General features: G+C 67.1%; 86 protein-coding genes and 1 pseudogene (1 of these 87 running past the window's edge). 48 read left to right on the forward strand and 39 right to left on the reverse strand.

Features of this window, described 5'->3' with window-relative positions; genetic code table 11:
• Window positions 1-108: 108 nt before the first annotated feature.
• The 7 genes from dxs (at window position 109) to ACLBWX_RS05480 (ending at window position 9,097) form a co-directional block, all read left to right on the forward strand.
• Complete coding sequence (gene dxs / locus ACLBWX_RS05450; RefSeq protein ID WP_447676298.1) at window positions 109-2,055, forward strand: 1-deoxy-D-xylulose-5-phosphate synthase; 1,947 nt, start codon at window positions 109-111, stop codon at window positions 2,053-2,055.
• Window positions 2,056-2,217: 162 nt separating this feature from the next.
• Window positions 2,218-3,243 (forward strand): hopanoid-associated sugar epimerase, encoded by a 1,026-nt coding sequence (gene hpnA / locus ACLBWX_RS05455; RefSeq protein ID WP_447676067.1) that lies wholly within the window; start codon window positions 2,218-2,220, stop codon window positions 3,241-3,243.
• Complete coding sequence (gene hpnC / locus ACLBWX_RS05460; RefSeq protein WP_447676068.1) at window positions 3,240-4,163, forward strand: squalene synthase HpnC; 924 nt, start codon at window positions 3,240-3,242, stop codon at window positions 4,161-4,163. Before hpnA ends, hpnC begins: the two co-directional genes overlap by 4 nt.
• A complete protein-coding gene (gene hpnD / locus ACLBWX_RS05465; RefSeq protein ID WP_447676069.1) occupies window positions 4,160-5,014 on the forward strand; it encodes a presqualene diphosphate synthase HpnD in 855 nt (284 codons plus the stop codon). The genes hpnC and hpnD overlap by 4 nt, the downstream gene beginning before the upstream one ends.
• Entirely contained in the window at window positions 5,014-6,318 is a 1,305-nt protein-coding gene (gene hpnE / locus ACLBWX_RS05470) for a hydroxysqualene dehydroxylase HpnE (RefSeq protein ID WP_447676070.1), read from the forward strand. The genes hpnD and hpnE overlap by 1 nt, the downstream gene beginning before the upstream one ends.
• A gap of 39 nt (window positions 6,319-6,357) precedes the next feature.
• Entirely contained in the window at window positions 6,358-8,355 is a 1,998-nt protein-coding gene (gene shc / locus ACLBWX_RS05475) for a squalene--hopene cyclase (RefSeq protein ID WP_447676071.1), read from the forward strand.
• Between the two features lie 37 nt (window positions 8,356-8,392).
• On the forward strand, window positions 8,393-9,097 hold the full coding sequence (locus tag ACLBWX_RS05480; protein WP_447676072.1) for a phosphorylase: 705 nt from the start codon (window positions 8,393-8,395) through the stop codon (window positions 9,095-9,097).
• Window positions 9,098-9,131: 34 nt separating this feature from the next.
• On the opposite strand, the gene ACLBWX_RS05485 is transcribed toward ACLBWX_RS05480, so the two are convergent.
• Together ACLBWX_RS05485 and ACLBWX_RS05490 are read right to left on the reverse strand one after the other, a co-directional pair.
• Window positions 9,132-10,442, reverse strand: a complete 1,311-nt coding sequence (locus tag ACLBWX_RS05485; protein ID WP_447676073.1) for a DUF5666 domain-containing protein — start codon at window positions 10,440-10,442, stop codon at window positions 9,132-9,134.
• Between the two features lie 11 nt (window positions 10,443-10,453).
• Window positions 10,454-11,287 carry a DUF6502 family protein gene (locus tag ACLBWX_RS05490; RefSeq protein WP_447676074.1) on the reverse strand — a complete coding sequence of 278 codons (834 nt, stop codon included), beginning with the start codon at window positions 11,285-11,287 and terminating at the stop codon, window positions 10,454-10,456.
• A gap of 139 nt (window positions 11,288-11,426) precedes the next feature.
• Between ACLBWX_RS05490 and ACLBWX_RS05495 the strand changes: the two genes are divergently transcribed.
• From ACLBWX_RS05495 to ACLBWX_RS05505, 3 genes are all read left to right on the forward strand, one after another.
• Window positions 11,427-11,714 carry a hypothetical protein gene (locus tag ACLBWX_RS05495; protein WP_447676075.1) on the forward strand — a complete coding sequence of 96 codons (288 nt, stop codon included), beginning with the start codon at window positions 11,427-11,429 and terminating at the stop codon, window positions 11,712-11,714.
• Complete coding sequence (locus ACLBWX_RS05500; protein ID WP_447676076.1) at window positions 11,711-11,851, forward strand: hypothetical protein; 141 nt, start codon at window positions 11,711-11,713, stop codon at window positions 11,849-11,851. Before ACLBWX_RS05495 ends, ACLBWX_RS05500 begins: the two co-directional genes overlap by 4 nt.
• 301 nt (window positions 11,852-12,152) lie before the next feature.
• Entirely contained in the window at window positions 12,153-12,722 is a 570-nt protein-coding gene (locus ACLBWX_RS05505; protein ID WP_447676077.1) for a hypothetical protein, read from the forward strand.
• 301 nt (window positions 12,723-13,023) lie between these two features.
• Here ACLBWX_RS05505 and ACLBWX_RS05510 read toward each other — a convergent pair whose 3' ends face one another.
• Window positions 13,024-13,278, reverse strand: a complete 255-nt coding sequence (locus tag ACLBWX_RS05510; protein ID WP_447676078.1) for a hypothetical protein — start codon at window positions 13,276-13,278, stop codon at window positions 13,024-13,026.
• Complete coding sequence (locus ACLBWX_RS05515) at window positions 13,275-14,060, reverse strand: Crp/Fnr family transcriptional regulator (RefSeq protein WP_447676079.1); 786 nt, start codon at window positions 14,058-14,060, stop codon at window positions 13,275-13,277. Before ACLBWX_RS05515 ends, ACLBWX_RS05510 begins: the two co-directional genes overlap by 4 nt.
• A gap of 580 nt (window positions 14,061-14,640) precedes the next feature.
• On the opposite strand from ACLBWX_RS05515, the gene ACLBWX_RS05520 reads away from it, so the two are divergent.
• Window positions 14,641-15,285 (forward strand): Crp/Fnr family transcriptional regulator, encoded by a 645-nt coding sequence (locus ACLBWX_RS05520; RefSeq protein WP_447676080.1) that lies wholly within the window; start codon window positions 14,641-14,643, stop codon window positions 15,283-15,285.
• Window positions 15,286-15,295: 10 nt separating this feature from the next.
• Here the strand turns inward: ACLBWX_RS05520 and ACLBWX_RS05525 are convergent, their stop codons facing one another.
• The gene (locus tag ACLBWX_RS05525) at window positions 15,296-15,547 is read right to left on the reverse strand and encodes a hypothetical protein (RefSeq protein ID WP_447676081.1); all 252 of its coding nucleotides are present in this window, start codon (window positions 15,545-15,547) and stop codon (window positions 15,296-15,298) included.
• A 414-nt stretch (window positions 15,548-15,961) separates the two neighbouring features.
• Between ACLBWX_RS05525 and ACLBWX_RS05530 the strand changes: the two genes are divergently transcribed.
• From ACLBWX_RS05530 to ACLBWX_RS05570, 9 genes are all read left to right on the forward strand, one after another.
• Entirely contained in the window at window positions 15,962-17,569 is a 1,608-nt protein-coding gene (locus ACLBWX_RS05530) for an ABC transporter substrate-binding protein (RefSeq protein WP_447676082.1), read from the forward strand.
• A gap of 319 nt (window positions 17,570-17,888) precedes the next feature.
• Complete coding sequence (locus ACLBWX_RS05535; RefSeq protein WP_447676083.1) at window positions 17,889-18,869, forward strand: ABC transporter permease; 981 nt, start codon at window positions 17,889-17,891, stop codon at window positions 18,867-18,869.
• Window positions 18,866-19,828: an ABC transporter permease gene (locus ACLBWX_RS05540; RefSeq protein ID WP_447676084.1), complete on the forward strand. Its 963-nt coding sequence runs from the start codon at window positions 18,866-18,868 to the stop codon at window positions 19,826-19,828. Before ACLBWX_RS05535 ends, ACLBWX_RS05540 begins: the two co-directional genes overlap by 4 nt.
• 10 nt (window positions 19,829-19,838) lie before the next feature.
• Window positions 19,839-20,822, forward strand: coding sequence for an ABC transporter ATP-binding protein (locus ACLBWX_RS05545; protein WP_447676085.1), 984 nt, complete (start codon window positions 19,839-19,841; stop codon window positions 20,820-20,822).
• A gap of 11 nt (window positions 20,823-20,833) precedes the next feature.
• Window positions 20,834-21,850: an ABC transporter ATP-binding protein gene (locus ACLBWX_RS05550; RefSeq protein WP_447676299.1), complete on the forward strand. Its 1,017-nt coding sequence runs from the start codon at window positions 20,834-20,836 to the stop codon at window positions 21,848-21,850.
• 57 nt (window positions 21,851-21,907) lie between these two features.
• Window positions 21,908-23,401 (forward strand): amidase, encoded by a 1,494-nt coding sequence (locus ACLBWX_RS05555; protein WP_447676086.1) that lies wholly within the window; start codon window positions 21,908-21,910, stop codon window positions 23,399-23,401.
• A gap of 19 nt (window positions 23,402-23,420) precedes the next feature.
• On the forward strand, window positions 23,421-24,314 hold the full coding sequence (locus tag ACLBWX_RS05560; protein WP_447676087.1) for a polysaccharide deacetylase family protein: 894 nt from the start codon (window positions 23,421-23,423) through the stop codon (window positions 24,312-24,314).
• Window positions 24,315-24,407: 93 nt separating this feature from the next.
• The gene (locus ACLBWX_RS05565; RefSeq protein ID WP_447676088.1) at window positions 24,408-25,154 is read left to right on the forward strand and encodes a PIG-L deacetylase family protein; all 747 of its coding nucleotides are present in this window, start codon (window positions 24,408-24,410) and stop codon (window positions 25,152-25,154) included.
• Complete coding sequence (locus ACLBWX_RS05570) at window positions 25,154-26,005, forward strand: glycosyltransferase family 2 protein (RefSeq protein ID WP_447676300.1); 852 nt, start codon at window positions 25,154-25,156, stop codon at window positions 26,003-26,005. Before ACLBWX_RS05565 ends, ACLBWX_RS05570 begins: the two co-directional genes overlap by 1 nt.
• Here ACLBWX_RS05570 and ACLBWX_RS05575 read toward each other — a convergent pair.
• The 4 genes and pseudogenes from ACLBWX_RS05575 to ACLBWX_RS05590 all read right to left on the reverse strand — a co-directional run bounded on the left by ACLBWX_RS05575 (window position 26,002) and on the right by ACLBWX_RS05590 (window position 29,262).
• Window positions 26,002-27,078, reverse strand: a complete 1,077-nt coding sequence (locus ACLBWX_RS05575; RefSeq protein WP_447676089.1) for a glycosyltransferase — start codon at window positions 27,076-27,078, stop codon at window positions 26,002-26,004. The genes ACLBWX_RS05570 and ACLBWX_RS05575 overlap by 4 nt on opposite strands.
• Window positions 27,075-27,428, reverse strand: coding sequence for a hypothetical protein (locus ACLBWX_RS05580; RefSeq protein WP_447676319.1), 354 nt, complete (start codon window positions 27,426-27,428; stop codon window positions 27,075-27,077). The genes ACLBWX_RS05575 and ACLBWX_RS05580 overlap by 4 nt, the downstream gene beginning before the upstream one ends.
• Before the next feature lie 96 nt (window positions 27,429-27,524).
• Window positions 27,525-28,187 (reverse strand): annotated as a pseudogene (locus ACLBWX_RS05585) (glycosyltransferase); the annotation flags it as partial.
• Window positions 28,180-29,262, reverse strand: a complete 1,083-nt coding sequence (locus ACLBWX_RS05590) for a glycosyltransferase family 4 protein (RefSeq protein WP_447676301.1) — start codon at window positions 29,260-29,262, stop codon at window positions 28,180-28,182. The pseudogene ACLBWX_RS05585 and the gene ACLBWX_RS05590, both read right to left, overlap by 8 nt.
• A gap of 885 nt (window positions 29,263-30,147) precedes the next feature.
• On the opposite strand from ACLBWX_RS05590, the gene ACLBWX_RS05595 reads away from it, so the two are divergent.
• Entirely contained in the window at window positions 30,148-31,215 is a 1,068-nt protein-coding gene (locus ACLBWX_RS05595; protein WP_447676090.1) for an HD-GYP domain-containing protein, read from the forward strand.
• Between the two features lie 65 nt (window positions 31,216-31,280).
• Here ACLBWX_RS05595 and ACLBWX_RS05600 read toward each other — a convergent pair whose 3' ends face one another.
• The 5 genes from ACLBWX_RS05600 to gltB form a co-directional block, all read right to left on the reverse strand.
• A complete protein-coding gene (locus ACLBWX_RS05600; RefSeq protein WP_447676091.1) occupies window positions 31,281-32,663 on the reverse strand; it encodes a class II 3-deoxy-7-phosphoheptulonate synthase in 1,383 nt (460 codons plus the stop codon).
• A 184-nt stretch (window positions 32,664-32,847) separates the two neighbouring features.
• A complete protein-coding gene (locus tag ACLBWX_RS05605) occupies window positions 32,848-33,153 on the reverse strand; it encodes an RNA polymerase sigma factor region1.1 domain-containing protein (RefSeq protein WP_447676092.1) in 306 nt (101 codons plus the stop codon).
• A 65-nt stretch (window positions 33,154-33,218) separates the two neighbouring features.
• Window positions 33,219-35,534, reverse strand: a complete 2,316-nt coding sequence (locus tag ACLBWX_RS05610; RefSeq protein WP_447676093.1) for an FdhF/YdeP family oxidoreductase — start codon at window positions 35,532-35,534, stop codon at window positions 33,219-33,221.
• Between the two features lie 117 nt (window positions 35,535-35,651).
• Window positions 35,652-37,082: a glutamate synthase subunit beta gene (locus ACLBWX_RS05615; protein WP_447676094.1), complete on the reverse strand. Its 1,431-nt coding sequence runs from the start codon at window positions 37,080-37,082 to the stop codon at window positions 35,652-35,654.
• Window positions 37,083-37,281: 199 nt separating this feature from the next.
• A complete protein-coding gene (gene gltB, locus ACLBWX_RS05620; RefSeq protein WP_447676095.1) occupies window positions 37,282-41,997 on the reverse strand; it encodes a glutamate synthase large subunit in 4,716 nt (1,571 codons plus the stop codon).
• A 624-nt stretch (window positions 41,998-42,621) separates the two neighbouring features.
• Between gltB and ACLBWX_RS05625 the strand changes: the two genes are divergently transcribed.
• A complete protein-coding gene (locus tag ACLBWX_RS05625; protein ID WP_447676096.1) occupies window positions 42,622-43,551 on the forward strand; it encodes a hypothetical protein in 930 nt (309 codons plus the stop codon).
• 34 nt (window positions 43,552-43,585) lie between these two features.
• On the opposite strand, the gene ACLBWX_RS05630 is transcribed toward ACLBWX_RS05625, so the two are convergent.
• The 6 genes from ACLBWX_RS05630 to ACLBWX_RS05655 all read right to left on the reverse strand — a co-directional run bounded on the left by ACLBWX_RS05630 (window position 43,586) and on the right by ACLBWX_RS05655 (window position 50,753).
• A complete protein-coding gene (locus tag ACLBWX_RS05630) occupies window positions 43,586-43,876 on the reverse strand; it encodes a formate dehydrogenase subunit delta (RefSeq protein WP_447676097.1) in 291 nt (96 codons plus the stop codon).
• 41 nt (window positions 43,877-43,917) lie between these two features.
• Window positions 43,918-44,787 carry a formate dehydrogenase accessory sulfurtransferase FdhD gene (gene fdhD, locus ACLBWX_RS05635; RefSeq protein WP_447676098.1) on the reverse strand — a complete coding sequence of 290 codons (870 nt, stop codon included), beginning with the start codon at window positions 44,785-44,787 and terminating at the stop codon, window positions 43,918-43,920.
• The gene (fdhF, locus tag ACLBWX_RS05640; protein ID WP_447676099.1) at window positions 44,774-47,635 is read right to left on the reverse strand and encodes a formate dehydrogenase subunit alpha; all 2,862 of its coding nucleotides are present in this window, start codon (window positions 47,633-47,635) and stop codon (window positions 44,774-44,776) included. Before fdhF ends, fdhD begins: the two co-directional genes overlap by 14 nt.
• A gap of 13 nt (window positions 47,636-47,648) precedes the next feature.
• Window positions 47,649-49,208, reverse strand: a complete 1,560-nt coding sequence (locus tag ACLBWX_RS05645; RefSeq protein ID WP_447676100.1) for a formate dehydrogenase beta subunit — start codon at window positions 49,206-49,208, stop codon at window positions 47,649-47,651.
• Complete coding sequence (locus ACLBWX_RS05650; RefSeq protein WP_447676101.1) at window positions 49,205-49,678, reverse strand: formate dehydrogenase subunit gamma; 474 nt, start codon at window positions 49,676-49,678, stop codon at window positions 49,205-49,207. Before ACLBWX_RS05650 ends, ACLBWX_RS05645 begins: the two co-directional genes overlap by 4 nt.
• Window positions 49,679-49,844: 166 nt before the next feature.
• Window positions 49,845-50,753: a LysR family transcriptional regulator gene (locus tag ACLBWX_RS05655; RefSeq protein ID WP_447676102.1), complete on the reverse strand. Its 909-nt coding sequence runs from the start codon at window positions 50,751-50,753 to the stop codon at window positions 49,845-49,847.
• A gap of 313 nt (window positions 50,754-51,066) precedes the next feature.
• On the opposite strand from ACLBWX_RS05655, the gene coxB reads away from it, so the two are divergent.
• The 14 genes from coxB to ACLBWX_RS05725 all read left to right on the forward strand — a co-directional run bounded on the left by coxB (window position 51,067) and on the right by ACLBWX_RS05725 (window position 65,702).
• On the forward strand, window positions 51,067-51,906 hold the full coding sequence (gene coxB, locus ACLBWX_RS05660; protein ID WP_447676103.1) for a cytochrome c oxidase subunit II: 840 nt from the start codon (window positions 51,067-51,069) through the stop codon (window positions 51,904-51,906).
• Between the two features lie 88 nt (window positions 51,907-51,994).
• Window positions 51,995-53,626: a cytochrome c oxidase subunit I gene (gene ctaD / locus ACLBWX_RS05665; RefSeq protein ID WP_056475726.1), complete on the forward strand. Its 1,632-nt coding sequence runs from the start codon at window positions 51,995-51,997 to the stop codon at window positions 53,624-53,626.
• A gap of 165 nt (window positions 53,627-53,791) precedes the next feature.
• Entirely contained in the window at window positions 53,792-54,742 is a 951-nt protein-coding gene (locus ACLBWX_RS05670; RefSeq protein WP_447676104.1) for a heme o synthase, read from the forward strand.
• Window positions 54,739-54,912 carry a hypothetical protein gene (locus tag ACLBWX_RS05675; protein WP_447676105.1) on the forward strand — a complete coding sequence of 58 codons (174 nt, stop codon included), beginning with the start codon at window positions 54,739-54,741 and terminating at the stop codon, window positions 54,910-54,912. The genes ACLBWX_RS05670 and ACLBWX_RS05675 overlap by 4 nt, the downstream gene beginning before the upstream one ends.
• A gap of 27 nt (window positions 54,913-54,939) precedes the next feature.
• Window positions 54,940-55,551 (forward strand): cytochrome c oxidase assembly protein, encoded by a 612-nt coding sequence (locus ACLBWX_RS05680; RefSeq protein WP_447676106.1) that lies wholly within the window; start codon window positions 54,940-54,942, stop codon window positions 55,549-55,551.
• Window positions 55,552-55,688: 137 nt separating this feature from the next.
• Window positions 55,689-56,546: a cytochrome c oxidase subunit 3 gene (locus ACLBWX_RS05685; RefSeq protein WP_447676107.1), complete on the forward strand. Its 858-nt coding sequence runs from the start codon at window positions 55,689-55,691 to the stop codon at window positions 56,544-56,546.
• Between the two features lie 92 nt (window positions 56,547-56,638).
• Window positions 56,639-57,049: a DUF983 domain-containing protein gene (locus ACLBWX_RS05690; RefSeq protein WP_447676108.1), complete on the forward strand. Its 411-nt coding sequence runs from the start codon at window positions 56,639-56,641 to the stop codon at window positions 57,047-57,049.
• Window positions 57,050-57,051: 2 nt separating this feature from the next.
• Window positions 57,052-57,816, forward strand: a complete 765-nt coding sequence (locus ACLBWX_RS05695; RefSeq protein ID WP_447676109.1) for an SURF1 family protein — start codon at window positions 57,052-57,054, stop codon at window positions 57,814-57,816.
• Between the two features lie 82 nt (window positions 57,817-57,898).
• The gene (locus tag ACLBWX_RS05700; protein WP_447676110.1) at window positions 57,899-58,315 is read left to right on the forward strand and encodes a DUF4864 domain-containing protein; all 417 of its coding nucleotides are present in this window, start codon (window positions 57,899-57,901) and stop codon (window positions 58,313-58,315) included.
• 66 nt (window positions 58,316-58,381) lie between these two features.
• Window positions 58,382-59,794, forward strand: coding sequence for a threonine synthase (gene thrC, locus ACLBWX_RS05705; protein ID WP_447676111.1), 1,413 nt, complete (start codon window positions 58,382-58,384; stop codon window positions 59,792-59,794).
• Window positions 59,795-59,800: 6 nt separating this feature from the next.
• On the forward strand, window positions 59,801-61,096 hold the full coding sequence (locus ACLBWX_RS05710) for a M16 family metallopeptidase (RefSeq protein WP_447676112.1): 1,296 nt from the start codon (window positions 59,801-59,803) through the stop codon (window positions 61,094-61,096).
• Between the two features lie 208 nt (window positions 61,097-61,304).
• The gene (locus ACLBWX_RS05715) at window positions 61,305-64,202 is read left to right on the forward strand and encodes an EAL domain-containing protein (protein WP_447676113.1); all 2,898 of its coding nucleotides are present in this window, start codon (window positions 61,305-61,307) and stop codon (window positions 64,200-64,202) included.
• A gap of 130 nt (window positions 64,203-64,332) precedes the next feature.
• Window positions 64,333-64,689 (forward strand): hypothetical protein, encoded by a 357-nt coding sequence (locus tag ACLBWX_RS05720; protein ID WP_447676114.1) that lies wholly within the window; start codon window positions 64,333-64,335, stop codon window positions 64,687-64,689.
• 68 nt (window positions 64,690-64,757) lie between these two features.
• Window positions 64,758-65,702, forward strand: a complete 945-nt coding sequence (locus ACLBWX_RS05725; protein ID WP_447676115.1) for a ferredoxin--NAD(+) reductase — start codon at window positions 64,758-64,760, stop codon at window positions 65,700-65,702.
• A gap of 133 nt (window positions 65,703-65,835) precedes the next feature.
• Here ACLBWX_RS05725 and ACLBWX_RS05730 read toward each other — a convergent pair whose 3' ends face one another.
• Window positions 65,836-68,328 (reverse strand): glycogen/starch/alpha-glucan phosphorylase, encoded by a 2,493-nt coding sequence (locus ACLBWX_RS05730; RefSeq protein ID WP_447676302.1) that lies wholly within the window; start codon window positions 68,326-68,328, stop codon window positions 65,836-65,838.
• A 529-nt stretch (window positions 68,329-68,857) separates the two neighbouring features.
• Here ACLBWX_RS05730 and ACLBWX_RS05735 point away from each other — a divergent pair.
• Together ACLBWX_RS05735 and glgA are read left to right on the forward strand one after the other, a co-directional pair.
• Entirely contained in the window at window positions 68,858-70,453 is a 1,596-nt protein-coding gene (locus tag ACLBWX_RS05735) for an alpha-amylase family glycosyl hydrolase (protein ID WP_447676116.1), read from the forward strand.
• A 190-nt stretch (window positions 70,454-70,643) separates the two neighbouring features.
• On the forward strand, window positions 70,644-72,149 hold the full coding sequence (gene glgA, locus ACLBWX_RS05740) for a glycogen synthase GlgA (protein WP_447676117.1): 1,506 nt from the start codon (window positions 70,644-70,646) through the stop codon (window positions 72,147-72,149).
• 126 nt (window positions 72,150-72,275) lie between these two features.
• Here glgA and glgB read toward each other — a convergent pair whose 3' ends face one another.
• From glgB to treZ, 5 genes are all read right to left on the reverse strand, one after another.
• Window positions 72,276-74,579: a 1,4-alpha-glucan branching protein GlgB gene (gene glgB / locus ACLBWX_RS05745; RefSeq protein WP_447676118.1), complete on the reverse strand. Its 2,304-nt coding sequence runs from the start codon at window positions 74,577-74,579 to the stop codon at window positions 72,276-72,278.
• Window positions 74,580-77,837, reverse strand: coding sequence for a maltose alpha-D-glucosyltransferase (gene treS / locus ACLBWX_RS05750; protein WP_447676119.1), 3,258 nt, complete (start codon window positions 77,835-77,837; stop codon window positions 74,580-74,582). It lies immediately after the preceding gene.
• Between the two features lie 172 nt (window positions 77,838-78,009).
• Window positions 78,010-81,390, reverse strand: coding sequence for a maltotransferase domain-containing protein (locus tag ACLBWX_RS05755; protein WP_447676120.1), 3,381 nt, complete (start codon window positions 81,388-81,390; stop codon window positions 78,010-78,012).
• A 166-nt stretch (window positions 81,391-81,556) separates the two neighbouring features.
• On the reverse strand, window positions 81,557-86,458 hold the full coding sequence (locus tag ACLBWX_RS05760) for a malto-oligosyltrehalose synthase (RefSeq protein WP_447676121.1): 4,902 nt from the start codon (window positions 86,456-86,458) through the stop codon (window positions 81,557-81,559).
• On the reverse strand, window positions 86,458-88,260 hold the full coding sequence (treZ, locus tag ACLBWX_RS05765; RefSeq protein WP_447676122.1) for a malto-oligosyltrehalose trehalohydrolase: 1,803 nt from the start codon (window positions 88,258-88,260) through the stop codon (window positions 86,458-86,460). The genes ACLBWX_RS05760 and treZ overlap by 1 nt, the downstream gene beginning before the upstream one ends.
• Before the next feature lie 241 nt (window positions 88,261-88,501).
• Between treZ and ACLBWX_RS05770 the strand changes: the two genes are divergently transcribed.
• The gene (locus ACLBWX_RS05770; RefSeq protein ID WP_447676123.1) at window positions 88,502-88,708 is read left to right on the forward strand and encodes a hypothetical protein; all 207 of its coding nucleotides are present in this window, start codon (window positions 88,502-88,504) and stop codon (window positions 88,706-88,708) included.
• A gap of 36 nt (window positions 88,709-88,744) precedes the next feature.
• Here the strand turns inward: ACLBWX_RS05770 and glgX are convergent, their stop codons facing one another.
• A complete protein-coding gene (glgX, locus tag ACLBWX_RS05775) occupies window positions 88,745-90,844 on the reverse strand; it encodes a glycogen debranching protein GlgX (RefSeq protein ID WP_447676303.1) in 2,100 nt (699 codons plus the stop codon).
• A gap of 67 nt (window positions 90,845-90,911) precedes the next feature.
• A complete protein-coding gene (locus tag ACLBWX_RS05780; RefSeq protein ID WP_447676304.1) occupies window positions 90,912-92,333 on the reverse strand; it encodes an alpha,alpha-trehalose-phosphate synthase (UDP-forming) in 1,422 nt (473 codons plus the stop codon).
• A gap of 412 nt (window positions 92,334-92,745) precedes the next feature.
• Between ACLBWX_RS05780 and ACLBWX_RS05785 the strand changes: the two genes are divergently transcribed.
• From ACLBWX_RS05785 to ACLBWX_RS05805, 5 genes are all read left to right on the forward strand, one after another.
• Entirely contained in the window at window positions 92,746-93,225 is a 480-nt protein-coding gene (locus ACLBWX_RS05785) for a hypothetical protein (protein WP_447676124.1), read from the forward strand.
• A gap of 10 nt (window positions 93,226-93,235) precedes the next feature.
• A complete protein-coding gene (locus ACLBWX_RS05790) occupies window positions 93,236-93,631 on the forward strand; it encodes a phage holin family protein (protein WP_056475805.1) in 396 nt (131 codons plus the stop codon).
• The gene (locus ACLBWX_RS05795) at window positions 93,628-94,020 is read left to right on the forward strand and encodes a DUF3618 domain-containing protein (RefSeq protein ID WP_447676125.1); all 393 of its coding nucleotides are present in this window, start codon (window positions 93,628-93,630) and stop codon (window positions 94,018-94,020) included. The genes ACLBWX_RS05790 and ACLBWX_RS05795 overlap by 4 nt, the downstream gene beginning before the upstream one ends.
• A 70-nt stretch (window positions 94,021-94,090) precedes the next feature.
• The gene (locus ACLBWX_RS05800) at window positions 94,091-94,816 is read left to right on the forward strand and encodes a DUF883 family protein (RefSeq protein WP_447676126.1); all 726 of its coding nucleotides are present in this window, start codon (window positions 94,091-94,093) and stop codon (window positions 94,814-94,816) included.
• Window positions 94,817-94,956: 140 nt separating this feature from the next.
• Window positions 94,957-95,508: an RBBP9/YdeN family alpha/beta hydrolase gene (locus tag ACLBWX_RS05805; RefSeq protein WP_447676127.1), complete on the forward strand. Its 552-nt coding sequence runs from the start codon at window positions 94,957-94,959 to the stop codon at window positions 95,506-95,508.
• A 3-nt stretch (window positions 95,509-95,511) separates the two neighbouring features.
• On the opposite strand, the gene ACLBWX_RS05810 is transcribed toward ACLBWX_RS05805, so the two are convergent.
• The 8 genes from ACLBWX_RS05810 to ACLBWX_RS05845 all read right to left on the reverse strand — a co-directional run bounded on the left by ACLBWX_RS05810 (window position 95,512) and on the right by ACLBWX_RS05845 (window position 103,891).
• Window positions 95,512-96,543: a YcjF family protein gene (locus ACLBWX_RS05810; protein WP_447676128.1), complete on the reverse strand. Its 1,032-nt coding sequence runs from the start codon at window positions 96,541-96,543 to the stop codon at window positions 95,512-95,514.
• Between the two features lie 22 nt (window positions 96,544-96,565).
• On the reverse strand, window positions 96,566-98,005 hold the full coding sequence (locus tag ACLBWX_RS05815; protein WP_447676129.1) for a YcjX family protein: 1,440 nt from the start codon (window positions 98,003-98,005) through the stop codon (window positions 96,566-96,568).
• Window positions 98,006-98,132: 127 nt separating this feature from the next.
• The gene (locus ACLBWX_RS05820; protein ID WP_447676130.1) at window positions 98,133-99,380 is read right to left on the reverse strand and encodes a hypothetical protein; all 1,248 of its coding nucleotides are present in this window, start codon (window positions 99,378-99,380) and stop codon (window positions 98,133-98,135) included.
• Window positions 99,381-99,434: 54 nt separating this feature from the next.
• Window positions 99,435-99,953, reverse strand: coding sequence for a SixA phosphatase family protein (locus ACLBWX_RS05825; RefSeq protein WP_447676131.1), 519 nt, complete (start codon window positions 99,951-99,953; stop codon window positions 99,435-99,437).
• Between the two features lie 14 nt (window positions 99,954-99,967).
• On the reverse strand, window positions 99,968-100,948 hold the full coding sequence (locus tag ACLBWX_RS05830; protein WP_447676132.1) for an aldo/keto reductase: 981 nt from the start codon (window positions 100,946-100,948) through the stop codon (window positions 99,968-99,970).
• A 97-nt stretch (window positions 100,949-101,045) separates the two neighbouring features.
• Window positions 101,046-101,897: an AAA family ATPase gene (locus ACLBWX_RS05835; protein ID WP_447676133.1), complete on the reverse strand. Its 852-nt coding sequence runs from the start codon at window positions 101,895-101,897 to the stop codon at window positions 101,046-101,048.
• Window positions 101,898-101,993: 96 nt separating this feature from the next.
• Window positions 101,994-102,644 (reverse strand): hypothetical protein, encoded by a 651-nt coding sequence (locus ACLBWX_RS05840; protein ID WP_447676134.1) that lies wholly within the window; start codon window positions 102,642-102,644, stop codon window positions 101,994-101,996.
• The gene (locus ACLBWX_RS05845; protein WP_447676135.1) at window positions 102,641-103,891 is read right to left on the reverse strand and encodes an ATPase; all 1,251 of its coding nucleotides are present in this window, start codon (window positions 103,889-103,891) and stop codon (window positions 102,641-102,643) included. The genes ACLBWX_RS05840 and ACLBWX_RS05845 overlap by 4 nt, the downstream gene beginning before the upstream one ends.
• A gap of 273 nt (window positions 103,892-104,164) precedes the next feature.
• Between ACLBWX_RS05845 and ACLBWX_RS05850 the strand changes: the two genes are divergently transcribed.
• On the forward strand, window positions 104,165-106,009 hold the full coding sequence (locus tag ACLBWX_RS05850) for a cation:proton antiporter domain-containing protein (protein ID WP_447676136.1): 1,845 nt from the start codon (window positions 104,165-104,167) through the stop codon (window positions 106,007-106,009).
• A gap of 18 nt (window positions 106,010-106,027) precedes the next feature.
• On the opposite strand, the gene ACLBWX_RS05855 is transcribed toward ACLBWX_RS05850, so the two are convergent.
• The gene (locus tag ACLBWX_RS05855) at window positions 106,028-106,567 is read right to left on the reverse strand and encodes a hypothetical protein (RefSeq protein ID WP_447676137.1); all 540 of its coding nucleotides are present in this window, start codon (window positions 106,565-106,567) and stop codon (window positions 106,028-106,030) included.
• A gap of 239 nt (window positions 106,568-106,806) precedes the next feature.
• On the opposite strand from ACLBWX_RS05855, the gene ACLBWX_RS05860 reads away from it, so the two are divergent.
• Window positions 106,807-107,982, forward strand: coding sequence for a vWA domain-containing protein (locus ACLBWX_RS05860; protein WP_447676138.1), 1,176 nt, complete (start codon window positions 106,807-106,809; stop codon window positions 107,980-107,982).
• Window positions 107,983-108,024: 42 nt separating this feature from the next.
• On the forward strand, window positions 108,025-108,477 hold the full coding sequence (locus tag ACLBWX_RS05865) for a bleomycin resistance protein (protein ID WP_447676139.1): 453 nt from the start codon (window positions 108,025-108,027) through the stop codon (window positions 108,475-108,477).
• On the opposite strand, the gene ACLBWX_RS05870 is transcribed toward ACLBWX_RS05865, so the two are convergent.
• Window positions 108,452-108,772 (reverse strand): 2Fe-2S iron-sulfur cluster-binding protein, encoded by a 321-nt coding sequence (locus ACLBWX_RS05870; RefSeq protein WP_055954982.1) that lies wholly within the window; start codon window positions 108,770-108,772, stop codon window positions 108,452-108,454. The genes ACLBWX_RS05865 and ACLBWX_RS05870 overlap by 26 nt on opposite strands.
• 181 nt (window positions 108,773-108,953) lie before the next feature.
• Entirely contained in the window at window positions 108,954-109,265 is a 312-nt protein-coding gene (locus ACLBWX_RS05875) for an Hpt domain-containing protein (protein ID WP_447676140.1), read from the reverse strand.
• Window positions 109,266-109,577: 312 nt separating this feature from the next.
• On the opposite strand from ACLBWX_RS05875, the gene ACLBWX_RS05880 reads away from it, so the two are divergent.
• Window positions 109,578-115,343 carry the 5' portion of an apolipoprotein A-IV repeat region-like domain-containing protein gene (locus tag ACLBWX_RS05880; protein ID WP_447676141.1) on the forward strand. Its footprint extends 2,103 nt past the window's final position, so the window shows 5,766 of its 7,869 coding nt (coding positions 1-5,766); the start codon lies at window positions 109,578-109,580; its stop codon lies off the right edge, out of view.

Here is a 115,343-nt window from a genome sequence, read left to right on the forward strand (position 1 = left end):
CAAGAAACCTCGCAAGACAAGATCGCGCAAGAGAAGGCCGCGCGGGAGAAGGTCTCTCCGGGCCTGGCGCAGGCGTCGTCGGTGTCGTCCTCGGAGGCGACGGCGATCCTGGACGGTCTGGCGGAGCCTTCGGCGCTGCGGCGGCTGCCCGAGAGCGCGCTTCAGGCGGTGGCGGACGCGGTGCGCACCGAGATGATCGACGCGGTCTCGGTCACGGGCGGGCATCTGGGTTCGGGGCTGGGCGTGGTCGAGCTGACCGTGGCGCTCCATCACGTGTTCGACACCCCCGACGACCGCATCGTCTGGGACGTCGGCCACCAGGCCTACCCGCACAAGATCCTCACGGGCCGGCGCGACCGCATCCGCACGCTGCGCCAGCCCGGCGGCCTGTCGGGCTTCACCAAGCGCTCGGAGAGCGTCTACGATCCGTTCGGGGCGGCCCATTCCTCCACCTCGATCTCGGCGGCGCTGGGCATGGCGGTGGCGCGCGACCTCGACGAGGCGGCGGCCAAGGCCAAGGGCTCGGCCGCGCCCAAGCGCCGCAACATGGTGGCGGTGATCGGCGACGGCTCGATGTCGGCGGGCATGGCCTACGAGGCCATGAACAATGCCGGCGCCCTGCACTCGCGCCTGATCGTCATCCTCAACGACAACGACATGTCGATCGCGCCCCCCGTGGGCGCCATGTCGGCCTACTTCGCGCGGCTGGCCTCGGGGGGCACCTACCAGTCCCTGCGCGAGACCGCCAAGCAGCTGGGCAAGCTCCTGCCCAAGGGGCTCTACCAGCGCGCGGCCGCGGCCGAGGAATACGCCCGCTCCCTGGTGGTGGGCTCGGGCACGATGTTCGAGGAGATGGGCTTCCACTATGTCGGACCCGTCGACGGGCACAATCTCGACCATCTGCTGCCCGTCCTGAAGAACGTGCGCGACAGCGAGCAGGGGCCGATCCTGCTGCACGTCGTGACCCAGAAGGGCAAGGGCTACGCACCGGCCGAGGCCAGCGCCGACCGCTACCACGGGGTGGTCAAGTTCGACGTGCTCTCGGGGGTCCAGGCCAAGGCCAAGCCGAACGCGCCGGCCTACACCCGGGTGTTCGGCGAGAGCCTGATCAAGTGCGCCGATGCCGACGACAAGGTGGTGGCGATCACGGCGGCGATGCCGGGGGGCACGGGCATCGACCTGTTCGGCAAGGCGCATCCGGAGCGCACCTTCGACGTCGGCATCGCCGAGCAGCACGCGGTGACCTTCGCGGGCGGCCTGGCGACGGAGGGCTACAGGCCGTTCGTGGCGATCTACTCGACCTTCCTGCAGCGGGCCTACGACCAGGTCGTGCACGACGTGGCGCTGCAGAACCTGCCCGTGCGCTTCTGCATGGACCGGGCGGGACTCGTCGGCGCGGACGGGGCGACGCATGCGGGCGCCTTCGATCTGGCCTATCTCTGCTGCCTGCCGAACATGACGGTGATGGCGGCCTCGGACGAGGCCGAGCTGGTGCACATGGTGGCCACGTGCCACGCGCACGACAGCGGCCCGATCGCCCTGCGCTACCCGCGCGGCGAGGGCGTCGGCGTGGACCTGCCCGAGCGCGGCGACGTGCTGCCGATCGGCCGGGGCCGGATGGTGCGCGCGCCCGAGGGGGCGCGGGTGGCGCTGCTGGCGCTCGGCACGCGGCTGTCGGAGGCGCTGAAGGCGGCCGACGCGCTGGAAGCGGAGGGGATCGCGGTGAGCGTGGCGGATGCGCGCTTCGCCAAGCCGCTGGACGAGGCGCTGATCCTGGACCTGGCCGGCCGCCACGAGGTGCTGGTGACGCTGGAGGAGGGCTCGGTGGGCGGCTTCGGGGCGATGGTGCTGCACCTGCTGGCCGAACGCGGCGCGCTGGATGCCGGCCGGGTCCGGGTGCGCACGCTGACGCTGCCCGACACCTACCAGGACCACAACACCCCCGACGCCATGTACGCCGAGGCCGGCCTCGACGCCGCAGGCATCCTCAAGACCGTCAAAGCCGCACTCCCCGAGCGGAAGGCCGGCCAGTCGGGACGCCTGCGCCTCGCCTGAGCGGCCGTTCAGGCGCACGAACCATCCGGGCTTTGCGGCCCGGGTGTGGCTCCGTTGCGCTTGTCCGGCAGCGGTTTCGATGACAAAAGCGCGCCATTCACGGGTCCGAAATCCGCTTCGGGCCCTGCGCGCGCATTCGATCCTCAGACCCTTACGAGAGAAATGCCACAGGCGACCCCTTCCGGCCCGTTCGATGCCGGCCCGGTTCTCATCACGGGCGCGAGCGGTTTCCTGGGAGCGGCCCTGGTCGACGTCTTCCGCAAGGCCGGCTTCCCGGTCCGGATCATGGTCCGGGCCACCTCCCCGCGCACCAACCTGACCTGGACGGACGTCGAGATCGTCGAGGGCGACATGCGCGACCGCGCCGCCGTGGCGCGCGCGCTCCAGGGCCAGCGCTATCTCGTCCATGCCGCCGCGGACTACCGGCTCTGGGCGCCCGACCCGGAGGAGATCGTCGCCACGAATCGCGACGGCGCCGTGATCCTGATGGAGGAGGCCCTGCGCGCCGGGATCGAGCGCATCGTCTATACGTCGAGCGTCGCCACCATCAAGCCGCACGACGACGGCACGCCGGCCGACGAGACCCGGCCCCTCACCCCCGCCACCGCCATCGGCGCCTACAAGCGCAGCAAGGTCGTGTCCGAGCGCGTGGTCGAGGAGATGGCGGCCCGCAACGGCCTGCCCGTCGTCATCGTCAATCCGTCGACGCCGATCGGGCCGCGCGACGTCAAGCCGACCCCGACCGGGCGCATCATCCTGGAGGCCGCGCTCGGCCGGATGCCGGCCTTCGTCGATACCGGCCTCAACCTCGCCCATGTGGACGATGTCGCCGCGGGACACCTGCTGGCCCTGCGGCACGGCCGGACCGGCGAGCGCTACATCCTCGGCGGAGAGAACGTGCTGCTCTCGCAGATGCTGGCCGACATCGCCGGCATGGTCGGCCGCAAGCCCCCGACGGTGAACCTGCCGCGGGCGGTGGTCTATCCGATCGCCTTCGTCTCCGAGCAGATCGCCCGCTTCACCGGCAAGGCGCCCTTCGCCACGATCGACGGCATCCGCATGTCCCGCTACCGGATGTTCTTCTCCGACGCGAAGGCGCGCGCCGAACTCGGCTACACCGCCCGGCCCTACGCGCAAGGCCTTTCCGATGCGATCGCCTGGTTCCGCCGGGAAGGACGCCTGCGATGAGCACGACGATTCAGACGGCCACCGAGGCGCGTACCGGCAAGGGCTACCGCGACGAGAACTTCCCCGTCGCCTCGCACCTGATCCACCCGAAGCATCGCGGCGCGATCCTGGCTTTCTACGACTTCGTCCGCGCCGGCGACGACGTCGCGGACCATGCCGGTCTGGCGCCGGATCGGAAGATCGTGCTCCTCGACGCTCTGGCCGACGACCTGACCGGACACCGCCCGACGGATTCGGCCGCCGAGCCCCTGCGCCGGGAACTCGCAGCTCGCGGACTCGCGCCGACGCACGCCCTCGAACTGCTCGACGCCTTCCGTCTCGACGCCCGCAAGAACCGCTACGCCGACTGGGACGAGCTGATCGCCTATTGCCGCCTCTCGGCGATGCCGGTCGGGCGTTACGTCCTCGACGTCCACGGCGAGGACCGCGATGTGGTCAGGGGGCCGTCGGACGCGATCTGCGCCGCTCTCCAGATCATCAACCACCTCCAGGATTGCGGGAAGGATTTCAAGGCGATCGACCGGGTCTACATCCCGCAGGACGTTCTCGACCGGCACGGCGCGGCGATCTCGGAACTCGGGGCCGACAAGGCCTCGCCGGCCCTGCGCGGCGTGATCGCCGAGCTCGCCGAGCGGACCATGGGACTTCTCGACGAGGGGGCGGTCCTGCCCGACCTCATCGCGGACCTGCGCCTCAGCCTGGAGATCGCCGCCATCCACCGCCTCGCCGTCGTGCTGTGCAAGGGCCTGATGGCGCGCGACCCCCTCAGCGAGAAGGTGCATCACGGCAAGGCCGCCTTCGCCCTCACGGCGCTCGGTGGGATCGCCGCGACCCTGGCCCGCCGGCCCCTGCGCGGTCGGACCCTCCGGGCCCAGGCTTCCAAGGCGGCCGCGAAGGCGGCGCGGGGAGCCCGGCCATGAGCGCCACGATGTCTCCGGCCGCCGGGACCAACGCCGCCGCGGTCGATGCGCTGCCGGCCAAATCATCGTCCTTCTACACCGCGATGCGGCTGCTGCCGCCCGACCGCCGGGCGGCGATGTACGCCGTCTACGCCTTCTGCCGGGCGGTCGACGACGTCGCCGACGACGGTGGCCCCGCCCCCGTGCGGGCGGCCGAACTCGACCGCTGGCGCGCCGACATCGACGAACTCTACGCCGGCCGGCCGGCACCGCGGGTGCAGGACCTCGTCGTGCCGATCCGCCGCTACGGTCTTCTGCGCGAAGATTTCCAGGCGGTGATCGACGGGATGGCGATGGATGCCTTCGAGGACATCGTCGCGCCCGACGAGGCCACCCTCGACCTCTACTGCGACCGGGTCGCGAGCGCGGTCGGGCGCCTGTCCGTTCGAATTTTCGGCGTCGCGGAGCAGGAGGGCATCGCCCTCGCCTACCACGAGGGCCGCGCGCTGCAGCTCACCAACATCCTGCGGGACATCGACGAGGATGCCGAGCGCAACCGCCTCTACCTGCCCCGCGAGAAGCTGGCCGCCATCGGGCTGACCGCGCCGACGCCGCAGGCCGCCATCGACCATCCGCGGATCGGCGAGGTCTGCATCGCCGTGGCCCGCGAGGCCGAGGCCCATTACCGCGCGACCTGGGACATCATCGCCGAGTGCCCGCGCAAGGTGACGAAGGCGCCGCGCCTCATGGCGGCGGCCTACCGGCTCTACCTCGACGCGGTTCTGGCCCGCGGCTGGAAGAAGCCCCGCGCCCGGGTCAAGCCGGGCAAGCTCGCCCTCTTGGGCGTCGTCCTGCGGCACGGGATCGTCTGATGGCCGGAACGGTTCACGTCATCGGCGCCGGCCTCGCCGGGCTGTCCGCGGCCGTCTCGCTGGTGGAGCGCGGCGTCCGCGTCGTGGTGCACGAGGCGGCCAAGCAGGCCGGCGGCCGCTGCCGCTCGTACTACGATCCCACCCTCGGGCTGACCATCGACAACGGCAATCACCTGCTGCTCTCGGGGAACACCTCCGCGCTCGCTTTCATGCGCACCATCGGTGCGCCCGAGAGTGCGCTGTCCGGTCCGGCGGAGGCCGCCTTCCCCTTCGCCGACCTGAAGACCGGCGAGCGCTGGACCCTGCGCCCCAATGCCGGCCGCGTGCCCTGGTGGGTCCTGCAGGCGTCGCGCCGCGTGCCCGGCACGACTGCCCGCGACTACCTCGCGCCCCTGGGCATCCTGAAGGCCGCGGCCGGCAAGGCACCGGGCCAGGGCGGCACCATCGGCGAGAGCATGGCCTGCGAGGGCACGCTCTACGAACGTCTGTGGCATCCGGTGCTGCTCGCCGCGCTCAACACGGACCCGAAGGAGAGCGACAACGGTCTCGCCGCCACCATCCTGCGCGAGACCCTGGGCGCGGGCGGCAAGGCCTGCCGCCCCCTCGTCGCCGTCGGAGGCCTGTCCGCGGCTTTCGTCGATCCCGCGGTGGGCTTCCTCGCGCGCCGCGGCGCGGACCTGCGCTTCGGCCACCGGCTGCGCAGCCTGACCCTCGGCGAGGGCCGGATCGCGGGCCTGGTCTTCGGCGACGAATCGATCGAACTCGCGCCCGAGGACGCGGTGGTCCTCGCCCTGCCGCCCTGGGTCGCCTGCGACCTGCTGCCGGGCCTGCCGGCGCCGCAGAGCCACCGCTCCATCGTCAACGCACACTTCGCCGTGATTCCCCCGCCGGGGTCGCCGCTACTTCTCGGCGTGGTGAACGGAATGACGGAATGGCTATTTGCCTATCCGGATCGTCTTTCCGTGACCATCAGTGGTGCCGATCGGCTCTTGGATGTGCCGCGTGAAGATTTGGGACGTCAGATCTGGTCCGAGATCGTGACTTTGACCGGACTTGCGCCGGAACTGCCAAGCTGGCAGATCGTCAAAGAGAAGCGGGCGACCTTCGCGGCAACGCCCGCCGAGGCCGCGCGGCGCTCCGGCGCCGTGACGGCCCATGAGAATCTCGTCCTGGCAGGCGACTGGACCGCGACCGGCCTGCCTTCGACGATCGAGGGAGCGATCCGTTCCGGAACGACCGCCGCCCAGGCCCTCGCCAAGAGGACCGGAACGTGCGGACAGGCACGAGCGCGCGGCGCGGCGTGAGGTATGGCGGCCGCCTGCGCGGCCGGTGAGGCGAGGACGATGCGGGAAGCATTCAAGAAGGTCGAGGCGCTGCAGCGCCCCAAGACTCAGGAGATCTCACTCGAGGACGTCGAGCGTGGGGTCGTGCGCGCGACCCAGGCGCTGACGGCGTTGTCGCATGCCGACGGCCATCTGTGCTTCGAGCTCGAGGCCGACGCGACGATCCCGTCCGAATACATCATGTTCCACCAGTTCCGCGCCACCGAGATCGCGCCGGAGCTCGAAACGAAGATCGGCAATTATCTGCGCCGGACGCAGGGCAAGCACGGGGGCTGGGCGCTGGTCCACGACGGCCCGTTCGACATGAGCGCCAGCGTGAAGGCCTACTTCGCCCTGAAGATGAGCGGCGATTCGATCGAGGCCCCGCACATGCGCCGGGCGCGCGAGGCGATCCTGTCCCGCGGTGGCGCCGCCAATTCGAACGTGTTCACCCGCTTCCTGCTCGCCCTCTTCGGCGAAGTGCCGTGGCGCGCGGTGCCGGTGATGCCGGTCGAGATCATGCACCTGCCGAAGTGGTTCCCGTTCCACCTCGACAAGGTCTCCTACTGGGCGCGCTGCGTGATCGTGCCCATGCTGGTGATCCAGGCCCGGAAACCGCTGGCGAAGAACCCGCGCGGCATCGGCATCCCCGAGCTGTTCGTGGCGCCGCCCCAGACCGTGCGCACCTGGCCCGGCAGCCCGCACGCGACCTGGCCCTGGACGCCGATCTTCGGCGCCATCGACCGGATTCTGCAGGTCACGCAGGACTATTTCCCGAAGAAGCGCCGGGCGCGGGCGATGGACAAGGCGGTGGCCTGGGTCAGCGAACGCCTGAACGGCGACGACGGCCTCGGCGCGATCTTCCCCGCCATGGTCAACACCGTGCTGATGTACGACGTGCTCGGCTATCCGCCCGATCATCCCCAGGTCCGGATCGCCTGCGAGGCGATCGAGAAGCTCGTGGTCGTCAAGGAGCACGAGGCCTACGTGCAGCCCTGCCTGTCCCCGGTCTGGGACACGGCGCTGGCCGGCCATGCCCTCCTCGAGGCCGGCGGCCCGGATGCCGAGCACCAGGCCCGGCGCGGTCTCGACTGGCTGAAGCCGCTCCAGGTCCTCGATATCAAGGGTGACTGGGCCGCGGGCCGGCCGAACGTGCGCCCCGGCGGCTGGGCCTTCCAATACGCCAACCCGCACTTTCCCGACCTCGACGACACCGCCGTGGTGGTGATGGCGATGGACCGGGCCTCGCACCAGCACGGCCTCGTGGCCGACGTGCCCGATTACGGGGTCTCCATCGCCCGTGCCCGCGAGTGGGTCGAGGGCCTGCAGTCCAGCGACGGCGGCTGGGCGGCCTTCGATGCCGACAACAACCACCACTACCTGAACCACATCCCGTTCTCCGACCACGGCGCGCTGCTCGATCCGCCGACGGCCGACGTCACCGCCCGCGTCGTCTCGATGCTGGCGCAGCTCGGCGAGACCCGCGAGAGTTCCAAGGCCCTCGACCGCGGCGTCACCTACCTCCTGAACGATCAGGAGGAGGATGGCTCGTGGTACGGCCGCTGGGGCATGAACTTCATCTACGGCACCTGGTCGGTTCTGTGCGCCCTGAACGCGGCCGGCGTCGATCCGGCCTCGCCGGAGATCCGCAAGGCCGTCGCCTGGCTGATCCGCATCCAGAATCCGGATGGCGGCTGGGGCGAGGACGCCTCGTCCTACAAGATCGACCCGGCCTTCGAGCCGGGCTATTCGACCGCCTCCCAGACGGCCTGGTCCCTGCTCGCCCTGATGGCGGCGGGCGAGGCCGACGATCCGGCGGTGACGCGGGGCATCAACTACCTGACCCGCACCCAGGGCGCCGACGGCTTCTGGTCCGAGGAGCGCTACACCGCGACCGGCTTCCCGCGGGTGTTCTACCTTCGGTATCACGGCTATCCGAAGTTCTTCCCGCTCTGGGCGATGGCGCGCTACCGCAACCTCCAGCGCAGCAACACCCGGAAGGTCGCCTTCGGCATGTGATGCGAAGGCGTCGGTTCGCGGTCGATCGAGCAACGACATGAGCGCGGTCACCGCGGCCGGCGCCCTCCCCGTCCTGGCCGTCACCGGCCTGGCCAAGGAGGCGCGCCTCGCCGCGGGCCCCGGTGTCCTCGCGGTGGGGGCGGGCGGCAATCCCGAACGCCTGCGTGCCCTGCTCGCGGCGCGGCCCACGCCCGGCTGCCGTGCCGTCGTCAGCATCGGCATCGCCGGCGGGCTCGATCCGGCGCTGGTCCCCGGGGACGTGCTGGTGGCCACGGCCATCGTCACGCCCGCCCGGCGCTATCGGACCGATCCGGCCATCGCCGCCGCCTGGATGCGCGCCCTCGCCGGTTCCGGTCCGACGGTCCGTGACGGCGTGCTCGCCGGCGTCGATGCGGCCGTCCTCGACGTGGCGGCCAAGGCGGCCCTTCGCGACGCCACCGGCAGCGCCGGGGTCGACATGGAATCCCATGTCGCGGCCGCCTATGCCGAACGGTACGGCCTGCCCTTCGCCGCCCTGCGCATCGTCTGCGATCCGGCCGACCGCGCGATCCCGGCCTTCGCCGCACAGGCGCTCAAGCCCGATGGGGAGCCCGACATCCTGGCGGTGCTCGCCGCGATCACGCGCCAGCCGAGCCAGATTCCCGCTCTGATCCGCCTGGCGCGGGATTCGGGGCGCGCCTTCCGGAGCCTGACCCGCTGCCGGGCACGGCTCGGAACCGCCCTCGGCGTTCCGGCCCCGTAGTCCTCGCCGCGGTGGACCAAGCCGGAGCGGCGCCTCAGCGTCCGCCCGGTCCTCCACCCGATCCTGCACCCGGTCCTGCACCACTTCCCGGTCCACGCCCGGGGCCGCCCCCGAAACCGCCGCTTCCGTCCGGACCGCGCCCGAAGCCGCCGGGGCGCTCGAATCCGCCGGGGCCGCCGCCGTACCCGCCGCCCGGCCGACCGCGCTCGGCGCCCGCCGGCGCACGCGTGTCGATGTCGAAGCGCGGTGCACCGCCGGTCTGCCCTCCGGGCACGCGGCCGTCCAAGCCCCGTCCGTCGACGCCATGTCCCTGCGAGCCACGTCCCTGCAAGCCACCTCCCTCGGAGCCACGGCCATCGAGCCGCGGCAGCGATCCGCGATCGGTCCCGTCCCGAAGGCCCGGGTGCTCGCTGCCGCGCGCATCGATCCGAAGGCTCTCCACGCTGAGGCGGCCGTCGCGCGACGGCCCGGCGGTGACGATGGCGCGGACGCTGCCGCGGCGGGGCAATCCCGGATCGGAGCGGCCGGCGACGTCGAAACCGGAGCCGAGCTGGAGGCCCTGCCCGTTGCGCCCGACATAGGCCTCGATCGAGACCCGGCGCAGACCCGGGACGAAGAGGGCGCGCGCCTCCTCGAGTCCGGTGACGGTCAGGCCGGCCCCGGCCGGGTCGCCCGAGACGATGGCGCGCCGCCCGACCTGCCCGGCATCGGCGCCGAGGAGCCGGAGAGCGCCGATCATCGGCGTGCCGTCCGGGCCGCGTCGGACCAGGCCGGCGACCCGCGCGGGTCCCTCCGGCCGGCGCTCGACGAGGCTCGCGACGACGACGCCGTCGGGGCGGCGCAACCCGCTCACCGCGACCCGCTCGCCCACGGTCCAGCCGTCGCGCTGCGCCGGCGGCAGGGCGACGTGCTGGCCGAGCACGGTCAGGCCGCCCGGCCGGATCGCCTCGACCGGGCCGACGACCTCGCTCGTGACATCAATGCGGCTGGTGGAGAGCGTGCTGTCGGCCTGCAGGGCGACGACGCGGACCACGTGCCCGATGCGCAGGTCGCCGGCCGTCGCCGGTCGTCCGTCGATCCGGACTTGGACGTCCTTCGGGTAGGTGATGCGCAGGTCGTTGACGATGATCGATCCGAACTTGCGGATCGTCCCGATCACGCCGGTGCCGCCGAGGCCGCGGTCGCCCTCCCCGTTCGGTCCGTCGCCGGGCGGAGGGCTCGGGCGCGCGCCGGTGCCGCCGATGCCCTGGTCGCGGATCGGCGGGAGCGGATCGGCGCTCGCGGCCAGGGCGAAGGGTGCCGAGGCGAGCAGGCGCAGGGCGTCGCGGCGGTTCGGTGCGCGCATGGCGGCGGCCCTCACGCCTTCGCCGCTGCGGGCGGCGCATCCTCGGCATAGATGTACACGCCGAAATTCCAGCGATGGGTCCCGCCGGAATCGGCCTCGCAGGCCGCATGGGCCTCGCGGTTGGCCTGTTGCAGCGCCTCCATGGCGATCTCGCGGGCACGTGCCTCCAGGCGCTCGGCCAGCGCCTTCGAGAGACCGTCGTAGTGGACGGCCCGCTCGAGAAAGCGCGGGTCGGGTTCGGTGATGTTGGCGACGCTGGCGGCGATGTGGTCGTGCAGGTTTCGCCCGAAATAATAGAGCTGCGATTCCCCACCGCCCTTCGGCACGTAGGCCGCCTCGGCGAGCACGATATGGCCGTCGGCATCGGCGACGACGAGCCCGCGGTCGAGCCATTCGTCGAGCACGGCGCGCGGGCGCAGGTCGCGGGTGACGGCGGTGACGAGATCCTCGAAGGACCCCCCCTTCCCCTCGCCCGCCCGCGTCAGCGGTCGGGGATGGCCCTCCGCATCGGTGAAGGCCGGGTCCGCCAGCCAGCGCGCGATGATCCGGCTGGTCCGAGACACCGAGGACGGGACGGCGCTGACCGGCGCTCCGGCCCCGCGCAGGCGGCTGACCTCCTTGCGGTGGATGCCCGTCAGGAGACTGACGCGGCTGTCGGTCTGCTCCTTCCCAGGCAGCGCGAAATCGTACTCCGCCACGTTGACGTAGAGTTCGCGCAGGAGGGTCGTCAGGGCCGGAAAGGTGATGCCGCGCGCCACGAACAGGCGGACGAGCGGTCGCAGGAGACGCGCGACGGGGGCATGCAGGTTCGCGCCCTCGGAGGGAGCCTCGGATGAATCGGCCATCGCACGAGCATAGCCGTCGCTCCGTGGGAGACAATCCCACGTGGTGCGCGCCGGCACCCGAACTCACAGATCTTGGATTGACGTGGGAAATTTGCCCACGTATTGGATCCATGCCTGTTTTTCCTTGCGGAGCGCTGCCATGGCCGAGCTGAGGCCCCTCCATCCCACAAAGCCTCTGCCGCCCCTGAACGCGGCCGTCCCGGCACGACAGTTCGTGCCGGGACGGTCCGTGGCGATGATCGCGCGCGGGCTCGCGGTCATCGCGGGTCTGGGCCTGACCGCACTCGGACTGCGCTATGCCGGGCGCGGACCGACCATCGACGGGACGGTCGTGGCGGACGCCACGAAAGCCATCGGGATCCTTGCCCCGCGCCTCCGGACCGCCGGCCGGATGGCTTCGATCCCCGGCCCGTCGAGCGCCCAGTGAAGGCCGGCATCGCGGCGCCGCCGCCGAACCGCCCCGCCTCCTCTCAGGCGCAGGACCGGCAGGGTCTGCTGATCGACCTGCTCATCTGCGCCGTCCCGGTGATCGCCACGGTTCTCCTCCTGGTCCTCGCCCTCTGAAGGCGATCGGCCCCGGTGCACGACGGCGCGGAGGGCCGTACAGAGACCCTCGTTTCCTCACCCTGTGAGGCGCGCCCGATGACAGAGCCGATCCGCGCCTCGGCCCATCCCTGAAAGGCTGTCTGCCCCGGAACGGACGGTCCGGCCGCCACATTGTCCGGCATGCATTCGACGGTCTGCGCGGAAAGCTTTTCGGCTGGCTGATCGGTACGGCGCAAAAAGCGGGGCTGCGCTCACGAAGCCTTAACCGACGCGGCCCAACATATGCGTGGGATAATTACCCACGCTCGGGAAGGTGGCGATGTCGTCGATCTCAGGCTCGCAAGGCCCGGTGTTTCCATCCCCGCAAATGCGGGCGCACGACCGCATCGCGGCGCAGAGCGCCTCTGGTTCGATCACCAGCACCGATCAGACCGCGCTGGATACGGCGGTCGACACCATCGACGCCGCTCTGAAGGGCTCGGATGGGGCCGCCGCATCGGGACAGGCGCGCCTCGATCCGGAGGATATGAAGGCGCGGATCGACGACCTGATCGGCCAGCAGGTCCAGAACGGAAGCCTGACGAGCGAGCAGGCCAAGACGCTGACGTCGGTCCTGAATGGAGAGTCCGGTGGATCGTCCGTCGCCAGTGTCGGAGGCCGAAGCGGCGGCCACCATCACGGCGGCCCTCCGCCGGTCGACGATAAGCCCGCCTCCGCCGACGCAGGTACGAACGCCACCGATCTCACCACCCAGAGCACGAACGATCTCCTCACGACCTTCGTGAAGCAACTTCAGTCGCGCCAGGACCAGACGAGCCCCTACGGCTCCGGCGGCACGCGCACGAACACGGCCTCCGCCAGCGCATTGCTGATGAACTTCAAGGTCTGAACCCGTTTCCGGAAGCGCCGTTCGCCGGTCCGGCAAGGCGCTGTCGAGCGCGAGACAGCGACTTGCCCATCGCCCGGAACGTCAAGGCGATCGCTGACGCAGACCGAGCCGAACGCTCAGGGCCGCCGAAAAGGTCTCGCCGATGCTATCGGGGGGAAAGGCATCGGCGAGACCCGGTCGCACCGCTGGCGATCCGACCTTCCAGAGACGTGGGGCAGTCTCACCCGCCGCGCATTCACACACATCAAGTCGCAGGAAAGTCGGCGGCGAGGCCGGCGTCGGGCCGCCCTCCGGCGCGGTGTCAGCCGGAAGGACGGGTTTCGGAGAGTTGCCGGGCGATCCAGGCCTGCGCCTCGTCGAGATCCGCGAAGATCGGCGCGTGCGGATCATCGACCCGTCCGAATCCAGCCTCCAGGAACCAATGCCCAGCCTCGGAATCATGCTCGCTCGAGAGTTGGACGAGCACGGCGACGAGCAGACCGTCCTCGAACACCAACCGGCTCTCGCGGTCGCTGCTGCCCGTCGCGATCTGAACGGGCTGGAGTTTCATGATCATGCGGCGGCCCGCGTTCCCAGGTGCAGGTATTTCGAGTTGAATTCCGCGATCGATTTCAAACGTTGACGGTCGAGAATCGTCAGGGTCCTGCCCTTGAGTTCAATCACGCCCTGGCGCCTGAGTTCCTGAAGCGAACGATTGACGTGCACGTTCGAGAGACCGACCGTGTCGGCCAGATCGAGCTGCGTCACCGGAAACTCATAGGAATTCTCGCTGGCGCATCCGACCACCTGCAGCCGCACCAGGAGCTCGCAGAACAGGTGGGCGATGCGCTCGATCGCCGATCGGCAGCCGACGTTGACGAGCCATTCGCGCAGGGTCGCCTCGTCCACGAGCGTTCCGAGGCGCAGGGATCTGGCGATCGCCGGATGCTCGTCCATGACGCGCTTGACGACGTCGAAGGGGATGCGGACCACGCGGCAGGCGGACAGGGTGGTGATGGTGTGGTCCATCCGGGCGAGCAGCGCCACGTCGAGATCGCAGGCGTCGCCGGGGACGAGATAGGCCGTGATCTGCCGAGCCCCGTTGGCGCGGTGCTTCTGCCGGCAGGCGAGGCCCTCCATGATCAGGATCACGCCCTCCGGCGGTTCTCCTTCGCGGATCAGGTCGACGCGCGGTCCGACGATGTGACCATGGGCACTGATGCGCTGCAGCACCGCCCGATCGGCATCCGACAGGGGATTGAATCCTTCGAGCTTGCGGATCAGCGCATTGGACGGGTCGAAGAGCGGGGTCGGAGAATGAGACGACAAGTCGGTGTCCGTGGTTCTGGCAACGGTCATCGGATCGCGTCCGCCCTCGCCGAGAGGTGCGGCGATCAGCGGTCAGGTGGCGTGCGGGGGCGGCTCGTCGTCGGGCGCCGGCGGGAGGCCGCGCGCGCGGCGGGCGGGCGGGCCATCGAAGGGGCCCGCGAGCCGATGCCTGTGGCCCGGAGGGAGGCGATCTTGCGGCATCCGCCGTGAGAGAGGTTTCGGACGGACGTCGGAAGCCTCGCTTGTCCGGCAAGATACGCCGGTTCGTCGATCCGACGCGATCATGTCGCTCTGCTCTCGATATCTGTGCGGGACTGCCGGCGGCAAACTGCAGTCATTTATCCCGACGCCTCAGCCGTTGTAATCGCAGCATACAAATTTGTATGATTTCGAACGGTTAACCTATGTTTATCCGTAGCCGCTGCTGCGTCTAGATGGTCGATGGGCGAGTTTCCATCTTCGATTGATCTAGTGCTCGACCTTCGCTATGGCCTCGCCCAGGCGGGAGAGGCTTGGTTCTCTGACCCAAGAGAACAAGGCTCGACGACCACGAATGCAGATCTCGCCACGTAACCGATTGTTGCGAACGCTGTCGTCCGACGACCTGAGGTTGCTCCAGCCGCACCTTCATCGCGTGGACCTTCCGGCCCGGCAGGTTCTCATCCGGTCCGGCGCGCCGCTGGAGCGGACCTACTTCGTCGAGTCCGGTCTCGTCTCCCTCATCATGCAGATCGGCGGCACCCGGCTCGAAGTCGGGATGATCGGCCCCGAGGGATTCGTCGGTGGCTCGACGGTCATTCTCGGATCGAGGAGTTCACCCTACGAGCACGTCGTCCAGATCTGCGGGTCGGCTCTCGCCATCGAGCTTCCGGATCTCCAGGACGCGATGGAACGCAGTGCGTCCCTGCGGCGCCGGATGCTGCGCTTCGTTCAATCCGAGCTGTTCCAGGCCCGGCAAACGGCGTTCGTGAATGCCAGCTTCGGCATCGAAACGCGCCTCGCACGCTGGCTGCTGATGTGCCACGACCGGGTCGAGGGCGACGATCTCCTCCTCACCCACGAGGTGCTCGCGGTGATGCTGGGCGTGCAGCGCTCGGGCGTGACGCTCGCGGTCCAGAACCTCGAAGGGTCCGGCTACATCCGCGCCCGCCGCGGCCGGATCACGATCACGGATCGCGCCCGGTTGCAGGAGGCGGCCGGCGGAAGTTACGGGGTCGCGGAGGCGGCCTACCGGCACCTAGTCGAGGAAGATTGAGCGGCCGACCTCAGGCGGAGGGCTCGGCGAGGCGGGTGCGGTGCCGGTCGAGGGCGGCGCGCAGGTTCGGCAGAAACGGCGAGCGGCTATCCAGGCGGTCGACCGCGTCCTGAAGGCGGGCGAGGGCCTCGACCTGCGCGGACAGCCCCTGCGCCTGGGAGAGATAGGCCCAGATCGCCTCCTCCGCCTCCCCGAGGTCGACGGGCTGTTCGGCCACCAGGAGGCCCTGGAAGCGCCGGAGGGTGTGCTCGAGATCGGCCATGACGGATGCTCCGGATCTTATCCATTCTGTGGACGGCGAGCCGGTCCACCGCCGCGAGACCGGATCCGGCCACCGGTGTGGCCGTGCCGGTCGAGGGATCCGCGGGGGCCGACATGCGTCCGGTCTCCTGGTCCCGACGAGGCAAGCGGCTGTCGGATCGGGGATGCCCGTTCAACCGGTCCGGGCGCCTTCCTGTTCAGCCGCGACGCCGGCGCACCGGGGCGCCGCCCGGGCCAGGCTTGACCGTTTCACCGCTGTTGACCAATTTTTGAGCATCGCGGGGTCCGATCGGTTGGCGGCCTCCGGCCCGCAGCATGGAGGTGGACGGTGGCGAGAACGGCGTTCGGGCTTGGCCCGATCCATGCCAAGGTGGGCCGAGCCGCACGGAAAACAGATGCGAAGAGGATGGGTCTCTTGTTGAAGTCCAGGGTCAAAGCGTTCGTCTCGACCACCGCCCTCGCCGGGCTGATCGGCCTCTCCGGCACCGTGGCGGCCGATGCGGCGAACGTCTTCCGCTTCGCCTTCCAGGGCGACATCAAGTCCCTCGACCCCTACTCGCTCAAGGAAAGCTTCACGATCGGCATGCACGGCGCGGTGTTCGACTCGCTCATCACCCGCGACAAGGACCTGAAGCTCACGCCCATGCTGGCGGAATCCTGGGAAAATCCGGAGCCGACGCGCTGGCGCTTCCATCTCCGCAAGGGCGTGAAGTTCCATGACGGCTCGGACTTCACCGCCGACGACGTGATCTTCTCGGCCAACCGCGTGCGCGCCCCGGGCTCGAACTTCACCACCAACGTCCCGTCCGACGCCGAATGGGTGAAGATCGACGACCACACCGTCGACATGAAGCTCAAAAGCCCCAACCCCATCGCCCTGTACCAGTTCTCGACCTGGTACATCATGTCGAAGGCCTGGGCCGAGAAGAACGGCGCCGTCGCCCCGACCCTGCCGAGCGCCACCTCCACCAGCTACGCCGCCCTGCACGAGAACGGCACCGGGCCGTTCGTCGTCACCGAGCATCAGCCGGGCGTGCGCACGGTGTTCAAGAAGAACCCCGACTACTGGGGAAAGATCGAGTCGAACCTCGACGAGGCGGTCTTCACGACCATCCAGAACGACGCCACCCGCGTCGCCGCGCTGATCTCCGGCGAGGTCGACTGGATCGATCCCGTGCCCCTGCAGGACGCGCAGCGCGTCAACGCCAGCGGCACCGCCACCGTGATGGCCGGGCCGGAACTGCGCACCATCTTCCTCGGCATGGACCAGTCCCGCGACGAGCTGAAGGACTCGAGCGTCAAGGGCAAGAACCCGTTCAAGGACGTCCGCGTCCGCGAGGCCTTCTACCGGGCCATCGACGAGGAGACGATCGCCAAGCGCGTCATGCGCGGGCAGGCCGTGCCCTCGGCCCTTCTGATCGCGCCGGTGCTGTTCCCCCGGGCCTCCGAGTTCAAGCGTCCCGAGTACGATCCGAAGCGCGCCAAGGCGCTCCTCACCGAGGCCGGCTACCCGGACGGCTTCTCGCTGGGCATGGACTGCCCGAACGACCGCTACGTCAACGACGAGGCGATCTGCCAGGCCGTGGTCTCGATGCTGGCCCGGGTCGGCGTGAAGGTGAACCTCAACGCGCAGCCCAAGGCCAAATACTTCGCCAAGGTGCTGGCGCCGGCCTACGACACTTCCTTCTACCTCGTCGGCTGGACCCCCTCCTCCCAGGATTCGCACAACATCCTGTTCGAGATCGCCGGCTGCCGGAACGGCTCAAAGCCCGGCCGCGGCAACTGGAATCTCGGCAATTACTGCAACCCGAAGGTCGACGCGCTGGCCGATTCCGTCGAGGCCGAGAGCGACCAGACCAAGCGGAATGCGCAGATCAAGGAAGGCTTCGAAACCATCCAGGCCGATTGGGGCTTCATCCCGCTCCACCAGCAGGCCCTGGCCTGGGGCGTGTCGAAGAAGGTCACCCTGGTCCAGCGCCCGGACAACATGCTGATGCTGTACTGGGTCTCGAAGCAGCCGTGAGATCTTTGGCCGATCGGTTTCAGGACGTCGCACCGACCCGTATCCCTTCCCGGCGGAGAATGGGCGATCGCATCCGCTCGGTCGTACGCCGAAATGGCTCACGGAGCACCCCGTCGTCCCGGGGCCGCGCAGCGGAGCCCGGGATCCAGAAACGAAGGTGGCGCAGGACTTTACACCGTAGGCGGTTCTGGATTGCACGCCGCTGGCGCGCCCCTTCGGCTCCGGGCTCGCCTGCGGCGCCCCGGAAGGACGGCGCGCCACTCTTTACCATCGCTCAGCGTGCCGGTCTTCGCGATGTGGACGCCCGGATTGGCCACGCATGATCGCCTTCGTCCTCCAGCGCCTGCTCCAGTCCATCGCCGTGCTGTTCGCGGTCGGTCTCATCGCCTTCTCGATGTTCCGCTTCGCCGGCGATCCGGTGAACCAGATCGTGGGCGTCGACACGCCCTATGCCGAGCGCGTGGCCATCCGGAAGGATCTCGGCCTCGACGATTCCGTGGCCGTCCAGTTCCTGCGCTATGCCGGCAACGTGGTCCGCGGCGAGTTCGGCACCTCCTACCAGTTCCGCCAGCCGGTCTCCGCGCTGCTCGCCGAGCGCATGCCCGCCACCCTCGAACTCGCGCTCTGCGCCACGCTCTTCGCGCTCACCGTCGGCATCCTGATGGGGGTCTACTGCGCCCTGCGGCGCGACACCTGGCTCGCCAAGATCTTCCTCGCGATCTCCCTCGTCGGCATCAGCCTGCCGACCTTCCTCATCGGCATCCTACTGATCTTCCTGTTCTCGGTGACCCTGGGCTGGCTGCCCTCCTTCGGGCGGGGCGACACCGTGCGGCTGGGCTGGTGGACCACCGGCTTCCTCACCGCCTCCGGCCTGCGCGCGCTCATCCTGCCCTCCGTCACCCTCGGGCTGTTCCAGATGACCCTGATCATGCGGCTGGTGCGCGCCGAGATGCTGGAGGTGCTGCGCACCGACTACATCCGCTTCGCCCGGGCCCGGGGCCTCACCACCCGCTCGATCCATCTCGGCCACGCCCTGAAGAACACGCTGGTGCCGGTCATCACCATCGCGGGTCTCCAGCTCGGCTCGGTCATCGCCTTCTCGATCATCACCGAGACTGTGTTCCAATGGCCCGGCATGGGCCTGCTCTTCGTCCAGGCCGTGCAGAACGTCGATATCCCGATCATGGCGGCCTACCTGCTGCTGGTCGCCGCCATCTTCGTCGTCATCAACCTCGTGGTGGACGTGCTCTACACCATCGTCGATCCGCGCCTGCGCCTCTCCACCGGACGGGCCTCATGAGCGCTTCCCTGCCGGACGCTCCGCTCGCCTCACAGATGCCGGCCAAGCGCTCGACGCTCGCCCGCTTCCTCGATTCCGACGTCTATGCCAGCTTCAGGCGCTCCAAGCTGGCCATGGGGGCTTTCGCGGTGACGCTGGTCTTCGTCCTCCTCGCGGTGGCGGCGCCCTGGATCTCGCCCCAGAACCCCTACGACCCGGCCCAGCTCGAGCTCATGAACTCGAACCTGCCCCCGCTCTGGTACGCCGAGGGCGTCGCCCCCTTCGCCCTCGGCACCGACGACCAGGGCCGCGACGTGCTCTCGGCGGTGTTCTACGGCCTCCGGCTGTCCCTGGTGGTCGGGCTCCTCGGCGTGCTGGTCTCTGGAACGCTCGGCATCCTGCTCGGCCTGGTGGCGGGCTACTTCGGCGGCTTCGTCGATACCCTGATCATGCGCGTCGCCGACGTGCAGCTCACCTTCCCGGCGATCCTGATCGCCCTGGTGGTGGATGGCGTCGCCAAGGCGGCGCTGGGGAGCCAGATGGACACGAACGCCGCCATCGGGCTCATCGTGCTCTCGATCGGGCTGTCGTTCTGGGTACAGTATGCCCGCACCGTCCGCTCCTCCGTGCTGGTGGAGAAGAACAAGGACTACGTGCAGGCCGGGCGGCTGATCGGATTGTCCTCGCCGGTGATCATGATCCGGCACGTCCTGCCCAACGTCCTCGGGCCGGTCTTCGTGATCGCCACCATCAACCTGGCGCTCGCGATCATCACCGAGGCGACGCTGTCCTTCCTCGGTACCGGCCTGCCGGACTCGATGCCGTCCCTCGGGACCCTGATTCGCACGGGCAACCGCTTCCTGTTCTCCGGCGAGTGGTGGATCGTCGCCTTCCCGGGCCTGGCGCTCGCCGGACTCGTCCTGGCGATCAACCTGCTCGGGGACTGGCTGCGCGACGCCCTGAATCCGAAACTCCAGTGATCGCGTCGGCATGACAGAGCCCGTCCTCTCGGTCCGCAACCTGCGCGTCGCCTTCGCCGGCCGGCGCGGCACCCTGACGGCCATCGACGACGTCTCCTTCGACATCGCCCGAGGGGAGATTCTCGGCGTCGTCGGCGAATCCGGGGCGGGCAAGTCGGTGACCGGCTCGGCCGTCATCGGCCTCATCGACCCGCCCGGCGCCATCGTCGGCGGGCAGATCCTCCTGCGGGGCGAACGCATCGACACCCTTTCGCCCGAGGCGATGCGGCGCATCCGGGGCCGGCGCATCGGAATGATCTTCCAGGACCCGCTGACGAGCCTCAACCCGCTCTACCGCGTCGGGCGGCAGCTCGTGGAGACCATCCGCACCCATACCGACCTGTCCGAGAAGGCGGCGCGCCAGCGCGCCATCGACCTCCTGGCCGAGGTCGGCATCCCGGCGCCGGAACGGCGGATCGACGGCTACCCCCACGAATTCTCCGGCGGCATGCGCCAGCGCGTGGTGATCGCCCTGGCGCTGGCCGCCGAGCCCGAACTCATCATCGCGGACGAGCCGACGACGGCGCTGGACGTCTCGGTGCAGGCCCAGATCATCGCGCTCCTGAAGCGCCTCGGGACCGAGCGCGGCACCGCCGTGATGCTCGTCACCCACGACATGGGCGTGATCGCCGAGGCCGCCGACCGGGTGGCGGTGATGTATTCCGGCCGCATCGCCGAGATCGGCCCCGTGCGGGACGTGGTACAGAACCCGCTCCATCCCTATGCGAAGGGCCTGATGGGGGCGATCCCGACGCTGGCCCAGGAAACCGACCGGCTGGCCCAGATCCCGGGCTCGATGCCCCGGCTCTCGAGCATTCCGAACGGTTGCGCCTTCCATCCGCGCTGCCCCTCCGCCTTCACCCGCTGCGTGGTGGAGCGGCCCGATCCGATTTCCGTCGGAACACACCAAGTCGCCTGCCACCTCTACGACCGTTCGGAGGCCTCCGCCGCATGAATGCGCCCGTGATGCCGCCGCCCGCGCCGAGCGCCCGGACGGACGCTCCCTACGTCGCGATCGAAGGCCTGCGCCGCACCTTCGACGTGTCGCGTCCCTGGCTCGCCCGGATCATCGAGCGCCAACCGCGGCAGATCCTGCGGGCGGTCGACGGCGTCAGCTTCGAGATCCGCCGCGGCGAGACCTTCGCGCTCGTCGGCGAATCCGGGTCGGGCAAGTCGACGGTCGCCCGCATGGTGGTGGGCCTGCTGCCCCCGAGCGCCGGCGACGTGCGCATCACCGGGATCTCCATGACCGACCCGCGCCAGGCGGCGGCCCGCCGTCGCCTGCGCCGGCGCATCCAGATGATCTTCCAGGACCCCTACGCGTCGATGAACCCGCGCTGGCGGGTCCGGCGGATCATCGCCGAGCCGATCCGGGCCTTCAACCTGCTTCAGGGCGAGGCCGCCATCGGCGAGCGCGTCGGCGAACTCCTCCGCCTCGTCGGCCTCCATCCCGACGACGGGGTGAAGTATCCGCACGAATTCTCCGGCGGCCAGCGCCAGCGCATCGCCATCGCCCGGGCGCTCGCCTCGGAGGCGGAGTTCCTGGTGGGCGACGAGCCGACCTCGGCCCTCGACGTGTCGGTGCAGGCGCAGATCCTCAACCTGATGCGCGACCTGCAGGACCGCCTTGGGCTGACCTACCTCTTCATCAGCCACAACCTCGCCGTCGTGCGCCACATGGCGAACCGGATCGGGGTGATGTATCTCGGGCGCGTGGTCGAGATCGCAGACGGACGGGAACTCTTCCGTGCTCCGAAACATCCCTACACGCGCATGCTGCTCGATGCGGTTCCGGACATCGGGCTCACCGGGCGCAAGCGCATCCCCGTCTCGGGCGAGATCCCGAACCCCATCGACCCCCCATCGGGCTGCGCCTTCAATCCGCGCTGCCCCTTCGCGAACGAGCGCTGCCGCATCGAGGTCCCGGCCCTGGTCGAAGGTGTGGCCTGCCACGCCTTTCAGGAGCGGCGGCTTCCGGCCTGAGGACCGGTGCCGTCCCGGGCGCCGTTGGCATGCCGGGGCGCGTTCCAGAGCACGAGCATGAGCACAGACCCATCCATCGCCCCGGCCGATCCAGCGGCGAGCGGAGCTTCGCGCGACGACATCCTCAGCTTGAGCGCCGTCGACCTCTCGGCGGCGATCCACGCCCGTCGCGTCTCCTGCGTCGCGGTCATGACCGCCTATCTCGACCAGATCGAGCGGCTGAATCCCACGGTCAACGCGATCGTGGCCCTGCGCGACCGGGGCGCGCTCCTTGCCGCCGCCGAGGAGCGCGACGGACAGGCGGCGCGCGGCGAATTCCTTGGGCCGCTGCATGGATTCCCCCACGCGGTGAAGGACATCGATGCGGTCAAGGGACTGCCCTTCACGCAAGGGTCGCCGATCTTCCGCGATCGCATCGCGGCGGCCGATTCGATCATGGTCAAGCGCCTGCGCCGGGCCGGCGCGATCTTCACGGGCCGGACCAACATGCCGGAATTCGGCCTCGGCTCGCAGACCTTCAATCCGGTCTACGGCGCCACCCGGAACGCCTACGATCCGACCAAGACCTCCGGGGGCTCCAGCGGCGGCGCGGCGGTGGCGGTGGCCCTGCACATGCAGCCCGTCGCCGACGGCAGCGACCATGCCGGCTCCCTGCGCAACCCGCCCGCCTTCAACAACCTGTTCGGCCTGCGCACCGGCTACGGGCGCATCCCGATCGAGACCAAGGACGCCTTCACCCCCGGCCTCGGTGTTTCGGGCGGGATCGGGCGCTCCCCGGCCGATCTCGGACTGCTGCTTTCCGTCCAGGCCGGCTACGACGCGCGGGTGCCTTACGCCAACACGCAGGACCCCGCGATCTTCAAGGAGAACCTGAAACGAGACTTCACCGGTGCCCGGATCGCCTGGTTCGACGATCTCGGCGGCTACCTGCCCTTCGAGCCCGGCGTGCTCGACCTCGATCGCAGCGCCCTCCCGGCCTTCGAGGCGCTCGGTGCCAAGGTCGAGTGGGACCGTCCGCGCTTCGACATGGGCAAGGTCTGGCGCGACTGGCTCACCCTTCGCGCCTGGATGACCGCCTCCAACCTGCGCCCCCTCTACGAAGAGCCCGCCTACCGGGCGCTGCTCAAGCCGGAGGCGGTCTGGGAAGTGGAGCGCGGGCTTTCCCTCTCCGCCGAACAGGTCGCCGCCGCGCAGGAGGGCCGCACCGCCTGGTACGAGGCCGTGCGCCGGTTCCAGGAGCGCTACGACTTTCTCCTGATGCCCTCGACCCAGGTCTTCCCCTTCGACGTCGAGGAGCACTGGCCGAAATGCGTCGGTGGCCGGGCGATGGACACCTATCACCGCTGGATGGAGGTCACGATTCCCGTCACCATGAGCGGCCTGCCCGCCCTCAACGTCCCGGCGGGGTTCGATCCGGCCGGGCGCCCCTCCGGCATTCAGATCGTCGGCCCCAACAACGGCGAGCGCGCCTGCCTGCAGCTCGGCGCCGCCTACGACGCCGTGACCCGCTGGGTGGACCGACGCCAGCCCGCGCTTCTCAACCCGTCCTGACCCGCTTCCGAGACCCCCGATGACCGACACGCCCGCGCCGCATCACGGCCGCTACGCCTACAGCGCCCTGCCCGACCGGCCGGTCTACGACTGGCCCGGCGGAAAGCGCCTGGCGGTCTATCTCGGGCTGAACCTCGAGGGCTTCGACTTCGGCCGCGGCCTCGGGGCCGAACTCGCGCCGGGCGGACCGCAGCCGGACGTGCTCAACTACGCCTGGCGCGATTGGGGCAACCGGGTCGGCGCCTGGCGGATCAAGGAGATCCTCGACGCGCTGAGGATGCCCGCGAGCGTGCTGGTCAACAGCCGCCTCTACGCCGATTGCCCCGGCCTGATCGAGGCCTTCCGGGCGCGCGGCGACGAGATCGTCGGGCACGGCCGCACCAACACCGAGCGCCAGGGCGACCGGGAAGAGGCCGAGGAGCGCGCCCTCATCGCCGAGGCCACCGCGATCCTGACCGTCCAGGAGGGTCGGCCGCCGAGAGGCTGGCTCGGACCGTGGATCTCGCAGAGCCACCGGACGCCCGACCTCCTCGCGGAGGCGGGCTACCGCTACCTGCTCGACTGGTGCCACGATGACCAGCCGACCTGGTTCTCCACCCGCGATGGCGGCCGCATCCTGGCGGTGCCCTATCCGCAGGAGCTGAACGACATTCCCGCCATCGTGGCCCGCAAGGAGACCGGCCAGCAATTCGCCGACGCCATCGTCGAGGCCTTCGACGAGATGCTGGAGCAGTCGCGCACAGCCCCCCTGGTGATGGGCATCGCCCTCCATCCCTACATCGTCGGCCAGCCGCACCGCCTGCGCCCCTTGCGCCGGGCGCTCGCCCATATCGCAGCCCGTCGCGACGAGATCTGGCTCACCACCGCCGGCGGCATCGCGGATTTCGCGGCGGAGACCGGCACCGCCGTTTGACCGGCCGGCGTCGGCCGACCGTTCAGACATCGATCAGACTGGCCCGGATAGACAGGCGCCTCGCGTCCCCGACGCCTGCCCCCGAGTCCACCGATGCATGCCGATGCCTTCCTCGCCGCCGCCGAACGCCTGCCCATCGCGGACCTCGATGCCCTGACGGACGGCCGGGGCCTCGTCGTCGTCGCGCCCCATCCTGACGACGAGAGCCTCGGCTGCGGCGGCGTCATGGCCGAGGCCCGCGCCCGCGGTCGCGAGGTCCGGGTCGTCATCGTCAGCGACGGCTGTGGCTCGCACACGCACTCGGCGCTCTATCCGCCGGAGAAACTGCGTGACCTGCGCGAAACGGAGACGGTCGACGCTGTTGGTATACTGGGCGTTCCGCGCGAGGCCGTGACCTTCCTCCGCCTGCCCGATGCCGGGGTCCCGAGCACCGGCCCGATCGCCGAAGTGGCCGCTGCCCGGATCGCCGCGATCGCCCGGGACGCCGATGCCGGCGCGGTCTGCGTGACGTGGGGTCACGATCCCCACTGCGACCACCAGGCCGCCGCCGCCATCGTCCGCCTCGCACAGGCCCAACTCGGCCCGATCCGGACCTTCGCCTACCCGGTCTGGGGCTGGAACCTGCCCGCGGGCACCGAGGTCGGAGCCGGTCCGACTGGGCTGCGCCTCGATGTCGACGCCCACCGCGCGGCGAAGGCCGCCGCGATCGGCGCCCACCGCTCCCAGACCACCGACCTCATCCCCGATGACCCGACCGGTTTTCGCCTCGAGCCGGCGATGGTCGCTCGCTTCACCGGACCCTACGAGATCTTCGTCGCCATGGACGCGTCCGCCCCGTGATCGCCGGTACCACCCTCATCACCCTGAACAAAGGCCGCGATGCGCACCTCGCCCGCCTTCTCGAAGGCGTTGCGCGGGGGCCGCATCCAGAGGCCTGTGTGATCGTCGAGATGGGGGCAGAGCCCGCCTCCCTGTCGGATTACGGCTTTCCGATCCGTCGCATCGTGCTCGATAGCCCCGGCCTGCCTCTTGCGCGGGCTCGCAACGCTGGACGGCGCGCCGCTGCGACCGAACGCCTGATCTTCCTCGACGTGGACTGCATCCCCTCGGTCGATCTGGTGCCGCGCCTCAGCGCCGATCTGGCCGAAGCCGACGGACTGATCTGCTGCGAGATCCGCTACCTGCCGGCCGGTGCCGTCTCCGATGGCTGGACGGAAGCCGGGCTGCGCGCGGCCGGGCACTCCCATCCCGTGCGCCGCTTTCCCACGGACGGGCTCGCCCGCTCGGACAACCCCGGCCTGTTCTGGTCCCTCGCCTTCGGCGTCCGCGCGACGACCTTCGACCGCCTCGGGGGTTTCGACGAAGGCTTCGACGGCTATGGTGCGGAGGACACCGATCTCGCCTTCCGGGCCGATGCCCTCGGCATCCCGGTGCTGTTCAGCGCCAGCGGCCAGGCCTTTCACCAGCACCACCTCGCCTGCGACCCGCCATTGCAACACTTTGCCGACATCGTCCGGAATGCGACCCGCTTTCACGAGCGGCATGGGCTCTGGCCCATGGACGGATGGCTCGATGCTTTTGCAGAGCGCGGGCTGATCAATGCGCAATGGCGCGATGGGATCGTGATCCTGCGCGTGCCCCGCACCGACGAGATTGTGGCGACCCGGGTGTCCGCGGACCGGCCCTTCTAAGAACTCGGCGCCTGATGACGGCGCGCTTCGGCCCGATTGGCCTCTTCGGAGATCAGGGTACTCGTTCGGGCGATCACGCCCGGCTTCGCCAGCCCCCCGATCACGGCCGGATCGAGCCTCAAGGCTGCCGTGATGATGCCGGGCCAGGCTGCGGGCCCGGGCCAGGAGTCGTGATGAATTGCTGCGCCCATCGCCGCGAGCGCGCGGGACTTCTCGACCTGTTCGTCGAAGGCTCGCGGCTCGGGAAGACAGACGAAGCGCTTCCCCGCTGCCGCCACCGCCGAAACGACTCCGTCCCCGCCGCCGCCAACCACCAATTCGGCCCGCGCGATATGGGGCGCAGGATCCGTGACCCAGCCGTGCAGATGCAGATTGTCCGGAGCCACGATGTCGGAGGGGTCGACGGGGCCGAGGACGTGCCAGTGGCGGTCGGGCACGGAGACCGCCGCAGCCGCGAGATCGAACATTCGGCCTCCGACGCCTCCGCGTCCATAGATGACGAGGATCGATCCATCCGTCTCCGGCGGTGCGTGGGTCATGACGTCAGCTGTCAGCAGCCCGACGTAAGACGTCTTCGCGCGTACCCAGTCGGGGGTCGCCGCCGAGTCGAGTTCGGGCGGGAAGAAGGCGAGCAGGCGCTCGGCGCTCCGAAAAGCTTCGAGATGCGGCAGATCCGTACGTGTCCCGGCCAGGCGGACGACCAGGGTCGGTATCGACAACAGGCGCGCAAAGAGCGCGATCTCCACCGAGACGTCGACGACAATGAGCGCCGGGTCAGCCTCGACGATCCAGGCGGCGAGTCGGCCCATCCGCGCGCGCACGTTGTCTGCTCCCACAGGCGCGTAATGGAGACCCTGAGGGCGCTCCGAAGACCCGTCCTGCCCATCGAAACCAGCGCCGATCCGATCATCCGGAAGGTCGAGGATCGACCCGGGAGCCGCGCGCGTATCGAGGTCCGACAGCGTTCCGATCAGTGTCACCGGACGGTTCAGGGCCCGCGCGATCAGGCAGGCTCGCTGCCAGTGACCAGCCCCCTGATGGTGGACGTAGTAGCCGATTGGACGCCGGCTCATGCGACCCGCGCGGCGGGTACGCCTTGGGTCTCGGCAAGCATTGCGTGAAGCCCAGCCAGGGCATCGTCGAGCGGGATCGGAACTGCCTCCGGAATTCCCTCACCGACCTGTGCTTCGACTCGCTCGACCAGGGCGATCGCATTCGGGCAGGTCGCGAGGTCGATAGCGGCAAGGTCGTTTTTGGAGATGCCGAACTTCCGCAGTGATGCAGTCACGCCGGCTGGATCGGCGAAGCAACTCGCCAGGGCTCGACGCCGCTCGATCAGCGCACGCCAATGGGCGGCCGGGGGGAGTGTGTAGCGCTCGAGCCCCTCCGCGACGCGGGCTCGGCGAAGCATCTCGGTCGCCATCCCACCTGTGACCCGGCCGTCACCACGATCGGAGACCGCGATCGCGACGCTCGGGCAGTGACGTACGCGCCCGCCATGCCACCGCACTCGGGCGACCAAGGCATTGTCCTCCCCACACGGCAGCACCGGAAGTCCGCCGACCCGGCGATAAAGGTCCGTACGCAGGGCCAAGCTCGCGGCGGCATGATCGCCATGGCGCGGCGCCGGGTCGTGGGCCGGTGGGTCGAAGACTTCTTCGAGGCGCCGGACCGCGACCCAGTACTGCTCGATCCGGGCATGAAGCGCGGCAAGGCGCGGGTCACCCACCGGTCTTTCACCGTGGAGGACGAGGCGTCCACCGACGATCTCGGCGTTTCGCAATGCTCTGAGGTTCGACGCTACCCAATCCGCCGGCGCGACCGCATCGGCGTCCGTGCTCAGAAGAACGCCGTCCGCGATTTCTTCCTGCTCCAGCCAAGCCGCTCCTGCGTCGAGGGCGCGACGCCGGGCCGTGCCCACATGCGCCTGGGGCGGAGCGATCACCGCCTCGATGATTTGGAGTGCGAGATTTGGGACCTGAGCGTTTGACTCCATCGCCCGCAAAACTGCGACCGTCTCGTCGGTGCAGTTGTTTGCGAGAATGACGACCCGCAGGCGAGTGCCGTCCTGGACGCTGTCTTGCCGGTCAAGGGACCGGAGTAAGCGCGGTAGTGCATCGGCCTCGTTGCGTGCGGGTACACAGACGACGACACGACCGAGGGAGAGATCGGCTTCAGGCATTGCTGACGCGGGCGACCATCGTGGAGCTAGCGGCGCGCTGCAGTTCGAGCGCGTAAAGCGCCTCGTACTGGTCGGTCATCGCCTCCGCGTTGAACAGATGCTCCGCCCGGCGCCGACAGTCGGCGCGCGAGAGGCCGATGGCCTCCGAGACCGCACGACCGAGATCGGCGACGTCGTCCGCCCTCGCCAGAACGCCGCAGGTCGCGTCGAGAATGTCGGGGATTGCCCCGCGTCGGAACGCCGCCACGGGCGTACCGCAGGCAAGAAATTCCGCGAGCACGAGTCCGAACGGTTCCTCCCAGCGCGGCGTGCACAGAGCGACGTGCGCGTCACCGACCTGACGGGCGAGAGCGTCGTGCCCGAGATGGCCGAGATAGGTGACGTCGGCCCCGAGCCGCGGCGCGATTTCGCTGTCCCAATAGGCCGGATTGGAGCGAGGGCCTGCAAACTTGAGCGGCAGGCCTGCGGCCCGGGCAGCGTCGATGGCAAGGTGTGGCCCCTTCTCGGGAACGAGCCGGCCCATCCAGATCGCGTGCGGCTCACCCTTGGGCTCAGCTGCGTAGGCGAAAGCGCGGAGGTCGATCCCGTTACCAATCACCAGCGGATCGCCGATCAGATCGTGCCATTCCCGTGCAAGCGATGGCGAGACGGCGGCGAAGGTCATGTCCCGCGCCCGCGCCCGCACGCCTCTCACGAACGGTTCGAAGGGCGGCGTGTGAAGGGCCGTCACCATCGGAACAGCAAGTTCACCGGCACGCAGCAGGGGCAGGAAGTGGAGACTGTTGTTATGGACGAAATCGTAATCACCAGCCGCAACCGAGTCCATGATCCGTACGTAGGCCGCGTGTTCCGCGGCATCAATTCGGGCCTCCGAAACATCGTCGAAAGCGCATCCCGTGGGTGCGCAGACGGTCACAAGCCCGAAGTCGCCGCCGGACCCCTCCGAGGCATAGAGGGTCACGTCATGTCCGCGCGCCTGGAGCGCGGAGGCGAGCAAATGCGTGTGCATCTCCAGCCCCCCCGAGTACGGCTGGGCGATCGGGAACTTCAGATGCGCGATGATGGCGATCTTCACAGGATGCACGACACGAGATTCGAGGGATCGAAGCGTCGGATGGGCAACATCCAAGCCGTGGATTCCTGCATCGCGAGGATGCCGGCAGGTGATACATGGCCATCACGAACCACAACGTAGCGTGAACAAGCGTCGAGATTCGTATGTGGTGTACCAGACTGTTTCGCGGCGAGTTGACCGTGGGGCGTCGCGAAAATATGCGACACATGTCTCTCAAGCCGCCAAGATCTGCTTCAGGATTTGGCGCAGCTCACCGATGATTGACCGTGTCGGACACCCAGGTAATCACTATGTGAAATACAAGTAGCGGATCAAACTAAACTAACAGAAATAAATAATTGGCGACAAAATGATTTTATCGAAAGTGATTTTATCGATGTTTCGAGAATCGAAGGATTTGTGCGCGTCATCGACAATCAGAAGACGTAGTATAGCTTCAAATAATAGTTTTTAGCGACACAATATGTATCTTTACCAATGAATTATTATGCTTTTTTAAAATTTGACAAAATATTTGCACATTTTTTATTTATTGATAATTGCTTTAAGAAAGAAAAACCGCTTCCTAATCTGGTTCCGTAGACTCAAAACTTGGCCAAACTAGCGGGCGAGCAAGGCTTGTTGTTCCGCTACGAGCCCAGGAAAAATGCTCGACCATCAACTTGCGCTATCCCGATCCGGCCTGCCCTCCATAGGTTCGAGTTCAAAATGGAGCTGCGTCAGATATGGGTGTTTGATGTCCTCCGGGCGATCCAGAGAGATCAACGTCAAGCCCGATATCCCTGCCGCTTAAAGTGTCGCAAACCTCTTCTGAAACCGGGTACCGCAAACGCCCTGTTTGCAATTTGGGTGTAGACCCGAGTCTTCGGAGGAAGTCTGGACATCATGGCGCAAGGGGCCATTTATCTGCTGACCGATCGGCCAGACCGCAGTGCGGCCTTGGAGACGCTCATCAAGACGATCGCGCATTGCGAAGTCGTTGCAGCGGGTGATGATCCTGCGCCGAGCGTTCCTCCGCGTGCGATCATTTCCGACCTTACGTTGAGCCGACGCGAATCGGTGAACCGCCTGCGGAGCTTTCTGCACTCCAGCAAGGCGAGCGATGTGCCGGTTGTCTGCCTGCTCCGTTCCACAACCGACCATGACCTGCGTCAGGCAAGGGACCTCGGCGCCACGATCTGTTTTCCCGCCTATACCGCTCCGCATCTCGTCGTCCAGGCTCTCCAGGCGGACATGAAAACGGAAAAGACGGACGCCCTCGCGCAGCCCGTCATACGCAATGTGACCCGGGCGAAGGAAGTTCTCAGCGGGCTCTTCGATGGCGTCCGAGGCGGTGGTCCAATCTCCCTGGAGCAAGTCGATGCTGGACTCGATCCGATTCTTGCCGCTGTGAAGGAGGGGGGATTGACCCGGTGGCTCGAAACCGTCTGGACCCACGATGATGCCACCTATCAGCACTGCCTGCTCGTCGCTGGCGTCGCTGCTCAGTTCGTCCTGCATCTCGGATTTCGCGCCGAGGATCGGGAGCATTTCGTGCGCGCTGCCCTGCTGCACGATGTCGGGAAGGCACAGATCCCGCTCGAGATCCTGAACAAGCCCGGCCGCCTAGATGCCGACGAAATGGTAATCATGCGGCGTCATCCGGTGATCGGTTACGACATTCTGCGTAAAAGCGGCTGCGATACAGCCACTCTCGGGGCCGTGCGCCACCATCACGAAATGTTGGATGGCTCAGGCTATCCAGACGGATTGGTTGGCGCTGAAATCAACGACACCGTGCGCCTATTGACTATTTGCGACATCTACGCCGCTCTCACTGAGCGCCGCTCATACAAGAAGCCGATGCCGGCGCGGGAAGCGATGGCGATCCTCGCCGGGATGTCGGGAAAACTCGAGATGAGCCTTGTCCAGCACTTTGGCGACGCGATGGTGGTGCCGAACCCGGATCACTGAGACCGTGGAAGCCGGAAGATCCTGATTGGACCTTCCAGCTTACGCTCGTTCCGATCGCTCTCGCCCTACTCGGCTGCGTCGAGGTGCGGCCGTTCGATCGCTGACCGCTCCCGCTTCACGAGTTCCGCCGTGAGAAACGCTACTTCCAAGGCTTGTTCGGCGTTCAGGCGCGGATCGCAGTAGGTGTGGTAGCGGTCCTGCAGATCCTCGGCCGTCAGGGCACGAGCACCACCGGTGCATTCCGTGACGTCCTTGCCGGTCATCTCCAGATGGATGCCGCCCGCCACCGTGCCCTCGGCGCGATGGACGCCGAAGAATCCCTCGATTTCCTGCATCACCCGTTCGAACGGCCGGGTTTTGTAGCCACCGGCCGAAATTGTGTTGCCGTGCATCGGGTCACAGACCCAGAGCACGTTCCGCCCCTCGCGCTCCACCGCTCGAACCAGGCTTGGCAAATGATCGCCCACCTTGTCGGACCCGAAACGGCAAATCAATGTCAGGCGCCCAGCCTCGTTGACCGGGTTGAGCTGATCCACGAGGCGGATCAGACCCTCCGCAGTCATGGAGGGACCGCACTTCAGGCCAATCGGGTTCTTGATTCCTCGAGCGTATTCCACGTGAGCGTGGTCCGACTGGCGCGTACGGTCGCCGATCCACAGCATGTGACCTGACGTGGCGTACCAGTCGCCACTTGTGGAATCGACCCGCGTAAGCGCCTCCTCGTAGCCCAGAAGCAGGGCTTCGTGGCTGGTGTAGAAATCGGTGGTACGGACTTCCTGGTGCGTCTCCGGGTTGATGCCGATGGCTCGCATGAAGTCGAGCGTCTCTGTCATCCGCTCGGCGCAGTCGGCGTAACGCGAGGATTGTGGCGAGTCCTTCACGAAACCAAGCATCCAGCGATGCGAGTTCTCCAGGTTGGCGTACCCGCCTGTGGCGAAGGCGCGTAACAGGTTCAGCGTTGCCGCCGACTGCCGATACGCCTCGAGCTGGCGGCGCGGATCGGGAACACGCGCTTCCTCGGTGAAAGTGAGGCCGTTGACAATATCGCCGCGGTAGCTCGGCAGCGTCACTCCGTCCAAGGTCTCTGTCGGAGAGGAGCGCGGCTTGGCGAATTGGCCGGCTATGCGGCCCACCTTCACGACGGGCGAACCGCCCGCGAAGGTGAGGACCAGCGCCATTTGAAGAAAGACGCGGAAGAAATCACGGATGTTATCGGCCGAATGCTCGTCGAAGCTCTCGGCGCAGTCCCCGCCCTGCAGCAGGAATGCCTCGCCGGCGGAAACCCGTGCCAGGGCTGATTTGAGCTTCCGGGCCTCACCTGCAAATACAAGCGGCGGAAAACTCGCGAGCTGCGACTCGACCGATTCGAGCGCGGCGGCATCCGGATAGGCGGGCACCTGCTGGATCGGCAGATTTCGCCAGGTCTTCGGTGTCCAACGCTCGGCCATAATCGTCTCCGTTCCGCCTTTCGGTCGGCTCCGCATGACGGAAAGTCCCACGGAGGAGCGCGGCTTATAGAGCGGTTCTCCGGCGGATGCGAGAGAGGTCGAGGCAGTGGCAGGCATATGTGCCATGCTCGGCACAACGGATTGGAGGGATCGATCGTCGACCCCAAGTGTAAGGCAGACGCGTTCAATCTTCGGCCGGGCCTCCGTCTTCAATGGCGATGCCATGCTCCGACAGGATCCAGAAGATCGCCTCCAGGTCTTCCGCCGTAACGTCCCGGGGGGGCAGCGCCTCCTCAAGATCCTCATAGGTCAAGCGTCGCTGCCGCTGCGCCTCGGCCTTGGCGAGGAGTACGTCCACCACTGTCCGCATATCATCGGGCAGTCCATCGTGGCTCGGGCTACGATCGTTGAAGGCCGGATGCAGCGCCTCGACGAGCATCCGGTCGATGATGGCCTGGCGGCGTTCATGGGCGTCGTCGGAGCGTTCCATACCTGCGATTATGGGACTTCCGCGCCGGTCGTCGAGGGGATCGGCGGCGGAAAGCCCGGATCGCATCAATCGGCAATCGCGATCGGTCTCCCCTTGCGGATCCGAACCGGGACCGCCTTGGCAGCCGGCGTCTTGGCCTGTTCATCGTAATGCCAGAGCGGGATCAAGGCGTTGAGTTCGGGATAGTAGCCGCCGACGTTGCCCTCGGGGATACCGTACTTGATCACCCGGAGTCCGTTCACCTCCCGCAGGAATTCATCGTCGGCGTCGGCGGAAAGGTCCACGGTTTCGCCATCGGCGAGTCCGAGGCGCTCCATGTCATTGCCATTCATGAACAGGATCATCCGGGTGCCCTTCACGCCGCGGAAGCGGTCGTCGTAGCCATAGACGGTCGTGTTGAACTGATCGTTCGAGCGCAGCGTAATCAAATCAAGCACGTCACGGCGATTGCTGCGCATATCGGGATCGGCCTCCAGGCCACCCGGAACCGTGAAATTGGCCTTGCCGGTTTCTGTCTCCCACTTGCGGTCGCGGGCTGCGAGGGGCTTGTGCAGGCCACCGGGCTGGAACATCCGGCCGTTCAGGTCGTGAAACACTTCAGGATAGGTGGCTTCGATGGCATCGCGGACCCGGGCGTAATCACCGACCCAACCATCCCAATCGATCTTCGGATTGAACGGCAAAAGGGCTTTCGCGACCTCGGCGACGATCCAAGGCTCTGAGCGCACCTGATCGCTCACCGGCTTAGTCTGCCCGCGCGAACCATGAAAACATGAGGTCGAGTCTTCCATGGAGACAGCCTGAGGCCCGCTCGCCTGTACGTCGACCTCGATTCGACCGAGGCAGGGCAGGATGTAGGACACTGCGCCGTGGACGAGATGCGAGCGATTCAGCTTGGTCGAGATCTGAACCGTAAGGCGCTGAGATCGCCAGGCCTCCTCCATCCGGACGGTATCCGGCACGGCCCGCACGAAATTGCCGCCGAGTCCGATGAAGGCTTTCACCTCCCCGGAGATGATGCCTTCGCAGGCCTCGACGGTGTTGCGCCCCTTCTCCCGCGGCGGCTCGAAGCCGTAAAGCTCCTTGAGCTTGGCGAGAGGCGCCAGTTCCGGCTTCTCCGTAATACCGACGGTGCGTTGTCCCTGAACGTTGGAATGGCCGCGCACGGGGCAGAGCCCGGCGCCGGGGCGACCGACATTGCCGCGCAGCAGCATGAGATTGACGAGCATCTGCACGCCCTCGGTGCCACGGCGATGCTGGGTCAGGCCCATGCCGTACACCGCGATCACCGAACGGGCACGCGCGTAGACCGTCGCGGCCGCCTCCAGCGCCTCGCGGCTCAGCCCCGAGCGGGCTTCGATATCCGTCCACTCCTGGGAGTCGCAGAATGTGACGAACTCGCGAAATCCGTGGGTGTGATCGGCGATGAAGTCCACGTCGAGAATACGCGGGCGTCCAACCTCCAAGGCCTCGCGGTCCGCAGCGATCAGCACTTTGCACATACCGGTGATCGCTGCGAGGTCCCCGCCCGCCTTGACCTGATGGTACTGTGTCGAGATCTCGGTCGACGTCCGCGTCAGCATCTCGGTCGGTGATTGCGGGTTGGTGAATCGCTCCAGGCCGCGCTCCCGAAGGGGGTTAAACGTGATGATCGGAACACGCCGCTTTCGTGCCTCCTGCAGAGGGTGCAGCATGCGCGGGGCGTTCGAGCCGACGTTCTGGCCGAAGAACAGGATCAGATCGGTGGATTCGAAGTCCTCGAGGATCGTGGTGCCGACTGGCGATCCGATCGATGATTTGAGGCCGACCGAGGTTGGCTCGTGGCACATGTTCGAGGAATCGGGCAGGTTGTTGGTGCCGTGCATGCGCGCCATCAGCGCGTACATGTACGAGGTCTCGAGGGAGGCTCGACCGGAGGTGTAGTAGATCACCGCGTTCGGATCGAGCGCACGCAACTCGCGCCCGATCTCCGCGAAGGCATCCTCCCACGAAACCGCAACGTAGCGATCGCTTTCAGAATCGTAGCGAAGAGGGTGGGTGAGGCGCCCCCTTTCCTCGAGAGCGTAATCCGTCCAGGTCAGAAGTTCGGTGACAGGGTAGCGCTGAAAGAAATCCGGCCCGACCCGCTTTGCAGTCTGCTCCCAAATCGTGGCCTTGGCGCCGTTCTCACAGTACTCGAACGTATTGGGCTTGGCCGGCTTCGACCATGCACAGGACGTACACATAAAGCCGTCGGGCTTGTTCTGCTTCATGAGCAGCGCCGCACCGGAGACCGGGATTTGTTCCCGCGTCAGGATCTCTGCGAGGGAACTCGCCGAACCCCAGCCCCCCGCGGGGCCATCATAGGGTTCGATCCGGGGTTCGGCCATCGGCTCGGTCATGCGCGTATCCCGACATCATGAGTGTCAGGACGGCAATGACGCGCAGAGCCACGGTGTTCCGGTCTGCGACCGCGAGACGGCCTCAGTTCGGTTCGCGTAGGCCGACCCGGTCGGTCCTCAGCGCGGCAGGATGCTGGCGCCCATCAGCGCCTCGTCGATCGAGCGCGCCGCCTGACGGCCCTCGCGGATGGCCCAGACTACGAGGGATTGGCCGCGACGCATATCACCCGCCGCGTAGATCTTCTCGTTCGAAGTCCGGTAGTCGAGTTCGTCGGCGGTGACGTTGCCGCGTTTGTCCATGGCGACACCGGATTCCTCGAGCAGTCCCTTGCGGACCGAGCCCGCGAACCCGATCGCCAGGAAGACGAGGTCGGCGGGTAACGTGAACTCGCCGCCTGGGATAGGCTGACGCTTCTCGTCGACACGGGTGCAGACGACACCCGTCAGCTTTCCCTTCTTCCCCTCGAGTCGGAGCGTTGCGGCCTGGAATTCGCGCTCGGCGCCCTCGGCCTGACTGGAAGAGGTCCGCATCTTCGTCGGCCAGTAGGGCCAGACCGAGAGCTTGTCCTCGCGCTCTGGGGGACGCGGACGGATGTCGAGCTGCGTCACCGACAGGGCACCCTGACGGAAAGAGGTGCCGACACAATCCGACGCGGTGTCGCCACCGCCGATGACGACGACGTTCTTGGCGGTGGCCAGGATCGGCGCCTCGCCGTTGCCCGGCATCGGCTCGGCGCCGACGCGGCGATTGGACTGCACGAGGAACGGCATTGCGTAGTGCACGCCTTCCAGTTCCTGACCCGGCAGCTGCGGATTGCGCGGATCCTCGGCACCACCTGCGAACAGCACAGCGTTGAACTCGGCCGTAAGCTCGTCGAGCGGCTTGTTGACGCCGACATTCACACCGTAGTGAAAGCGAACACCCTCGCCTTCCATCTGCTTCACGCGCCGATCGATATGGCGCTTCTCCATTTTGAAGTCGGGAATGCCGTAGCGGAGGAGGCCACCGGCCTTCGGCTCACGCTCGAAGACATGGACGTCGTGCCCGACGCGGGCGAGCTGCTGCGCCGCTGCCAGTCCGGCCGGCCCTGAGCCGATCACCGCGACCCTCTTGCCGGTCTTGTGCTCGGCCGGCTCGGGCTTGACCCAGCCGTTGTTCCAGGCGCGGTCGGCGATCGCCTGCTCGATGGTCTTGATCGCCACCGGCTGGTTCTCGAGGTTCAGCGTGCAGGCCTCCTCGCAGGGCGCGGGGCAGATGCGGCCGGTGAATTCCGGGAAATTGTTGGTGGAATGGAGGTTGCGAGCCGCCTCCTCCCAGTCAGATTGATAGACGAGTTCGTTCCAGTCCGGGATCTGGTTGTGGACCGGGCAACCGGTCGGACCGTGGCAGAACGGGATGCCGCAATCCATGCAGCGCGCGGCCTGCTTTTTGAGGTCGTGCTCGTCGAGCGGCAGCGTGAACTCGCGGAAATGGCGCACACGATCGGCGGCGAGCTGATACTTCTGCTCCTGCCGATCGAATTCGAGGAAACCCGTGACCTTGCCCATCGTCTGACCGTCTTTCGCGAGTCTGTCTGATCCGTCGCGCGGAAGGCGGCCGCATCGGCCTGTTCCGCTCCCACCCGTGCAGCCCGGCTGACCAGCCGAGCCGCCTCATGCATTAGCCATCCCGAAATGCTGGCCCGTTAAGCGCCCGGTTTTTCGCACAGTCGGACGCTGTCACGATAGAATGTCGGTCGGCGCCCGCTTACTCGGCCGCCACCGGCATCCGCGCCATCTCCATTTCGCGCAGCGCCCGGCGGTATTCCACCGGCATCACCTTGACGAACCTGGTGCGATAGCCGGCCCAGTCATCAAGGATCGCCTTGGCACGCGGGGAGCCCGTGTACTTCAGGTGATTGGTGATGAGCTGGGACAGGCGCTCCTCGTCGTGGCCCGACATGTCGGCCAGGATGTCGACGCGGCCCTTCGTCTCCAAGTCACCGTCCTGGTGGAAGCGCCGCATGAGGTCGTCCTCTTCCTCGACGGGTTCGAGATCGACCATGGATAGGTTGCAGCGGGCCGAGAACGACCCGTCCTCGTCGAGAACGTAGGCGATTCCACCCGACATGCCGGCCGCGAAGTTTCGCCCTGTTTCGCCGATCGAAACCACGACGCCGCCGGTCATGTACTCGCAGCCGTGGTCGCCCATGCCCTCGACCACCGCGATGGCACCCGAATTGCGGACCGCGAAACGCTCGCCGGCCGAGCCACGGATGTAGGCTTCACCCGCGATCGCGCCATACAGCACGGTGTTACCAGCCATGATCGTATGCGAGCCGGGGGCCTTCAGCGCATCCGAGGGGCGGATGATCAGCTTGCCTCCGGACAGTCCCTTGCCGACGTAGTCGTTGGCGTGTCCGGTGAGTACCAGGGTGACGCCGGCCGCAAGCCATGCGCCGAAGCTCTGACCGGCGGTGCCGGACAGCTCCACACGGATGGAGTCGTCTGGCAGGCCCTCGTGGCCGTAGCGCTTGGCCACCGCTCCGGAGAGCATCGCGCCGGCCGTGCGGTCCGAGTTGCGGATCACGTCCCGCACCACAACCGGCTCACCGCCGTCGAGAGCCGATTGGGCGCCTACGATGAGACGGCGGTCGAGGACCGTGTCGATGGGGTGCTTCTGCTTCTCGGTGTGACGGATCGCGACGTGATCCGGCACCTCGGGACGGTGGAACAGCTTCGAGAAGTCGAGGCCGCGCGCCTTCCAGTGGTTGATGACCTCCAGGGTGTCGAGATAATCGGCCCGCCCGATGAGATCCTCGAGCTTGGTGAAGCCCATGGACGCCATCAGCTCGCGCAGCTCCTCGGCCACGAAGAAGAAATAGTTGATTACATGCTCGGGCGTGCCCTTGAAGCGCTTGCGCAGGACGGGGTCCTGCGTCGCCACGCCCACCGGACAGGTGTTCAGGTGGCACTTGCGCATCATGATGCAGCCGGCCGCGATAAGCGGCGCGGTCGAGAAGCCGAACTGGTCGGCCCCGAGCAGCGCGGCGACTAGCACGTCGCGACCGGTGCGGATGCCGCCATCCGCCTGTAGCACCACGCGTCCACGCAGGTGGCTCAGCACCAGAGTTTGCTGCGTCTCGGCAAGACCCGTTTCCCAGGGCCCGCCCGCATGCTTGATCGATGTCAGCGGCGCTGCGCCGGTGCCACCGTCGAACCCTGAGATCGTGATGTGGTCGGCGCGCGCCTTGGCGACGCCGGTGGCCACCGTGCCGACGCCGACCTCGGAGACGAGCTTGACCGAGACGTCGGCAGATGGGTTCACGTTCTTCAGGTCGAAGATCAGCTGGGCCAGATCCTCGATCGAGTAGATGTCGTGATGCGGCGGCGGCGAGATCAGGCCGACGCCCGGGGTGGCGTAGCGGACCTTGGCGATCTTGGCGTCGACCTTGTGGCCGGGCAACTGACCGCCCTCGCCGGGCTTGGCTCCCTGCGCGACCTTGATCTGCATCATGTCGGAATTGACGAGGTACTCCGTCGTGACGCCGAAGCGGCCCGAGGCGACTTGCTTGATGGCCGAGCGGCGCGAACGCCCGTCCGCCATCGGCTTGAAGCGCTCGACCTCCTCGCCGCCCTCACCTGAGTTGGAACGGCCACCGAACGAGTTCACCGCGATGGCGAGGGTCTCGTGCGCTTCCTTCGAGATGGAGCCATAGGACATCGCGCCGGTCGCGAAGCGCTTGACGATGTCCGCGGCCGGCTCGACGGATTCGATGTCCACCGGTGTACGGCCGAGTTCGGCGGCCTGCTTAATGCGGAACAGGCCTCGGATCGTCTTGAGGTGGTTCTCCTGCTCGTTCACCAGCCGGGCATATTCCCGGTAGCGATCGGGCAAGCCGAGGCGCACCGCATGCTGCAGCGTCGCCACTGAATCCGGTGTCCAGGTGTGGCTCTCGCCGCGCAGGCGATAGGCGTATTCGCCGCCGACATCGAGAGCGGTGCGGTAGATCGGCGAGTCGCCGAAGGCATCCGAATGCCTCCGCGCGGTCTCCTGCGCGACCTCGGCCATGCCGATGCCCTCGATGGTCGTGGCCGTGCCGAAGAAGTCACGCGCCACGAAGGACGAGTTCAGGCCGATCGCGTCGAAGATTTGAGCACCACAATAGGACTGGTAGGTCGAGATGCCCATCTTGGACATGACCTTGAGCAGGCCCTTATCGATCGACTTGATGTAGCGGTAGACGATCTCGTCCGGGGTCAGGTCCGGCGGGAACTCGTCCTTCATCGCGATCAGCGTCTCGAAGGCGAGATAGGGGTTGATCGCCTCCGCGCCGTAGCCGGCCAGACACGCGAAGTGGTGGACTTCGCGCGGCTCGCCCGATTCCACCACGAGGCCGACCGAGGTCCGGAGCCCCTTGCGGATCAGGTAGTTGTGCACGGCGGCCGTGGCGAGAAGCGCGGGGATTGCGATGCGATCGGGTCCGATGCCGCGATCCGATAGAATGATGATGTTGTAGCCGCCGCGCACCGCGACCTCGGCCCGGTCACAGAGTCGATCGACCGCGCCCTCCATGGCGGCCGCCCCGGTCTCGGCCGGAAAGGTCATGTCGAGGGTCTTGGTGTCGAAGCGGTCCTCGAAATGGGAGATCGAGCGGATCTTCTCGAGGTCGCCGTTGGTCAGGATCGGCTGGCGAACCTCCAGGCGCTTCTTACGGGAGGCGCCTTCCATGTCGAGCAGGTTCGGACGCGGGCCAATGAACGAGACGAGGCTCATCACGGCCTCCTCGCGGATCGGATCGATCGGCGGGTTCGTCACCTGCGCGAAGTTTTGCTTGAAATAGGAGTAGAGCGACTTCGGCTTGTCGGACAGTGCGGAAAGCGGCGTGTCGGTGCCCATCGAGCCGACCGCTTCCTGGCCGGTCACGGCCATGGGCGCCATGAGAAGCTTGAGGTCCTCCTGGCTGTAGCCGAAAGCCTGTTGGCGATCGAGCAGCGACACGTCCGAGCGCGAGGCGCGCGGAATGACGGGCTTCAGATCCTCGAGCACGATCTGGGTGTTCTTGACCCATTCGGCATAGGGGTGCGCGGCGGCGAGTTCGCTCTTGATCTCCTCGTCGGAGACGATGCGGCCCTTCTCCAGGTCGATAAGCAGCATGCGGCCCGGCTGCAGGCGCCAGGATTCGACAATCTTCTCATCCGGGATCGGCAGTACACCCATCTCGGATGCGAGCACCACGAGTCCATCGTCGGTGACGAGGTAGCGGGCTGGGCGCAGGCCATTCCGGTCGAGAGTGGCACCGATCTGGCGGCCGTCGGTGAAGCAGACGGCGGCCGGGCCGTCCCAGGGCTCCATCAGGGCGGCGTGATACTCGTAGAACGCGCGGCGCTCCTCGCTCATCAGCGGGTTGCCGGCCCAGGCCTCCGGGATGAGCATCATCATCGCGTGGGCCAGCGAGTAGCCGCCTTGCACGAGGAACTCGAGAGCGTTGTCGAAACACGCGGTGTCGGATTGGCCTTCGTAGGAGATCGGCCAGAGCTTCGAGATGTCGTTGCCGAACAAGTCCGAATCGACGCTCGCCTGACGGGCCGCCATCCAGTTGACGTTGCCGCGCAGGGTATTGATCTCGCCGTTGTGCGCGACCATCCGGTAGGGGTGCGACAAGCGCCAGGTCGGGAAGGTGTTGGTGGCGAAGCGCTGGTGCACCAGGGCCAGGCCCGAGACGAAGCGCTCATCCTGCAGATCGCGGTAGTATTCGCCGAGCTGATCGACAAGAACCATGCCCTTGTAGACGATGGTCCGGGTCGAGAGCGAGACGGGATAGTAGGTGTTCGTGCGCTCGTCCTTCAGGCCATAGACCTTGTTCGAGATGACCTTGCGGGCAGTGAACAGGCGACGCTCGAAGGCATCCTCGTCCGACACCGTCGCTGGCCGACCGATGAAGATCTGCCGGTGGCAAGGCTCGGTCTCCTTGACCATCACACCCAGGTCGCTCGGATCTACCGGCACGTCGCGCCAGCCGAGGAACGGCAGGCCCTCGTCGGCGAGCGCCTTCTCGACGATCTCCTCCACGAGTCGACGCGCTTCGTCGTCCTTCGGCATGAAGAATTGGCCGACACCGTAATGACCAGGCTCCGGCAGGGTGATGCCAAGGGCCTCGCACTCGGCCTGGAAGAAGGCGTGCGGAATCTGGACGAGGATGCCGCAGCCGTCGCCCATCTTCGGATCGGCGCCGACGGCACCGCGATGGTCGAGGTTCTTCAGGATCTGCAAGCCCTGCTGGACGATGGCGTGCGTGCGCCGGTCGTGCATGTCGGCGACGAAGCCGACGCCGCAGGCGTCGCTCTCGCGGGCCGGGTCGTAGAGGCCTTGGGCTTTCGGCAGGGCAGCGTCGCGCACGATCATCGGCGCTGTGCCGTCACGCGCGGCGGGAACCGACGCCTGAAGCGCCCCGAACTCAGACAATGCGACCACGTCCACCATCTCTCGCCTCCGACCTGCCCGCCTGCGAGCATGTTTCATGCCCAGGAGCCAAGAGGCCTCCGGGTTTCGCGTCTCTCGACAGCGTCGGCTCTAAGCGGGTTCTTCGGTCAGAAGCGCCCGCTCCTCGCGGGCTCGACGCCGGCTCGGTCTCAAGCCGTGCGGGCCCGGATCGCCGTAGAGGCGACCGGCTTCGAATCTCGTTTGGTCGCCGGCAACGTCACCTGTGCGAGATCCTCACAGCCATCCGCGCAGGAAGCCTGCCGGAAATGGGACAGTCTTACTGTCCTACCGATGGAAAGTGACAGATTTTAACCGCTCCAGCAAGGGCGTGCCACGACGCACATCGTGGATTTTGCGTTCGATGCGCCTTCGCGCCGACGCGCTGTTGACGCAGGAACTTTTACAGGCGGCTAAGGGGCCTTCGACGCTCCCGCATCTTTCGCCGCGTGCGCCCCGCAATCTCGCCCCATTCCCGCGCTCTACAAAGCGTCGCCGAGCACAAGCGGCATGCGGGGTTTGCAAGACCCGGCGGATCGTGACCGGGGGACCCGCGCCAACAGTTGGCCCCCGGACCGACCCCTCATTCGGAACCCGATATCCATGGATCTGTGTCGCAGGACGCTCATGCGCGCATCCCAATCACGCGATGCCATTTCCGCAGGCTCTCTGGCTCTGCTTCTTTCCCTGTCGGCATTCGCTTTCAGTCCTGCGCAGGCACAATACGCGTACGAACCGGATCTCTTCATGCCGCCGCGCGCCGTTGTCTGGCGCCTGAACGAGCGTGGCTTCACCGAGGTGACGCGCCCCCGCTTCGATGGGCGGGCGTATGTCGTCGAGGCTTCGAATCCCTATGGCGAGCACGTACGCCTGTTCGTGGATGCCCGGGACGGCCGGGTCCTGGGACGCCAGCGCCTCGAAGGACCGCCCCCGGAAATGCCGGCCCGTGTCGCGCGGCGTGCGCCGGGCTATGGCTGGACCGAGGACGACGAGGTGCCGCGTCGGCCGATTCGCGAAGCCGAGCGCATCGTTCCGCCTGCCGACATTCCCTTCCCGCAGGTTCAGTCTCGCCGCACGTCTCCGGATCTCGGAGGACAGCCCGGACTCGCTGCGCGGCCCGACCCGCGTCCGCGCGCGATGCCGTCAACCCGTGCGGAGCCGACCGACCGGAACCCGATGGGCCTCAATCCCGATGCGCGGGCGCCAGAGGCGCGTCCGAAGGTCGAGACACCCCGCAAGGTGGTTCGCCTGAACCCGGCCCCGAAGCCGTCGGCTCCATCGGTTACACCGGATGCCCCTAAGCTTTCGGACGTGCCCGCCGTGGCCGCACAGCCGGAGGCGAATTCGGGAGCAGCCAGCGCCGGAATCGCACCGTCGCAGCCGATGACGCCGGCCACCTCCGGAACAAGCACGACGCCGGCTGCCGTACAGCCGCCGCCGGATAAAGCGGCCCAGAACTGGAAGGATGTTCCAGCAGACGCCAAGCGTTCAGTGCGCGTAATCGGCGGTGCCACAATCGTACCCGGCTCGACCGCGAAGGACGGCGAGAAGAACTGAAATCAGTTCGCTGGATTTTCGCCGTTTTTGACGATCAGCCGGCATCGCTGGCGCCGGCCCCCTGCAGATGCGGATCGCGGGTACCGGCGCGGACGGGGCTATCGGCCGTCGGCGTGCCCTGAACCGCCTTGAGCGCGAGGAGGTCGAGGCCACTCTCTGGCCTGGGGCCGTAGGATTCGAGAGCGCTCCGCATCTTCGGCGTCCAGAACGCCACGATGTGCTTGTGGATGCCGGCCACCGCTTCCTCGTCCGGATAGGAGCGGAAGAAGGTGGCGATCTGGTTGGCCATCCGGACCAGTTTCTCGTCGGAGGTGAGAGCGCTCATCGGTACGAAAACTCTGTCGAGGGAACGGGATATGCGTGGCGTCAGGTCTGCGCCGGCAGGTCGAGGCGTTCGCGGCCCGTGAAGACCGTCAGGGTGTCTGAGCGGGCGATGGCGCAGAGCGTCATGCCATGGAGGCGCGCCCGATCGACGGCCAGCGAGGTCGGGGCAGAGATCGCCACCAGCACCGTGGCACCGAGGCTCGCCGCCTTCTCGACCATCTCGAACGAGCACCGACTGGTGATGACGACGAAGCCATCCGCCGGATCGGTGCTGCGGCGGATCAGGGCGCCGATCAGCTTGTCGAGGCCGTTATGGCGCCCGACATCTTCGCGCAGCGCCACGAGAGTTCCGTCGAGGTCGGCCCAGGCCGCAGCATGGACCGCCCGCGTCTCGGCGTTCAGGACCTGCGCGTCACCCATGGCGAGTAGCGCCCGCTGGATTGCCGCGATGCTGACCCGTCGCGCCCCGTGCAGCGGTGCATCCGCCTTCGGCAGGGAAGCGAGGTCTTCGATCCCACAGACGCCGCAGCCGGTGCGACCGGATATGGCGCGCTTTCGAGCCAAGTGCTCGCGGAGGCGTCCCGGCACGAGGTCAACGAGCAGTCGCATGCCGTCCTCCGCCATATCCGCCTCGACCTCGACCGAGCGGATCTCGTCGGCCGCAGCGATGATGCCCTCGGTGAGACTGAACCCGTAGGCGAAATCCACGAGGTCCGCAGGCGTCGTCATCATCACGGCATAAGGCACCGCTCCATAGACGAGGTTGATCGGCATTTCGACCGCGAGCGGCCGCGTGCCGCTGCGCGGTTCCGGATCGTCATAGGCGACGATCAAGGTCGGGACGCGCCGGGCGGTCTCCACCGCCGGGTCCCCTTCGGCTGCCGTCAGGCTCGTCTGCTCACTCGGCCGCATTCAGTTGGGTCGCAATCCGGGTCAACGAGAAATCCTCCTCGAAGAACCGCGCCTGCCAATCGGAGGGGCGGTTCGTCCGCCGAACCTGCACCGCCGTGACCTTGTACTCGGGACAATTCGTCGCCCAATCCGAGTAGTCGGTGGTGATCACGTTGGCGCCGGTCTTGGCGTGGTGGAAGGTCGTATACACCACGCCGGGCTGCATGCGCTCGGACACGATAGCTTTCAGAGCGATATCCCCCGAGCGGCTCTCCAGCGCGACGAGATCGCCATCGACGATGCCGCGCACCTCCGCATCGAAGGGGTGGATCTCCAGCACGTCTTCCTCGTGCCAGCGCGAGTTTTCCGTACGGCGGGTCTGCGCGCCCACATTGTACTGCGACAGGATTCGGCCCGTGGTGAGGATGAGCGGGAAGCGCGGTCCCGTACGCTCCTCCGTCGGCACGTACTCGGTGATCATGAACTTACCGAGTCCGCGCACGAAGCGGTCCACGTGCATCATCGGCGTGCCAGCGGGGGCGGCCTCGTTGCACGGCCACTGGATCGAGCCGAGTTCGTCGAGCTTGGCGAAGCTGACACCGGAGAAGCTCGGAGTCAGCGACGCGATCTCGTCCATGATCTCGCTCGGGTGGCTGTAGCTCATGGGGTAGCCGAGCGCGTTGGAGAGCAGCATCGTGCCTTCCCAGTCCCCGACGCCGGCGAGCGGCGGCATGACCTTGCGCACGCGGGAGATGCGGCGCTCGGCATTGGTGAACGTGCCGTCTTTTTCCAGGAACGAGGCGCCTGGTAGGAAGACGTGGGCGTACTTGGCCGTCTCGTTCAGGAAGATGTCCTGGATGACGATGCATTCCATTGCCATCAGCCCGGCGGTGACGTGATGCGTATCCGGGTCGGACTGAGCGATGTCCTCGCCCTGGATGTACATGCCCTTGAAGGCGCCATCGACGGCTTCGTCGAGCATGTTGGTGATGCGCAGGCCCGGATGCTGATTGAGCGACACGCCCCAGAGCGCCTCGAAGGTCTCGCGGGTGGCATCGTCCGAGACGTGGCGGTAGCCCGGCAGTTCGTGCGGGAACGAGCCCATGTCGCAGGAGCCCTGGACGTTGTTCTGGCCGCGCAGGGGGTTCACGCCGGCGCCCAGCATGCCGATGTTGCCGGTCGCCATGGCGATGTTGGCCATGCCCATCACCATGGTCGAGCCCTGGCTGTGCTCGGTGACGCCGAGGCCGTAATAGATGGCGGCGGCCCCGCCCTTCGCGTAGAGGCGAGCGGCGGCGCGCAGTTCCACCGGATCGATGCCCGTATAGATCGCCTGCGCCTCCGGCGAATGGCGCTCGTCGGCGACGAAGCGGGCCCAGGACTCGAAGTCGCCGAGGTCGCAGCGCTCGCGGACGTAAGCTTCATCCACGAGACCTTCGGTGACGATGACGTGCGCCATCGAATTGATGAAGGCGACGTTGGAGCCTGGCTTCAGCGGCAGGTGGAAGTCGGCCATGATATGGGGCGACTTCACGAGGTCGATCTTGCGTGGGTCGGCGACGATGAGTTTGGCGCCCTCGCGCAAGCGCTTCTTCATGCGCGAAGCGAAGACGGGGTGGCCGTCGGTCGGATTGGCGCCGATTACTAGGATCACGTCGGAATGCGCGACGGATGCGAAATCCTGCGTGCCGGCCGATGTGCCGAGCGTCGACATCAGCCCGTAGCCCGTGGGCGAGTGGCAGACGCGGGCGCAGGTGTCGACGTTGTTGTTGCCGAAAGCCGCACGCACCAGCTTCTGGACGAGATAGGCTTCCTCGTTGGTGCAACGGGACGAGGTGATCCCGCCGACTGAATCCTTGCCGTACTTGGCCTGGATGCGCTTGAACTCGGACGCCGCGCGATCGATCGCAACGTCCCACGACACCTCCTGCCAAGGGTCCGTGATCTTGTCGCGGATCATCGGCTTGGTGATGCGGTCCTTATGCGTGGCATAACCGTAGGCGAAGCGGCCCTTCACACAGGAATGGCCCTCGTTCGCCTTGCCACCCTTGTAGGGCACCATGCGGACGATGCGGGTGCCCTGCATCTCGGCCTTGAACGCACAGCCGACGCCGCAATAGGCGCAGGTGGTGATCTCCGAGTGATCCGGCTGACCGTGTTCGATGATCGACTTTTCCTGAAGGGTCGCGGTCGGGCAGGCCTGCACGCAGGCGCCGCAGGACACGCACTCGGAGTCGAAGAAGGCGGTCGGACCGGCGGCGACGCGGCTGTCAAAGCCGCGACCGGAGATGGCCAGGGCGAAGGTGCCCTGCGTCTCCTCGCAAGCGCGGACGCACCGGTTGCAGACGATGCACTTCGACGGATCGTAGGTGAAGTACGGGTTCGACGTGTCCTTCGGCAGATACTGCTCGGAGGTCGGCTTGACGTGGTTGGCCCCGTCATAGCCGTAGCGGACGTCGCGCAGGCCGACCGCGCCGGCCATATCCTGCAATTCGCAGTCGCCGTTGGCGGCGCAGGTCAGGCAGTCGAGCGGATGGTCCGAGATATAGAGCTCCATCACGCCCTTGCGGAGCTTGGCGAGCTTGTCCGTCTGGGTCGAGACCACCATGCCGTTCTCGGCGGGCGTCGTGCAGGAGGCCGGCGTGCCGCGGCGGCCCTCGATCTCGACGAGGCAGAGGCGGCAGGAGCCGAAGGCTTCCAGCGAGTCGGTGGCGCAGAGCTTCGGGATCGCCGTGCCGACGTGCATGGCGGCGGCCATCACCGAGGTACCGGCCGGTACCATGACGATCATGCCGTCGATCGTGAGCGTCACGGTCTGCTCCGAGACGCGGATCGGAGTGCCGTAGTCGATCTCTTTGATGAGGGCCATCGGTCGCGCCTCCTTACTCAGCCGCGACGGACATCGGACCGCGCTGCTGGAAATCCTCGGGGAAGTGAGTGATTGCGCTCATGACGGGCATCGGCGTCAGGCCGCCCATCGCGCAGAGCGAGCCGTCCGTCATCACGTCGCAGAGGTCGGCGACCACGGCGAGATTCTCGGTCGGGCGGATCCCGGCGATGACCTTGTCCATGGTCTCGACGCCACGCGTCGCGCCGATGCGGCACGGCGTGCACTTGCCGCACGATTCGACCGCGCAGAACTCGAAGGCGAAGCGGGCCTGCTTGGCCATGTCCACGGTGTCGTCGAAGACGACGATGCCGCCGTGGCCGACCAGGCCCTTGTTGGCCGCCATCGCCTCATAATCGAGGGGCGTGTCGAGGAGATGGTCGGGGAAGTAGGCGCCAAGCGGGCCGCCCACCTGCACCGCGCGAACGGGGCGGCCGCTCTGCGTGCCGCCGCCGAAATCCTCGATGATCTCGCGCAGCGTGATGCCGAAGGCGTACTCGATTAGCCCGCCGTGCTTGATGTTGCCAGCGAGCTGGATCGCGAGCGTGCCGAGCGAGCGTCCCATGCCGTACTCGGCATAGGACTTCGCCCCGTGCTCAAGGATGTAGGGCACCGCCGTGAAGGTCATCACGTTGTTCACCAGCGTCGGCTGCCCCAAGAATCCCTTGAGCGCAGGGATCGGTGGCTTGGCTCGAACAATGCCGCGACGGCCTTCAAGGCTCTCCAGAAGCGACGTCTCCTCACCGCAGATGTAGGCGCCGGCTCCGAGACGGACTTCCAGATGGAAGGCTTTGCCCGAGCCCATGACGTTGTCACCAAGGAAACCAGCCTGAACTCCGTTGACGATCGCTTCTTTGAGGGTCGCGAACGCTTGCGGGTATTCCGAGCGCAGGTAGATGTACCCGCGCGTGGCTCCCGTCGCGATGCCCGCGATGGTCATGCCTTCGATGAGGTTGAAGGGGTCGCCCTCCATCATCATCCGGTCGGCGAAGGTGCCGGAATCGCCCTCGTCGGCATTGCAGACCACGTACTTCTGCTCCGCCTGCGCGAGCATCACCGTGTTCCACTTGATGCCGGCCGGGAATCCGGCGCCTCCGCGACCACGCAGACCGGATTCGCGGACTTCCGCGACGATGCCGGCGGCATCGCGATTCAGCGCGGCTTCGAGGCCCTTGTAGCCTCCGTGCGCCCGGTAATCGTCCACCGAGACCGGATCGACCACGCCGCAGCGCTGGAAGGTCAGTCGATGCTGGCGGGCGAGATACGGAATTTCCTCCGGACGGCCGAGGCGGAGGGGATGCGCGCCGCCCTGCACGAAGCCCGCGTCGAGCAGGCTGTCGATGTCGGAGAGCGTCACCGGCCCGTATGCAATGCGGCCGTCCTTGGTCGCGACCTCGATCATCGGCTCCAGCCACAGCAGGCCGCGAGAGCCGGTGCGCACGATGGTGACGTCGAGGCCCCGGCGCTCGGCGCCGGCGAGCAACGCGCGGGCGACCCGGTTCGCGCCAAGCCCGAGGGCAACTGCGTCGCGCGGAACGGTGATCGTGATGCTCACGACTTCATCTCCGTCAGAGCCGCTTCCAGAGAATCGGCGGTGAGTCTCGCCAGCGGCTCGTCGTTCACGAGGGCACCGGGGCCATTAGCGCAGAGGCCGAGGCAGTAGACGGGCTCCACAGTGACCGCACCGTCCAGTGTTGTTCCGTGCCAGTCGACTCCGAGGCGCGAGAGAATCTGCGCGTGCAGAGCGTCGGAGCCCACCGCCTGGCAGGCCTCGGCGCGGCAGAGCTTCACCTGGTGTCGTCCCGCCGGTGCGCGCCGGAAGTCGTGATAGAAGGTGATGCAGCCGTGAACTTCGGCGCGCGACAGGTTTAGAGCGTCGGCGATGAGCGGTACGGCACCCGCGTCGACATAGCCGAAGGTTTTTTGGAGCGCGTGCAGAATGGGAAGCGTCGCGCCCTCGAGATGGACGTGTTCGGCAATGATCCCGGCGGCGCGTGGCTCGCTCCAGGGCTCGTTCGGCACCATTGTTCCTACCCGACTGAGATTGTTCTCATTCGAGGGTGGTATATCGCCAACCTCCGATCAACCGCGCTGATCGGTGAGGCAACAATGGTTTTTTGTCGAAAGCCGGTGTTGCAACGCAAAGAAGCGCAGTGACGGCGGCGCAATTTGCCGCGCTCTCAAATTGTTTTCAGAGAGCATCAATGGTCTGAGCGATGCTGACGGCCACATTTCGCGCCTCGACGATGAGCCCCGCGCAAAGTGGCGTCATCGGCTCGCGTTCTGGGACGACGAGTCCCACCAGGTGGCTCAGATCCGGTTCAACGATGGGAACCGCTCGGACCCGGTCGTTCAGACGGAAGGTGTCGGCGAGGACCGCCGGCATGATGCTCGCCCACTTCGCTGTACGGACGTGAGTGAGCAGCACGATCATTGAATTCGACTCGAGGAGCGGAGCAGATACGGTTCCAGCATTCAGCAACTGCCGGTCGATGATGCGCCTGTTCTGCATGTCCGGCGTCAGAAGACAGAGCGGTAGGCTCGCGATCTCGTCCCAGGTCACAGCATCCCGCTCGCCGAACACGCCGTCGACCGCCGTCAACAGGCGGTAGCGTTCCCGGTAGAGCGGCACGGCGGTCAGCCGACCGAGTGGTTCGTTCTCCAGGTAGGTGATGCCGGCGTCGATCTCGAGATCGGTGATGAGTCGTCCAATTTCTCCCGAGGTCGTGGACTGGACGGAAAATCGCACGTTGGGATGACGCGCGCGAAACGGCGTCGTCAGCGCCGCGACGATCGGGGTCGCCGTCGGGATCGCGGCGAGCCGAAGGGTCCCGGACAGGCCACGCCGCAGGCTCGTGACCTCCTCTCGCATCGCGCGGGCATCCCCCACGATGCGTCGTGCCCATTCGAGAACGCGTTCCCCCTCGGGCGTGAAACCCTGGAAACGCGAGCCCCGTTGCACGAGAAGCACACCGAGCCGCTCCTCCAGCTGCTTCACGCCAGCGGACAACGTCTGCTGCGAGACGTTGCAGGCCTGGGCAGCCCGGCCGAAATGTCGCTCGCGGGCGAGAGCCAGGATGAATTCAAGTCGATCGATCACGCGCGGGCCTCCACCGGCGAAGGTTCAGTCGGATCGCGCCTTCGCTGGCATAATGAATACCGACGGATGAATGGGCCCGCCTGCGACATTTCGATAGACGGTCAAATGCCTGAGTCGAGGCCCCCTGACCGTATGATGCGACGCTGTTGCGGTTGCGCACCTCACGGCCTTGTGGTCTGACACGCCAATCGGCGAGACGTGGGTTCAGCCCCGCGGATGGCCCGCGATCCGCGAAACGCACTTGCGATCCAGAATAAATCCAGCAAGACGCGCGGCATCGGCGATCACAATCACGGGGAGCCACGAGAGGCACATGCGGACGACGCAGGCGCAACACCGGTCATCATGGGGGCTTGCCACGCTCGGCGCGTTCCTCGTTTCTTCGTCCTCGGCTCTCGCCGCCGGCATCGGTCAGCCCGTGCCGTGGCAGATGGACCGTCAGGTCGCCGTCACGGAGAACGCCCGGGACATCCATTCGTTCGAGCACGGCATGCACTGGCTGTCGTTCGGCATCTCTCTCTTCGTGCTCGGCCTGATCCTCTACTGCGTCTTCCGTTTCAGCGAGAAGGCGAACCCGACGCCTTCGAAGACCACCCACAACACCATGATCGAGGTGGCCTGGACCATCGTCCCGGTCCTGATCCTGGTCGCGGTTGCGATTCCGTCGTTCCGCCTGCTGCGGACGCAGCTCTCCGATCCGAAGGCCGACGTCCTCGTGAAGGTCATCGGCCATGCCTGGTACTGGTCCTACGAGTACCCGGCCGTGGAGAACGGCGGCGGCTTCACCTTCGACGCCAACCTCGACGAGGACAAGCAGCCGAAGCTTCTCGGCACCGACAACGACATGGTCGTGCCGGTGAACAAGATCGTAAAGATCCAGGTCACAGCCGCTGACGTCATGCACTCCTGGGCAATGCCGTCCTTCGGCTTCAAGATCGATGCCGTGCCGGGCCGCCTGAACCAGTTCTGGTTCAAGGCCGACCGCGAGGGCACCTACCATGGTCAATGCTCCGAGCTTTGCGGCGCACGCCACGCCTATATGCCGATCACGGTTCAGGTCGTGAGCGAAGAGGCCTACGCCAAGTGGCTCGCCGAAGGTAAGACCAAGTTCGCCCGCATCGACGACCCTTCGAAGTTCGCCGACGCCCGTTAGAGGCGCGGTTCCCGGGACCGGACCCTCGAGCGGCGCTCGGTCCCACCATCGAGATGATTACGAGAAACCTGGACTAAGGTCTGTATCCATGGCGAACGCCGCTGCACATACGGGGCACCACGACGCCCACGACCACCACATGCCGTCCTTCTTCTCCCGTTGGTTCCTGTCGACGAACCACAAGGACATCGGCACTCTCTACCTGCTGTTCGCCTTCTGCGCGGGCATCATGGGGGCGTTCCTCTCCTTCGGCATCCGGATGGAGATGGAAGAGCCCGGGCTTCAGTACTTCGCCAATCCCGGCACCTACAACGTGTTCGTCACCGGTCACGGCCTCATCATGGTGTTCTTCATGGTGATGCCCGCCCTGATCGGCGGCTTCGGGAACTGGTTCGTGCCCCTGATGATCGGCGCGCCCGACATGGCGTTCCCGCGCATGAACAACATTTCGTTCTGGCTGACGGTCGCGGGCTTCTTCAGCCTCGTCTGCTCGCTGTTCGTCGAAGGCGCCCCCGGCTCCTCCGGTGCTGGCACCGGCTGGACCGTCTACCCGCCGCTTTCGAGTTCCGGCCACCCCGGCCCGGCCGTGGACTTCGCAATCTTTGCCCTCCACCTCTCCGGTGCGGGCTCGATCCTCGGCGCCATCAACTTCATCACCACCATCCTGAACATGCGCGCGCCGGGCATGACCCTGCACAAGATGCCGCTGTTCGCCTGGTCGATGCTGGTGACCGCGTTCCTTCTGCTCCTGTCGCTTCCGGTGCTCGCCGGGGCCATCACGATGTTGCTGACCGACCGCAACTTCGGCACGACGTTCTTCGATCCGGCCGGCGGCGGCGATCCGGTCCTTTACCAGCACCTGTTCTGGTTCTTCGGTCACCCCGAAGTGTACATCATGATCCTGCCGGCCTTCGGCATCGTCTCGCACATCATCTCGACCTTTTCGCGCAAGCCCGTCTTCGGCTACCTCGCCATGGCCTACGCCATGGTCGCGATCGGCGTCGTCGGCTTCGTCGTGTGGGCGCACCACATGTACACGGTCGGCCTGTCGCTGCAGACACAGTCCTACTTCGTCTTCGCCACGATGGTCATCGCGGTTCCGACCGGCGTGAAAATCTTCTCCTGGATCGCGACGATGTGGGGCGGCTCGATCCGCTTCACCGCCGCCATGCACTGGGCGGTCGGGTTCATCTTCCTGTTCACGGTCGGCGGCGTCACCGGCGTCGTACTCGCGAACTCGGCGGTCGATAAGTATCTGCACGACACCTACTACGTCGTTGCGCACTTCCACTACGTGCTATCCCTCGGTGCTGTGTTCATCATCTTTGCTGGTGTCTACTACTGGTTCCCGAAGATGACCGGGCACATCATCCCCGAGTGGGCCGGCAAGCTGCACTTCTGGCTCGCCTTCATCGGTGCGAACGTCCTGTTCTTCCCGATGCACTTCCTCGGCCTCGCCGGCATGCCGCGCCGCTACGCCGACTACCCGGAAGCCTTCGCCGGCTGGCACAAGGTCTCCACCTGGGGCGGACATATCTTCGCCCTCGGCATGGTGGTGTTCTTCATCGGCGTCGTGCTGGCGTTCCGCTCCAGCAAGCGCGCCGCCGACAATCCGTGGGGCGAGGGTGCGACCACCCTCGAATGGACCCTGTCCTCTCCCCCGCCCTTCCACCAGTTCGAGACCCTTCCCCGGATCGTCGACGAGCCAGGTCACCACTGAGGCGCATCACAGCTTCGAGGATTGCGAGGACCGTGCAAGCGGTCCTCGCTCTTTCCCGGAAGCCTCGGCCAAGCTCACGCGAGCGGTGCCGGACTTCCCGCAAAGGGCGGCGCCACGCGGCGCGATCCGAAGCCCCATCGGACACGAGAACCGTATCAGGGACCCATGACGAGCCTGTCGAACAGCCTATCCGCTGGCGCCGAGCCGCAAGTTCTGTCGCCGGTCGGCGGAGAGGTGTCGGACTTCTTCGCGCTGCTGAAGCCGCGCGTGATGGTGCTGGTCATCTTCACGGCCCTCGTCGGCATGCTTGTCTCCAACGTTCACATCCAGCCGGTGGTCGGTTCGATCTCATTGCTGATGATCGCCGTCGGTGCGGGCGCTTCGGGCTGCCTGAACATGTGGTGGGACGCCGACATCGACGCGGTCATGAGCCGAACCGCGAAGCGTCCGATTCCGGACGGCCGCATCCGACCTGATGAGGCACTGGCGTTCGGCATCGTGCTGTCGGTGGGATCGGTATTGGTGCTCGGCCTCGCCTCGAACTGGCTGGCCGCCGGACTCCTCGCCTTCACGATCGTGTTCTACGCCGTGGTCTATTCGATGTGGCTGAAGCGGGCGACGCCGCAGAACATCGTCATCGGCGGTGCGGCGGGCGCCCTCCCCCCGATGGTGGGCCAGGCCGCCGTCACCGGCACGATCGGCATCGAGTCGCTGGTCCTGTTCCTGATCATCTTCATCTGGACGCCGCCGCACTTCTGGGCCCTCGCGCTCATCAAGTCCGCCGACTATGCCAAGGCCGGCATCCCGATGATGCCGAACGTGGCCGGGCCGGACTCGACCCGCCGCCAGATCATCGCCTACTCGGTCGTACTGTTCCCTCTCGGCCTCGCGCCCGTCGCCCTCGGTTTCGGCGGATGGCTCTACGCAGTGACCGCATTTCTCGGCGGACTCGGTATGCTGGCCTTCAGCGTCCACGTCTTCCGCAACCGCGAGGGCGAGCCCGAGCGCAAGGCGGCCATGGGCATGTTCGGATTCTCGATCCTGCATCTCTTCCTGATGTTCGCGGCCTTGCTGGCGGAGCAGAGCCTCGGCCTCTTCCGCACGGTGAACCTGTGAGCGATCGACCTAGCCTGCCTGGAAGCCCACGTCCCCTGACGCCCGAGGAGTCACAGCGCCGCCGCAAGCGCTCGATTGCCATCGCGGCCGTCCTGTTCGCGCTTGTGACCATCTTCTACGTGCTGACGATCGCGAAGCTCGGGCCTCAGGTCCTCAACCGTCCGATCTGATCGCGCCGGAAAACGGAGACGCTTCTGATGGCCGACCCAAGACACGCCCAGCGTGCACCCGGACGCCGGGCCGGTGTCACGGCCTTCGCGTGCGCAGGCCTTGCCTTCGGAATGATCGGCCTCGCCTTCGCATCGGTGCCACTCTACGACATGTTCTGCAAGGCGACCGGTTACGACGGCACGCCGCGCACCGGCCTGGCCCCGACTTCTGCGGCGATCGACGACAGCATGGTCGTCCACTTCGACACCAACGTCGCGTCGAGCCTGCCTTGGCGCTTCCAGGCCGAGTCGCCGAAGATAGAGGCCCGCCTTGGCGAGACCAAGACCGTTTTCTTCCGCGTGAAGAACACCGGCACGACACCCTCCACCGGCATCGCCACCTTCAACGTCCAACCGGGACTGATGGGCAGCTTCTTCGTCAAGGTGCAGTGCTTCTGCTTCAACGAGCAGACCCTGCAGCCGGGCGAGACCATGGATTTCCCGTTGGTGTTCTACATCGACCCCGAGGTACGCAAGGACTCGAACACCGCGCACTTGTCCGAGATGACGCTTTCCTACACCTACTTCGCCTCCAAGAACGGCCAGCCCACGGCCGCGCTTGCGACAACGGGCGGCACGGGGACGAAATCGAATTTTTGACGGCGCAAGCGTGACAACAGTACGCGACCCTGGATAAGGGTTTGCAACGACAATCCGGGGCAACTCGGGCGGGACGACGCATTCAGTGGATCGAAGGCCGGCGACGGTCCGAAGGTCGGGGGTAGGAGAAGAATTCAATGGCCGAGGCGCACGCCAAAAATCACGACTTCCATATTCTCGCACCGAGTCCCTGGCCGCTGATCGGTGCCTTCTCGGGCTTCCTGATGGCATTCGGCGCCGTGTTCTGGATGAAGAGTCTCCAGATCGGTACGCTCTCGCCTGGTCCCTACATCTTCGGCGCCGGTCTGCTCGGCGTGCTCTACACGATGTTCGCCTGGTGGAAGGACGTCGTGCACGAGGCCAACACGGGTGACCACACCCGCGTCGTGCAACTGCATCACCGTTACGGGATGATCATGTTCATCGCCTCCGAGGTGATGTTCTTCGTGGCCTGGTTCTGGGCCTATTTCGAAGCGGCGCTCTACACCGCCGATCCGATCCAGGCCTCGCGCGTCGATTTCACGGGCGGCACCTGGCCGCCGAAGGGCATCGAGGCGTTTGATCCTTGGCACCTGCCGCTCCTCAACACCTTGATCCTGCTCACCTCCGGCACGACGATCACCTGGGCTCACCACGCCCTGCTGCATGATGATCGGAAGGGCCTGAAATACGGCCTCTGGCTGACCATAATCCTCGGCGTGCTCTTCTCTGCATGCCAGGCCTACGAGTATGCCCACGCCCATTTCGGCTTCTCGGGCAGCATCTACTCCTCGACCTTCTTCATGGCGACTGGCTTCCACGGCTTCCATGTCATCATCGGTACGATCTTCCTCGCGATCTGCCTCTACCGCGTTTATCTCGGTCAGTTCACCACCCGCCAGCACCTCGGCTTCGAGTTCGCTGCCTGGTACTGGCACTTCGTGGACGTGGTGTGGCTGTTTCTGTTCGCGTCGATCTACGTCTGGGGCGCCGGGGCGGGCCACGCGGCTCACTGAGCCCGGCCTCCACCGCATGCCAGTGTTGAAGGGGGCGGCGCGAGCCGCCCTTTTTCGTGGTCGCGCCTGAAGAGCGCGCGGTTCGTTCCCATATGCGGCGGAGCGGCGCGACGCCGTACGAGGAGTTATCGATCTTGGACGCATCGCGGCCGAAGCCTTCCCCCTTTTCCGCCGGCCTACGCGGCCGCTGTCCGCGCTGCGGCGAGGGACATATGTTTGATGGCTTCCTGACCTTCAGACCCGCCTGCGAAGTCTGCGGCCTCGATTATGGCAGCTTCAATTCCGGGGACGGACCCGCCTTCTTCGTGATGTCGATCGTTGGCATCATCGTGGTCGGACTCGCCCTGTGGATGGAGATCACCTACGAGCCGCCGATCTGGGTCCATGCCCTCGTGGCCGGCACCCTGTCGATCGGTCTCAGCCTTCTACTGGTGCGTCCCCTGAAGGGAGTCCTCGCAGCCCTTCAATTCACCAACAAGGCCGAGCAGGGACGCTTCCGCTAGCCATGGCTTCGACCCTTCGCCCCGGCGCTTGGCGCAGCATCCTGGCGCCCAGCCTCGTCTCCCTTGTCTGCCTCGCCATTCTCCTCGGGCTCGGAGTCTGGCAACTCGAGCGCAAGGGCGAGAAGGAGGCACTGATCGCCCGGATTTTGGCACGCTCGAAGGTCGAGCCACCGGGCACACTCCCCGCTCCTCATAACTGGGACCCTGTCCGGGATGAATTTCGCAGGGTCCGGGTCACCGGCAGCTTCCAGCATGATAAAGAGACGCTGGTTCATGGGCTCGCGGCAGGGGAAGTGCCGGGGCGCGCGCTCCAGGGCTACTACGTCCTGACACCGTTTCAGGTTCGGGATGGCGACACCGTTCTGGTCAACCGGGGCTTCGTGCCCACAGAGTTGAAGGCGCCTGCAAACCGTTTGGCCGGTCAGGTCGAGGGCCTGACCATTGTCACCGGCATTCTGCGCGGGTCCGAGCCGCGGACGATGTTCGTGCCGGCTCCGGACCCCGTCCGCAACGAATGGTTCAATCGTGACATCGCCGGCATCAGCGCCTCCCGCGGCATCGGCGCCCCCCTTCCCTACCTCGTCGAGGCCGATGGAACCCCTAATCCGGGTGGCTGGCCGAAGGGCGGGCAATTGCGTGTCGATCTGCCGAACAACCACCTTCAATACGCTTTCACTTGGTTCGGTATCGCTGCGTGCCTTCTCGGCGTCTTCGGAGTCTTTGCCTGGCGCCGACTTCACGAGGATCCGGCCGCTGTGCCCTTGTGATGGGAGCGGCTGAAAACTTGCTTCGGCCGGATCGTGACCCAGGTAACGTTCGCATCAGCGGTCACCATCCGAAGTGGGTCCCATGCGCACCGTCCTCCTGTTCCTCTTCCTGCTGACGAGCCCGTCGGTGGCTCTCGCTGTCGATGCTGCAGCCCGCGACGCCGCGAAGGCTACGGTCGAGCGGCAGATCGACGCCTTTCAGCGTGACGACGCGGCGACCGCGTATGCCCAGGCCGCGCCTGCCATCCAGAGCATGTTTCCCTCGCCCGAGACCTTTATCGCGATGGTCCGACAAGGCTACGCTGCCGTCTATCGCACCCGTCGCTACAGCGTGGATCGCATCGAGGAGGCTGGTGACGACGGCCTCGCCCTCGGTGTGACCCTGCAGGACGCCGACGGCACCGACTGGGCCGCCCTCTACAGTCTCGAGAAGCAGGTGGACGGGGCCTGGCGGATCACAGGATGCCGCCTGGTGAAGGCGCCGGGCAGCAACGCCTAGGCCCACCCAAGCCTTTCGACACGCCCGCCGACATCGTGTAGACGGAGCGCCTTCCCGGAGGCCCCCTTGCTTCACGTTTCGACCCGCGGCGCCGCGGCGCCCCTCAGCTTTTCCGATGCCCTGCTCGCCGGCCTCGCGCGAGACGGTGGCCTCTACGTGCCCGAGACCTGGCCACAGATCGCTGCGCCGACCATCGCCGGGCTCGCGGGCGTGCGTTACGCCGACGCGGCCAAGACCGTCCTACGCCCCCTCATCGATGGGGAGATCGCCGACATGGACCTCGATCGGATGATCGAGGAGGCCTACGCCACCTTCCGGCATCCGGCCGTCTGCCCACTCACTCAGCTCGACGACAATCTGTTCCTGCTGGAGCTCTTTCACGGCCCGACGCTCGCGTTCAAGGACGTGGCCATGCAGCTTCTCGGGCGGCTGATGGACCACGTCCTGCGGGCACGCGGGGCGCGAGCCACGATCGTGGGCGCCACGTCCGGAGACACCGGCAGCGCGGCGGTCGAGGCCTTCCGCGGCCTCGATCAGGTCGACATCTTCATCCTGTTCCCGGAAGGCCGGGTCTCCGAGGTGCAGCGGCGGCAGATGACCTCGGTGGGCGCGCATAACGTCCATGCCATCGCCATCGACGGCAACTTCGACGATTGCCAAAACATCGTCAAAGCGCTGTTCCAGCACGCCGATTTCGCCGATGACGTCCGGCTCTCAGGTGTGAACTCGATCAACTGGGCCCGCGTCGCCGCCCAAGCGGTCTACTACTTCACCTCGGCGGTGGCACTCGGTGCGCCGCACCGCCCGGTCTCGTTCGCGGTTCCGACGGGAAATTTCGGTGACATTCTTGCCGGCTGGGTCGCCAAGCGCATGGGTTTGGGCGTCGAGCGCCTGATGATCGGGACCAACGCCAACGACATCCTTGCGCGGACCCTTGAGCACGGCGCCTACGAGACGCGCGGCGTGCAGCCGACCACTTCCCCTTCCATGGACATCCAGATCTCCTCGAATTTCGAGCGCCTGCTGTTCGAGGCCCTCGGCCGTGATTCCTCTGGTCTCGGGCGGCTCATGTCCGGACTGAAGCAGTCGGGCGGTTTCCAGCTCGATCCGGCTGTCCTCGAAACCGTTCGGGCGGAGTTCGATGCAGCCGCGGTCTCGGAGCCGGAGGTGATGGCCGAGATCGCCCGGACCCACGCGGAAACCGGGCATGTCATCGATCCGCACAGCGCCATCGGCGTGCACGCGGCGCGCAAGCTTCTGCGCCAGGATCCGCACACCCCGGTCGTGGCGCTCGCCACTGCGCACGCGGCCAAGTTTCCAGACGCGGTCGCGAAGGCGATCGGCGGTCGGCGACCCGAATTACCACCGCATCTCGCCGATCTGATGGACCGCGAGGAGACCTTCTCGCGCGTGGCCAACGATCAGGGCGCGGTCGAAACCTTCATCCGCGAACGCGCCCGCATCACCAAGGGAGCGTGACCGCTCATGAACCAGCACTTCGCCACGCATGGTGCTTCGCCCGATCTCAAGATCACCAAGCTCGACAACGGGGTCACCGTGGTCACCGAGGCGATGCCAGGCGTGGCGACGGCGACCCTGGGCGTCTGGGTCGGCGCCGGTTCGCGCCACGAGCGCGCCGATGAAGGTGGGCTCAGCCATCTCATCGAGCATATGGCCTTCAAAGGGACGAAGACCCGCTCCGCCCGCCGCATCGCCGAGGACATCGAGAATGTCGGTGGCGACATCAATGCAGCGACGAGTGCCGAGGGTACGAGCTACACCGCGCGCGTCCTTGGCGAAGACGCCGGCGTCGCCCTGGACGTCATCGGCGACATCCTCACCGATTCCGTCTTCGATGCCGGCGACCTCGCCCGCGAAAAGAGCGTGATCCTGCAGGAACATGCGGCAATCGAGGATACCCCCGACGACGTCGTCTACGAGGCCTTCACCGAAGCAGCGTTCCCCGACCAGCCAATGGGCCGGCCGATCATCGGCACGCCCGAGACGATCAACAGCTTCGACCGTAACGCGATCGAGGCCTACATCGCGCGGGAATATACTCCCGACCGCATCGTGCTCGCCGCCGCCGGCGCCATCGGGCATGACCGCATCGTCGAGTCGGCGGCGCGCTACTTCGGCGCCATGAAGCCGAGTCGGGCGCCCGAAACCGTGCCCGGGATCTACGGCGGTGGCGAGAAGCGGCTGCCGAGAAAGCTGGAGCAGGCCAACGTCGTTCTCGGCCTGCCTGGGCTTTCGTTTCGCGACGACGACTACTACGCCGTGCACATCTTCGCGCAGGTCCTCGGCGGCGGCCTGACCTCCCGCCTGTGGCACGAAGTGCGCGAGACCCGCGGCCTCGCTTACGAGATCCAGTCCTTCCACTGGGCGTTCTACGATTGCGGCCTGTTCGGCATCGGCGCCGGCACCTCCGGTGGCGATCTCGCCGAGCTGATGGACGTGACGCTGGAGGCCACCATCCGCGCCGCTGCGGACGCCGACACCATCGAGATCGCCCGGGCCAAGGCGCAGTTAAAGGTCGCTCTGCTCTCCGCCCTTGAGACGCCCGGCGGCCGCATCGAGCGCAACGCACGGCAGATCCTGGCCTGGGGCCGCGTCATCCCGGCAAGCGAGGTCATCGCGAAGGTGGATGCAGTGACCGTGGACGACGTCCGTCTGGCCGGTCAGCGCCTTTTGAAGGGTGCCCCCACCCTGGCCGCTATCGGCCCCATCAAGAAGCTTCCGACCCTCGATCGCATCAAGGCGGCGTTGACGGCGGCCTGAGTCCGGCCGATGCGGCTTGTTTTGGCCGCAAAGGCGGGCGATCGAAATCGTTCGGCGTCACAGTTCAGAAGCGGTGAACGCCGTCGCGCAGGGCGGCCTGTCGCCTTGCTCGCTGCGACCCCCACCGATACGACTGGATCCACAGCTGAGCCGTATCCCTTCGCCTGCCTCCGTCGATCATGCCTCGCCCGGCCGGAACACTCGCCCGTTGCGTAGAATCGCCCTCGTCCTCGCCGCCTTCGTCCCGGCCCTCGTCGCGGCGCTGCTCTGTGCACTGATCGTCAGCGGTCCGGCGCATGCCGTCGAGGCCGTGCGCGTCACCCTCGACGCGCCTGCCATCGACCTCACGCCGATGATCGAGCGCTATCGTTCGGACGGCGACCTGATCCAGATTTCCACTGCCCCTGGCAAGGACGGCATCGTCCGCCGCATCGTCGTGAAGGCCCGCGAGACCGGGGCCCGGCCCGACTGGATGGTGTTCGCGTTGACCAACGACACCGACGAGCAGGTCGACCGTGTCCTCGTCGCACCGCACTTCCGCCTCGTCGGCTCGGGTGTGATCTGGCCGGATCTCGGTGGCTCCCGCATCGCGGCCATCACAGCGAGCCAGGGCATCCGGCCCGAACGGGACGAAAATCCGGAAGCGGACCAGTTCGTCATTACGCTCGACCCCGGCGCGACGGTCACCTACGTGGCCGAGCTGCGCGGCCCCAACATCCCCCAGGTCTATCTCTGGGACCAGGAAGCCTATCGCAAGAAATCCACCGGGCTGACGCTCTACAAGGGCATCATCATCGGCATCGCCGGCCTGCTCGCCCTTTTCCTGACGATCATCTTCGTGGTGAAGGGGGCGATCATATTCCCCGCCGCCGCATCCCTGGCCTGGGCCGTGCTCGCCTATGCCGCCATCGATTTCGGCTTCCTGCAGCGCGTGTTTCCCATCACCGAAGTGGCCGAGCGGGTCTATCGCGCCTCGACCGAGGCGGTCCTCGGCGCGACGCTGCTGGTCTTCCTGTTCGCCTATCTCAACCTCAGCCGCTGGCACGTTCGCTACAGCCATGTCGCGATCATCTGGCTGCTGTTCCTCGCCTGCCTCGTCGGCCTCGCGGTGTTCGACCCGCCGGTCGCCGCGGGCGTCGCCCGCATCTCCATCGCGGCAGTGGCCGGTGTCGGCCTGCTGCTGATCGTCTATCTCGCGGCCCATAACGGCTACGACCGGGCCATCCTGCTTGTTCCGACCTGGTGCTTGCTCCTCGTCTGGGTCGTGGCCGCGGGCTTCGCCATTACCGGGCAGATCGGCAGCGATCTCGTGCAGCCCGCCCTGATCGGCGGCCTCGTCCTGATCGTCATGCTGATCGGCTTCACGGTGATGCAGCACGCCTTCGCGGGCGGCGGCCTGACCCACGCCCTGGTCTCCGATACCGAGCGCCGTGCCCTCGCCCTCACCGGCGCCGGCGACGTGGTGTTCGATTGGGACGTGCCGGGCGACCGAGTCTTCGCGGGCCAGGAAATCGAGGGGCAGCTCGGCCTGAAGCGCGGCGCCCTGGAAGGGCCAGCAGCGAATTGGCTCGCGCTCGTCCATCCCTTCGACGTCGAGCGCTACTCCGCGGCCCTCGATACGGTCATCGAGGAGCGCCGCGGCCGGATCGTTCACGACTTTCGCCTGCGCTCCACAGCCGGCCCGTACTACTGGTACCGCCTCAAGGCGCGGCCGGTGATCGGCTCGGACGGCGAGGTCATCCGCGTCGTCGGCACGATCAGCGACGTCACCGAGGTCAAGACAGCCGAGGAACGCCTGCTCCACGACGCCGTCCATGACAGCCTCACCGGCCTGCCGAACCGCGAACTCTTCTACGATCGCCTCGACGCGGCCCTGGCCTTCGCGAGCCAGGATCCGCGCCTTCGACCGACCACGATCGTCCTCGACATCGATCGGTTCAAGGCGATCAACGACGCCATTGGCCTGTCGGCCGGCGACTCGATCCTCCTGACCCTCTCACGTCGCCTCGGGCGCTTGCTCAGACCGCAGGATACCCTGGCCCGGGTTGCCGGCGACGAGTTCGCCCTGATCCTGTTGTCCGAGCGCGAGCCCGACCGCATCCTTGCCTTTGCGGAAATGATCCGCAAAGCGATCGCGACGCCCATCACCTATGCCGACCGCGAAATCTTTTTGACGGTCTCGGTCGGTCTCGCCCTCCACGAGGGTGCCGCCAACCTGAAACGCGAGGAGGTTTTCAAGAATGCCGAGATGGCCATGATCCAGGCCAAGCGCGGCGGCGGCGATCGGACGGAGGTGTTCCGTGCCACCATGCGCAACGAGCGCAGCGACCGGCTGATGCTGGAGGCCGACCTGCGCCGGGCTCTCGATCGTAACGAGATGAAGGTTCTGTTCCAGCCGATCGTCCGCCTCGAAGACCGCACGGTCGCGGGCTTCGAGACGCTTCTGCGCTGGGACCATCCCAAGCTCGGCCGCATCGGACCCGCCACCTTCCTGCCGATCGCGGAAGAGAGCGGCTTCATCGTCAATCTCGGCATCTTCGCCCTGGAGCGCACGGCTTTGGAACTGGCCGCCTGGCAACGTTCCCTCGACGTGGACCCGCCGATCTTCGCCTCCGTGAACGTTTCCTCGCGTCAGCTTCTTCGCCACGATCTGCTGCACGACGTGAAGACGATCCTGGCCCGCTCCGGCGTGATCCCCGGCTCGCTGAAGCTGGAAATGACCGAAAGCTTGGTCATGGAGAATCCCGAATACGCGGCGCAGATGCTCCACCGCATCCACGACCTTGGTGCGGGCCTGTCCCTCGACGATTTCGGCACCGGCTACTCCGCATTGTCCTACCTGCAGCGCTTCCCGTTCGACACGATCAAGATCGATCAGTCATTCGTGCGTCAGATCGCGACGGGGCAGACGGCGATCCTGCGTTCCATCGTGAAGATGGCTCAGGAACTTGGACTGTCGATCATCGCCGAGGGCGCGGAGTCGGAAGTCGACACCCAGACCTTGTTCGAGCTGGGTTGCGACTATGCTCAGGGCTTTGCCTTCGGGGAACCGATGTCAATGCTCCAGGCCAGGCAATTGCTCGGGGCGGCGCCGGAAGCCGCCTGAGAAAGATTGCCCGGATGCTCGCGTTGGGCGGCATTCGATTAAACCTCCCTTAACCATGATCCTCCATTCTCAGCCTCGAGTTGATGTGCGGGCGGCACGGCGCGATGCGCGGGCCGAGGGAGATGGCGTCATGGCGCAGGCTGCGTTGCGGATCGTGGATGACGAGATCGACACCGGCCTCGTCCGGCGCTTGATGGCGCGCCCGCTCCGCGCCGCCCCCGAACCGACACCGATCGTTCCGGAGGCTCAGGTTCGTCCGGTCCCCGTGACCGAAGCGATGCCGGTGTCCGCGTCCGGCGAGGTGTCCCGGCTGAAGGCCGAGGTCATGGTGATGAAGGCCGTCCTCGGGGCCGAGCGGCGAGAATCCGAGCGCCTTCGCGCCTGCATCAGCCGCATCGACGGCGCCGAACCGCTGACACCGGAAGCCCAGGCGGTTCGCGATCGCTGGGCGGCTCTCGTCGACCATCTACTCAACGAACCGCGCTGAGACGTGAGGGTCGTCGCTCGACCCGGCCGAACGCCGCCCGTCCCATTCCCCACCACTGAAGGACGACCATGAGCGCCCGCTGCTCGCTCGTCGTCAACGGCAAGTCCGTGCGCATCTCCACTGGGGATACCCCGATGGAGGCCGCCCTCGCCGATGGGATGATCGCCCCTCTGACCGGCCCTGGAGGCCAGGGATCCGGCCCTGCCCCACGCAGGGCGCAGAGCCGTACCCACCGCAGTGAGGCCATCAAGCTCTCGCTGCCCCGAGCGGCGGCCATCGAGCCGCCCTCGCGCCTCGTGCTGCCGAGCCGTCCGACCGCCGTCCAGAAACGGAGCGGCACGGTCACCGAAATCGTCGCGCTCGGACCGCACACCTTCCAGGTCGTGGTCACGATCACCCGCCGCCTCGCCCTGGAGCCGGGTCACGGCGTCGACGTGACCTTCGAGAACTTCGCACCCGTCACGCTGAGCCCAACGCTGCGCGTCGATGGATCTGCCGAACTCAACGAGCTGGTATTCCACATCCGCCAGGACCGGGAAGGCTTCGGTCTCGGTCATGAACTCGTCGACGCCCTGGAGCTCGACCATCCGGTGAAGGTGAAAGGTCCTGTCGGCCGCGGCTTCTATCGCGCCGGGGGCGGACGCCTCGTCCTGGTCGCTGCCGAGACGGGCTTTGCCCCGATCTGGTCGATCGCGCATGCGGCACGGTACATCGAGCCCGCCCGCGAGATCATTCTCATCGTCGGCGCGCGCAATCCCCTGGACCTCTACATGCGCCCGGCCCTCGACTGGCTGCGCGCGACCGGCGTGACCCGGATCGTCACGGTCTCGGACCGGACCCGCCAGCGTCCGCCGGAGGTTCGTCCTGGCCCGCTGACGGCGCACCTTCCGTGCCTGCGTAGCACCGACGTCGTCCACGTCGCCGGCGACGCTTCGACGGTGGGTGCAGTCGAGGTCCTCGCAGCCACGACGGGCGCGCGCTGCCATCCCATTCTGATCGACGCAGGCATCTGAAACCTGCCGCTTCCCGCTCCAAGTGACAGAACGAAACACGGCGCTTCCCGAGCCGACGGGATGCGCCTTGTTTCGTTCTGGGGTGCCGGCCTTCACGAGCCCGGTTCCCACGGCGGGAACCGGGCCATTCTGATCAGCCGAGACGGACGCGCCAGATCTCCTCGGCATACTCGCGCATCGAACGGTCGGAGGAGAACCATGCCATCCGCGCGGTGTTGAGGATCGCCGTCCGCCACCAGGCCTTCGGATCCTTCCAGGCCTGGTCCACCAAACGCTGTACCCGCCAGTAATCGTCGAAATCGACGGTCAGGAGGTAGCGGTCGTTGTGGCGCAGGTCGTCGACGATCGGCCCGAACCGATCGGGCTGCTCGGGGGAAAAGCCGCCGACTGCGATGAAGTCGAGGGCGGCCTTCAGGCGTGGCGATGCCGCGATCGCTGCCTCTGCGTAGTTCGGCTCGGCCATCCGGGCCTGCACTCCGGCCGCATCCAGACCGAAGATGAAGATGTTGTCGGCGCCGACATGGTCCCGGATCTCGATGTTCGCGCCATCGAGGGTGCCGATCGTCAGTGCGCCGTTGAGGGCGAGCTTCATGTTGCCGGTGCCGGAGGCTTCCATCCCGGCGGTCGAGATCTGCTCGGAGAGGTCGGCGGCCGGGATGATCGCCTCGGCCAGGCTGACCGAATAGTTCGGCAGGAAGACCACCTTCAGGCGGCCTGCCACGTCGGGATCGGAATTCACGACCTTGGCGACGTCGCAGGCGAGCTTGATGATGAGCTTGGCCTGGACATAGCTCGGCGCGGCCTTGCCGCCGAAGATCTTCACCCGGGGCGTCCAATCAGCCTTCGGATCGGCCTTGATCGCCTGATAGAGGGCGACGGTTTCGATCACGTTCAGAAGCTGGCGCTTGTACTCGTGGATGCGCTTGATTTGCACGTCGAAGAGAGCCGACGGGTCGATGCTGATCCCGGTGCGATCCGCGACGACCTGGGACAGGGCGACCTTCCGGGCGCGCCGCATGGCGGCATAGCGAAACTGGAAGTTCGGATCCGAGGCGACCTCAGCGAGCCCGGTGAGCAATTCGGGTGAGTCGAGCACCTCCGGTCCGACCGCCTCGATAGCGAGGGCCGTGAGCTCCGGATTGGCGTTGTGAAGCCAGCGCCGGAAAGTGATCCCATTGGTCTTGTTGACGATCTTGTCGGTGTCGAGGGCGTGCAGGTCCTTGAAGACGGTCGAGCGCATCAGGTCGGTGTGCAAGGCGGAGACGCCGTTCACCCGTCGGGCACCGAGGAATGCGAGATGGCCCATGCGAACTCGCTTTCCGTGGGTCTCGTCGATCAGCGAGACAGCGGCGAGCTTTTCTGCGGAGCCATGGCCCTGCTTGCCCTGCTCCTCCAAGTGCATCCAGTTGATCAGGTAGATGATCTGCATATGGCGCGGCAGCACTCGCTCCATCAGTTCGACCGGCCAAGTCTCCAGCGCCTCGGGCAGGAGCGTATGGTTGGTATAGCCGAGCGTGTGGGTGGTGACGTACCAGGCATCCTCCCAGTTGAAGCCGTGATCCTCGAGAAGGAGCCGCATTAACTCCGGTACCGCAATGGCGGGGTGCGTATCGTTCAGCTGGATCGCTGCGTGGTCGGGCAGTGAGCGGAGGTCTCCGCGCTCCGCCACGTGACGGCGCACGAGATCCTGGAGCGAGGCCGAGGTGAAGAAGTATTCCTGCCGCAGTCGCAGTTCCTGCCCTTCCATCGAGGAATCGCTCGGATAGAGGACCCGCGAGATCGCCTCGGCGCGCGCCCGGCTCGCAACCGCACCGACATGGTCGCCGCCGTTGAAGCGGGCGAGTTCGACGGGTGCCTCGGCCTCGGCCTTCCAGAGACGCAGCGTGTTCACGTGGCGTCCGCGCCAGCCGACCACGGGTACGTCGTGCGCCACGGCTCGCACCGTCTCGGCTGGTTGCCAGTGACGGCGGATCACACCCTCCGAGATCGACGACATGGTGACGTGACCGCCGAAGCCGATGACGTAGGTCGCCTCGGGTCGTACGAATTCCCAAGGGTTTCCCTCGGCGAGCCAGGTTTCCGGGGCCTCCTTCTGCCAGCCATCCTCCAAGGACTGCCGAAACAGGCCATGGTCGTAGCGGATGCCGTAGCCGATCGCCGGAATCGAGAGGCTCGCCATGCTCTCCATGAAGCAGGCCGCGAGACGGCCGAGGCCGCCATTGCCCAGCGCGGCGTCCGGCTCGGTCGCTTCCACGTCGCCCAGTTCGACGCCGAGCTCGCGCAGGGCCGCACGGGTGGTTTCGACGAGGCCAAGATTGTTCATCGCATCCGAAAGAAGGCGCCCGATCAGGAATTCGAGCGAGAGATAATAGACGCGCTTGTTCGGGATCGACGCGTCACCGTCGAGGCACGAATCGACGATCCGGTCGCGCAGGGCGAGCGCTGTCGCGGCGAACCAATCGCGCTCGCGGGCGGTCCGGGGCGTCTTGCCAACGGCGTAGGCGAGCTTCGCGAGGATGGCCTCGCGCAGGTCGGCCACCGCGTCGCCGGATGGCCTTGCCACCGGCCGGGCCCGTTCCTGCGTGAGGGCGGCGCTTGTCCGCCCCGTCCCGTCCGGGCCGGCCATGGACGCAGCGATGTCGGCGTTGTCTCGTCCGATGAGTTTGTCGTTCAGCACGTCTCAAGTCCCCCTTCTCGGCCGTGAAACTTGGAAGGCGTGTTCAGGATGACAACCCCGGGGGGTCATTCCCTTCGACACACACGTTCCGCGCACGGCCTCGTCCCCGTCGTCGCGTGTCACGATCCGATGCAGTTCCGCGTTCGCGAGATCTCGGTGGTTTGGCGTCCAATCCTGGCGCCGGGGCGGTTATTCCGCACTTCACCAATCCTGAGAAATCTCTACTTCTTCAGAGTGCCGCACCTTGCTTGCCTGAGCATGCCCTCACTGAGGTGAATATTTCTGTCGCTCGACCTGCGTCCTAAATCGGAGCCGGTCCTACGCTGCCCGACAGTCTCAGCCAAACCGCACGGGAATGAGACCACACCACGTTCGAATATTGTCTGAACGACATCGTCCGGCGATGGGTCGCGAAACGTGTCAGCAGCCGCTAGGGTCCGCCCCTGGCGCGACCTGGACGCGTCGCCGGAGGGGTGGCATGGCGGACACGGTCTGGTGGAAGCACGGCACGGTCTATCAGGTGTACCCCCGCTCGTTCCAGGACAGCGACGGTGACGGAATCGGTGATTTACCCGGAATCACCCGTCGGCTCGACTACCTCGCCTGGCTCGGCGTCGATGCCGTTTGGATCTCGCCCTTCTATCCCTCGCCGATGGCCGACTTCGGCTACGACGTCGCCGATTACTGCGGCGTCGATCCGCTGTTCGGGACTCTGGCTGATTTCGATGCGCTCATCGCCGAGGCACATTTTCGCCGCCTCAAGGTGATCCTCGACTTCGTTCCGAACCATACCTCGATCGCACATCCATGGTTCGCGGAGAGCCGGGCGTCACGCACGAGCCCGAAGCGCGATTGGTACATCTGGCGTGATCCGGCCCCCGACGGGGGCCCACCCAACAATTGGATCAGCAATTTCGGCGGCCCCGCCTGGACCCGCGACGAGGTCACCGGACAATACTATTACCACGCCTTCCTGCGCGAGCAGCCGGATCTGAACTGGCGCAACCCGGATGTTCGGGCCGCGATGCACGATGCGCTTCGCTTCTGGCTCGACCGCGGCGTCGATGGCTTCCGCGTCGACGTGATCTGGCACCTGATGAAAGACGATGGATTCCGGGATAATCCGGAAAATCCAAGTTTCGGACCTGGACAAGCGGAGATCAACCGCTTCGCTCAAGTCTATTCGGCCGACCGACCGGAGGTGTTCGACGTCATCGCGGAGATGCGGGCAGTGCTCGCCCCTTACGGCGAGCGCGTACTGATCGGCGAAATCTATCTCCCGGTGGAACGTCTGGTGGCATATTATGGTGCCGACCTTGCAGGCGTCGACCTGCCCTTCAACTTCCAGCTCATCCAGACTCCGTGGAACGCGCGTTCGGTGGCCGACCTCGTGGTGTCCTACGAGGTGGCCCTGCCCCCGGGCGGATGGCCCAACTGGGTCCTCGGCAATCACGATCAGCCAAGGATCGCAGCGCGTGTTGGCGCCGAACAAGCCGCCGTCGCAGCGATGCTGCTCCTCACCCTGCGTGGTACGCCGACGCTCTATTACGGCGATGAACTCGGGCTTGCTCAGGTGACCATCCCGCCGGAGCGCGTGCAGGACCCGTGGGAGCGCAACGAGCCGGGCCACGGGCGCGACCCGGAACGCACGCCGATGCAGTGGGACGATTCTCCGAATGCCGGCTTCAGCACGGGTGAACCCTGGCTTCCTCAGAGTACGGACGCCGGCATTCGCAACGTCGAATCCCACCGCGACGACGCGCGGTCGCTGCTCACCCTGTATCGTCGCCTGCTACGCCTGCGCCGTGATCACACCGCGCTCGCGATCGGGACGTTCAGGAGTTCGCCCGCGACTACGGATTCCGTGTTTGTGTATGAACGCCAGGATGACGCCGCAAAGCTCCGCATTCTGCTGAACTTCAGTGCATCGCCGCAGGAAATCGTGATCACCGACACGGAGGAACACCGCTGGTCCGTTTTGCTGTCGACGCATGCGGCTCGCACCGGCGGGATGCTCGACGCGGGTATCGTCCTCGACGCGAACGAGGGTGTGATCCTGATCCGAACGGCTTAGGAGCGAAGTTCGAACGGTGCCGAGGTGTGGAAAGCGTGCACTTCTGTCCCGCTTCGAGAAAGTTCCTGAACGTGGCTTGAATTGTGCAACGCAACGGAACAAAAGCTGTCTCGCTAGGTTCACGAGGTCGACGTCGATGCTGGGCTCTCGCTCTCCGTTCCCGCCTCTCCCTCGACGCGGGAACGCCTTCATGAGCCTGCCGGATCAGCCCGATCATTCCGACTTTCACCGCAGCACCCGATCCCGTCAGCAATTCCAACCCCGCATCCTTTTCGCCACCCCCGAGATGGCCGACTTCGTGAAAACGGGTGGCCTCGGCGAAGTCGCCGGTTCGCTTCCCCGGGCCCTTCGCAAGCACTACGACGTCCGCGTCCTCATTCCCGGTTATCGCCAGGTGGTCGAACGATTCGACCACATCCCGGTCGTCGCGCAACTGCCGGGACAGGCCGGCATTCCCCCCTGCGACCTCGGCCTCGTCGAGACCGGCGATGGGCTTAAAGTCTACGTCATCCTCAATGCCGACCTCTACCAGCGCGACGGTACGCCCTACGGCAATGCCCAAGGCGATTTCGGTGACAACGACATCCGCTTTGCCCGCCTCAGCCTCGCCGCCGCCGAGCTTGCACGCGGGATCGACCCCGCCTGGGCGGCGGACCTCCTGCACCTCAACGACTGGCAGGCTGCCCTCGCTCCCGCCTACCTCGCCTGGAATGGGCTGCGGGTGCCGAGCATCCTCACGGTGCACAACCTCGCCTATCAGGGCGTCTTCCCACGCGAGTCCCTGGGGCGACTCGGCGTTCCGGAGGACGCGTTCCAGATGGACGGGGTCGAGTTCTACGGCCAGCTCTCCTTCCTCAAGGCCGGGCTCTACTACGCCTCGCACGTCACGACGGTGAGCGAGACTTACGCCCGTGAGATCATCACGCCGGAATCCGGCTGCGGCCTTGATGGGCTGCTGCGCACCCGCGCAGCGCAGGGGCGCCTTGCCGGCATCCTCAACGGCATCGACGAGAGTTGGGATCCGCGCACCGATGCGCATCTGGCCGCTCGCTTCGAGATCGATGACTGGAAGGGCAAGCGGGCCAATGCCGAGACCGTCCGGCGGCAGTTCGGCCTGGCCGTCTCGCGCGGTCCGCTCTTCGCCGTCGTGTCCCGGCTCGTCCATCAAAAGGGCATCGACCTCAGCATCGGCGCGGCCGAATCCATTGTGGCCGAGGGTGGCCAATTGGTCGTCATCGGCCAGGGCGAGGGCCGCTTCGAAGGTGCGTTGCGCGATCTGGCCCGGCGTCATCCCGCCGCGGTCGGCGTGCATGTCGGGTTCGAGGAGCGCGACGCCCGCCGGATGTTCGCCGGCAGCGACTTCCTCCTCATGCCTTCGCGTTTCGAGCCCTGCGGTTTGGCTCAAATGTACGCTCAGCGCTTCGGCTCGCTGCCGATCGTCCACCGTACCGGCGGTCTCGCCGACACGGTCGAGGATGGCGTCACCGGCTTTACCTTCGGCGAGGCATCGGCGCGGGGCTTCTCGGGTGCCATTCGCCGGGCCTTCGAGACCTTCGCGCAGAAGAAGCGCCTGAATGCCATGCGCCGCCACGCCATGTCGCGCTCGTTCGGCTGGGACCAAGCTGCCACGAACTATGCGTCTCTCTATGCGAGGGCCTTCGGCAACACCGCCGGCCTGCGATTGCGCGCGGCCTGACTTCAGGAACCTGAGACGGCCGAAACGAAGAAAGCCGGTGGGGCGACCCACCGGCTTTCTTCGTCTCAAGTCCGTAAGCCTCTTTCCGCAGGAGAGCCTGCAGGAAAAGGTACGTTTCGGAAAAGCTCAGCCCTCGCGAACGAAGATCGTGGTGGCCAGGGGCGGAATTGTCAGTGACACCGAGTAGGGCTGGCCGTGGCTCGCGATCGCTTCGGCTTGGACGCCACCCATGTTGCCGATATTGGAGCCGCCGTAACGTTCCGCATCCGAGTTGATCGCCTCCCGGTAGGATCCGGCCGCCGGAACACCGATACGGTAGCCTTCGCGGGGCACCGGCGTGAAATTCGAGACGACGATCGCGATCTCGTCCGGCTCGCGACCCTTGCGGGCCCAGGCGATGACGCTGTTGTCCTGGTCGTCGGCCACGAGCCATTGGAAGCCACCGGCCTCCGTGTCACGGCTGTGGAGAGCGGGCGTCGACGCGTAGAGATGGTTGAGGTCGCGGATCAGATCCTTGACGCCCTGATGCATGCCGTCTTCCAGCAGGTGCCAGTCGAGGCTCTGGTTGTGGTTCCACTCTTTTTCCTGGCCAAACTCGCAGCCCATGAAGAGCAGCTTCTTACCGGGGTGGCCCCACATGAAGCCGTAATAGGCCCGGAGATTGGCGAACTTCTGCCAGCGGTCGCCCGGCATCTTGCCCAGCAGCGAACCCTTCCCGTGCACGACCTCGTCGTGGGACAGGGGCAGGATGAAGTTCTCCGAAAACGCGTAGAGCAGCCCAAAAGTCAGGTCGTGGTGGTGGTAGCGCCGGTGGATCGTCTCCTTCGAGACGAAGTTCAGGGTGTCGTGCATCCACCCCATGTTCCACTTGAAGCCGAAACCGAGTCCGCCTGTATAGGTCGGATGCGAGACACCCGGCCATGACGTCGATTCCTCGGCCACCGTCAGGGTACCGGGGGCGTGGGCGTAGGTCGCCTCGTTGGTCTTGCGCAGAAACTCGATGGCGTCGAGGTTCTCGTTGCCGCCGTAGCGGTTCGGAATCCACTCGCCCTGCCGACGCGAGTAGTCGAGATAGAGCATCGATGCGACAGCATCCACGCGCAGGCCGTCGAGGTGGTAGTGCTCGAGCCAGAAGCGGGCGTTGGCGGCGAGGAAGCTCGACACTTCCGTGCGGCCGAAATTGTAGATGTAGGTGCCCCAATCCTGGTGAAAGCCCTGGCGGGGGTCGGCATGCTCATAGAGATGCGTACCGTCGAACTGGCCCAGGCCATGCGCGTCGAGGGGGAAGTGTCCCGGCACCCAATCCAGCATCACGCCGATGCCGGCCGCATGTGCGGTATCGACGAAGGCGGCAAAGTCATCCGGTGTGCCGAAGCGGCTGGTCGGTGCGAACAGCGAGACCGGCTGGTAACCCCATGAACCGTCGAACGGGAACTCCGTGATCGGCAGCATCTCGATGTGGGTGAAGCCCATCTCCTTGACGTAGGGTAGCAGGCGCTCGCCCAACTCGCGATAAGTCAGGTAGCGGTTGCCCTCCTCGGCGACACGCGCCCAGGACCCGAGATGCACCTCGTAGATCGAGATCGGGATATGGCGCGGGTCCTTCTCCCCGCGCATGGCCATCCACTTCTCGTCGTGCCAGTCCGGATCGTTCGTGCCCTGAAGAACGGACGCGGTCTCCGGCGGCTTCTGGGCCGCGAAGGCGACTGGATCGGCCTTCAGGGGCAGAAGCGCGCCATCGGCGCCCCGGATCTCGTACTTGTAGTGAGCGCCGGCCTTCAGGCCCGGAACGAACAGCTCCCAGACTCCGCCGTTCTGCCAGAGCCGCATCGGGTGGCGCCGGCCGTCCCAGTTGTTGAAGTCGCCGACGATGCTGACCCGGCGGGCATTGGGCGCCCAGACCGCGAAGCGGAAGCCTTCGATCCCGTCGACGTTGCGTGCCTGCGCGCCGAGGATGCGGTAGGTGACGTTGCTGCCGACCTCGCGCAGGTTGTCGATGTCCTCTTGGCGCAGCGAGGAGCCGAAACCGTAGGGATCGTGGCGCGAGCGCTCGACGCCGTCCCAGGTCTCGACCACGAGTTCGTAGAGGGGCCGCCTCTCGCTCGGCACGCGGGCCACGAAAAACCCGTCGGGGTGCTTGCGCTCGAAGGTCGTCCGCTTGCCGCCGACGAGGAGGCTGGCGGACTTCGCCTCAGGGAGCACGGCACGCACCTCCCACTGGCCTTCGCCGACCTGGTGTGGACCGAGGACGGAGAAGGGATCGCCATGGTTCGCCGCCATGATGGCGGCGATCGCGTCCGGGTGGACGGAACCAGTCTCCGGCACCGCCTCATGAGGCGCCCGGGTGGCAACGGGCGCAACGTCCGCCGATCTGGAGGTGCCGGATGCCTGGCCGGTCCTGCTCGCGAACGTCTCGTCGATGCCCATCATTCAAACGCCTCTCTTGATCTCGTCCAGAATGTTGAGAACCCCACGGGCGGGGATTTCGATCCAGTCGGGACGATTGTTGGCTTCGTAATCGACTTCGTAGAGCGCCTTCGTCAGGAGGGAGAGCTTGAGGAGACGGCTCTCGGTCTCCGGGTCGGTCACGGCGGCCCGGCTCACGGAGACGGCCTCGCGATAACCGTCGAGGAACGCCGCATCGATCATGCCGCGCCAGGCGATCGAAGCCCGGCGGGCGCGCTCCTCCGAATCCGAGAAGCGTACCGCGATCCCGCGGGTCACGGTCTCGGCGCCGTAAGCGAAAGAGCGCAGCATCCCCGCCACGTCACGCAGCGGCGTCGACTTGATCCGGCGCTCGTCGGCCGGCCGCGAGGGCTCGCCCTCGAAGTCGACGATGACGAGATCATCCTCGGCCGCCAGCACCTGCCCAAGATGATAATCCCCGTGGATCCGGGTCTTCATCGCCCCGAGGGGAGCCCTGGCGGTCAACGTTTCGATGGCGGCCTCGACCTCGTGGCGGCGGCCGGCCAGCTCGGTGCTCGCCGCGTTGGAGGCACGGCCCGCGAGGCCGTCCAGACCGCGGAACGCCCGCTCGGCCTGACGCCGGGTATCGTCGCCGAGCGCGTAGAGGTCGGCATGGTCGAACGGCTCGGCCGAAAAGGCCGGGTCGTCAGTTTCCACCGCGAAGGCATTGTGCATCTCGGCCGTGCGGCGTCCGAGCAGGATCGCCCATCGCAGATGGGTCTCGAAGGCCTCGGCCGGTGACGGCGCCTCGCTCTCGGGGGCGAGCACCACCGTGTCGAAGTCACGGCGCAGGCCTTCCAGCATGAGGGTCCAGGCGTCACCCTGGTTCGGCACGAAGGCCTGCAGCACCGCGAGCGCCGTGCGGGTACCCCTGGCGTCGACGTGCTCGAGGACGCCGAGGAGGGCCGGCGTGTTGCTGAAATGCGCCGTCTCAGTGAGGAAGCGCCCGACCTCGATCTCCGGATGGACGCCGGTCTGGAGCCGCCGCAGCAGCTTGAGCATCATCTTCGATCCGATGGCGATCGACGTGTTGCTCTGCTCCGCGTTCAGCGAGCGGATCTCGGAGGCGTCGACCGTGATCTCGGGATCGAAGGCCGAGGTGGTCGAGAAGACCAGACGTCCGGTCTCGGTGGCGATCTCGCGGCCCTCCCGCATGCCCTCGATCATCGAGACTGCGAAGGCCGGCGACGCTGCCGCGCCGAAGAGCAGGCCGGTGCGTGGTCCACGGCGGACGCGGGCGACCGCATGCTGGAGCATCGCCTCGTCCTCGCGGCCCTCGTCGACGGCCACCGGCACGAAGTAATCCTGCCGCTCGCCGGTGGAGAGATGAACCGCGACACGGGGGAGGAGGAACTTCGCCTCGCCGGTGCCATCCTTGAGGGCCGCGCTATCGGTGACCTGCACCGACTTGATGCGCGAGCCCTTGGCAGCGAACCAGCGCCGGGTGGCGATGAAGCGCGGAGCGACCGTGCGCTCGAAGGCGATGCGCTCGCGTCCCGCCATCAAGGTCTCGATCCCACCGGTGAGCACAAGCGTGAACAGCTCCGGGAGTTCGGGCTGCGGGCCGACGCTGCCGGCGTTCGCGGCACTCAACGAGAACCAGTAGAAGCCATAGGATGGCAGGGTCAGCAGGTAGGGCAGTTCGCCGATCGGCGGGAACTCTGAGCCTCCGGTCAGCTCGATCGGCACGGCGCTCCGCAATTCCGACAGATCGAGCTGCACGGCCTGGGGTGCCCGCGACAGGTTGGCCACACAGAGGACGCGCTCGCCTTCGAATTCGCGAATCCAGGCCAGCACCTTCCGGTTCGACGGATACAGGAACTGCATCCCGCCCCGACCGAGAGCGACCGAATTGTTGCGGATCGCGATCATCCGGCGCGTCCAGTTGAGCAGGCTCGTCTGCGACTGGGTCTGCGCCTCGACGTTGATCGCGTCGAAGCCGTAGATCGGGTCCTGCACCGAGGGCAGGAACAGTTTCTGCGGGTTGGCCCGCGAGAATCCGCCATTTCGGTCAGGCGACCACTGCATCGGGGTCCGCACGCCGTCGCGGTCGCCGAGGTAGATGTTGTCGCCCATGCCGATCTCGTCGCCGTAGTAGAGCACCGGCGTACCAGGCATCGACAGGACGAGAGACTTCATCAGCTCGATCTTGCGCCGGTCGTTCTCAAGCAGCGGCGCGAGACGACGGCGGATGCCGAGATTGATACGAGCACGGCGCTCGGCGGCGTAGAACGACCAGAGGTAGTCGCGCTCTTCCGCCGTGACCATCTCGAGCGTCAGTTCGTCGTGGTTGCGCAGGAAGATCGCCCACTGACAGCCCTCGGGGATCTCGGGCGTCTGGCGCATGATGTCGGTGATCGGGTGCCGATCCTCCCGGGCGATCGCCATGTACATCCGCGGCATCAGCGGGAAGTGGAATGCCATGTGGCACTCGTCGCCGTCGCCGAAATACTGCGCGGTCTCCTCCGGCCACTGGTTGGCTTCCGCCAGCAGCATCCGGTCGGGATAGCTCGCGTCCAGCGCCGCGCGGATCGCCTTGATGACCGTGTGGGTCTCCGGCAGGTTCTCGCAGTTCGTGCCGTCGCGCTCGATCAGGTACGGGATCGCGTCGAGGCGCAGGCCGTCGACGCCCATGTCGAGCCAGTAGCGCATGACCTCGATGACCGCCTCGAGAACGGCCGGATTGTCGAAGTTCAGGTCGGGCTGGTGGCTATAGAACCGGTGCCAGAAGTACTGCTTGGCGACCGGATCCCACGTCCAGTTCGAGACCTCGGTGTCGAGGAAGATGATGCGCGTGTCGGAATACGGCGTGTCGGTGTCCGACCAGACATAGAAGTCGCGCTCAGGTGAGCCGGCCGGCGCCTCGCGGGCGCGCTGAAACCAGGGGTGCTGGTCCGAGGTGTGGTTGATGACGAGCTCGGTGATGACGCGCAGGCCGCGCTCGTGCGCGGCATCCACGAACTTCCGGAACTCCTCCATCGTCCCGTAGGACGGGTTGACCTCGCGGTAGTCGCCGATGTCGTAGCCGTCGTCGCGCAGCGGCGAGGGATAGAACGGCATCAGCCAGATCGCCGTGACGCCGAGGTCGCGGACGTAGTCGAGCTTCTGCGTCAGGCCCTCGAAATCGCCGATCCCGTCATTGTTGGAGTCGAAAAACGACTTGACGTGGATCTGGTAGATGATGGCGTCACGGTACCATTGCGGATCGCTGCGATCGATCATCGCGTCGTTGCCTCATGCGTCGAGTTCAAGGGCGTGTCCTGGCCATCCGCACCACTCACAGCAATGAGACTGAAGCGTGCGGCGTCCGTCAGCGGGGTAGGCGCCGACAATCGGGCGACACGACGACGGCCCGCCTGGGCCACCGGGTTTTTTGCTGACACGGGCACGTGAGTTACGCAACCCGACTCGGAGCGCGCAGGCGCCAGATCACCGCCGAGCGCTCCGCGGGATCGAGGGCGATGCGGTGCGATTTCCCACGCAGCTCGAACTTGTAGCCGAGCAGCAGGTCCTCGACCTCCACCGCGCCGTCGTCCGGCTGGCCGAGCAACCAGAGCGGGACCTCGTAGGTGCATTCCTGACGGTTGCGCGGGTCGAGGTTGACCAGCACGAAGATGCAGTTGTCCCCGTCCGGCGTCACCTTGGCGTATCCGATGATCTGATCGTTGTAGGCGCCGTTGAAGACGACATTCCGGAAGTCCCACAGAGCCGGGTTGTCGCGCCGGATCTGATTCAGCTTGATGATGTGCTCGCGGATGTTGCCGGGCCGGCGATAGTCCCAGGCCTTGAGCTCGTATTTCTCGGAGTTGAGGTACTCCTCCTTGCCCGGATAGGGCTCGGCCTCGCACATCTCGAACCCGTTGTAGATACCCCAGACGCTCGACAGCGTGGCGGCCAGGGTCGCGCGCACCACGAAGCCCGCCCGTCCGCTGGTCTGCAGGTAGATGGGGTTTATGTCCGGCGTGTTGGCGAAAAAGTTCGGTCGATAATATTCGCCCATCTCGCCAGCCAGTTCGGTCGAATACGCAATCAGGTCAGCCTTGGTGTCGCGCCAAGTAAAGTAGGTGTAGCTCTGCTGGTATCCGGCCTTGGCAAGCTTCTTCATCATCTTCGGTCGCGTGAATGCTTCGGCCAGGAAGATTACGTCTGGATAGCGAGCGTTGACCTCGGCGATCATCCATTCCCAGAATGGGATCGGCTTAGTATGCGGGTTGTCGACCCGGAAGATGCGGGCACCGAGCGCTGCCCAGCCCATGACGATGTCGCGCAGCTCGATCCAGAGGAATGGCAACGCGCCGCCGTAGAAGTGTACGTTGGAAATGTCCTCGTACTTCTTCGGTGGATTCTCGGCGAACTTGAGCGTGCCGTCGGGGCGCCACTCGAACCATTCCGGATGGTTCTTGATCCAGGGATGATCCGGCGAGCACTGGATCGCGAAATCGAGGGCGATCTCCATGCCGTAAGCGTGGCTCGCTGCCACGAGCCGGCGGAAATCCTCGAGCGTGCCGAGGTCGGGATGCACCGCCTCGTGGCCACCCTCCTCCGAACCAACGGCATAGACCGAGCCGACATCGCCGGGCAGGGCCTTGAGGGTGTTGTTCTTACCCTTGCGGTTGGTCTTTCCAACCGGATGGATCGGCGTGAAATAGAGCACGTCGAAACCGAGTTCGCGGATCTCGGGCAGGCGTCGGATGACGTCGTCGAAGGTGCCGTGGCGGTTCACGTCCATCGATTGCGAGCGTGGGAAGATCTCGTACCAGGCCGAGAACCGGGCCGCGAGCCGGTCGGCGATCACCGGCACGTCGACGGGATAACGGGAGAGGTTGATGCGCGGCGCGTGCCGGCGGATCAGGTGGGCATTGGCCGGCTCCAGCATCAAATCGAGCTGCGCGGCCGAGCCGGTTCCCGCCGCCTCGAGATCGCCGGCGAGGGCCTTCAGTCTGATGGCGTCCGGGCCGGTCGCGTTCTCGAACGCGCCCACCACGAAGGCGACGCCTTCGATCGTCTCCAGGTGCACGTCGACGCCGGCATCACGCTTCTTCAAGGTGTCCCGCACCCAGGAGGAGTAGCCGTCGCGCCAGGCCTGTATGGTGAATTCGTAGCGGGCGTTGCGCAGGAGCGGGAAATGCCCACCCCAGCGATCGTTGTCCGCGAACACCATTCGGTCGGCGCGCCACTCGGCTTCGCCGACCGCCCGGGACAGGATCTCGGCGTCGATGATCTCGTGACCATCGCTGAAGATGTCGGCGGTGACGTAGACGCTCTCGCCGACCACGCGCTTGATTGCGGAGCGACCTCCGTCGAGTTCGGGCATCACAGCCTCGATCACGACCCGGCCCTCGCCGGTTGGCGTGCTCGGCTTCAGGGCAGCCTTCGCATCGGCACGCTCCGCGGCGAGGATGCGAAATTCGCCGGGTTCCAGCGCCAGGGCGCTCCCTGGACGGAATTCGATCGGGTCAGCCTGCGGCGTCCGGTCGATGAAGTCGCCGAGCATGCCGCCGGTCCGGGCGAGCAGGGCTTCAGGCTCGACCGGTGCCGGCATCTCGGTTGGGTTGTAGAGCACGAGCGTGGCGCTGCGGGCCGAGGCGCCGTGCCCGGTGTCGAAGCGCAGGAGCGCGGTGTAGGGCGCGTCGGGTGATGAGATGCGCGCCTGCGCACCCTCGACATTGGCCGCCGGCAGCTCGGCCCGCAGGGCGTTGATCGCCGCGATGGAGGCGGAAATGTCGATGCCCGTGGCGGATTCGCGTGCCTCGGGCGTCGTCTCGACGACGTGCAGGGCGCGCCGATAGCCCCACTCATAGCCGATCGGCATCAGCACGCCGGCCGAGAAGAAGGCCGACAGGGCGTAGCGCGCCGTCAGATGACGGGCGATGGCGGCCGGATCGCCATCGAGGTCGGCCGCCAAACGGGCCATGTCGTGGTTTTCGGGGAATGCGATCGAGGGCGCGATCACGCGCAGGCGCTCGTACTGATCGAGGGCCCAAGAGGCCTTGAGATCCCACCAGGCGAAGCTGTTGAACAGGAAGTCGAAGCCGGCTCCGGCGGTGGATTGTGCTTCCTGGAAGGTGCAGCCAAGGGTTTCGGCCGCGAACAGGCAGTCCGGCTCCAACGCCTTGGCGGCGCCGATCAGGTCGCGCCAGACCGTGGCCGGCACCTTGTAGGCCGCATCGCAACGGAAGCCCTGGACACCGAGGTCCTGCAGGCGATTGACGTAGCCCGACCAGAAGGCGGTGAGTTCCCGGCGCGAGCCCTCCGAATGGTAGTCGAGTTCGGCGAGGTCGCCCCAGACCGTACGGATCGACGGATCGTCCGGATCGACGGCATAGGGGCTCTCGATCCGACCCTCGGCGTCCGTCACGAACAGGTCGGGACGCTGTGCAGCCAGCGGGCCGTCCATGGCGGTGTGGTTGATGACGAGGTCCGTCATCACACTGAGGCCCTGTGCGGCCGCCGCGGCACAGAAGCGGCGGATCTGCTCGTCGTCAGACGTGCCGTCGTGGTCGCGAAAACGCTCGTCCAGGCGGTCGGGGTCGGCCACCGCGTAGAGACTGCGCGAACCGCCGGTCTGGTGGAAGGGGTTGAGATAGATCCAATCGAAGCCGAGGGCGGCGATCCGTGGAAGTTCTGCGGTCCAGGCCGAGACGCGACCGACGAGGAGCGGAAAGAGGTTGTAGATGCGCGGCCCCTCGGCCCTGGGCGCAAGGGCGGCGGGAAGCGGCACCTGACCGGCTGCGGTCCGCTGGGCGGCGGTCGTTGCGGGGCTGGGTGCGTTCATGCGTGCTCCATCTCGTCGGTGCTTGCGCGACCCCTGAACCGGCTGTGGGTCGCGCGAACCCACACGCGGCGGGTCCAAGGGGACGCGATCGTGACGGGGAAGGCCGATCCCTCCCTGCCGATCGTGTCGATGCACTCCGCTTTTCGGGAATGCGTTCGGTCGACCGTCAGCGAACTCGCTTCAGGGCGACATAAGGCAGACGCGCGAAGGCCCGTCCGAGTTCGATCCGACCATCCTCGGAGACGAGTTCGTCGCCGGTGACGAGATCGGTCCAGGCCGAACCCGACATCACTGCGATGTCCGTCCCGGCGAAGGCGTCGCCCGACCAGATGGCGTCTCCGACGAGACCGGAAACGAGTCGTGGCACGGCGACAAGCAGGTCGCCCTCGCCCGTCGTCGCATCGGAACGTGTGAATGCGATGACATGATCCGCCCGGGGGCCGGATGCGGGGAGCGCTTGATAATCGGCATCGGCGTAGAAGCTCGGGCGCGCGGCGCGGTCGGCGAGGAGCTTGGCCAAGGTCGCCTGCTTCACCCGCCCATCCGTCCAGTGCGCCAGAAGGTCTGCGGCCGGCATCCCCTCTTCCAGGGCGCGGGTCAGGGCCGGATAGTCAACGGGGCGCCGGTTGTCCGGGTCGACGAACGAGAAATCCCAGAACTCGGTGCCCTGGTAGGTGTCGGGCAGGCCTGGAAGAGTCACCTTCAACACCGTCCGGCCGAGCCCGGCGATCATGCCCAGATGGGCGAGACGCTTCGCAAAGGGCCGCAGCTGCGCCAGGAACGCGGAACCGGGTGCGATCAACTGGGCGAACAGGGCATGGACCGCGCCCTCGTAGCCCTCGTCGACGTTGACCCAGCTCGAACGTCGCTTGGATTCCCGCAGGGCCTTTTCGGCGTAGGCGTCGAGACGGTCGCGGAAATCCTCGATCGCAGCGACGTCATCCGCCTCCAGCAATTCCAGCGGCCAAGCCCCGAGAATGGCCTGGAAGAACATCCACTGATCGTTGGCGTCCGGGGCCGGCTCCTTGTCGATGACCGTGAGGTGGGGCTTGGCGAGGTTCGTCCAGGTCCCCCAGGCCACCTCCCAGTCCTGCGGGATCTCGGAGAGGGCGAGCAGGCGCGACCGAGCGTCCTCGCCACGCTTGGTGTCGTGGGTCGCGGTCGTGATCATCGCGTTCGGCCAGTCGCGAGCCCGAGCCGCCTGCAGCATATGGAAATGCTCCGCGTCGATTCCGTATTCGCCTGGATCGCCTCCGACCTCATTGAGAGCGAGGAGTTCCGTGAAGCGGTAGAACAGCGTGTCCTCCAGGCTCTTGGCCATCACCGGACCGGTCAACTGCTGGAACCGGCGACGGAAACGCAGGATCACTTCCGGGTCGGGCCGGCCCGGTCCCGTCACGTCGATCCGCCCCAGCATGGTGTCGGCAGCGAAATCATGCACGGAACGGTCCGGCAGCGCGCTCCAGCGCTTGGCCTTCTTCACGGCCGTCTCGATGAGGCGGATATCCTCGTCCTCGACATCGCTCTCGTCCAGATCCCCAGGCAGGTAGCTGCGATAGGTCGGGAAGCGGGCGATGATCTCGATGAGCGCCCGGCGAATGGCGTTGACCGAGAAGTCCCGGGTGCGGCGGTCGGCATCCGCGACCGCCTTCAGGTCGGACGTCATGACCTCCAGCTCGGAGGTGAAGCTGATCTCCAGAATCTCGGCCTTGGCCGCGCGGAGCATGAATTTGTAGGGCTCGTCGAACTGCGCCCGACTTTCGTAGAGCGAACGGATCTCGGCGCGCTTCCCCTTGGCGACGAGAATACCGTCGAGTTGGTTGAGCACGTCGTAGCCGGTGGTGCCCGCCACGGGCCAGGGTCGCAGGCGTTCGCCGGGTTCGAGGATCTTCTCCACCACAACGTAGAAGCCGGGGCCGATAGCGGCCTGAAGCGCACGCGCATAGCCGAGCGGATCGGCGAGGCCGTCGATGTGGTCGATGCGCAGCCCGTCGATCCGCCCGGCCTCGATGTGGTGGAAGATCGTCTCGTGCGAGCGCTGGAAGACGTCGGACTTCTCGACGCGCAGTCCTGCCAGGCCGTTCACGTCGAAGAAGCGGCGGTAGTTGATGTCGCTCGCGGCGATCCGCCAATGGGCGAGACGGTAGGATTGCTGCTCCAGCAGGCGGTGCAGCGGGCCGAAGCTGTCCGGGTGGCCCTTGACACCGTTGAGCAGCTTCAGCGTCCGCCCGATGGCCTCCGCTATGGCAGGCGAGGCCTCGACGGCCTCGACGAGACGATCCTTCAACTCCTCGGCCTCGGCCGGGAAGGCGCGGCGGCGCTCGTCACTCGTCTCCTCGCCCATCAGGCGCAAGCGCTCCGAGATGCCGAGGACCTCCAGGGCAGCGGCATCCTCGATATCGCCGAGGGCTGCGAGCGACCTGTTGAGGATGGTCGGGTATTGCAGCGGGCAGATCGGGAACTCGTGCTCGTAGTGCCAGATGCTGAATGCGCCCTTCTCCGGGTCGAATTTCAGCTCCAGCGTTCCCTTCTCCAAAGCCTCGCCGTAACGGTCGCCGAGGAAGGGCACGACGAGCTTGTTCTTGGCGCCGAGACGCGACCAGTCGATATCGAAAGCTTCGGCCGACGGCGAGAGACCGCCCCATTCGAGCACCGAGAGCCACCACGGATTGTCAGCACCGCCGACGCCCATGTGGTTCGGTACGATGTCGAGGAGGAGCTTGAGGCCGGCTCCGTGGAGCACGTCCGAGAAACGCACGAAGCCGTCCTCGCCGCCCAGCTCCGGGTTGATGGTCGAATGATCGACGATGTCGTAGCCGTGGGTCGAGCCGGGCCGGGCCTTCTGGATCGGAGAGGCGTAGACGTGGCTGATGCCGAGCTTCGCGAGATACGGAACGATCTTTTCCGCGTCCGCGAAGGTGAAGTCCTTGTGGAACTGCAAGCGGTAAGTCGACCGCGGCGGTGCCGAGGCGAGGCGTGCGGCGCCCGATCGCGGACCACGGTCCTCGGCGGCCAGGGAAGCGGCGAGCTTGGCCAGCGGGCCGCCTGGGGCGGCGATGCTTTCCAGTGTACGATCGAGTTTGCGGCGCCAGTTCGGATATCCCTCCGTCGAGCCAGGGACATTGGCTTGAGACAACTCGGAGACGACATCCTCGTACTGAACGGCCGTCAGCATGGACGGCGCCCGCCCGAGATAGCGCGCGGCGGCTTCGAAGGGCGCCGCCTCGGGCGGCTCGTAGCTCGGTAGCAGCTGCTCGCCCGCCAGCGCCTCGGTAAGCCGGGCGCGCTCCTCGACGCGCTCGCGGCGCTCCGCATCGGCCCGCTCGGAATCGTAGAGGCCCAGGGCCTGTCGGGTGTCGGTGTCGACGCCGCGCCACCAGCCGACGAAGGTCGGCAGGTCGTGGGTGGTGATGGCCGTTAGGGCATCGCGGGGATAAGCTGCGGGCGGCTTGAAGCGGGCCCCCTGCTCGCGCTCGAAAGCGAGGATACGATAGCTCAGGATACCGGCCTGCATCAGGGCGTCTGAGAAGCCCTCCGGCGCCGTTCCGAGATCCTCGGCGATGACGAGGCACTTGGCGCGGTGGCTCTCCAGGCGCAGCACCGCGAGCATGGGCTCGAACGGCATCGCGACGTAGGCGCCCTCCTTCGCCGAGCGCCCCACGGGAATCAGGAAGAGGCGAGCGAGCTGGAAGGCGTGGTCGATCCGGATCGCGCCGGCATGGCGCATGTTCGCCACCACGAGTGCACGAAACGCCGCGAGGCCGTCTCGCTCCATCTCGAGCGGGTGGAAGGCGGGCAGACCCCAATCCTGACCCTTCGGGGCCAGCAGGTCCGGCGGCGCACCGATGGAGACGCCGTTGGCGAAGCGGTTGGGATGGGACCAGATCTCGGAGCCGCCGCGATCAGCGCCGACCGCCAGATCGCGATAGAGCCCGAGGCGCATGCCGGTACCGAGGGCAGTGTTCGAAGCGTCCTCCAGCTGGCGATCGGCGAGGTATTGCAGCCAGATGTGATAGGTCACCGTCTCAGCATGGGCCTCAGCGAAGGCGCGCACCGCGGGCGTTCCGTTACGGCGCATCTCCTCGGGCCAGTCGCCGAGCCACTGGGCGCCCAGCGCCTGGAAATGCTCGGCGAGGGCCTCGAAGGTGCCATGCACCTCCAGATCTTCGCCGCCAGTCGCCCGGAAGATGGCGAAGCCGGCATCCGTCCCGTCACGTGCCGCGGATTCCTCCCACAGCGCACGCAGCACCGGCGAGAGCACCGCCCACACGCCGGCATGCTCGACCAGCTTGGCCTCCCGCAGAGCCTCGACCCGGTCCGCCATGGAGGCCAGAAGATCGGCAGCTTTTGAGCCGACGAAGCCCGGCAGGACGCCGGGCTCGATGAAGAGGGTCTCGAGGAAGAGGCGCGAGGACGGCGAGTAGGGCGAGATCTTGGTGCGATCGGTCGCGAATAGCGCGTGGACCGGGCTGAGGCCCAGGAACGACGCGCCGCGCAAGCCCGCATCTCGTGCCGCGCGTCCCGCGTCCGCGTAGGAGCCGATCCCGAGGTTGTCGGGGGAACGCAAACCATAGAGTTGTGCCGCAAGACCCCAGTCACGGGCACCCTCGTCGGCATAGGCCCGCGGGCGCCAGCAGCGCTGCGGCGCCGAGATCACCCAGGCCTCCGAATGGATTTCGCCGAGGGTCACCGACAGGCGGTGATAGCCGGGTGTGAGCGGCGGCAGTTCGAAGCTGGAGCCCGTGACCGCGACGCGACCCTCGCGATGATGGCCGCGCTCGTCGACGAGCCGCCACGACAGGGTACCACTGGCACCCGCCGCCTGAATCGCAACGCTGGTCGCGCGGCGTGCTTCGGCCGGCAGCAGCGGTGGGATTAAACTGCTGCGTACAGCCTCGACCTCGGCAAGGCTCCTGGCGATGTCCTCGTCCGTCTCGGTCGGGAAGCCGAGCGCTGCGATCATCCCGCGCCGGACGTCGAGGGCGGTTTCCACAGGCTGCCCGAAGGCGTCGATATAGCCTGCGGCGACGCCGAGGAGGTCGGCGAGGCGTTCGAGGTCGCGGCTCATCACTTCACACCCGTCAGGAAGACACCCGTCCAGGACGGGAGTTCGATCGATTCGTTGCCCGACCCGCTCGACCAGATGACCTGCCCATCACCGCGCTCGACGGTGAAATCATCGGCACCCACATTGGCGACGAAGCGGAGCCGGCCGCCCTGGTAGGTCCAGGTGCAATCGACGACGTCGGCGCGCGGCAGGGTCGCCTGAGCGCCAAGGTAGGGAGTCTTGGTCAAAGGCACGACGCTCTGGTGACGGATCTGAAGCAGGTTGCGCGTGTCGGCCAGCACGGCCCGGTGTAGCGGCTCCGAGCGCTCGGCCCAATCGATGCGCGAATCCGTGAACGTCTTCGCCTCCGTAGGGTCGGGGATCACCGACGTGTCGTCGGCGAAGGCCGCAAAGCTCTTGAACTCCCGGCGGCGGCCCTCGCGAACGGCCTTGTTCAGGTCCTCGTCCGGCGCGAAATCGACGAAGAACAGGAATGGCGCGGTCGCCGACCATTCCTCGCCCATCCAGAGCATGGGAATCTGCGGACTGAGGAGCAGCCCGGCCCGGGCGAGCGCGAGCTTCCGGGGATCGCAGAGGGCGCTCAGGCGCTCTCCGAGAGCGCGGTTTCCGACCTGATCGTGATTTTGCAGGAAGGTTACGAAGGCCGAGGGCGGCAGGTGTGCCGACGGCTCACCGCGCGGATGATTGTCGAGGGTCGGGAAAGGCTCACCCTGGTAGGCGAAGCCCTCCGACAGGCAGCGGGCGAGGTGCTCGACCGGCTTGTCGGCGAAGCTCGCGTAATAGCCGGCTTCCTCGCCGGTGAGCAGCACGTGCCAGCAATGATGCAGGTCGTCCGCCCACTGTGCGCTGTGCTGGATCGCTCGCCTCTGCGGGTCCCGTTCGAGCCACCGGGCCTGGTTCGCCTCGTTCTCGAGAACGAGGTGGATATGGCGCCCGGGCAGGCGAGCGCGGATGGTCTCGGCGAGCTCGCCGATGAAATGTTTCGCGGAATCGTCGAGGATCGCATGCACCGCGTCGAAGCGAAGTCCGTCGAAGTGGAATTCCTCCAGCCAATACAGGGAATTCTCGATGAAGAAGTCGCGCACTACGCGCCCGCTGGTCTCGCCGTCGAAATTGATCCCGGCGCCCCAGGGGGTCTGGTGGCGTTCGGTGAAGAAGGTCTTGGCGTAGACGTTCAGGTAGTTTCCGGCCGGACCGAAGTGATTGTAGACGGCATCGAGGAAGACCATCAGCCCGAGGGCGTGCGCCTTGTCGATCAGCCGCTTCAGGTCGTCCGGGCGGCCGTAGACGCCGTCCGGCGCGTAGGGAAGGACGCCGTCGTAGCCCCAGTTGCGCGTGCCCTTGAAGTCGGCCAGCGGCAGGAGTTCGATGGCGGTGACACCGAGATCGCGCAGATCCTCGAGTTTGCCTTCCAACGCGGCATAGGTGCCCTCCGGCGTCGCCGTACCGACGTGGAGCTCGTACAGCACAACCTCTTCCCAGGGCCGACCCGTCCAACCACCATCGGCCCAATCGTAGGCACGCGGATCGATCACTTCGCTCAGACCGGAGACATCGTCCGGCTGGAAGCGGGAGGCCGGGTCCGGCACCACGAGATCGCCGTCGATGCGGTAGCCGTAACGCGCGCCGCCGCTCGCGCCTGGAACGTCGAGCTGCCGCCAGCCTTCGCCCGCTTCCGGCATCGGATGCTGGGTCCCGTCGAGGACAAGCTTCACATCCTTGGCGGTTGGGGCCCAGAAGGCGAACCTGACCCCGTCCTTCGACACTTCGCTGCCGAAGGCCATGCTGTGGGCGCGCCGCATCAAGCCACCATTTCCGTTTCTCGTGTTCGCCGGGGTCGTGAACGTCCGTCGCACCTTTCAGAAGACGGCGCGCACCGCGTTGTTCCCTGCGGCGTCACTGTCGAGGTAAGGCGTGGCTTGGCTGCGACAACCACCGAGCGAAAGAGTTTTGTGCACCGCACAGGATTGTCGGATCAATGATCCTCGGCCCGACATTTGCCTCGGCCTCCAACGCTGCAATCGCCACGTTCCGGGGTGTGACATGATCGAGGCAGACGCGTTCCTGGTCCTCGCCAGGGCCAAGCTGAATTTCGCTCGGAAAAGCCATGGCGAACGATGCTGGGATGCCGACGGCGCCGACGCTCACTTGACCTCCGACTGCACGCTGCTGCCGCTGTCCGAGACCGAGCGCGCAGAGTTCCTCGAACAGGCGCGCCACGAGCTTCGGCAGGAAGCGTTCGCGTCCTGACTGCGCGCCTGGTTCGAGGTCGGACGGGGCGTGGGGTCACGCCCTGTAGGCGGAGGCGGGCCTCGCGCGCAGAACGTAGATCGCCTGCGCGTCGAGGCGCATGCCGGCCCCTGGCGGGAAAAGGGCCTGGCCGGCCGCTACCGCGCCGGTCTGCCTGGTGGTGTCGAATATCAGGGTCCAAGGACCACCGATGATCGGCGCCAGGATGAAGTCACAGGGTCCCTCGGCCGCGTTGACGAGAATCAGGAGGCGATCCGCCTGTGGCAGGTCGTTGCCGATCTGCATACCGAAGGTCTGACGCTCGGTATCCGACCAGTCGCCATCCGCCATTTCGGTGCCCCCCGGCGCGAGCCAATGGACATCGCGGAGCGGCCCGTTCTCCACCAGCGCGCCCGTCAGGTAATCGCGCCGGCGCAGGGCGGGCTGCTCGCGGCGCAGGCGGGTCAGATTCCCCACGAAGGTCGTGAGGCTGAGATCGGGGTCGCGCTCCCAATCCATCCAGCTGGTGACATTGTCCTGGGCGTAAGCGTTGTTGTTTCCACCCTGGCTGCGCGAGCGCTCGTCTCCCATCAGCAGCATCGGCACACCCTGCGCCAGGAACACCGTTGCGAGCAGGTTGCGCTTCTGGCGGGCGCGCAGGTTGAGGATGACCGGATCGTCGGTCTCGCCCTCGACGCCGTAATTGCGCGAGAGATTGTGTCCATGGCCGTCGCGATTGTCCTCGCCGTTGGCCAGATTGTGCTTATCCTCGTAGGCCACGACGTCGGCCAGGGTGAAACCGTCATGCGAGGCGGCGAAGTTGACGCTCGAAAGCGGCCAGCGGCCGGACGCTGCGAAGATCTCGCGTGAGCCTGACAACCCCTGGGTGACCTTGGCCAGCGTCCCCTTATCGCCCCGCCAGAAGCCGCGGATGCTGTCGCGGAACTGGTCGTTCCATTCGCTCCAGCCGCGCGGATAGCCGCCGAGCTGGTACCCGCCAGCCCCGATGTCCCACGGCTCGGCGATCATCTTGGCGTGGGCGAGGACGGGGTCCTGGGCTACGGCCTGGAAGAAGGCGGCCTTCGGACTGAAATCGTGCGGATTGCGCCCAAGGCTCGTCGCCAAGTCGAAGCGGAAGCCTGCGACGCCGTAGGCCGTCACCCAGTGGCGCAACGAGTCCAGCACCATCTGCATCACGCGCGGATGGTCGAGGTCGAGGGTATTGCCGCAACCGGTGCAGTCGATTTCCTCGCGGCGGTTCTCCGGCTGGAGCTTGTAGTAGCTCGCATTGTCGACACCGCGGAACGACAGGGTCGGCCCGGTGTGATCGGCCTCGGCGGTGTGGTTGTAGACGACGTCGAGGATCACCTCGATGCCCGCGGCGGCCAGTTCGCGGATGGCCGCGCGCAGGCCGCCGATCCCCGCCGGCCCGCGATAGCGCGGATCGGCGGCGAAGTAGTTGAGCGGCGAGTAGCCCCAAAAATTCACCAGCCCCTTCTCGACGAGGAAACGGTCGTCGGCGAAGGATTGGATCGGTAGGAGCTCGATGGCAGTTACGCCGAGCTTCAAGAGGTGCTCGATGATGGCCGGATGAGCGAGGGCCGCATAGGTGCCGCGGGCCGCCTCCGGCACGTCCGGGTGCGTCTGTGTCAGCGCCTTGACGTGCGCCTCGTAGATCACGGACTGGGACAGGGGCCGGCGGACCGGGCTTACCGCAAGGTCGGGCACCTCCGGTGGAGTGACGATCCCGCGCGGCATGAACGCGGCGCTGTCGCGCCGGTCGATCTGATCGGCTCTTTGCAGGCCCCGGCGGTGACCGTAGAGCGAATCGTGCCAGCGGATCCGACCCTGGATGTCACGGGCATAGGGATCGAGCAGAAGCTTCGCGGGATTGAACCGGTGCCCCTGTGCGGGGTCCCAGGGTCCATGGACGCGGTAGCCGTAGAGCTGGCCGGGAAAGACGCCGCGGAGATAGCCGTGCCAAACGTCGTCCGTGCGGCAGGGCAGGCGGATGCGGTGGGTCTCGTGACGCTCGCCCGAGTCGAACAGGCACAGGTCGACGGCCGTGGCGTTCTCCGAGAAGAGCGCGAAGTTCACTCCGCGCCCGTCGAAATGCGCGCCGAACGGCGCCGGTACGCCGTCGTCGACGCCGATCATGTGGTCAGAAGCGATCAAGAAACTGGTGCCGTCCCAGGGTTAGGCGCCGCCGGGCGCCGCCGAAAGATTATTCCGCAGCGGCTGCGGTACGGGGCGGCTCGCGTTCGATCGTCCGGAAATTCTCGAGTTCCGTCATGAAGTTACGCGCCCACCAGTCCACATCCTCGCGCGTCATGCGCTCGACCATCGGCCTCCAGCGCTCGAGGCGTTCGCCGCGCGGCATGTAGAGAGCCGTACGGATCGCCTCGGCGACCTCGAACCGGTCGTAAGGATTGACCAGAAGCGCCTCAGGCAATTGCCGCGCCGCGCCTGCGAACTTGGACAGGACGAGGACGCCGGGATCCTCCTCGGTCTGCGCGACGACGTACTCCTTGGCGACGAGATTCATGCCGTCTCGCATCGGAGTCACGAGCCCGACCCTGGCAGCCCGGTAGAGCCCGGCCAGGACGGGCCGCGGATAGGCCTTGGTGACGTACTGGATCGGCGTCCAGTTGGGCTCCCCCAGAGTGCCGTTGATATGCCCGACGGTCTCGTTCACCTCTCGGCTGAGTTCCTCGTATTCCGGGACCTCGGTGCGCGATTTCGGTGTGATCTGAATGTAGACGACGTTCCCGCGCTGATCGGGATTCGAGACGAAAAAGCGCTCGACCGCCTCCATACGCTCGGGAACGCCCTTCGAATAGTCGAGGCGGTCGACACCGATGAGGAGCTTGCGGGTTCGCAGGCCCGCCATCGTCTCGCGGACGGTTCGGTTCGAACCTGCATTTTCCGCCGCTTCCTTGAAGCCGGCTACATCGATGCCGATGGGGAAGCTGCGGATGCGCGTACGGCGCCCGTCCACCATCAGCGACCCACCACCGAGCGGGATCGCCCGCAGTTCGTCGATGAGATTGCGGGTCAGGTTGTGTACGTCCGCGTCGGTCTGCAGGCCGATCAGGTCGTAATCCGCAATGCCCCGCAGGAGGTCGCCACTGGCGGGAAGCGTGTTGAACACGTCTGCCGCAGGCCACGGGATGTGGTGGAAGTAGCCGATCGGATTCGCGATCCCGAGGCCGCGAAGCTCGGAAGCGAGGGGCAACAGGTGGTAGTCGTGAACCCAGATGATGTCGTCGGGCTCGACGAGGTTCGCGAGGGCGCGGGCGAAGATGCGGTTCACGCGCTGATAGCCGGCGTAGTCGGAGCGCGAGAACGCGCCGAGTCCGAGCCGGTAATGCATGATCGGCCAAAGGGCTCGATTTGCGAATCCGCTGTAATATTCCCGGTGATCCTGAGGTGACAGATCGACTACGGCGTAACTGATGTCGCCCCGATCGATGAGGGTCGGCTCGATGGATGGGTTTTCGACGACATTCCCGCTCCAACCGAACCAAAGACCCTCATAGGCCGTGAAGGCCTCCTTCACGGCGACCGCGAGGCCGCCTGCTGCGACGGCTTTGCCCCCTTCCTCAGGGATGGCAACGCGGTTCGATACAATGACGAGACGTGCCACGAAGCCGGCTCCGGTCCTCACGGGTCTCGCGCGGATGAGCGCTCGACCAGACTGATACGTTGGGTGAACGCGCGGAAGCCGAGCGCGATCCGTCGATGCAGCCAAGCGCGTTCGATGGACCCGGGTCAAGACCTGAATGCCCCGGGTGCACGGCAAACAAAGCCCCACGGAAACCCGTCGCGCCCTGTGCTGCCACGGCACGATGCATCTTGCGGACCTCGCCCGATCCCTTCGCCTGAGCCTCCAAGGTCAAGCTTCCGCATCCTACGCAACGTGAACTGAACGGAGCCTGACGCGCGTCCGATCGGGCTGTTGGGATGCGTGGTCGGTGCAAGCGGAACCCTGTCTCTCCCGCTGCTGTTTAACCGTCGCAAACGCCAGTTCTTTCAATCTCGTGTCGAGGAGTATCACCGTGACCGCAAATCAATCCCCAGGTCCCACGGGCGCGGAGCCGGCGAACCCAACCGCTGACTGGAAGGCCCTGCGCGGCGACGTAGAGGGGATCGCGGACGTGGCTGCCGAGCGCGGCCGCACCTTCGTGGAGGCGGCTCGCTCCCATGCGACCGACTATGTCGACCAGCGCAAGGGCGATGCGGCCCGCTCCGTCACCGATCTCGCCAAGTCGGTACGGGAGTCGAGCAAGACCTTCGAGGCGCAGCCGAACATCCGGGCATTCTTCGACAGCGCGGCCGACGGCCTCGAGCATCTCGGAACGTCGATCGAGGAGCGCAGCTTTTCCGAGTTCTACGAAGAGGCCGAGGCCTTTGCGCGCCGGGCGCCCGTCGCGGTGGCGGTGGCCACTTTTCTCACCGGTTTCGTCGTGGCCCGCTTCATCAAGTCGACGAGCGCTGCACCCCTGACCGACACCTATCCGACCCACAACCGTCTGTAATGGCCGATCGATGACCACCGGTCCGCAATCCAGTATCCAGGGCCTGATTGGCGACGCCCTGAGGGAAACCAATGAACTCGCTCGGAAGGAGATCGCCCTCTTCCGCAACGAGATGACGAGCAATGTCCGTGCGTTGTTCATCGGCCTCGGCCTTCTCGTCGGCGCCGCCGTATTCGGCGTCGTCGCCCTCTTCGTCCTGGTGGATGCCTTGGTGAAATGGCTCGCCACCGTCGTCCATTCGGAGGCGCTCGCTGCCCTGATCGTCGGCGGCGTTCTCCTCGTCGTCGCCGTGGCCCTGGCCCTGATTGGTCGGAACGCCATGTCGCTCTCGACCTTGGCACCCGTTCGAACGACCAGACAGGTCCGCGAAGACGCCCGTACATTGTCTGAGAGGGTCTCCGGATGACCGAATCTTTGAACGAACTCGAGAAGGACATCGAGGCGAGCCGTGCCCGCCTCGATCAGACCATCGATCAGATCCAAGAGAGATTGTCGGTCTCCAGCATCGTCGACGAAATGCTGGGCAATGCCCGCCGCACTCCGCTCAGCGGCGCCTATGACGGCGCCCTGGAAGCCGTCCGGCGAAATCCGGTTCCCGTGCTCCTGATCGCGGCCGGCGTTGGCTGGCTCATTCACCGCATGTCGACGAACCGGACCGACACGGCACTTCGGCGGCGCGCGCGTCTCGCCACCGACGCGCTGCCGGTGACGAAGACGGGCGCCGACCGCGTCTACGACCCGGACCTGCCGACGCAGCATCCCGTCACCCCCCTCGCGAGCGAGACCCAGATCTGAGCCGTCACGGCCGATCCCAAGAGACTCGAACCGGCCCACCGTGGCCTTCGCCGACCCTCAGGAGTGTCCCATGAGTTCGACCCAGAAGCCCGGCGACGAGCACCGCTCGCTCCCCGACGATATTGCGCTCGCTGCTGGCATGCCGCGCGGTCACCAGACAGAGGGCTCCCTGCACGACGTGCCGAGCCCGAGCCTGGGTTCGAACCACACCGGTACCCAGACCCACAGCATCTACGCGGAAGGGTCGCACGGTTCGTCCGCGGCCGATGCTGTCAAGGCGAGGGCCAGTGACGTGCGTGACAGGGCCGCCGAAGCGGCGAGCGACATTCGTGACCAGCTCTCCGACAGTGCCCAAAACCTTCGTGAGCGCGCCTCCGACGCGTACGACGACGCCCGGAGCTGGGCGTCCGACACGCATCAGGAAGGACGCCGCCGCGTCAGCGAGTTGAGCCGGCGTGGCACCGCCCGCATCCAGGACGGACGGTCCGCCGTCGAGGATTTCGTCTCGGAGAACCCGCTGCTCGTCGGTGTCGTCGGCCTCGCAGCCGGCCTGCTCATCGGCGCGTTGCTTCCCCGGACCCGTACGGAGGACGAGAATGTCGGCCCCTGGGCGGACGAAGTCCGGGATCAGGGCCTTCGCTACGCCCGCGACGTCACGCATCGCGGCCGCGAATTCGTCGCCAGCGCCCTCGACCCCGAGAATCTGAATGCCGCCGTTCAGCGGGCCACCGGCGGTGACGAGCCGGTGGCGGCCTCGCCGGCCTCCCCTCAGGATCCGGCCTCGAAGCCGCACTGAAGAGCGACGTCGTCCACAGCGCCCGAAATGGGGGGCGGCACGCGATCCGTGCCGCCCCCTTTCGTCGTTTCGACGATGTTTCGTTCGAGACGGTCCGACGACCCTCGACGATGCAAAGCGGAGCCTTTATCGGGTGAGCCATGAAGATTGCCGATTGCGAAATCCTCATTCTGCCGGGCTATGCCGGGTCCGAAGACGAGCACTGGCAGGCGCGTTGGGCCGAGAGGCTTTCGACCGGGCGGATCGTTGTTCAGGATGACTGGCATGATCCCGACGCGGAGGCTTGGCGGGCGCGCATCGTCGAAGCGGTCAACGCCGCAACGAAGCCCGTCATCCTCATCGCCCACAGTCTCGGCGTGGTGGCCGCGGTCCAGGCGGCCCCGGCCTTCACACCGGGCGCGGTACGCGGCGCACTCCTCGTCGCCTTTCCGGATGTGGAGGGGACGCCGAGCCTCCCGGCGGGCGTAACTGCCTTCGCGCCCGTTCCGCGCGATCCCCTGCCCTTCCCATCCCTCGTGGTCGCCAGCCGCAACGACCCTCATTGCAGTTACGCGCGCGCCGAGGACTTCGCCTATGCCTGGGGCGCCGTCGTAGTGGATGCCGGCGAATCCGGACACATCAACGTGGCGAGCGGGCACGGTCCGTGGCCGGAAGGATTGATGCGCCTCGCCGGATTCATGAAGAGCCTGTAGCGTTCAGCCCTTCGCCTCGTCCGCGAGAGGCTTCAGAAGCTCGCCCGCCACGTCCGAAAGGCGCGGAGGCGCCTCGCGTACGAATGGCAGGGGCCGGCACACCGCCATCGCGGCGAGACCGAAGCGCGCCGTCATCAAGCCGTTCAGAACGCCTTCGCCGAGCTTGGCAGAGACACGCGCGGCGATGCCGAGCCCGAGCACCTGCTGGATCATGCTCTCGCCGACCGCCATGCCGCCCGTGACCGTGAGATGGGCGAACGCCGCCCTTGCCAGGCGCAGGAAGCCGAGAAAGCCGGGGCGTCCGCCGTAGATCGTCGCGATCCGACGTAGCAGGCGCACGGCGGCGAAGATCACGAAGGCGACGTCGACGATGGCGCGCGGGCTGAGCGCGGTTACCGCAGAGACCTGCTTGGCCGCTGCCGCGATGGCGTTGCGGGCCTGACGATCGAGAGGCAGAAGCAGTTCGTGCTCGGCCAGTCCGATGCGGTCGTCGACGTCCAGAATCGCATCGCCCAAAGTCTCGAGGCGGCCACGCCCTGCCGCCAGAGCCGTCCGCTTGGCGTAGAGACCCGTAAGATCGCGGACCACGGCCTGGGCTGCGGAATGGTCGCGCGCGGCGATCGCCTCCATCGCCTTCGCACGCACTCGCTCGATCTGGCGCTCTCGCCAGATCCCCGAGAGTTCCCGGGCGACCAGGGCTAGGAACGCGATGCCGGCGACCGCGAGCAGGACCAACGCGACGGCACCGAGCCAGGGCGCGGCGCTGAATAGATCGGCGATCAGTCGTTCCAGCGATAGGCCGACGCCGAGGGAGACGAGGCCTCCCAGGGCGAGCAGGAGCAGACTGAGCCAGGGCGCGCGCGCTTTCGGCGCCACCGGCACAGCCACCCCGTCGGCGGCATCGACGATCTCGAAGGGCTCCTCGACGATGCGGACCTGAGACGGTGCGGCCGCGGGCGGCGCGACGCCGTCGGTCACCTCCTCCGGTGGAGCGGAGGGGATGCGGAAGGCGCGAGGGCGGTTGGTCGAGCTCATGGATGGGATTTCCCGGGACGCCTCAGACGAGCTTGTCGCCGATGAGAAACTGCATGGCGCGGTCGAGACGGATCTGCGGGAGATAACCCGGCCGGCCGAGTGCATCGGCCTTCACCAGCGGTGGGCGAAACCGCGGAAAGCGCAGGGAGCCGGGCGGCACCGCCCCCTCCAACACCGATTCCGGCCTCTGCGGCAGCTCGCCTGGGAAGATCGCGGCCTCGCTCAAGCCGTCGAAGACCTCGTCTCCGACACGCTCGCCCGCTTCCGGCGTGCCCGACACGGCGCGCAGGATCTCCTCGCTATCGTGCACGGTGGTCTCGCGGGTCGCGCGGACTGAGGCCAGAGCGACGGTGCCGACCCGCGCGCCGGCCGCCTCCGTTCGCCGCATCGCCCGCGAGACGAGGAGGCGCAGCAGGGCGTCGAGGCGGTCGTGGCTCGTCTGGTGCAGATGGTCGGCCTTCGTGGCCGCGAACAGGATGCGCTCGGCCCGCGGCGCAAACAGCCGGGACAGGATCGTGTTGCGCCCGATGCGGAAGCTGAGGAGCACGGCATCGAGCGCCTCCTCCAGTTCGGCCAGCGCCGCCGGCCCTGCATCAACGGCCGCCAGGACGTCCACAAGAACGATCTGGCGGTCCACCCGCTGGAAATGGTTGCGGAAGAACGGCTCGACAACCTTCGCCTTGTAGGCCTCGAAGCGGCGCTCCATGAGTCCGGCAAGGCTGTCCGGAGCCAGGGTCTCGGGGAGATTGTCGAGGGGCGCGAAGGTCAGGGCCGGCGAGCCCGCGAGGTCGCCAGGCATCAGGAAGCGTCCGGGCGGGGTGGTCGCCACCGCCTCGGGGCCGGCGCGCAGGGCCGAGAGGTAGGTCTTGAAAGCGGTGCTGGCGTGCTCGGCCACCACTTCGTCGAGGGGTGCCAGAGGGTCGAGCCCCTTTAACGTCTCCAGCCACGGTGCCGCCATCGAGCCGCGGCCGCTTCGGCGCGTTCCGGCGATCGTCGCCCGGGACCAGGCGGTGTAGCTCTGGTCGATCAGCGCGAGGTCGAGCAGCCATTCGCCGGGATAGTCGACGACGTCGAGCATCAGGGTGCCCGGTCCGGAACGCCAGCCGCCGGACCGCTCGTACTCGATGGCGAGGCGGAACTGGCTGATCCGGTCGGTCGAGCGCGGCCAGAGCCGCTGCCCGGTGAGCGCGGCATAGTGCTCCTCGTAGGGAAAGCGCGGGATGTCGTCGTCGGGCTGGGGCACGAGGCGCGCGCGCCGAAGCCGGCCTTCGTGCGCCGGCGCGAAGGCCGGCAGGGCATGGGCCTCGACGAGATGGTGGATCAGGGCGGTCGTGAAGACGGTCTTGCCCGAACGTGCCAACCCGGTCACGCCGAGCCTCAAGGTCGGCTGGATCAGAAGGTCGCTCGATGCCTCGGCGAAGGCCTTGACCGCGGAACCCGCACGCGCGGCGAAGCTGTTCATGGCAACCTGTGGATGGCAACCTGTGCATGCGACAGGCAAGGGAAGGCGGTGCGGGCGCGCCGCGCCGATGCTGCAGAGGTGGCGCCACCGGGACGCCGCCGCAAGGCTTGGTGATGAACCAGAGCGATCAGGGAGCCGTGACCGGCGCGCCCATGGCGGCAAGGGTCGTGGCATCCAGGCGTGCGATCGCGGCCTCGACCAGGGCTGGTCCCGCGCGCAGGGCGCCGAGTTCCACGCTGGACATCGCCAGCATCACCGGACGCAGATTCGGCAGCGGACGCCCATCCGGGCCGAACAGCTTGAGATCCTCCTCGACCTTGAGACCGACGCTCGCGGAGATCCGCGTGGCGTAGTTGCGGATGCGTGTCTCGTCGTCGCCACAGAACGGCGCCGGCACGCTGAGGTCGAGAAGCGGCAGGCTCGGCAGACCGGCCGCGATGGCCGGCAGCTTTGCGGATTCCGCCACGAAACGCTCCTGCAGGTTCGCCACGGAGCCGGACTTGGGGAGCGGCGCGCGTTTCTGCGCCGTGGCCGCAGCGCCGAGGATGGTGCTCGGCTCGACCAGCAGCACAGAGGGTTTGGCGATCACCGTCGAGGGTTTGACCAGGATCTCGGAGGGGCGGACCAGAAGAGCGGATCTGGGTGCCGCTGCCGGTGCGGGTCTCGAATCGGGAGCAGCCTTCGCAGTGTCGCGAATGGGGCTCGGACGTCCCCGCAGACGCGCGAGGGGAGACCAGGGCTGGACCCGCAGGGAACCGCCCCGTGCTGCGACTGCCGTGCGCGCCACGCCGCCACGAGGGTGGCGGGCGAGGAAGCGCGCCCGCAGCGTACCGCCGAGGCCGCGCGGTGCGATGGTCGGGGAGATCTTCGCCCCCGTCGCGCGGCGTGCCAGTGGGGCAGCCGCGCCGCCGATGCGACACTCAGCCGGAGCCCAGCGCCGCACGACGGCAAGCGCCGAGCGGCGCCCGAACTCGCGATAGTAACGCCGGAGGAGCTGGGCCGCCGCGTCAGCCCCATCGGCCGCGGTCGCGAAGCCGGTATGGCCCTCGGCATCGGCGCCGATCTCACCGTTCCAGCGCGCCTTCTTGATGCACCAGTAATTGTTGAGCTTGACGCAACGGGCGACGAAGCCCGGTTCGGTGGTGGTGTAGCGGGCCACCAGGGCCAGCGAAGCGGGCCGGAGCCCCGCAGCCGCCTCGTAGCGCCAGTTCGACACCGCCCTGGCCTCCGATTGGAAGACCGGGAACGGCGCGGGCGTACCGTCGAACGCACGCAGCGCCGCGCTCCACTGCGACACGGTCGGCCGAGCATCCTCGACCGTGCGCTCAAGGCGCGGCAGCAGCGTCGTGAGAACGATGAGCGTGGTCAGGAGCACGGGATCTGGGAAGCTTGATCAGGACCAGGGCAACGGCGACCGGTCGCGAAGGGTTCAATCCGCGATGTCGAGGTCCTTCGGGGCGACGAAGCGCTCCAGCCGACCGCTTCCGGCGGCAACCGAACGCCAGGCATCGCCCTCGAAATCCAGGACCGCCACGGCAGCAGTGGGAAATTCGAGCGCCAGCCGGCGGCGCCCGGCCTTCTCACCGGAGCCGGCCAGCCGCATCGCCAATTCCTGCAGTCCCGGATTGTGACCGATCATCAGGAGGCTGCCCACCGTATCCGGGGTCGAACGCACCACGGCGAGCAGGGCCGTCTCCGGCGCCTCGTAGATCGAGGGAACGGTCTCGGCCTCGCGCCCCTTCAGGTCGGCCCGTATCGCCTCCCAGGTCTCCCGGGTGCGCAAGGATGGCGAGACCACGACGGCATCGGGCACCAGGCCCTCGGCCGCCAGATAGGCGCCCATCTGCGGCGCGGCGCGCTTGCCGCGATTGTTCAGGGGCCGGTCGAGGTCCGCGATGCCGGCAGGGCGGTCGGACTTGGCGTGACGCAGGAGGATCAGGCGGCGCATACGGAAACGGACCTTCACGAAAAACCGACGACGGGATGCGGGGCGTAGGGGGCTTCGAGGGCGCTCGTCTCTTCGGGCGTGAGCTCGAGGTCGAGGGCTGCGACCGCGTCCGCGAGGTGGCTCGGCTTCGAAGCGCCGACGATCGGGGCGGTCACGACCGGTTTCTGCAGCACCCAGGCCAGGGCGACCTGAGCCCGCGGCACGCCACGGGCTGCGGCGATGGCCGAGACCTGCGCGACGATGGCGCGGTCGGCGACATCGGCCGAGGCGTAGAGGGTCCGGCCGACCTCGTCGCTGTCCTGCCGAACGCTGCGCACCTCCCAATCGCGGGTCAGGCGTCCACGGGCCAGGGGGCTCCACGGCAGCACCGCGATGTCCTGGTCGAGGCAGAGGGGCAGCATCTCGCGCTCTTCCTCCCGATGCAGAAGATTGTAGTGGTCCTGCATCGTGGCGAAGCGGGTCCAGCCGTAGCGGTCGGCGGTGAAGTGCGCCTTGGCGAACTGCCAGGCGTACATGGACGACGCGCCGATGTAGCGGGCCTTGCCGACCTTCACCACGTCGTGCAGCGCCTCCAGCGTCACTTCGATCGGCGTGCCGTAATCCCAGCGGTGGATCTGGAAGAGGTCGACATGGTCGGTGCCGAGGCGCTTCAGGCTCGCATCGATCGACGCGAAGATCGCCTTGCGTGAGAGACCGCCGGCATTGGGCTGGCTCTTCAGGGGGAAGAAGCACTTGGTGGGGAGCACGATGGCATTGCGGTCGGCGTAGTCGCGCAGGGCGCGTCCGACGATCTCTTCACTGGTGCCGTCCGAATAGGCGTTGGCCGTGTCGGAGAAGTTGATGCCGAGATCGAGCGCCTGCTTGATCAGCGGCCGGCTCTCGTCCTCGCGCAGGGTCCAGGGGTGAGGCCCACGCTCCGGTACCCCGTAGGTCATGCAGCCGAGGCAGAGGGGAGAGACATCGAGACCAGTGCGGCCGAGCTTCTTCAGTTGCATCGGGAGCGTTCCGCTGGAGGAGAGCCTGCGCGGGCGACCCGCCCTATCTGGGTTTCGCAGGCGCTCCGGGCCAGGGGCCGATGCGCGATCGTTCGGCTCAGCCGCCGCGCTGCTCGCGCCGCATCAGGAAGGCGAGCTTCTCGAACAGCCCGACATCCTGCTCGTTCTTCAGGAGCGCGCCGTGCAATGGCGGGATGAGCTTCCGGCCGTCCCGCTCGCGCAGGGTCTCGGGCGCGACGTCCTCTGAGACGAGAAGCTTCAGCCAGTCGAGCAGTTCGGAGGTCGAGGGCTTCTTCTTCAGGCCGGGCACCTCGCGGGTTTCGAGGAAGACGCGCAAGGCCTCCTCGACGAGCCGATGCTTGATGCCGGGATAGTGCACCTCGACGATGGCCTTCAGCGTGTCGGCGTCCGGGAACTTGATGTAGTGGAAGAAGCAGCGGCGCAGGAACGCGTCCGGCAGCTCCTTCTCGTTGTTCGAGGTGATGACGACGATCGGGCGGCGCTCGGCCCGGACCGTTTCGCCGGTCTCGTAGACGTGGAACTCCATCCGATCGAGTTCGGTCAGCAGATCGTTCGGGAACTCGATGTCGGCCTTGTCGATCTCGTCGATGAGCAGGACCGGCCGCTCGGGAGCCGTGAAGGCCTCCCACAGCTTGCCGCGCCGGATGTAGTTGCCGATCTCGGAGACGCGTGGATCGCCGAGCTGGCTGTCGCGCAGGCGCGAGACCGCGTCGTACTCGTAGAGGCCCTGCTGCGCCTTGGTGGTCGACTTGACGTTCCAGGTCAGCAGCGGGGCCCCAAGCCCCTTGGCGATTTCTTCGGCCAGCACCGTCTTGCCGGTGCCCGGCTCGCCCTTCACCAGCAGAGGCCGCTCCAGCACGATGGCGGCGTTGACCGCCGTGGTCAGGTCGGAGGTCGCGACGTAGTCGGCGGTGCCGGTGAAGCGCATGGTGGAACTCGCGGGATGGGGACGCAGGCGTCCGGGGTTAGAGCGCGGCCGGCATCCCCGCAAGGCACCGACCGCGGTGGACATGGAGCGCTTCGGCTACAGCGTCTTCCCGTCGTGCCAGACGCAGTTCGAGGCCAGGATGCCGAGGTTGACGTCCGACTTCTGCGGCTGTGGCAGCGTCTTCCCGTCCATGGCGAGGTCGATCTTGATCTCGACCTGTCCCTTCGCCTCGTTCTGGCGGCGGGAGAAGTAGCAGTACTGCTGGAACGGCTGATCCTCGTTGGCACGGAAATTCCAGCCGGTGACGATCTGGCCGTCCATGTAGGGCACCTGCTTGAACACCGTGAAGGTGGTGTTCACCGGGGCCTTCGAAGCCGGGGCCGCGTCGTTGCCGAGCTGCGCCTTGGTCGGGGTCGGCGTCCCGGCCGCCTTCGGCAAACCGCCCTCGAGCTTGAGCACGTTGTCGGTGAGCGTGACCTCGCCCTTGGTCTTCAGGGTCACGTCCGACAGGGCGGCCTGCATGGCGGCGGCGATCTTCTCCGCCGCCGAGTCGAACTGGTTCATGTAGGCATAACCGTAGGACGCGGCGCCGACACCCATGCCGGCGAGAAGCACGAAGGCGCCCGCACCAAGGGAGCGGAAGAGGAAGGCGCGCGCGGCGACGATGCGCGTCTCGGCCCGCAGCCGCCCATTCACGCTCTGGGCGAGGACGACGTTCTCAGGGGTGCCGGGGGTATGGATGCTCACGCGCCGGCTCCCGCGCTGGCGGCCTGCGCCGGACCGCGTCGGTCGATCGGGATCACCGCACCGCCGGGAGCGGCGGTCACTGGAGCCGCGGGCGACGCAGCGGCGGTCGCTGGCGCGGGCGGGGCGACCACCGGTTCGTCCGGCACGCCCCTCGGCTGGCTCAAAGCCATTTCCTGGCGCAGGGCGTCGGTGATCGAATCAAGCATGTACGGGGTCGCCGCCGGGTCGACGGTGGCGCCGAGGTCGTCCTCGTCCATGAAGGTCTTGCGCACCGAGACCGCGCAGAGGGCGAGGATCGTGGAGGCGAAGGCGGCGCAGAGCGCCGGCACGAACACGAAGATGCGCAGGAAGGCGTGAACCTGCGCCTCCGACACGTCGATCGGATCGACGCCGTAGACCATCGCGGTGAAAGAATGCAGCTGGGAGCGATTCACCGAATTGCGATAGGCCTGCTCGGCATCCGCGACCTTGCGCTCGGCCGCACCGCGGTCGAGGTCGGCACGGGCCTTGCGGGCCTCCTCCAGCATCTTCGTCACCGCGCCGCGATCCGATCCGGCCTTGGCGACGCTGGCGTTCAGGGTCGCGGTACGCGGATCGGTGACGCACTTCATGTTGGAATAGCGCTGACCCTTGCTGTTGGTGCCGTAGACTCGCTCGCAGCGCTGCGCCGGCAATCCGGCGAGCTGGCTCGCGTTCTCGGCGCCGCGCTTCTCGATCTGGTCGAGCTCGGCCGTGTATTGCGCCACCCGCGCATCCGCCGCGGCGATGCGGTTGTCGATGGTGCCGCGATCGGCCTGGGCGTCCTTGAGGGCGGTCTTCGCCTTGGCGGCGTCCATCAGACGGGGATGGAACATCATCTCGCCGAGCTGGGACACCGATTTGGTGGTCACGCCGGCCGCGAAGATGATGCCCAGGATCGCCAGCATGCGGATGAAATAGGAGCGCTGGGTCCGGGCCAGGATGCCCAGCGGCACGCGGCACAGCTCCACCGCGGCGTAGACCAGGGGCGCCAGGAGCATGAAGTAGAAGGCCTGGGAATCGCCGTCGCTATAGACGCCGGCGAACAGCCAGGCGCCCCAGAGCGAAGCGCCGATGACCATGAACTCGACGAGATAGGCGATCGAGACGTAGCCCCACTTGATGCGGTAGCCCTTCTCGATGTGCCGCTCGTGCGTCCAGCGCTCGGATTCCCGGCGCCATTCTCGGGCTTCACGTTGCACGTCGCGGTTGGGCGGCGTCTTTCGCATGGGGCACTCGTATCTCGAAACGCGACGCAGCGCGCTTAACCGTCCATTAAGGCTTTGCCTTATGCGCATATTGTGCCGTTTTTGCGCCGCATCAGGGGTGCCGACCGGCACGGTCTCCCCATCCGAATGGTCGCAGCTCACCATTTTGTCGTTTCCGGGTGTGCGGGCTGTTGCGCCGGAGTGCCGCCGGTGCCCATGGTCCGGGACGGATACGCACGGGGCTGCGCTGCGGCGCCCCGCCTCCGGTCCGGTGCCAGGAGACATCCCGAACCGATGACGGACGTGCACGCCGGATCCTACAAGGAAGCGATTCTGTTCCTCGTCACCGCGGGCGTAGTGGTGCCGCTGTTCCATCGGCTGCGCATCAGTCCGGTCCTGGGCTTCATCGGCGCGGGCGCGCTTCTTGGCCCCTTCGGCCTCGGACGCTTCGCCGAAACGCATCACTGGGTCTCGACCTTCACCATCGCGAACCGTGCGGAGATCGCCCATCTCGCCGAATTCGGCGTCATCTTCCTGATGTTCATGATCGGGGTGGAGCTCTCCTGGCAGCGGCTGCGAACACTCCGGCGCCTCGTCTTCGGGCTCGGCTCGATCCAAGTCCTCGCCTCCTCCGCCGTCATCGGTGCGATCCTGCTATGCCTCTCGGTGCCCCTCGCCGCCGCGATCATCGTCGGCCTCGCCCTCGCCCTGTCCTCCACAGCGATCGTGCTGCCTGTGCTGGCGGATCAGAAGCGGCTCAACACCCCGGCGGGACGCGCCAGCTTCGCCGTCCTGCTGTTCCAGGACCTTGCGGTCGCCCCCGTCCTGTTCGCGATCGCGGTGCTCGGCCGCAACGACGGCTCGGATGTCGGCGGCGCCCTCGCCCTCGCCCTCGGGCAGGCGGCCGTCGCCATCGTGGTCATCGTCGTGGTCGGGCGCGTGGCGCTCCGGCCGCTGTTCCAGCTGGTGGCCCGGACGCGCTCGCCCGAGCTGTTCATGGCGGCCTGCCTCCTCGTCATCATCGGCACCGCCGTGACGGCCGCCGCCGCCGGCCTGTCGATGACGCTGGGGGCCTTCGTGGCCGGCCTGCTCCTCGCCGAAACCGAGTATCGCCGCGCCATCGAGGCGACGATCGACCCGTTCAAGGGTCTGCTGCTCGGGGTGTTCTTCGTCTCCGTGGGCATGAACCTCGATCCGGCCCAGCTCATGTCGGCGCCGGGCGCGGTGCTCGGGCTGGCTCTGGCGCTGATCCTCATCAAGGGCACCGTCATCGTGCTGGCGGCGCGCTTCCTCAAACTCTCGCGGGCCGTGGCGATCGAGGCGGCCCTTCTACTCGGACCCGGCGGGGAGTTCGCCTTCGTCCTGATCGGCGGCGCGCTGGCCGGTGGGCTGGTACCGGAGGAGGTCGGACAGGCGGCCCTGATCGTCACCACCGTGACCATGATCGCGATTCCGGCGTTCGCTGTCCTGGCCCGTCGCATCGGTAAGCGGCTCACCGTCGCGCAGCTCGGCCGCGCCCGGGCGGAGCCGGTGCCGGACCGTCAGCAGAACCGCGTCATCATCGCGGGTTACGGCCGGGTCGGACGGCTCGTGGGCGAAATGCTGGTGCGCCACAAGATTCCCTACCTCGCCCTCGACGCGGACGCGGCGCGGGTCTCGGAGCATCGCCGCCTCGGAAATCCAGTCTATTTCGGGGATTCGGCCAATCCCGAATTGCTGCGTCGCTGCGACATCGCCAATGCCCGCGCTCTCGTCGTCACCCTGGACAATCCTCGGGCGGTCGAGGCGGTGGTGGAGGCAGCCCGGGCCGAGCGGCGCGACATCACCATCGTGGCGCGGGCGCGTGATGCCCGCCATGCCACCGCCCTCTATGAGATGGGTGTGGACGATGCCGTTCCGGAGACGATCGAGGCTTCGCTGCAGCTCTCCGAGGCCGTCCTCGTCGATGTCGGGGTACCGATGGGCCTGGTGATCGCCTCGATCCACGAGCGGCGCGACGAGTACCGGGCGATGCTGAAGAAGAAGGAGACCGAAGTCCGACCGGCCTTCCGCGCCCGCCGGACCGTCGGCAAGGGCGTCGAGACCCGGGAGCCGTCGGCTGCCGCCGACGAGGGCAAACCGGTGGTCAAAAGCGCCTGAAAGGCGTTCCGGGACGCTTCAAAGCAGCCGACCCTGTCCACGGGACGGCATCACCGGCGCTGTCAACGGAGCCGATCCGGCGGGCGTCTGCGCGCCAGAAGCCTTGCCCGGTCCGGACTTGATGCCGGGCGGCGGCTTCGGCGCGCCCGGCTTCAGGGCATCGGGGGGCTTCTTCGCCCGCGGCTTGGCGCGGCGGACGGCGGGATGCGCGGACGGCTCCATGCCCGGCGCGTAGCTACAGCGATAGACGATCTCGTCGGGTGGCCCGAGACCAGTGTCGAGCGGGATCGTCACCGTATCGTCGTTGAAGCGCCATTTGCGTGTGCCCTTGTCCCAGTAGAGCCAGATCGTCGTCGGGTGGCCCTGCACCGAGAAGATCGCCGCCTTCTTGGACACCGCCCGGATGGTGCGCGGCTCGTACATCCCCTTCGACCGGTAGGCGTCCGCGAAGGAGGCGGGCTGACGGTCGATGAAGGTGTTGCGCACCACCTGAATCGTCGCGCCCGGTTCGGCAAGGAACCGCTTGAAATCGCTCAACGAGCGCAACGCGAGCGCCATGTCGGTCACTCCTAACTCTACCCGTAGACCATGCGCCCTGACGACTTGTCCTGACTTGCACGAGACCGTGCGGACAAGATGTTCGATTCAGATGACAAGTCCTGTTCGCCAGAATAACGTCCGCATGGCGCTATCAACAGAAAACCGGGGTTATACCCAGCTTAACGTATGTGAACCGGCCCGGCGCCGGTCACGGACGGCCCCTTGACCCCGCCCGCGGCTTACCGCGTTGTCGCGCCATGCTGCTCCAGTTCTTCACCGCCCTGCGCGAGGCCAAGGTCCCCGTCACCCTTCGGGAATTCCTGACGTTGCTCGAAGCGCTCGACCGCGACCTCGCCGAGAAGCGCGTGGAGGAGTTCTACCTGCTCGCCCGCACCGCCCTGGTGAAGGACGAGCGGAATCTGGACCGGTTCGACCGTGTGTTCGGCACCGTGTTCAAGGGCATCGAGACCCTGGGCGAGGCGACGGAGCCGACGGCGATCCCCGAGGAATGGCTGCGCAAGCTCGCCGAGAAGTATCTCACCGACGCCGAGAAGGCGGAGCTTCGGGCGCTCGGCTGGGACAAGCTGTTCGAAACCCTCAAGCAGCGCCTCGCCGAGCAGCGCGAGCGCCATCAGGGCGGCAGCAAGTGGATCGGCACCGGTGGCACCTCACCGTTCGGCGCCTACGGCTACAATCCCGAGGGCATCCGGATCGGGCAGGACGGCAACCGCAACTTCCGTGCGGTGAAGGTCTGGGACAAGCGCGAATTCAAGGATCTCGACGATACGGTCGAACTCGGCACCCGTAACATGCGGGTGGCCCTGCGCCGCCTGCGCCGCTTCGCGCGCACCGGAGCGGCGGACGAACTCGACCTCGACAGCACGATCCGGGAGACCGCGGCGAAGGGCTACCTCGACGTGAAGCTTCGGCCCGAGCGGCGCAACGCCGTGAAGGTGCTGCTCTTCCTCGATGTCGGCGGCTCGATGGACTGGCACGTGGCGCTCGCCGAGGAGCTGTTCTCCGCAGCTCGTTCGGAGTTCAAGCACTTCGAGCACTTCTACTTTCACAACTGCCCCTACGAGCGCGTCTGGCGCGAAAACCGACGCCGGCACGACGAGACGCTGCCGCTCCTCGACGTGCTGCGCACCTACCCGCCGGACTATCGCGTGGTGTTCGTGGGCGACGCCTCCATGAGCCCCTACGAGATCGCCATGGCGGGCGGCTCGGTGGAGCACTGGAACGAGGAGCCGGGCGAGGTCTGGCTGAGCCGCATCCTCGATCGTTTCCCGAAGGCGGTCTGGCTCAATCCCGTGCCTGCCGAACACTGGGCCTACACCCAGTCGATCGGTATGGTCCGCCGCCTGATGGGCGAACGCATGTTCCCGCTCAACCTCGAGGGCATCGACGGCGCCATGCGCACGCTCGTTCGCTGACGGGCGAAGCGCGTCTCCGTGTCCGGAGTAAACGGAATCTCGATGTCGGATTCACTGCCATGGGGCGGGTTTGCCCCACTCGTTCCCGAACTCGATGTCTGCGATCTCGCGCGGAGCTTGACGTTCTGGTGCGACGGGCTCGGCTTCACGATCGCCTATGAACGGGTCGAGACCGGCTTCGCCTATCTCGAACGCGAAGGTGCTCAGGTGATGCTGAGCGTGGTCAATGGACATTGGGCGACCGCGCCCCTCGAGCCGCCCCTCGGCCGGGGCATCAACCTGCAGATCGCAGTGCGGTCCACGACTGGGATCGTCGAGCGCCTCAGCGCCCTCGCCTGGCCGCTGTTCAGGCCGTTGCACGACGCGTGGTATCGGGCCGGCCGGGAGGAAGTCGGATGCCGGCAATTCCTGGTGCAGGATCCGGACGGCTACCTTCTCCGCTTCAGCGAGAGTCTCGGCCGCCGTCCGTTCACCCCTGACGTGCCGGCGTCGTGACGCTGAGGCCGTCGAGTTCGGGCGTGATCCGGATCTGGCAGCACAGGCGCGAGGTCGCGCGCACATCGGAGGCGAAGTCGAGCATGTCCTGCTCCATCGCCTCGGCGGGGCCCACCACCTCGGCCCAGGCCGCATCGACATAGACGTGGCAGGTGGCGCAGGCGCAGGCGCCGCCGCATTCCGCATCGATGCCCGGGACATTGTTGCGGATCGCCGCTTCCATCACGGTCGATCCCACGTCGCCCTCCACGGTCCTGGCCGTTCCGGCATGGTCGACGTAGGTGATCTTGGGCATCGGGGGCTCCGGGCTCGGACAACGCGTAGAACGGCCGGTTGTGCGGCGCACCGCCTGCCTTGAAGGGGCAGGCCTCCGAATGCAAGCGCGCTCGCCGACCAGGCAAGGATTCTTGCGCTTACGCCGCAGAGGCTCCGCCGTTCCATCGGGCCGCCGCGACGCGACGTCCGCGCCCGCCCGGTCAGGGTTCCTGCGGCAGTGCCGCGAGGGTCTCCCTCACCGCAGCGGCGAGCTCATCGCAGGAGGCGGCGGCACCGGTGCGGAGCGCATCCTCGACGGCGCCCGATGACAGGGCGATCCTGACCGCGCCGACCCCGAGAGCCGACCCCTTCAGGGTATGGGCGAGGTCGGCCCGTTCCGCGATCGGCCCGCCGGCATCGACGATGCCCGGCAGGAGGCGCAGACACTGGGCGGCGAAGAGGCCCATCAGCTCGGCGGCGAGCTCGACATCGCCGAACGTCTGGCGCGCGAGGTGTTCGGCATCGAGAAGCACCGGTCCGGGCGCGTCGCGTGAATTCGGATCTGGCAAAACGTCCCCTCGTGCCGGCCGCCACCGTCCAGGCTATCCACAGCTGAGCCCCGCCACCGTTCGCTTCCGTTTACGCGTTGAGGCATCATGCAGAAAGACGACGGCGCGGTATCGGCCCCGGGCTTGGTAACCATTCCGTTAAGGTTTTTTGGGCGCTGCGGCGGGCTCGGGTATCGGAGCCTCGTGCCGAAGTCTAAAGTTCCTTGGTAAATTGGTAAAAGTAACCTTGATCGACGGGTGCGGCCGTGGATCGGGATACGCGTAACGAGGCGTTGTATGGCCACGGAAAAGAAGCTCAAGGATCCGGCCGAGGCGGCTCTGTCGGCGATCGAGCAGGCTCTCAACCTCGACGCTTTCGCTCAGGGCGACGAGGCATCGCGGGTGGAACCCCGCCTTCCGGACGTCGGCGACAGCGACCCTCTTCGAGACCCCAGCGGTCGGCTCGCGCCGCCGCGCCTCGACCTCGACCTCGACCAGCCGCTCGCTTCGGACCTGCCGCCGCCGGACCGCAACCGCCCGCGTCGGGAAGGCGGTCTCTTGCCGCCCGACCGCTCGATGGTCGCCAATGACGACCGCCAGAACATCGGCATCCTGCAGCAGACCCTTCGCATCCGCCCTTCGCGCATGCCCTATCTCATCGCCGCCGCCGCCGGTGTTCTCTGGATCGGTGGCCTGCTTGCCCTCGCCTGGACGCAGTCCTCGGGCGACCTGCGCGGCTTCTTCCAGAGCCTGACCGCGATCCAGGGCGCCGTCGCCGCGACCGCTCTGGTCGGACCGGTCGTGCTGTTCGCCATCATGGGGATGCTCGCGGTCCGTGCTCAGGAGATGCGCCTCGTCGCCCGCGCCGTGGGCGAAGTCGCAATCCGTCTGGCCGAGCCCGAGAACTTCTCCACCGACGCGGTGCTCACCATGTCGCAGACCGTCCGGCGCGAAGTCGCGGCGGTCGGCGACGGCGTCGAGCGGGCGCTCGCCCGGGCCGGCGAGCTCGAGACCCTGGTGCGCGGCGAGATCGCCACCCTGGAGCGGGCCTATTCCGACAACGAGATCCGCATCCGCTCGCTCGTCGACGAGCTCGTCGCCCAGCGCGAGTCGATCATCGCCAATGCCGAGCGCGTGCGCGGGGCCATCACCGGTAGCCACCAGAGCCTGACGGCCGAACTCGACGGAGCGGCCGAGCGGATCGTCTCCGCGGTCAACGGTGCCGGCGACCGGGTCACCAGCGCCCTCGACGCGCGCGGCGAGGCCATCACCTCGGCCCTCGGAGACCGCGGCGACGCCATCACCGCCGCCCTCGGCGAGGCCGGCGACCGCGTGGTCGAGCTGGTCTCCGGCCGCGGCGACGACCTCGTGCAGCGCCTCGCCTCAACCAGCGACGGCGTGCGCGGCAGCCTCTCGGAGGTCGGCAACGCGCTCACCCAGTCGCTGGAGACCCGGGCCGAAGAGGTCACGCGGGCCTTCGAGCGGACCGGCGGCATTCTCACCACCACCCTGGCCGAGAATGCCGGTCAGGTGGCGCGCACCCTCGCCCAAACCGGCTCCGAGGTCATCGAGGCCCTCAACCGCCAGGGCGGCGAAGTCCGCCAAACCTTCGAGCTCTCGGCGCGCGGCCTGGAAGAGGCCTTCCTCGCCCGCGGGTCCGAGCTGACGGCCCAATTCTCCTCCACCGGTGGCGAGATCACAGCGCGCTTCGCCGAGACGGGCGATGCCCTGCGCTCCCACTTCGCGGAGACCGGAGCCGCTCTCACGCACGACATCGCCGCCCGCGGCGATGCCCTGCGCAGCGAGATCGAGATCGCCGGCACCGGCGTGTCAGCCCTCATCGAGGCCCGGGCTCGCGAGGCCCAGACCGGTCTCGCCGCGGCCGCCGGCAGCATCATCGAGACCTTCACCGCCCGTGCCGACGGCGTACGCGATGACCTCATCCGTTCCGTGGACGGGATCGCCACCGGCCTCGACAGCCAGGGCGGCGCCCTCGCCGAGCGCATCGAGACCGCCGCTTCACGCCTGCACGAGACGATCACGGTCCATGGTGCCAATGTCTCCAGCTTGTTCGAGACCCGCGGCCGCGACACGCAGGCGGGCCTCTCACTTGCGGCGAGCGCCATCATCGAGAGCTTCGGAGCCCGCGCGGACGCCCTGCGCGAAACCCTGATCGGCTCGGTCGAGGACGCGACCGCCCGCCTCGACGAGCGCGGCGGCACTCTGGCCGAACGCATCGAGGCCGCGGCCAACCGTCTTCGGGAGACGATCGACGTCCATGGCGGTTCGGTCTCCGAGCGCATCGACGCATCCGGTCGCGAGGCCCAGGCCGCCCTCGCGCTCGCCGCCAGCGCCATCGTCGAGACCTTCGGCAACCGTGCCGGCGGCGTGCGCGACGACCTCCTCCGCTCCGTGGAAGGTCTCGCCAACGGCCTCGACCAGCATGGCGCGGCCCTGGCCGAGCGCATCGAGACGGTGGCAAGCCAGCTGCACCGGACCGTGACGGTCGAAGGTGCGAACCTGGAGGCGACCCTCGGGGCGACCGGAGACCGCGTCGGAGAGCTCGTGCGGATCCGGACGCAGGAAGCGACCGGGACCCTCGAAGGCGCCCTCACGGCCCTCGGGCACACCTTCGAGACCCGAACCTCGGAGGCCGTGGACAGCCTGCGCGCGACGGCTGCCCACCTCGACGCGCAGATCGGCAGCCGCACGGCGGAGGCCGCCGACACCTTCCGCCGCAGCGCGGAGGAGACCACCGTCGCCCTCGGCGCCAGCACCACCGAGGCCGCGCAGTCGCTGCGCCGGGCATCGGCCAGCGCCACCGGCGAACTCGAAGCCCGCACCGTCGAGGCGGTGCAGATCTTCGAGAAGCGTCTCGCCGCCACCTCCGCCGACCTGGCGGCCCGGACCACCGAGGCGGCCGAACTCCTGCGCGAAGCCGCCGACGGACTTGGTGGCACGGTCGGGACCAAGGCTCAGGCGTCGATCGAGGCCCTGCGCGGGACCTTGGATGCCGTCAACGACGAGCTCGCCCGTCGCGCCGAGGAGGCAGCCGGCACGATCGCCCGCGCGGCCGACGGCCTCGGCGGCGACCTCATCGCTCGCATCCGCGACGTCGAGACCGTCTTCGGCGACCACGGCCGGACCCTCGGCGACCTCATCGCCGCCCAGGCCCAGGAGGCCCAGTCGCAGCTGGCCAATACCGGCCGCGACATCGTCCTCGCCGTGACCGCCCAGGGGGCGCGCGTCAACGACGCCCTGAATCAGACCGGCGCGAGCTTCGCCGACACCACCGAGACCCGCGTCCAGGCCATCGACCGCGTGCTCAACGACCGCCTCGCGACCCTGCAGGAGACCATCGCCCGCGGTGATATCCTCGCCGAGCGGATCTCCCGCGACACCGCCGCCCTCACCGAATCCGTGACCGGCCGCCTTGAGGAGATGGATCGCGTCATCACCATCCAGGGCAAGGTGGTGGCCGACAGCATCGCCGAGCGCACGCGCGAGGCCCAGGAAGCCGTCGAGAGCCAGCTCGGCGCCCTCGAAGAACGCTCCACCCGTCGCTCGACGGAGATCGGCGAAACCTTCGCGAATCTGGTCGCCCAGATCGACGGTCATCTCGGCAGCCGTGCCACCGCCCTGAACGAAGCCCTGATCGTCCGGACCGCCGAAATGGCGCGCGTCATGGCCGAAGGCGGCCGCGACCTCGTTCAGTCCCTCGACACCCGGGCCGACACCATGGCCCTCGACATCGCCCAGCGCGGCGCCAGCCTCGGCGACGTCCTCGGAGAACGCTCGGCCGAAATCGCCCGCCGCCTCGACGAGCAGACCCTCGAACTGTCCCGTCGCCTCGACGAGGGCGCCGGGCGCTTCGATGCCGGTGTGCTCGGCCGCCTCGAGGCGATCGGCACGGCCCTCGAGGAGCGCAGCCGCCTGATCGAAGAATCTTTCGGAGCGCAGGCCTTCGAGGCGATCCGGCTCATCGAGAGCCGCACCCGCGCGGTGGACGAGGATCTGGCCAACCGTACCCGCGAACTCGTCGACATGATCGTCGAGCGCACCGGTGGTGCCAACCAGGCCCTCGACACCCAGGCCACGGCGATCCGGGAGGCCTTCTCGCAGCGCGCCGACGAACTGGTCCGCATCATCGACGCCCGCACCGCCGCCATGGGCACGGAGCTCGACGAGAAGGGGCGCGCCGTATTCGGCGCTCTCGGCGGCCGCATCACCGAACTCGCGCGCCTGTTCGATCTCGGCAGCAACTCTCTCGGCGCGGTTCTGGAGCAGCGCGGCGAGACGATCCTGGGCCGCCTGCGCGAGATGGTCGCCGAGGCCGATCGCCAGCTCAGCGAGGGCGAGGGCCGCCTCGGAACCACCCTCGACCGCCGGACCTCCGACATCAGCTCGCTCCTCGACGAGGGCGTGCGCACGGTCCATCAGCTGCTCGACGACCGCACGGGTGAGATCCGGGCGCTGCTCGACAACCACGCCAGTTCCCTGGGCGCCAATTTCAGCGACCGTCTCGCGCCGCTGCACGACACGCTCGATGAGCGCGGCCGGACCTTCGTGGACACCATCGCGGCCAGCCTCGGCAGCGCCGCCGAGGCGGTCGAGGCCCGGACGCAGGCCCTGGCCACCTTGTTCGATGAGCGCATCGAGCACCTTGACGAAGTGGTCGACCGTCGCGGCGGCAGCCTCGCGGACTCGGTCGAAGCCCGGACCCGCGCCCTCGCGGAGACCTTCGACCAGCGGATCGGCGTCCTCGACGAACTGGTTGATACCCGGGGCAAGCGCCTCGCGGACAACCTCGGCGCCCATGCCCAGTCTCTCGTCGAGCAGTTCGAACAGCGGATCGGCACCCTCGACGAAGTCGTCGAGCGCCGGAGCGGCGAGATGGCCCAGGCCGTCGACGACCGCACCCGCGCGCTGGCCAACCTGTTCGATCACCGCATCAATATCCTCGGCCAGTTGGTCGACCATCGCGGTGCACACCTGACCGAAACCCTCGAGAGCCGCACCGAGGCCCTGGCGACCCTCCTCGATCAGCGCATCGGCGCCCTCGACGAGATCGTCGATGGCCGCGGCAACCACCTGACCCAGTCCCTCGACGCCAGGGCGCAGGGCCTGCGCAGCCTGTTCGACGAGGTGCTGAGCGCCCTGGACGGCGTGATCGACGGCCGTGCCGAGGCGCTGACCGACCGTGTCGAGACGCGGACCCGGGGCCTCACCTCCCTGTTCGACGAACGCATCGGCGCCCTGGATCGGCTCGTCGAGCACCGGACCGGAACGTTGTCCGACGAAGTCGATGCCCGCGCCCAGGCGCTGGTCTCGCTCATCGACACGCGGGTCGGCGCCCTCGACCAGGTGGTCGATGCCCGGGCCGGGGTCTTGCGTGAGCAGGCCGAGGCGGTCGCAAAGACCTTCGTCGCCCTGTTCGAGGACAGGTCCGCAGGCCTCGCCGCGCAGGCGGACGAGCGAACCAGCGCGCTCGTGGCGATCTTCGACGAGCGCCTGCGCGCCCTCGAAGCGCTGGTCGATGGACGCACCGGCACGCTCGCCGACCGCGTCGAGGAGCGTACCCGCGCCCTCGCGTCGGTCTTCGATACCCAGCTGCGGACCCTCGACGAGACGGTCGACCACCGCGCCAACGCCCTGGCCAAGCAGACCGAGGACCGCGGCAGCGCGCTGGCAGCGATGTTCGACGAGCGCCTCACCGCCCTCGGCGGCCTCGTCGAAGCCAGCGCGGCGGAGTTCGCCCGCACCATCGACACCCAGGGTCATGCGCTCACCGAGGCCGTGGACAGCCGGTCGGCAGCCTTCACGAGCCGCATCGACAACCGGATGAAGGTGTTCGCCACCCTCGTCGCCTCGCGCGGCGATGCCCTCGCCACCGCCTTCGACGACCGCCAGGACGCTTACGCGTCGCTGGTCGACGAGCGGACGGCCGCCATGCTTGCGGCCTTCGACGAGCGGGTCGATCGGCACGCGGCCCTGGCGCAGGCGCACAGCCAGGCCCTGGCGGCCGCCCTCGATCAGCGCAACGAAGCCGTGGCGGCGCTGCTC

The organism is Methylobacterium sp. M6A4_1b, assembly GCF_053345175.1.

Excerpts from the sequence above, each read along its gene's own strand:
- hpnA (WP_447676067.1), top strand. The coding sequence starts at position 2,218 with ATGCCACAGGCGACCCCTTCCGGCCCGTTCGATGCCGGCCCGGTTCTC.
- hpnC (WP_447676068.1), top strand. The coding sequence starts at position 3,240 with ATGAGCACGACGATTCAGACGGCCACCGAGGCGCGTACCGGCAAGGGC.
- hpnD (WP_447676069.1), top strand. The coding sequence starts at position 4,160 with ATGAGCGCCACGATGTCTCCGGCCGCCGGGACCAACGCCGCCGCGGTC.
- hpnE (WP_447676070.1), top strand. The coding sequence starts at position 5,014 with ATGGCCGGAACGGTTCACGTCATCGGCGCCGGCCTCGCCGGGCTGTCC.
- shc (WP_447676071.1), top strand. The coding sequence starts at position 6,358 with ATGCGGGAAGCATTCAAGAAGGTCGAGGCGCTGCAGCGCCCCAAGACT.
- ACLBWX_RS05480 (WP_447676072.1), top strand. The coding sequence starts at position 8,393 with ATGAGCGCGGTCACCGCGGCCGGCGCCCTCCCCGTCCTGGCCGTCACC.
- ACLBWX_RS05485 (WP_447676073.1), bottom strand. The coding sequence starts at position 10,442 with ATGCGCGCACCGAACCGCCGCGACGCCCTGCGCCTGCTCGCCTCGGCA.
- ACLBWX_RS05490 (WP_447676074.1), bottom strand. The coding sequence starts at position 11,287 with ATGGCCGATTCATCCGAGGCTCCCTCCGAGGGCGCGAACCTGCATGCC.
- ACLBWX_RS05495 (WP_447676075.1), top strand. The coding sequence starts at position 11,427 with ATGGCCGAGCTGAGGCCCCTCCATCCCACAAAGCCTCTGCCGCCCCTG.
- ACLBWX_RS05505 (WP_447676077.1), top strand. The coding sequence starts at position 12,153 with ATGTCGTCGATCTCAGGCTCGCAAGGCCCGGTGTTTCCATCCCCGCAA.
- ACLBWX_RS05510 (WP_447676078.1), bottom strand. The coding sequence starts at position 13,278 with ATGATCATGAAACTCCAGCCCGTTCAGATCGCGACGGGCAGCAGCGAC.
- ACLBWX_RS05515 (WP_447676079.1), bottom strand. The coding sequence starts at position 14,060 with ATGACCGTTGCCAGAACCACGGACACCGACTTGTCGTCTCATTCTCCG.
- ACLBWX_RS05525 (WP_447676081.1), bottom strand. The coding sequence starts at position 15,547 with ATGGCCGATCTCGAGCACACCCTCCGGCGCTTCCAGGGCCTCCTGGTG.
- ACLBWX_RS05535 (WP_447676083.1), top strand. The coding sequence starts at position 17,889 with ATGATCGCCTTCGTCCTCCAGCGCCTGCTCCAGTCCATCGCCGTGCTG.
- ACLBWX_RS05540 (WP_447676084.1), top strand. The coding sequence starts at position 18,866 with ATGAGCGCTTCCCTGCCGGACGCTCCGCTCGCCTCACAGATGCCGGCC.
- ACLBWX_RS05545 (WP_447676085.1), top strand. The coding sequence starts at position 19,839 with ATGACAGAGCCCGTCCTCTCGGTCCGCAACCTGCGCGTCGCCTTCGCC.
- ACLBWX_RS05550 (WP_447676299.1), top strand. The coding sequence starts at position 20,834 with ATGCCGCCGCCCGCGCCGAGCGCCCGGACGGACGCTCCCTACGTCGCG.
- ACLBWX_RS05555 (WP_447676086.1), top strand. The coding sequence starts at position 21,908 with ATGAGCACAGACCCATCCATCGCCCCGGCCGATCCAGCGGCGAGCGGA.
- ACLBWX_RS05560 (WP_447676087.1), top strand. The coding sequence starts at position 23,421 with ATGACCGACACGCCCGCGCCGCATCACGGCCGCTACGCCTACAGCGCC.
- ACLBWX_RS05565 (WP_447676088.1), top strand. The coding sequence starts at position 24,408 with ATGCATGCCGATGCCTTCCTCGCCGCCGCCGAACGCCTGCCCATCGCG.
- ACLBWX_RS05575 (WP_447676089.1), bottom strand. The coding sequence starts at position 27,078 with ATGAGCCGGCGTCCAATCGGCTACTACGTCCACCATCAGGGGGCTGGT.
- ACLBWX_RS05580 (WP_447676319.1), bottom strand. The coding sequence starts at position 27,428 with ATGGCGACCGAGATGCTTCGCCGAGCCCGCGTCGCGGAGGGGCTCGAG.
- ACLBWX_RS05595 (WP_447676090.1), top strand. The coding sequence starts at position 30,148 with ATGGCGCAAGGGGCCATTTATCTGCTGACCGATCGGCCAGACCGCAGT.
- ACLBWX_RS05600 (WP_447676091.1), bottom strand. The coding sequence starts at position 32,663 with ATGGCCGAGCGTTGGACACCGAAGACCTGGCGAAATCTGCCGATCCAG.
- ACLBWX_RS05605 (WP_447676092.1), bottom strand. The coding sequence starts at position 33,153 with ATGGAACGCTCCGACGACGCCCATGAACGCCGCCAGGCCATCATCGAC.
- ACLBWX_RS05610 (WP_447676093.1), bottom strand. The coding sequence starts at position 35,534 with ATGACCGAGCCGATGGCCGAACCCCGGATCGAACCCTATGATGGCCCC.
- ACLBWX_RS05615 (WP_447676094.1), bottom strand. The coding sequence starts at position 37,082 with ATGGGCAAGGTCACGGGTTTCCTCGAATTCGATCGGCAGGAGCAGAAG.
- gltB (WP_447676095.1), bottom strand. The coding sequence starts at position 41,997 with ATGGTGGACGTGGTCGCATTGTCTGAGTTCGGGGCGCTTCAGGCGTCG.
- ACLBWX_RS05625 (WP_447676096.1), top strand. The coding sequence starts at position 42,622 with ATGCGCGCATCCCAATCACGCGATGCCATTTCCGCAGGCTCTCTGGCT.
- ACLBWX_RS05630 (WP_447676097.1), bottom strand. The coding sequence starts at position 43,876 with ATGAGCGCTCTCACCTCCGACGAGAAACTGGTCCGGATGGCCAACCAG.
- fdhD (WP_447676098.1), bottom strand. The coding sequence starts at position 44,787 with ATGCGGCCGAGTGAGCAGACGAGCCTGACGGCAGCCGAAGGGGACCCG.
- fdhF (WP_447676099.1), bottom strand. The coding sequence starts at position 47,635 with ATGGCCCTCATCAAAGAGATCGACTACGGCACTCCGATCCGCGTCTCG.
- ACLBWX_RS05650 (WP_447676101.1), bottom strand. The coding sequence starts at position 49,678 with ATGGTGCCGAACGAGCCCTGGAGCGAGCCACGCGCCGCCGGGATCATT.
- coxB (WP_447676103.1), top strand. The coding sequence starts at position 51,067 with ATGCGGACGACGCAGGCGCAACACCGGTCATCATGGGGGCTTGCCACG.
- ctaD (WP_056475726.1), top strand. The coding sequence starts at position 51,995 with ATGGCGAACGCCGCTGCACATACGGGGCACCACGACGCCCACGACCAC.
- ACLBWX_RS05670 (WP_447676104.1), top strand. The coding sequence starts at position 53,792 with ATGACGAGCCTGTCGAACAGCCTATCCGCTGGCGCCGAGCCGCAAGTT.
- ACLBWX_RS05680 (WP_447676106.1), top strand. The coding sequence starts at position 54,940 with ATGGCCGACCCAAGACACGCCCAGCGTGCACCCGGACGCCGGGCCGGT.
- ACLBWX_RS05685 (WP_447676107.1), top strand. The coding sequence starts at position 55,689 with ATGGCCGAGGCGCACGCCAAAAATCACGACTTCCATATTCTCGCACCG.
- ACLBWX_RS05690 (WP_447676108.1), top strand. The coding sequence starts at position 56,639 with ATGCGGCGGAGCGGCGCGACGCCGTACGAGGAGTTATCGATCTTGGAC.
- ACLBWX_RS05695 (WP_447676109.1), top strand. The coding sequence starts at position 57,052 with ATGGCTTCGACCCTTCGCCCCGGCGCTTGGCGCAGCATCCTGGCGCCC.
- ACLBWX_RS05700 (WP_447676110.1), top strand. The coding sequence starts at position 57,899 with ATGCGCACCGTCCTCCTGTTCCTCTTCCTGCTGACGAGCCCGTCGGTG.
- ACLBWX_RS05710 (WP_447676112.1), top strand. The coding sequence starts at position 59,801 with ATGAACCAGCACTTCGCCACGCATGGTGCTTCGCCCGATCTCAAGATC.
- ACLBWX_RS05720 (WP_447676114.1), top strand. The coding sequence starts at position 64,333 with ATGGCGCAGGCTGCGTTGCGGATCGTGGATGACGAGATCGACACCGGC.
- ACLBWX_RS05725 (WP_447676115.1), top strand. The coding sequence starts at position 64,758 with ATGAGCGCCCGCTGCTCGCTCGTCGTCAACGGCAAGTCCGTGCGCATC.
- ACLBWX_RS05730 (WP_447676302.1), bottom strand. The coding sequence starts at position 68,328 with ATGGCCGGCCCGGACGGGACGGGGCGGACAAGCGCCGCCCTCACGCAG.
- ACLBWX_RS05735 (WP_447676116.1), top strand. The coding sequence starts at position 68,858 with ATGGCGGACACGGTCTGGTGGAAGCACGGCACGGTCTATCAGGTGTAC.
- glgA (WP_447676117.1), top strand. The coding sequence starts at position 70,644 with ATGAGCCTGCCGGATCAGCCCGATCATTCCGACTTTCACCGCAGCACC.
- glgB (WP_447676118.1), bottom strand. The coding sequence starts at position 74,579 with ATGATGGGCATCGACGAGACGTTCGCGAGCAGGACCGGCCAGGCATCC.
- treS (WP_447676119.1), bottom strand. The coding sequence starts at position 77,837 with ATGATCGATCGCAGCGATCCGCAATGGTACCGTGACGCCATCATCTAC.
- ACLBWX_RS05755 (WP_447676120.1), bottom strand. The coding sequence starts at position 81,390 with ATGAACGCACCCAGCCCCGCAACGACCGCCGCCCAGCGGACCGCAGCC.
- ACLBWX_RS05760 (WP_447676121.1), bottom strand. The coding sequence starts at position 86,458 with ATGAGCCGCGACCTCGAACGCCTCGCCGACCTCCTCGGCGTCGCCGCA.
- treZ (WP_447676122.1), bottom strand. The coding sequence starts at position 88,260 with ATGCGGCGCGCCCACAGCATGGCCTTCGGCAGCGAAGTGTCGAAGGAC.
- ACLBWX_RS05770 (WP_447676123.1), top strand. The coding sequence starts at position 88,502 with ATGATCGAGGCAGACGCGTTCCTGGTCCTCGCCAGGGCCAAGCTGAAT.
- glgX (WP_447676303.1), bottom strand. The coding sequence starts at position 90,844 with ATGATCGGCGTCGACGACGGCGTACCGGCGCCGTTCGGCGCGCATTTC.
- ACLBWX_RS05790 (WP_056475805.1), top strand. The coding sequence starts at position 93,236 with ATGACCACCGGTCCGCAATCCAGTATCCAGGGCCTGATTGGCGACGCC.
- ACLBWX_RS05795 (WP_447676125.1), top strand. The coding sequence starts at position 93,628 with ATGACCGAATCTTTGAACGAACTCGAGAAGGACATCGAGGCGAGCCGT.
- ACLBWX_RS05800 (WP_447676126.1), top strand. The coding sequence starts at position 94,091 with ATGAGTTCGACCCAGAAGCCCGGCGACGAGCACCGCTCGCTCCCCGAC.
- ACLBWX_RS05805 (WP_447676127.1), top strand. The coding sequence starts at position 94,957 with ATGAAGATTGCCGATTGCGAAATCCTCATTCTGCCGGGCTATGCCGGG.
- ACLBWX_RS05810 (WP_447676128.1), bottom strand. The coding sequence starts at position 96,543 with ATGAGCTCGACCAACCGCCCTCGCGCCTTCCGCATCCCCTCCGCTCCA.
- ACLBWX_RS05815 (WP_447676129.1), bottom strand. The coding sequence starts at position 98,005 with ATGAACAGCTTCGCCGCGCGTGCGGGTTCCGCGGTCAAGGCCTTCGCC.
- ACLBWX_RS05825 (WP_447676131.1), bottom strand. The coding sequence starts at position 99,953 with ATGCGCCGCCTGATCCTCCTGCGTCACGCCAAGTCCGACCGCCCTGCC.
- ACLBWX_RS05830 (WP_447676132.1), bottom strand. The coding sequence starts at position 100,948 with ATGCAACTGAAGAAGCTCGGCCGCACTGGTCTCGATGTCTCTCCCCTC.
- ACLBWX_RS05835 (WP_447676133.1), bottom strand. The coding sequence starts at position 101,897 with ATGCGCTTCACCGGCACCGCCGACTACGTCGCGACCTCCGACCTGACC.
- ACLBWX_RS05845 (WP_447676135.1), bottom strand. The coding sequence starts at position 103,891 with ATGCGAAAGACGCCGCCCAACCGCGACGTGCAACGTGAAGCCCGAGAA.
- ACLBWX_RS05850 (WP_447676136.1), top strand. The coding sequence starts at position 104,165 with ATGACGGACGTGCACGCCGGATCCTACAAGGAAGCGATTCTGTTCCTC.
- ACLBWX_RS05855 (WP_447676137.1), bottom strand. The coding sequence starts at position 106,567 with ATGGCGCTCGCGTTGCGCTCGTTGAGCGATTTCAAGCGGTTCCTTGCC.
- ACLBWX_RS05860 (WP_447676138.1), top strand. The coding sequence starts at position 106,807 with ATGCTGCTCCAGTTCTTCACCGCCCTGCGCGAGGCCAAGGTCCCCGTC.
- ACLBWX_RS05865 (WP_447676139.1), top strand. The coding sequence starts at position 108,025 with ATGTCGGATTCACTGCCATGGGGCGGGTTTGCCCCACTCGTTCCCGAA.
- ACLBWX_RS05870 (WP_055954982.1), bottom strand. The coding sequence starts at position 108,772 with ATGCCCAAGATCACCTACGTCGACCATGCCGGAACGGCCAGGACCGTG.